89 protein-coding genes, 1 other RNA gene and 1 pseudogene (1 of these 91 running past the window's edge) are annotated in these 115343 nt (G+C 69.0%); 50 read left to right on the top strand and 41 right to left on the bottom strand.

All coding sequences use genetic code 11. From position 1 onward, the window contains the following. The 3 genes in view from Q664_RS07820 to Q664_RS07810 are tightly spaced (at most 10 nt apart) and all read left to right on the top strand, a layout consistent with a single transcriptional unit that may run on beyond the window. Window positions 1-399: the 3' portion of a type I polyketide synthase gene (locus Q664_RS07820; protein WP_052517813.1), read on the top strand. It extends 7311 nt beyond the left edge of the window; 399 of the gene's 7710 nt are visible here — the last part of the coding sequence; its start codon lies beyond the left edge, outside the window; its stop codon occupies window positions 397-399. Next, a complete protein-coding gene (locus Q664_RS07815; RefSeq protein ID WP_052517812.1) occupies window positions 396-9920 on the top strand; it encodes a type I polyketide synthase in 9525 nt (3174 codons plus the stop codon). Before Q664_RS07820 ends, Q664_RS07815 begins: the two co-directional genes overlap by 4 nt. 10 nt (window positions 9921-9930) lie before the next feature. Continuing rightward, window positions 9931-12174, top strand: a complete 2244-nt coding sequence (locus Q664_RS07810) for a type I polyketide synthase (RefSeq protein ID WP_052517811.1) — start codon at window positions 9931-9933, stop codon at window positions 12172-12174. Here the strand turns inward: Q664_RS07810 and Q664_RS07805 are convergent. From Q664_RS07805 to Q664_RS07780, 6 genes are all read right to left on the bottom strand, one after another. Then, window positions 12141-12662 (bottom strand): response regulator, encoded by a 522-nt coding sequence (locus Q664_RS07805; RefSeq protein WP_043391634.1) that lies wholly within the window; start codon window positions 12660-12662, stop codon window positions 12141-12143. The genes Q664_RS07810 and Q664_RS07805 overlap by 34 nt on opposite strands. A gap of 146 nt (window positions 12663-12808) precedes the next feature. Continuing rightward, window positions 12809-13321: a response regulator gene (locus Q664_RS07800; RefSeq protein ID WP_043391630.1), complete on the bottom strand. Its 513-nt coding sequence runs from the start codon at window positions 13319-13321 to the stop codon at window positions 12809-12811. A gap of 186 nt (window positions 13322-13507) precedes the next feature. Next, window positions 13508-15670, bottom strand: a complete 2163-nt coding sequence (locus tag Q664_RS07795) for an ATP-binding protein (RefSeq protein ID WP_235216600.1) — start codon at window positions 15668-15670, stop codon at window positions 13508-13510. Window positions 15671-15811: 141 nt separating this feature from the next. Beyond that, window positions 15812-16642 carry a hypothetical protein gene (locus Q664_RS07790; protein ID WP_043391626.1) on the bottom strand — a complete coding sequence of 277 codons (831 nt, stop codon included), beginning with the start codon at window positions 16640-16642 and terminating at the stop codon, window positions 15812-15814. Between the two features lie 14 nt (window positions 16643-16656). Beyond that, window positions 16657-19692 carry a CehA/McbA family metallohydrolase gene (locus Q664_RS07785; protein WP_043391624.1) on the bottom strand — a complete coding sequence of 1012 codons (3036 nt, stop codon included), beginning with the start codon at window positions 19690-19692 and terminating at the stop codon, window positions 16657-16659. 14 nt (window positions 19693-19706) lie between these two features. Further along, window positions 19707-20789: a hypothetical protein gene (locus Q664_RS07780; protein ID WP_043391621.1), complete on the bottom strand. Its 1083-nt coding sequence runs from the start codon at window positions 20787-20789 to the stop codon at window positions 19707-19709. 75 nt (window positions 20790-20864) lie between these two features. Here Q664_RS07780 and Q664_RS07775 point away from each other — a divergent pair, with 75 nt between their 5' ends. From Q664_RS07775 to Q664_RS07735, 10 genes are all read left to right on the top strand, one after another. Next, the gene (locus Q664_RS07775) at window positions 20865-22004 is read left to right on the top strand and encodes an acyl-CoA dehydrogenase family protein (RefSeq protein WP_043391619.1); all 1140 of its coding nucleotides are present in this window, start codon (window positions 20865-20867) and stop codon (window positions 22002-22004) included. A gap of 106 nt (window positions 22005-22110) precedes the next feature. Continuing rightward, window positions 22111-22800, top strand: coding sequence for a hypothetical protein (locus tag Q664_RS07770; RefSeq protein ID WP_043391616.1), 690 nt, complete (start codon window positions 22111-22113; stop codon window positions 22798-22800). Between the two features lie 32 nt (window positions 22801-22832). Then, a complete protein-coding gene (locus Q664_RS07765) occupies window positions 22833-23333 on the top strand; it encodes an RNA polymerase sigma factor (protein ID WP_043391615.1) in 501 nt (166 codons plus the stop codon). Then, on the top strand, window positions 23330-24058 hold the full coding sequence (locus Q664_RS07760; RefSeq protein WP_043391612.1) for a hypothetical protein: 729 nt from the start codon (window positions 23330-23332) through the stop codon (window positions 24056-24058). Before Q664_RS07765 ends, Q664_RS07760 begins: the two co-directional genes overlap by 4 nt. Further along, window positions 24055-25623 carry a caspase family protein gene (locus tag Q664_RS51725; protein WP_052517810.1) on the top strand — a complete coding sequence of 523 codons (1569 nt, stop codon included), beginning with the start codon at window positions 24055-24057 and terminating at the stop codon, window positions 25621-25623. The genes Q664_RS07760 and Q664_RS51725 overlap by 4 nt, the downstream gene beginning before the upstream one ends. Before the next feature lie 71 nt (window positions 25624-25694). After that, a complete protein-coding gene (locus Q664_RS62620) occupies window positions 25695-26009 on the top strand; it encodes a helix-turn-helix domain-containing protein (protein WP_326938678.1) in 315 nt (104 codons plus the stop codon). A 22-nt stretch (window positions 26010-26031) separates the two neighbouring features. Continuing rightward, a complete protein-coding gene (locus Q664_RS07750) occupies window positions 26032-26814 on the top strand; it encodes an IS630 family transposase (RefSeq protein WP_043391609.1) in 783 nt (260 codons plus the stop codon). 387 nt (window positions 26815-27201) lie between these two features. Further along, on the top strand, window positions 27202-27456 hold the full coding sequence (locus Q664_RS57470; protein WP_152621972.1) for a hypothetical protein: 255 nt from the start codon (window positions 27202-27204) through the stop codon (window positions 27454-27456). A 173-nt stretch (window positions 27457-27629) separates the two neighbouring features. Beyond that, entirely contained in the window at window positions 27630-28379 is a 750-nt protein-coding gene (locus Q664_RS07740) for a hypothetical protein (protein WP_043391605.1), read from the top strand. A 269-nt stretch (window positions 28380-28648) separates the two neighbouring features. Then, on the top strand, window positions 28649-29176 hold the full coding sequence (locus Q664_RS07735; protein ID WP_043391603.1) for a hypothetical protein: 528 nt from the start codon (window positions 28649-28651) through the stop codon (window positions 29174-29176). 575 nt (window positions 29177-29751) lie between these two features. On the opposite strand, the gene Q664_RS07730 is transcribed toward Q664_RS07735, so the two are convergent. The 3 genes from Q664_RS07730 to Q664_RS07720 form a co-directional block, all read right to left on the bottom strand. Further along, window positions 29752-35475 (bottom strand): ATP-binding sensor histidine kinase, encoded by a 5724-nt coding sequence (locus Q664_RS07730; protein WP_052517809.1) that lies wholly within the window; start codon window positions 35473-35475, stop codon window positions 29752-29754. A gap of 182 nt (window positions 35476-35657) precedes the next feature. Next, a complete protein-coding gene (locus Q664_RS07725) occupies window positions 35658-35945 on the bottom strand; it encodes a hypothetical protein (RefSeq protein WP_043391601.1) in 288 nt (95 codons plus the stop codon). 63 nt (window positions 35946-36008) lie between these two features. Further along, window positions 36009-36413, bottom strand: a complete 405-nt coding sequence (locus Q664_RS07720; RefSeq protein ID WP_052517808.1) for a hypothetical protein — start codon at window positions 36411-36413, stop codon at window positions 36009-36011. 73 nt (window positions 36414-36486) lie between these two features. Here Q664_RS07720 and Q664_RS07715 point away from each other — a divergent pair, with 73 nt between their 5' ends. Beyond that, window positions 36487-37134: an SAM-dependent methyltransferase gene (locus Q664_RS07715; protein WP_043391598.1), complete on the top strand. Its 648-nt coding sequence runs from the start codon at window positions 36487-36489 to the stop codon at window positions 37132-37134. 50 nt (window positions 37135-37184) lie between these two features. Then, window positions 37185-37391 carry a hypothetical protein gene (locus Q664_RS07710; RefSeq protein ID WP_043391596.1) on the top strand — a complete coding sequence of 69 codons (207 nt, stop codon included), beginning with the start codon at window positions 37185-37187 and terminating at the stop codon, window positions 37389-37391. Between the two features lie 6 nt (window positions 37392-37397). Here the strand turns inward: Q664_RS07710 and Q664_RS07705 are convergent, their stop codons facing one another. Genes Q664_RS07705 through Q664_RS07695 form a run of 3 tightly spaced genes read right to left on the bottom strand, consistent with a single transcriptional unit; the run spans window position 37398 to window position 39754 of the window. Continuing rightward, window positions 37398-38090, bottom strand: coding sequence for an SOS response-associated peptidase (locus Q664_RS07705; protein ID WP_043391593.1), 693 nt, complete (start codon window positions 38088-38090; stop codon window positions 37398-37400). Window positions 38091-38129: 39 nt separating this feature from the next. Continuing rightward, window positions 38130-39026, bottom strand: a complete 897-nt coding sequence (locus tag Q664_RS07700) for a type VI immunity family protein (protein WP_235216599.1) — start codon at window positions 39024-39026, stop codon at window positions 38130-38132. Next, complete coding sequence (locus tag Q664_RS07695; RefSeq protein WP_152621971.1) at window positions 39023-39754, bottom strand: hypothetical protein; 732 nt, start codon at window positions 39752-39754, stop codon at window positions 39023-39025. The genes Q664_RS07700 and Q664_RS07695 overlap by 4 nt, the downstream gene beginning before the upstream one ends. A 162-nt stretch (window positions 39755-39916) precedes the next feature. Between Q664_RS07695 and Q664_RS62085 the strand changes: the two genes are divergently transcribed. Continuing rightward, window positions 39917-45979 carry an alpha-2-macroglobulin family protein gene (locus Q664_RS62085; RefSeq protein WP_268811378.1) on the top strand — a complete coding sequence of 2021 codons (6063 nt, stop codon included), beginning with the start codon at window positions 39917-39919 and terminating at the stop codon, window positions 45977-45979. Window positions 45980-46086: 107 nt separating this feature from the next. Here the strand turns inward: Q664_RS62085 and Q664_RS07685 are convergent, their stop codons facing one another. The 5 genes from Q664_RS07685 to ssrS form a co-directional block, all read right to left on the bottom strand. Continuing rightward, on the bottom strand, window positions 46087-47112 hold the full coding sequence (locus tag Q664_RS07685; RefSeq protein ID WP_052517805.1) for an EndoU domain-containing protein: 1026 nt from the start codon (window positions 47110-47112) through the stop codon (window positions 46087-46089). Between the two features lie 51 nt (window positions 47113-47163). Then, window positions 47164-48426, bottom strand: coding sequence for a tyrosine--tRNA ligase (gene tyrS, locus Q664_RS07680; RefSeq protein WP_043391588.1), 1263 nt, complete (start codon window positions 48424-48426; stop codon window positions 47164-47166). A 67-nt stretch (window positions 48427-48493) separates the two neighbouring features. After that, window positions 48494-49285 (bottom strand): TIGR00282 family metallophosphoesterase, encoded by a 792-nt coding sequence (locus tag Q664_RS07675; RefSeq protein ID WP_043391587.1) that lies wholly within the window; start codon window positions 49283-49285, stop codon window positions 48494-48496. Beyond that, on the bottom strand, window positions 49282-49908 hold the full coding sequence (locus Q664_RS07670) for a 5-formyltetrahydrofolate cyclo-ligase (RefSeq protein WP_043391585.1): 627 nt from the start codon (window positions 49906-49908) through the stop codon (window positions 49282-49284). Before Q664_RS07670 ends, Q664_RS07675 begins: the two co-directional genes overlap by 4 nt. A gap of 30 nt (window positions 49909-49938) precedes the next feature. Continuing rightward, window positions 49939-50130: non-coding RNA, 6S RNA (gene ssrS / locus Q664_RS54070), on the bottom strand. Window positions 50131-50295: 165 nt separating this feature from the next. On the opposite strand from ssrS, the gene Q664_RS07665 reads away from it, so the two are divergent. The 3 genes from Q664_RS07665 to Q664_RS59945 all read left to right on the top strand — a co-directional run bounded on the left by Q664_RS07665 (window position 50296) and on the right by Q664_RS59945 (window position 52552). Then, window positions 50296-51222, top strand: coding sequence for a tetratricopeptide repeat protein (locus Q664_RS07665; RefSeq protein ID WP_152621970.1), 927 nt, complete (start codon window positions 50296-50298; stop codon window positions 51220-51222). Window positions 51223-51226: 4 nt separating this feature from the next. Further along, entirely contained in the window at window positions 51227-52168 is a 942-nt protein-coding gene (locus Q664_RS07660) for a serine/threonine-protein kinase (RefSeq protein ID WP_052517803.1), read from the top strand. A gap of 216 nt (window positions 52169-52384) precedes the next feature. Next, window positions 52385-52552 (top strand): hypothetical protein, encoded by a 168-nt coding sequence (locus Q664_RS59945; RefSeq protein WP_200883675.1) that lies wholly within the window; start codon window positions 52385-52387, stop codon window positions 52550-52552. A gap of 134 nt (window positions 52553-52686) precedes the next feature. Here the strand turns inward: Q664_RS59945 and Q664_RS07650 are convergent, their stop codons facing one another. The 9 genes from Q664_RS07650 to Q664_RS07610 all read right to left on the bottom strand — a co-directional run bounded on the left by Q664_RS07650 (window position 52687) and on the right by Q664_RS07610 (window position 64756). Further along, the gene (locus Q664_RS07650) at window positions 52687-53835 is read right to left on the bottom strand and encodes a cysteine desulfurase family protein (RefSeq protein WP_043391580.1); all 1149 of its coding nucleotides are present in this window, start codon (window positions 53833-53835) and stop codon (window positions 52687-52689) included. Continuing rightward, window positions 53832-54959 carry a DHH family phosphoesterase gene (locus Q664_RS07645; RefSeq protein WP_043391578.1) on the bottom strand — a complete coding sequence of 376 codons (1128 nt, stop codon included), beginning with the start codon at window positions 54957-54959 and terminating at the stop codon, window positions 53832-53834. The genes Q664_RS07650 and Q664_RS07645 overlap by 4 nt, the downstream gene beginning before the upstream one ends. A gap of 11 nt (window positions 54960-54970) precedes the next feature. Further along, window positions 54971-55804 (bottom strand): deoxyribonuclease IV, encoded by an 834-nt coding sequence (locus Q664_RS07640; RefSeq protein ID WP_043391575.1) that lies wholly within the window; start codon window positions 55802-55804, stop codon window positions 54971-54973. Between the two features lie 3 nt (window positions 55805-55807). Further along, window positions 55808-56644, bottom strand: coding sequence for a Fic family protein (locus Q664_RS07635; RefSeq protein WP_043391574.1), 837 nt, complete (start codon window positions 56642-56644; stop codon window positions 55808-55810). A gap of 132 nt (window positions 56645-56776) precedes the next feature. Next, the gene (locus Q664_RS07630) at window positions 56777-58111 is read right to left on the bottom strand and encodes an AAA family ATPase (RefSeq protein WP_043391571.1); all 1335 of its coding nucleotides are present in this window, start codon (window positions 58109-58111) and stop codon (window positions 56777-56779) included. Between the two features lie 70 nt (window positions 58112-58181). Beyond that, window positions 58182-59129 (bottom strand): branched-chain amino acid transaminase, encoded by a 948-nt coding sequence (locus tag Q664_RS07625; protein WP_043391570.1) that lies wholly within the window; start codon window positions 59127-59129, stop codon window positions 58182-58184. A gap of 70 nt (window positions 59130-59199) precedes the next feature. Continuing rightward, a complete protein-coding gene (locus Q664_RS07620; protein WP_052517801.1) occupies window positions 59200-60621 on the bottom strand; it encodes a patatin-like phospholipase family protein in 1422 nt (473 codons plus the stop codon). A gap of 12 nt (window positions 60622-60633) precedes the next feature. Continuing rightward, a complete protein-coding gene (glnE, locus tag Q664_RS07615) occupies window positions 60634-63678 on the bottom strand; it encodes a bifunctional [glutamate--ammonia ligase]-adenylyl-L-tyrosine phosphorylase/[glutamate--ammonia-ligase] adenylyltransferase (RefSeq protein ID WP_152621969.1) in 3045 nt (1014 codons plus the stop codon). 136 nt (window positions 63679-63814) lie between these two features. Then, window positions 63815-64756 (bottom strand): AAA family ATPase, encoded by a 942-nt coding sequence (locus tag Q664_RS07610; protein WP_043391564.1) that lies wholly within the window; start codon window positions 64754-64756, stop codon window positions 63815-63817. Window positions 64757-64942: 186 nt separating this feature from the next. Here Q664_RS07610 and Q664_RS07605 point away from each other — a divergent pair, with 186 nt between their 5' ends. Further along, window positions 64943-65161, top strand: coding sequence for a hypothetical protein (locus Q664_RS07605; RefSeq protein WP_043391562.1), 219 nt, complete (start codon window positions 64943-64945; stop codon window positions 65159-65161). A 160-nt stretch (window positions 65162-65321) separates the two neighbouring features. On the opposite strand, the gene Q664_RS07600 is transcribed toward Q664_RS07605, so the two are convergent. Continuing rightward, the gene (locus Q664_RS07600; RefSeq protein ID WP_043391559.1) at window positions 65322-69026 is read right to left on the bottom strand and encodes a response regulator; all 3705 of its coding nucleotides are present in this window, start codon (window positions 69024-69026) and stop codon (window positions 65322-65324) included. Between the two features lie 126 nt (window positions 69027-69152). Beyond that, window positions 69153-71351: a glycosyltransferase family 4 protein gene (locus Q664_RS07595; protein ID WP_043391678.1), complete on the bottom strand. Its 2199-nt coding sequence runs from the start codon at window positions 71349-71351 to the stop codon at window positions 69153-69155. Between the two features lie 225 nt (window positions 71352-71576). On the opposite strand from Q664_RS07595, the gene Q664_RS07590 reads away from it, so the two are divergent. The 3 genes from Q664_RS07590 to Q664_RS07580 all read left to right on the top strand — a co-directional run bounded on the left by Q664_RS07590 (window position 71577) and on the right by Q664_RS07580 (window position 76265). Beyond that, complete coding sequence (locus Q664_RS07590) at window positions 71577-73058, top strand: DUF4912 domain-containing protein (RefSeq protein ID WP_052517797.1); 1482 nt, start codon at window positions 71577-71579, stop codon at window positions 73056-73058. A gap of 9 nt (window positions 73059-73067) precedes the next feature. Beyond that, complete coding sequence (locus Q664_RS07585) at window positions 73068-74657, top strand: glycoside hydrolase family 57 protein (RefSeq protein WP_043391557.1); 1590 nt, start codon at window positions 73068-73070, stop codon at window positions 74655-74657. Window positions 74658-74813: 156 nt separating this feature from the next. Continuing rightward, a complete protein-coding gene (locus Q664_RS07580; protein ID WP_052517796.1) occupies window positions 74814-76265 on the top strand; it encodes a trypsin-like peptidase domain-containing protein in 1452 nt (483 codons plus the stop codon). Between the two features lie 136 nt (window positions 76266-76401). On the opposite strand, the gene Q664_RS07575 is transcribed toward Q664_RS07580, so the two are convergent. Further along, window positions 76402-78312, bottom strand: a complete 1911-nt coding sequence (locus Q664_RS07575; protein WP_043391554.1) for a GGDEF domain-containing protein — start codon at window positions 78310-78312, stop codon at window positions 76402-76404. A gap of 115 nt (window positions 78313-78427) precedes the next feature. Between Q664_RS07575 and pgeF the strand changes: the two genes are divergently transcribed. The 8 genes from pgeF (at window position 78428) to Q664_RS07535 (ending at window position 87289) form a co-directional block, all read left to right on the top strand. Beyond that, a complete protein-coding gene (pgeF, locus tag Q664_RS07570) occupies window positions 78428-79201 on the top strand; it encodes a peptidoglycan editing factor PgeF (protein WP_043391551.1) in 774 nt (257 codons plus the stop codon). Window positions 79202-79224: 23 nt separating this feature from the next. Continuing rightward, window positions 79225-80115 (top strand): tetratricopeptide repeat protein, encoded by an 891-nt coding sequence (locus Q664_RS07565; RefSeq protein WP_235216598.1) that lies wholly within the window; start codon window positions 79225-79227, stop codon window positions 80113-80115. A gap of 22 nt (window positions 80116-80137) precedes the next feature. After that, a complete protein-coding gene (locus Q664_RS07560; RefSeq protein ID WP_043391545.1) occupies window positions 80138-81382 on the top strand; it encodes a LysM peptidoglycan-binding domain-containing protein in 1245 nt (414 codons plus the stop codon). Window positions 81383-81564: 182 nt separating this feature from the next. Next, window positions 81565-82689: a DNA-processing protein DprA gene (locus tag Q664_RS07555; protein WP_043391543.1), complete on the top strand. Its 1125-nt coding sequence runs from the start codon at window positions 81565-81567 to the stop codon at window positions 82687-82689. An 8-nt stretch (window positions 82690-82697) separates the two neighbouring features. Next, window positions 82698-85316, top strand: coding sequence for a type I DNA topoisomerase (gene topA, locus Q664_RS07550; RefSeq protein WP_043391541.1), 2619 nt, complete (start codon window positions 82698-82700; stop codon window positions 85314-85316). 100 nt (window positions 85317-85416) lie between these two features. Further along, window positions 85417-86172: a MotA/TolQ/ExbB proton channel family protein gene (locus Q664_RS07545; protein WP_043391539.1), complete on the top strand. Its 756-nt coding sequence runs from the start codon at window positions 85417-85419 to the stop codon at window positions 86170-86172. 7 nt (window positions 86173-86179) lie between these two features. Next, window positions 86180-86704, top strand: coding sequence for an ExbD/TolR family protein (locus Q664_RS07540; protein WP_043391535.1), 525 nt, complete (start codon window positions 86180-86182; stop codon window positions 86702-86704). Next, a complete protein-coding gene (locus Q664_RS07535) occupies window positions 86705-87289 on the top strand; it encodes an ExbD/TolR family protein (protein ID WP_043391534.1) in 585 nt (194 codons plus the stop codon). 63 nt (window positions 87290-87352) lie between these two features. Here the strand turns inward: Q664_RS07535 and Q664_RS07530 are convergent, their stop codons facing one another. After that, the gene (locus Q664_RS07530) at window positions 87353-87739 is read right to left on the bottom strand and encodes a TraR/DksA family transcriptional regulator (protein WP_043391531.1); all 387 of its coding nucleotides are present in this window, start codon (window positions 87737-87739) and stop codon (window positions 87353-87355) included. A gap of 265 nt (window positions 87740-88004) precedes the next feature. On the opposite strand from Q664_RS07530, the gene trmFO reads away from it, so the two are divergent. From trmFO to Q664_RS57465, 7 genes are all read left to right on the top strand, one after another. Continuing rightward, the gene (trmFO, locus tag Q664_RS07525; protein WP_043391529.1) at window positions 88005-89351 is read left to right on the top strand and encodes a methylenetetrahydrofolate--tRNA-(uracil(54)-C(5))-methyltransferase (FADH(2)-oxidizing) TrmFO; all 1347 of its coding nucleotides are present in this window, start codon (window positions 88005-88007) and stop codon (window positions 89349-89351) included. Next, window positions 89348-90946, top strand: coding sequence for a TolB-like translocation protein (locus tag Q664_RS07520; RefSeq protein WP_043391527.1), 1599 nt, complete (start codon window positions 89348-89350; stop codon window positions 90944-90946). The genes trmFO and Q664_RS07520 overlap by 4 nt, the downstream gene beginning before the upstream one ends. 43 nt (window positions 90947-90989) lie before the next feature. Continuing rightward, complete coding sequence (locus Q664_RS07515) at window positions 90990-91898, top strand: tyrosine recombinase XerC (protein WP_043391526.1); 909 nt, start codon at window positions 90990-90992, stop codon at window positions 91896-91898. A 183-nt stretch (window positions 91899-92081) separates the two neighbouring features. After that, window positions 92082-92609, top strand: a complete 528-nt coding sequence (gene hslV, locus Q664_RS07510; RefSeq protein WP_043391523.1) for an ATP-dependent protease subunit HslV — start codon at window positions 92082-92084, stop codon at window positions 92607-92609. A 12-nt stretch (window positions 92610-92621) separates the two neighbouring features. Next, on the top strand, window positions 92622-94019 hold the full coding sequence (gene hslU / locus Q664_RS07505; protein ID WP_043391520.1) for an ATP-dependent protease ATPase subunit HslU: 1398 nt from the start codon (window positions 92622-92624) through the stop codon (window positions 94017-94019). Between the two features lie 102 nt (window positions 94020-94121). Then, complete coding sequence (locus Q664_RS07500; protein WP_152621977.1) at window positions 94122-95294, top strand: aspartate aminotransferase family protein; 1173 nt, start codon at window positions 94122-94124, stop codon at window positions 95292-95294. Between the two features lie 218 nt (window positions 95295-95512). Further along, the gene (locus tag Q664_RS57465; protein ID WP_052517794.1) at window positions 95513-96466 is read left to right on the top strand and encodes a hypothetical protein; all 954 of its coding nucleotides are present in this window, start codon (window positions 95513-95515) and stop codon (window positions 96464-96466) included. Here the strand turns inward: Q664_RS57465 and Q664_RS07490 are convergent, their stop codons facing one another. Genes Q664_RS07490 through Q664_RS07475 form a run of 4 tightly spaced genes read right to left on the bottom strand, consistent with a single transcriptional unit; the run spans window position 96467 to window position 99701 of the window. Then, window positions 96467-97417: a hypothetical protein gene (locus Q664_RS07490; RefSeq protein ID WP_043391515.1), complete on the bottom strand. Its 951-nt coding sequence runs from the start codon at window positions 97415-97417 to the stop codon at window positions 96467-96469. Window positions 97418-97419: 2 nt separating this feature from the next. Continuing rightward, the gene (locus tag Q664_RS07485) at window positions 97420-98604 is read right to left on the bottom strand and encodes an SDR family oxidoreductase (RefSeq protein WP_198956241.1); all 1185 of its coding nucleotides are present in this window, start codon (window positions 98602-98604) and stop codon (window positions 97420-97422) included. Between the two features lie 23 nt (window positions 98605-98627). Next, complete coding sequence (gene coaE / locus Q664_RS07480) at window positions 98628-99224, bottom strand: dephospho-CoA kinase (protein ID WP_043391512.1); 597 nt, start codon at window positions 99222-99224, stop codon at window positions 98628-98630. Window positions 99225-99233: 9 nt separating this feature from the next. Next, entirely contained in the window at window positions 99234-99701 is a 468-nt protein-coding gene (locus Q664_RS07475; protein WP_043391509.1) for a hypothetical protein, read from the bottom strand. Window positions 99702-99829: 128 nt separating this feature from the next. Here Q664_RS07475 and Q664_RS62615 point away from each other — a divergent pair, with 128 nt between their 5' ends. The 6 genes from Q664_RS62615 to Q664_RS07450 all read left to right on the top strand — a co-directional run bounded on the left by Q664_RS62615 (window position 99830) and on the right by Q664_RS07450 (window position 105268). Further along, a complete protein-coding gene (locus Q664_RS62615; RefSeq protein WP_326938677.1) occupies window positions 99830-100126 on the top strand; it encodes a multiheme c-type cytochrome in 297 nt (98 codons plus the stop codon). Beyond that, window positions 100087-100332: a hypothetical protein gene (locus tag Q664_RS62610; protein ID WP_326938679.1), complete on the top strand. Its 246-nt coding sequence runs from the start codon at window positions 100087-100089 to the stop codon at window positions 100330-100332. The genes Q664_RS62615 and Q664_RS62610 overlap by 40 nt, the downstream gene beginning before the upstream one ends. Window position 100333: 1 nt before the next feature. Beyond that, window positions 100334-100942, top strand: coding sequence for a ribosome biogenesis GTP-binding protein YihA/YsxC (yihA, locus tag Q664_RS07465; RefSeq protein WP_043391506.1), 609 nt, complete (start codon window positions 100334-100336; stop codon window positions 100940-100942). Between the two features lie 37 nt (window positions 100943-100979). Beyond that, window positions 100980-102647 carry a DUF6178 family protein gene (locus Q664_RS07460; RefSeq protein WP_043391503.1) on the top strand — a complete coding sequence of 556 codons (1668 nt, stop codon included), beginning with the start codon at window positions 100980-100982 and terminating at the stop codon, window positions 102645-102647. Between the two features lie 196 nt (window positions 102648-102843). Then, window positions 102844-104130 carry an O-antigen ligase family protein gene (locus Q664_RS07455; RefSeq protein WP_043391501.1) on the top strand — a complete coding sequence of 429 codons (1287 nt, stop codon included), beginning with the start codon at window positions 102844-102846 and terminating at the stop codon, window positions 104128-104130. Continuing rightward, entirely contained in the window at window positions 104120-105268 is a 1149-nt protein-coding gene (locus tag Q664_RS07450; protein WP_043391498.1) for a glycosyltransferase, read from the top strand. Before Q664_RS07455 ends, Q664_RS07450 begins: the two co-directional genes overlap by 11 nt. 24 nt (window positions 105269-105292) lie before the next feature. Here Q664_RS07450 and Q664_RS07445 read toward each other — a convergent pair whose 3' ends face one another. The 3 genes from Q664_RS07445 to Q664_RS56190 form a co-directional block, all read right to left on the bottom strand. Then, complete coding sequence (locus tag Q664_RS07445) at window positions 105293-106630, bottom strand: hypothetical protein (protein ID WP_043391496.1); 1338 nt, start codon at window positions 106628-106630, stop codon at window positions 105293-105295. Further along, window positions 106627-106998 carry a hypothetical protein gene (locus Q664_RS60640; RefSeq protein ID WP_235216597.1) on the bottom strand — a complete coding sequence of 124 codons (372 nt, stop codon included), beginning with the start codon at window positions 106996-106998 and terminating at the stop codon, window positions 106627-106629. Before Q664_RS60640 ends, Q664_RS07445 begins: the two co-directional genes overlap by 4 nt. Before the next feature lie 134 nt (window positions 106999-107132). After that, on the bottom strand, window positions 107133-108227 hold the full coding sequence (locus tag Q664_RS56190; RefSeq protein ID WP_235216596.1) for a hypothetical protein: 1095 nt from the start codon (window positions 108225-108227) through the stop codon (window positions 107133-107135). An 81-nt stretch (window positions 108228-108308) separates the two neighbouring features. Here Q664_RS56190 and Q664_RS07435 point away from each other — a divergent pair, with 81 nt between their 5' ends. The 3 genes from Q664_RS07435 (at window position 108309) to Q664_RS07420 (ending at window position 111737) form a co-directional block, all read left to right on the top strand. Then, complete coding sequence (locus Q664_RS07435) at window positions 108309-108995, top strand: DUF4097 family beta strand repeat-containing protein (protein ID WP_235216595.1); 687 nt, start codon at window positions 108309-108311, stop codon at window positions 108993-108995. 109 nt (window positions 108996-109104) lie between these two features. Continuing rightward, window positions 109105-109548 (top strand): acetyltransferase, encoded by a 444-nt coding sequence (locus Q664_RS07430; protein WP_043391493.1) that lies wholly within the window; start codon window positions 109105-109107, stop codon window positions 109546-109548. 644 nt (window positions 109549-110192) lie between these two features. Beyond that, a complete protein-coding gene (locus tag Q664_RS07420) occupies window positions 110193-111737 on the top strand; it encodes a golvesin C-terminal-like domain-containing protein (RefSeq protein WP_160174359.1) in 1545 nt (514 codons plus the stop codon). On the opposite strand, the pseudogene Q664_RS62605 reads toward Q664_RS07420, so the two are convergent. Then, window positions 111704-112009 (bottom strand): annotated as a pseudogene (locus Q664_RS62605) (hypothetical protein); the annotation flags it as partial. The gene Q664_RS07420 and the pseudogene Q664_RS62605 sit on opposite strands and share 34 nt — an antisense overlap. 324 nt (window positions 112010-112333) lie before the next feature. Between Q664_RS62605 and Q664_RS07410 the strand changes: the two are divergent. From Q664_RS07410 to Q664_RS57455, 3 genes are read left to right on the top strand one after another with little or no spacing between them, the layout of a single operon-like run. Continuing rightward, window positions 112334-112933, top strand: a complete 600-nt coding sequence (locus Q664_RS07410; protein ID WP_043391485.1) for a LemA family protein — start codon at window positions 112334-112336, stop codon at window positions 112931-112933. Between the two features lie 3 nt (window positions 112934-112936). After that, window positions 112937-113677, top strand: coding sequence for a TPM domain-containing protein (locus tag Q664_RS57460; RefSeq protein WP_043391482.1), 741 nt, complete (start codon window positions 112937-112939; stop codon window positions 113675-113677). 26 nt (window positions 113678-113703) lie between these two features. Further along, window positions 113704-114150 carry a TPM domain-containing protein gene (locus Q664_RS57455; protein ID WP_043391480.1) on the top strand — a complete coding sequence of 149 codons (447 nt, stop codon included), beginning with the start codon at window positions 113704-113706 and terminating at the stop codon, window positions 114148-114150. Between the two features lie 35 nt (window positions 114151-114185). Here the strand turns inward: Q664_RS57455 and Q664_RS57450 are convergent, their stop codons facing one another. From Q664_RS57450 to Q664_RS07390, 3 genes are all read right to left on the bottom strand, one after another. Next, window positions 114186-114401: a hypothetical protein gene (locus Q664_RS57450; protein WP_160174358.1), complete on the bottom strand. Its 216-nt coding sequence runs from the start codon at window positions 114399-114401 to the stop codon at window positions 114186-114188. A 70-nt stretch (window positions 114402-114471) separates the two neighbouring features. Next, a complete protein-coding gene (locus Q664_RS57445) occupies window positions 114472-114855 on the bottom strand; it encodes a hypothetical protein (protein ID WP_152621966.1) in 384 nt (127 codons plus the stop codon). Further along, the coding region (locus Q664_RS07390) for an AAA family ATPase (RefSeq protein ID WP_235216594.1) at window positions 114852-115343 on the bottom strand (492 nt) is incomplete at its 5' end. The genes Q664_RS57445 and Q664_RS07390, both read right to left, overlap by 4 nt.

Below are 115343 nucleotides of genomic sequence, written 5' to 3'. Positions count from 1 at the left end.
ATGGAGGCCTACCTGCGCGAGCGGCTCGCCCAGGTGCTGCGCATCGATCCGTCGCGCGTGGGACGGCACGAGCCGTTCCGTGGCCTGGGGCTCGACTCGCTGATGAGCCTGGAGCTGCGCAACCGCATCGAGGCCACGCTGGAGCTGAAGCTGTCGGTGACGCTGCTGTGGGCGCACTCCACCCTGGCGACGCTGGCGGTGTACCTGCTGGATCAACTGGGGCTCACCGCCAAACAGGCCGATGCACCGGCTCCCGCCACCCCGGCGGAGCAGCCGCTCCTCATGAACCGGCCCTCCGCCCAGGCGGAGCCAGAGGCCCACCAGCTCGCGGAGCTGTCGGAAGGGAAGTTGCTCGAGATGGTGGATGACGTGCTGGCGGGCTGGGAGGACACGCAGTGAGTGAGGACGTGAAGGACGAGCTCAAGCAGCGCCTGGCTCGTGCGGTGATGGCCATGCAGAAGATGCAGGCCCGTATCGACTCGCTCGAGCGGGCCCGCACCGAACCCATCGCCATCATCGGAATGGGGTGCCGCTTCCCCGGCGGAGCGGACACGCCGGAGGCGTACTGGGAGCTGCTGTCGGCCGGGAGGGATGCCGTCCGCCGCGAGCCCGCTTCTCGCCGCGTGGGCTCGGACGCGAGCGCGCCGCGCTGGGCCGGGTACCTCGAGGACGTGAGCGGCTTCGACGCGGACTTCTTCGGCATCTCCCCGCGCGAGGCCTCCAGCATGGACCCTCGCCAGCGCCTGCTGCTGGAGGTGGCCTGGGAGGCGCTGGAGCACGCGGGGCAGGACCCCGAGCGGCTGGCGCAGTCCGCCACGGGCGTCTTCGTGGGACTCACCGGGGACGACTACTACCGGCTGCTGCCCACCGAGCCCGAGCGCATCGACGCCTACTACGGCACCGGCAACGGCCACTGCTTCCCGCCCGGGCGCGTCTCGTACACGCTCGGGTTGCAGGGGCCGAGCCTCGCGGTGGACACGGCGTGCTCGTCCTCGCTGGTGGCCATCCACCTGGCCTGCCAGAGCCTGCGCGCGGGCGAGTGCTCCGTGGCGCTCGCGGGCGGTGTGAACCTCGTGTTGGACCCGTCCGTCACGGAGACGCTCCTGCGCATGCAGGCGCTCTCTCCCAACGGCCGGTGCAGTGCCTTCGACGCCCGCGCCAATGGCTTCGTGCGCGGTGAGGGCTGCGGCCTCGTCGTGCTCAAGCGCCTGTCGGATGCGCAGGCCCAGGGCGACACCCTCCTCGCCGTCATCCGTGGTTCGGCCGTCAACCAGGATGGGCGCTCGCAGGGACTCACCGCGCCCAACATGCTCGCCCAGCAGGCCCTGCTGCGGCAGGCGCTCGCCAGCGCGAAGGTGGACCCCTCCGCCCTCGGTTACATCGAGGCGCATGGCACTGGCACTCCGCTCGGAGACCCGATCGAGGTCGAGGCGCTCGTGGACGTGCTGGGCAGGCCGAGGCCGGATGGCTCGCGGTGCGCGCTCGGCTCGGTGAAGACGAACATGGGCCACCTGGAGGCCGCCGCGGGCATCGCCGGCCTCATGAAGACGGTGCTGGCGCTCCAGCACGAGGCCATCCCCAAGCACCTCAACTACAGCCGGCTCAACCCGCGCATCCGGCTGGAGGGCACTCCCTTCTACGTCCCCACCGAGCTCCAGCCGTGGAAGCGCTCGGCGGTGCCCCGGCTGGCCGGCGTGAGCGCGTTCGGCATGAGCGGCACCAACGCGCACATCATCCTGGAAGAGGCGCCTCCTTCGGCCCCTCCCGCGCGGGCGCCCGCTCCACGTCCCACGCACCTGCTGACGCTCTCGGCTCGTGGGGAGGAGGCGCTGGCGGCCCTGGCGCGCCGTCAGGCCGAGCACCTCACCGCCCACCCGGAACTGGACGCGGCGGACGTGTGCTTCACCCTCAACACCACCCGCGCGTGCATGCCGCACCGGCTGGCCGTGGTGGGCGGCTCCACGCAGGCGCTGGCCGCGAGCCTGTCCGCCTTCGCCTCGGGCACGAAGCCGGAGCAGGTGGCCCAGGGCAAGGCGGGGAACCAACCGCCCAGGGTGGCCTTCCTCTTCACCGGCCAGGGCGCCCAGTTCGCCGGCATGGGCAGGAAGCTCTACGACACCTCGGACGTCTTCCGCGACGCGCTGGACCGGTGCGCCGCGCGGCTCGAGCCGAGGATGGACCTGCTGTCCGTGCTGTACCCGAGGGACGGTGCCCCGTCGCCCATCGACCAGACGGGCTACAGCCAGCCGGCGATGTTCGCCCTGCAGTACGCGCTGTCGGAACTGTGGCGCTCGTGGGGCGTGGTGCCGGACGCGGTGATGGGACACAGCGTGGGGGAGTTCGCCGCCGCGTGCGTGGCCGGCATCCTCTCCCTGGAGGACGCGCTGGACCTCATCGCCGAGCGTGGCCGGCTCATGCAGGCACTGCCTCCGGGCGGCGTCATGAGCATGGTGTTCGCCACCGAGGCCCAGGTGGCGCCGCTGCTCGCGCCGTACCAGGACCGCGTGTCCATCGCCGCGTACAACGGGCCGGGCCAGCTCTCCCTGTCCGGTGCGGCCGAGGCCGTGGAGCGCGTCACCTCCGCACTGGAGGCCCAGGGCATCGCGACGCGCAAGCTCAACGTCTCGCATGCCTTCCACTCGCCGCTGGTGGAGCCGATGCTCGAGGCGCTGGAGGCGAGGGCGTCGCGGATGGCCCGGTCTCCCGGGAAGTTGCCCCTCATCTCCAACGTCACCGGCCGGCCGGTGGGCCCCATCGAACTGGGGGCTCCCGGCTACTGGCGCCGTCATGCCCGCGAGGCCGTGCGCTTCCACGAGGGCATGGAGTCGCTGCGCGGCCTGGGCATCGACACCTATGTGGAGATCGGCCCGCACACCACGTTGCTGGGGCTCGGCAAGGCGTGCCTGGGGGACGGGCCCGAGTGGCTCCCCTCGTTGCGCAAGGGCAAGGACGACGTGGAGCAGGTGCTGGGCGTCCTGGGCCGCTTGTTCGTCCGGGGCCAGCAGGTGGACTGGAGCAAGGTGGACCCCGAGCCCGCGCGCCGCAAGCTGGTGCTGCCGCGCTACCCCTGGCAGCGCCAGCGGTACTGGGCCATTCCGGAGTCGTCCTCCGCCGGGAAGTCCGCACAGGCCGCGCCGGGCCAGGACTCCGCCACGGAAGCACCGGACGGCACGCGGGGTGACCTGTACGCGCTGGAGTGGCAGCCCGCGCAGCGTCCGGCGTCCGCTCCCGCACCGGTGAGTGGCACCTGGCTGCTGTTGTGTGATCGCGGCGGAGTGGGCGAACAGCTCGCTGCGAGCATCGAGGCCCAGGGTGGTGCCTGCGTGAAGGTGGACGCGGGTGATGTCACGGCGCTGGAGCGGGTGTGGCGCGAACGTTTCTCCGCGAGCTCGCCCTGTGCGGGTGTGGTGTACCTGGGTGCCCTGGACGTGACGAACGTGGAGGGCTCGGGCATCCGCGAGTCCTGCGCCAGCGTGGCCTCCGTGCTGCGCGTCGTGGAGGGCGCACCGGAGCCCGGTGGCCGGCTGTGGGTGGTGACCCGGAGCGCCCAGGCGGTGGGCTCGGGCGTGGAGAAGGTGGAGCCCGCGCAGTCGACGTTGTGGGGACTCGGGCGGAGCGTGGCGCTGGAGAGCCCGGGCCGCTGGGGCGGGTTGATCGACCTGGGCCCCGAGGACGGCGCACGGCCACTCTGGGAAGAGCTGCGCTCGGCCGGGGACGAGGACCAGGTGGTGTTGCGGGGCGGCCAGCGGTACGTGGCGCGGCTGGTGGAGCGCGAGGCTCCGGAGTCGAAGCCCGTTCCCGTCCAGGCGGAGGCCACGTACCTCATCGCGGGAGGGCAGGGGGCGCTGGGACTCGAGGTGGCGCGCTGGCTGGTGCGCCGGGGGGCCCGGCATCTCGTGCTCACCGCGCGCAGGGCGATGCCCGAGCGCTCACAGTGGGACGCGGCCCTGGCCCAGGGGGGCGAGCTGGCCGAGCGCATCACGGGCGTGCGTGAGCTGGAGGCCGCGGGCGCGAAGGTGCTGCTGGCCCAGGCGGACGTGGCGCTCCGTGACGACATGGCGGCCCTGCTGGAGCGGGTGCGAGCGTCCATGCCCCCGCTGCGCGGTGTCGTCCACGCGGCGGTGGTGTCCTCGACGTCGCGGGTGCGGGACCTGGACGCGGACACGCTCGAGCGCGTGCTGGCCCCGAAGGTGGCCGGTGCCTGGAACCTGCACACGCTGACGCGGGACGAGCCGCTGGACTTCTTCATCCTCTTCTCGTCCATCTCGTCGGTGTGGGGCTCGTCGGGCGTGGGGCACTACTCCGCGGCCAACAGCTTCCTGGACGGGCTCGCGGCGCACCGGCACGCGCTGGGGCTCGCGGCCACCAGCATCAACTGGGGCCTCTGGAGCGGCCGTGGCGCCGCCTCCGAGGAACAGGGCCGCTGGCTGATGAACATGGGCGTGGAGGTGCTGGATCGGCAGGCGGCGCTGGGCTGGATGGAGCGGCTCGTGGGCTCGCGCGTGCCGCAGGCGATGGTGGCCACCATCCGCTGGGAGCGCTTCCTGCCCATCTTCGAGGCCCGGGGTCCCCGGCCCATGCTGTCCCGGCTCCGCACCGGGATGGCCGCCTGGCCCAGGGAACTCCCGGCGGCGAAGAGCACCGTCCCGGCCCCCTGGCGAGAGGCCCCCACCGCCACCGCCCGGCGCGAGGCGTTGCGCAAGTTGGTTCAGGAGTCCGTGTCGCGCATCCTCGGCCTGGCACCCGGCCAGTCCGTGGATGACGAGCGCGGCTTCAACGAGCTGGGGCTGGACTCCATCATGGCGGTGGAGGTGAAGGAGCGGCTGCAGAAGGCGCTGGCCCTCCCGCTGCCGGCGACCCTGGCGTTCAACTTCCCGACCGTGAAGGCGCTCACGGAGCATCTCTCCTCGCAGCTCGAGTCGGAGGCGCCCCGTGCCGCCGCATCCGAGGTCCATACCCCCACGGCTTCGGACGAGCCCATCGCCATCGTCGGCATGGCGTGCCGGCTGCCGGGCGGAGCGGACACGCCGGAGGCCTTCTGGCGGCTGCTGCGCGAGGGCACGGACGCCATCTCGGAGATTCCGGCGGACCGCTGGGACGTGGACGCCTGGTACGACGCGGATCCGGAGGCGCCGGGGAAGATGTACGTGCGCTCCGGCGGCTTCCTGCGCGAGGTGGACCGCTTCGAGCCACAGTTCTTCGGCATCTCCCCGCGCGAGGCGGAGAGCATGGATCCGCAGCAGCGGCTGGTGCTGGAGGTGGCCTGGGAGGCGCTGGAGCGGGCCGGCCAGGACGCGAGCGCGCTGCGCAACACGCGCACGGGCGTCTTCGTGGGCATCACCACGGCGGACTACTCGCGCGTCGTCCTCCAGGGAGCGCCGGAGGACGTGGATGCGTGGTTCGCCTCGGGCAACTCGCTGAACGTGGTAGCCGGGCGCCTGTCGTACACGCTCGGCCTCCAAGGCCCGTGCATGGCGGTGGATACGGCGTGCTCGTCCTCGCTGACGGCGCTGCACCTGGCCTGCCAGAGCCTGCGTAACGGCGAGTCCACGATGGCGCTGGCGGCGGGGGTGAACCTCATCCTCTCGCCCGAGCCGATGATGGCGGTGTGCAAGGCGCGGATGCTCGCGGCGGATGGCCGGTGCAAGACGTTCGACGCCTCGGCGAACGGTTTCGCGCGGGCCGAGGGCGCGGGCGTGCTGGTGCTCAAGCGGCTGTCGGAGGCACAGGCGCGAGGGGACGACATCCTCGCGGTCATCCGCGGCACGGCGGTGAACCAGGACGGCGCGAGCAGCGGCCTCACGGTGCCGAACGGGCTGGCGCAGCAGGCCGTCATCCGCCAGGCACTCGGGAGCGCGGGGGTGAAGCCCTCGGAGGTGAGCTACCTGGAGGCGCACGGCACGGGCACGTCGCTGGGAGATCCCATCGAGGCGGAGGCGGCGTGGTCGGTGCTGAAGGAAGGCCGCCAGGGTGGCGAGTCTCTTTGGATGGGCTCGGTGAAGACGAACCTGGGCCACCTGGAGTCCGCGGCGGGCGTGGCGGGCCTCATGAAGGTGGTGCTGGCGATGCGGCACCGGCAGCTCCCGGCACACCTGCACCTGAAGAAGCCGAACCCGCACATCGACTGGAAGTCCATGGGCGTGAAGGTGCCGGTGGAGCTGACGGCGTGGGAGCCGACGCAGGGCCGGCGCATCGCGGGGGTGAGCTCCTTCGGTTTCAGCGGGACGAACGCCCACGTGGTGCTGGAGGAGGCGCCGCCGAGGCCCGTGCGGACGCGCGAGGTGGAACGGCCGGAGCACGTGCTGGTGCTGTCGGCGCGGAGCGCGGAGGCCCTGCGCGCCCAGGCGGGCCGCTACGCCCAGGCACTGGCCGAGGGCGGCACGGAGCTGGGAGACGTGTGCTTCACGGCGGCGGTGGGCCGCGCGCACTTCGAGCACCGGCTGGCGGTGGTGGGAGGCAGCGGCCAGCGGATGAGCGAGTTGCTGTCGGCGGTGGAGCAGGGCCGCGAGGTGGAGGGTGTGGTGCCGGGGCGTGCGGTGAGCCCCGCGCCCAAGGTGGCCTTCGTCTTCGGCGGTGAAGCCGAGCCATCCACGGCCATGGGACGGGAGCTGTTCGAGACGCAGCCCGTCTTCCGCGAGGCGCTGGAGCACTGCGCGGAGGCGCTGAAGGGTGTACTGGAGAAGCCGCTGGTGGAGGTGCTGTACGGCGCGGACTCCGCGCTGCTGAAGGAGGAACCGTACGGCCGGGCCGCGGTGTTCGCGGTGGAGTGGGCCCTGGCGCGCATGTGGAGGGCGTGGGGCGTGGTGCCACAGGCAATGGTGGCGCGGGGCGTGGGCGAGTACGTGGCGGCGGTGGAGTCCGGTGTCCTCGGCCTGGAGGAAGGGCTGCGGATGGCGGTGGGCAAGGTGCCGTGGTTGCACGCGGAGACGGGCTTGACCGAGGGCCTGGAGTCCCTCCCCCTGCATCCGGGAGAAGCGGAGTGGCCACGGCTGTTGAAGACGCTCGGCGCGCTGTACGTGAAGGGTGTGGCGGTGGACTGGGCGGCCTTCGACGCGCCCTACGAGCGGCGCCGCGTGACGTTGCCCACCTATCCCTTCCAGCGCCAGCGCTACTGGTGGCGGAGCACGGCGCCTCGCGCGGTCCTCGCGCCCCGGCACGAGACGGAGAACCTCCCGCACTTCGGCCGCCGGCTGCGCTCTCCGGCGCTCGACGCGATCGTGTACGAGACGACCTATGGGCCCTCGCGTCCGGGGCATCTCGATGACCATCGCCTCGGCGGGACGATCGTGGCGGCGGGGTCCTCGCACGTGTCGCTGCTCCTGTCGGTCATCGAGGACACCTGGGGCACGCCCGCGTGCACCCTGGAGAACGTGGCCTTCCCGCAGGCGCTGGTGCTCGCGGAGAACGAGGAGCGCACGCTCCAGGTCATCCTCTCTCCCCAGGAGCGGGGCCACGCCTTCGAGGTGAAGTCGCTGGGCGACGACACCGGCGCGGAGACGTGGGTACTGCACGCCAGCGGCGGGGTGCGCGTGGGCCGGGAGGAGCAGCCGGCGCCGTGGACCTCGCGTGAGGAACTGCTGTCACGCATCCAGGCGCGCGTGCAGGGAGAAGACCTCTACCGGGGCATGCGGGAGAAGGGCTACACGCTGGGCTCGGGCTACCAGTGGATCCGCGCGGTGGCCCGGGTGGGGAATGAGCTCCTCGGAGAGATGCGGCTGCCTCCGCTGCCGGACAGGCTGGAGGACTACCCGCTCTACCCGGGCTTCGTGGACTCGTGTTTCCAGGTGCTCACGAGCTGGACGCTGGATTCCCAGGCATGGCACCCGGACGCGATGCTCATTCCCTTCAGCGTCTCGCGCTTCACCGTCTACCGCAGGCCGCGGGGCACGGTGTGGTGCCATGCGCGTATCGAGGGCGGTGGGCAGCCCACAGTGGGAGAGCTCCTCGGGGGCGATCTGCGCATCCTCGACGAGCAGGGGCTGGTGGCGGAGGTCGTCGGCTTCCGGGCCCGGATGGCGAATCGCGAGGCGGTGCGGCTCGGCACGCACGCGCGGCGGGAGGAGGCGCGCTACGAGGTCTCCTGGAAGCCCGCGTCCGAGGTCCAGCCCGTCCCGGCGACCCTGGCGGACAAGCGGCCCTGGGTGCTGCTGATGGATGCGCAGGGCGTGGGCGAGCGGCTCGGGCGCATGCTGGAGGAGCAGGGCGCGCCCGTGCTCCGCGTGCGTCCCGAGGGCTTCGCGCGTGTGTCCATCGAGACGCTCGTGCCAGCCCGCTGCGCGGGCGTGGTGTACCTGTGGGGCATGGACCAGCGGACCGAAGACGACGCCTCGGCGGAGTCGGTGCAGCGGGCCGCGTTGGAAGTGAGCGGTGGGGCCCTGCACCTCATGAAGGGGCTGGCGGGCCGCGACGATGCGCCTCCCGTGTGGATCGTCACCCGGGGCGCCCAGGCGGTGAAGGACACCCGGGCGGGCGTCGCGCTCGCGCAGGCGCCGCTGTGGGGCTTTGGCCGGGTGATCGACCTGGAGGTCCCGGAGCTGCGCTGCACCCGCGTGGACCTGGACCCCGAGGATCTCGAGGGCAGCGTCCGGCTCCTGTACGCCGAGCTGGGCGGTGGCGGTCATGCATCCGAGCGGGAGGTGGCCTTCCGTGGCGGTGTGCGCCTGCACCCGGTGTTGCGCAAGGACACGGGCTCGCGTGCTGGCTCCATCCCGTTCCGGGCGGATGCCACCTACCTCGTCACGGGAGGCCTCGGTGGGTTGGGCCTGGAGGTGGCCCGGTGGATGGTGGAGCAAGGGGCACGTCACCTGGCGCTCGTGGGACGCCGTGCGCCCTCGGCCGCGGCCTCCGAGGCGGTGCGTGCGCTCGAGCAGGCGGGAGCCCACGTCACCGTGGCCTCCGTGGACGTCTCCAACGAGGCGGAGGTGGCGCGGCTGCTCCAGCGCCTCGACGCGGACTCGCCGCCCCTGCGCGGTATCATCCACTCGGCGGGCGTGCTGGATGACGGGGCGCTCGCGCAGCAGGACCTCGAGCGCTTCGAGCGCGTGATGGCGCCCAAGGTGGCGGGAGCGTGGAACCTGCACCGGCTCACCGAGGGCCGGCCGCTGGACTTCTTCGTCCTCTTCTCGTCGGCCTCCGCGATGCTCGGTTCGCGGGGCCAGGCCAACTACGCGGCGGCGAACACCTTCCTGGACGCGCTCGCCCATGAGCGGCGTGCTCGCGGGCTGGTGGCGCAGTCGCTCGACTGGGGCCCGTGGGCGGAGACGGGCATGGTGGGCGCGCCGGATGGAACGTTGGCGCGCGCGCTCGAACGCCGGGGCATCCGTGCGCTCGCGACGAAGCAGGCCCTGGCGCTGTTCGGCGAGGCGCTCGCGAGTGGCCGGCCCCAGTTGGCCCTCATGTCCGTGCAGTGGCCGGTGTACCTGGAGGTGCTCGGGGCCAGGGGGCGCTCGTCCTTCTACGAGGCCATGGCTCCCGCTCGCCCCACCGCCGGGCCGAACGCGGCCGTGGCCGCCTCGCAGCCGCGCCATCCGCTCGCGGAGCGGCTCACGGCGGCACTGCCCCACGAGCGTTCCCAGGTGCTGGAGAGCAGCCTCCAGGAGGAGGTCGCTCGCATCCTCCGCCTGGAGCCCGGGCAGCTCGACTGGCGCCAGGGCTTCGCCGAGATGGGCATGGACTCGCTGATGGCCATCGAGCTGCGCAACGTGTTGCAGAAGGGGCTCGGCGTGTCCGTGCCCGCGACGGTGGCGTTGGATCATCCCACCATCGACTTCCTGGTGCGGCACCTGCTGGAGAACGTACTGAAGCTCGAGGTCCAGGAGCCGCGGCCCGAGCCCAAGGGGCAACTCGAGGAGTCACTCGACGCGCTGTCCGACGCCGAGCTGGCGCGGCTGGTGGCCGAGGATCTCGCCAAGGATTCGTGAGGGGGCGGACATGTCCGAGGAGATCAACTACCGCCAGCTGTTGCAGCAGCAGTTGGTGAAGATCCGCAAGCTGGAGGCCCGGCTGGAGCAGGCCGAGGCCGCGCGCCGTGAGCCCATCGCCATCGTCGGCATGGCGTGCCGGCTGCCAGGAGGCGTGGAGGCCCCGGAGGAACTCTGGGAGCTGATGGTGAAGGGGGTGGACGCCACCAGCGAGCTCCCATCGGGCCGCTGGGACGCCGAGGCCCTGTACGATCCGGATCCCCAGGCGAAGGGGAAGATCCGCACGAAGCGCGGGGGCTTCCTGAGGGACGTGGACCGGTTCGACGCGCGGTTCTTCGGCATCTCCCAGCGGGAAGCGGAGCGCATGGATCCGCAGCAGCGGCTGGTGCTGGAGGTGGCCTGGGAGGCGCTGGAGAGGGCCGGGCACGCGGTGGAGCGCACCCGGAGGGATCGGGTGGGCGTGTTCGTGGGGGTGATGAACAACGACTACGGGCAGCTCGCGCTGGACCAGGGAGGACTGGCGGCGATCGATCCGTACTTCATCGGCGCGAAGGCCAACTGCGCCATCTCCGGGAGGCTGTCGTACCTGTTCGGCTTCCAGGGGCCGAGCCTGGTGGTGGACACGGCGTGCGCGTCGTCGCTGGTGGGGGTGCACCTGGCCTGCCAGAGCCTGCGCAATGGCGAGTGCACGATGGCGCTGGCGGCGGGGGTGAACCTCATCCTGTCACCGGAGGCGAGCGTCTACCTGTCGAGCAGTGGGGCGCTGGCGCCGGACGGGCGGTGCAAGACGTTCGATGCCTCCGCGGACGGGTACAGCCGGGCCGAGGCCTGTGGGGTGCTGGTGCTGGAGCGGTTGTCGGACGCGAAGGCGAGGGGCGCCAACATCCTCGCGGTCATCCGGGGCTCGGCGGTGGGGCATGACGGCCCGAGCAGCTCGTTCACGGTGCCCAATGGCGTGGCGCAGCAGTCCGTCATCCGTCAGGCGCTCGGGAGCGCGGGAGTCCAGCCCGCCGAGGTGAGCTACCTGGAGGCGCACGGCACGGGGACGGCGATGGGAGATTCCATCGAAGCGGAGGCGGCGTGGTCGGTGCTGAAGGAGGGGCGCCAGGGCGGGGAGCCGCTGTGGATGGGCTCGGTGAAGACGAACCTGGGCTATCCGGAGGCGGCCTCGGGGGTGGTGGGGATGATGAAGGTGGTGCTGGCGATGCGGCACCGGCAGCTCCCGGCACACCTGCACTTGAAGAACCCCAACCCGCACATCGACTGGAAGTCCATGGGCGTGAAGGTGCCGGTGGAACTGACGGAGTGGGAGCCGGCGCGGGGCCAGCGCATCGCGGGGGTGACGTCCTACGGGAGGACGGGGACGCTGGCGCACGTGGTGTTGGAGGAGGCACCGGCGAGGCCGGAGGTGAAGCGGGAGGTGGAGCGGCCGGAGCACGTGCTGGTGCTGTCGGCGCGGAGCGAGGAGTCGCTGCGAGCGCAGGCGGGCCGTTACGCCCGGGCACTCGCGGAGGGCCGTGAGCCGCTGGGAGACGTGTGCTTCACGGCGGCGGCGGGCCGCGCGCACTTCGAGCACCGGTTGGCGGTGGTGGGCCGTGACGCCGCTCAGGTGCGGGAGCGGCTCCTGGTGGCGGAGGCACGGGGCCCGGTCACGGTGGCGCCGAAGGTGGCGTTCGTCTTTGGCGCGGAGGGCACGTGGCCTGGCGGCATGGGCCGGGAGCTGTACGAGACACAGCCCGTCTTCCGCGAGGCGCTGGAGCAGTGCGCGGCGGCCCTGAAGGGCGTGCTGGAGAAGCCGCTGGTGCGGGTGCTGTTCGGCCCGGAGTCCGCGCTCCTGAAGGAGGCATCCTACGGCGGGGCCGCGGTGTTCGCGCTGGAGTGGGCCCTGGCGCGGCTGTGGCGCGCGTGGGGCGTGGTGCCGCGGAGGTCCGTGGGGCAGGGCGTGGGCGAGGACGTGGCGGCGGTGGACGCGGGAGTGCTCGGCCTGGAGGAGGGGCTGCGGCGGGCGGTGGGCCAGGTGCCGCGGGAGCGGACGGACGCGGGCTCGCTGGAGGGCACGGAAGCCCTCCTCCTGCACCCGGCGGAAGCGGAGTGGCCGCGGCTGTTGAAGACGCTCGGCGAGCTGTACGTGAAGGGCGTGGAGGTGGACTGGGCCGCCTTCGATGCGCCGTACGCGCGGCGCCGGGTGGCGCTACCCACCTATCCCTTCCAGCGCCAGCGCTACTGGCTGGGGGGCGCGCAGGAGCCGTCCTGAGGCGTGGTGAGGGTGAGCACGAGCTGGCGCACCTCCTGTCCGTTGAAGGGCTTCCTCAGCTCCTTCAGCAGTTGGAGATCGCTGAACTCCTGGAGCAGCTCCCCCCACGAGTAGTCGGAGTAGGCCGAGCAGAGCACCACGCGCAGCGCGGGCGCCACGGCGCGCAGCCGCCGGAGCGTCTCGGCCCCATTCCAGCCGGGTGGCATGCGGTAGTCGAGGAACACCAGCTCGTAGGGCCGGCCCGACATCAGGGCCTCGCGGATCTTCGCCACGCCTTCCTGTCCCTGGAAGGCCGAGTCCACCTCGAACTCCGGATCCACGAGGGCCGGGGCGGGCACGGACGCCGGGCCGAACAGGGCCGCTTCCAGTAGATCCAGATCATCCTGGTCGCGGCGTTGCTCGGGGTTGAGGATCCTCCGGAAGTCGGTGTGGATGGCCTCGGAGTCGTCGATGACGAGGACCCGCTTCTTGTTCGCGCACGCGCTCATGGGACCAGAAAAGGACTGCGGAGTGGCCTGCCGGATATCAGGGGCTGTGTGACGGAATGGACACCGGAGCCGTCACGGGAATTCCTCATGACGCGGAGCCTGGGGCTCGTCAGGAGGGCCCCTGGGGTTCGCGGGGGCCACCGGGTTCACCCGGATTTCGAGGCGCTCTCCTTCGGCGCGGTGAGGGTGAGCGCGAGCTGGCGCACCTCCTGGCCGTTGAAGGGCTTGCGCAGCTCCCTCAGCGTGTGCTGCTCGCCGAACTCCTGGAAGATCTCCGTCCACGAGTAGTCCGAGTAGGCCGAGCAGAGCACCACGTTCAGCGTGGGCGCCACCGCGCGCAGCCGCCGGAGCGTCTCCGCGCCGTTCCATCCCGGGGGCATGCGGTAGTCGAGGAACACCAGCGTGTAGGGGCGGCCCGCCTCCAGGGCCTCGCGCACCTTGCTCAGCCCTTCTTGCCCCTGGAAGGCCGAGTCCACCTCGAACTCCGGCTCCACGTCATGGGTTCGGGACGGCGTCGGGCCGAAGAGGGCCTCTTCCAGCAGATCCAGATCGTCCCGGCCGCGGCGCTGCTCGGGGTTGAGGATGCGGCGGAAGTCGGTGTGGATGGCCTCGGAGTCATCGATGACGAGGATCCGCCGCTTGTCCGTGGGATTGCTCATGCTCGCTCCTGTGGGCCAATAGAGGGACATGGGCAGAAGCCTTTCGGCCACCACCCGTCGAGAGCCGGGTTCAAGGGACGGTTTGCCGGAAGTCGATGGAATGTTCTGTCCCCCACAGATAGTGGCACTGTAAGATTTTTCTCGAAGTCTTGCACCACGAAAGCGGAGGGGGAGGAGCGAGTCCCCTCAGGCGCTCTGTTGAGCCGAGGCGTAGGGCAGCTCCAGCGTGAAGGTGGCCCCCTGTCCGGGTCCCTCGCTGTGCACGGTGAGCGAGCCGCCCAGCTCCTGGGCCGCCAGGGCGCTGGAGTGCAGGCCGAAGCCATGCCCCTCCTCGCGGGTGGTGAAGCCGTACTGGAAGATGCGGGTGAGCATCTCCGGCGCGATGCCCATTCCGTTGTCGTGGACCTGGATGCGCACCAGCCCGGTGGGGGTGCGCTCCATCTTCACGGTGAGGATCCGCTCGACGGGGGGCACGCCGTCCATGGCGTACTTGGCGTTGCTGACGAGGTTGACGAGGATCATCATCGCCTTGTGCTTGTCGGTGAGCACCGGGGGCAGGGCCTCGAGCTGCCGCACCACCTTCACCTGGTGGCGGGTGAGCCCGGCGGCGTTGATGCGCAGGGCGTCCTCCACCAGCGCTTCCAGGTGGACGGGCTCCTGCACCCGGGGCGTGCGGGCGTAGTTCTGCTGCACCTTCACGATGTCGCCGATGTGCTCGGTGTAGCGGCCCACGTCATCCAGCAGCGTGGCGATCTCCTTGCGCTCCTCGAGCAGGTTCTGGCCCAGCTTGCCCAGGAAGGGCAGGACGTTCCTGCCGCGCTCGTCCTGGGCGAGGAAGGCGCCGATGTCGTCCTGGTGCTCCTGGAGCATGCCAGCCACGCGGCTCACGTGCTCCAGGCGCAGGCTCGTCATGCGCTCCCTGGCGAGCTGGGCGGCGGTGTAGACGCTGTTGAGCACGTTGCCCACGTTGTGCAGCACGTTGGTGGCGATCTCCGCCATGCCGGCGCGCCGGGCCGACTGCACCAGCTGCCGGTGTACGTCCTTGAGCTCGCGGGTGCGCTCCTCGACGCGCTGCTCCAGGCTCTCGTTGGCCTCGCGCAGGGCCTTCTCGCGGCGCCGCACCTCGTCCACCATGCACTGGAAGGAGTGGGCGAGCTGCCCCAGCTCGTCATTGCGCGAGGTGTCCAGCTCCACCTGGAATTCACCGGAGGCGATGCGGTCGGTGGCCTGGGTGAAGGTGAGCAGGGGCCTGGTGATCTGCCACCGGAGGACCCAGGCCATGATGGCCAGCTCCAGGACGAGCGACAGGATGCCGAGCAGCAACACGTAGCGGGCGGCCAGGAGGGCGGGCTGGGACACCACGTGCTCGGGGAGCACGGTGACGAGGTTCCAGCCGGGTCCCAGGAGCCGGGCCACCGCGAGGTACTCGTCGTGCTCCGGCAGCTTCAACACGGACACCCCGGGCGGACGGGTCCTCACGCTCTCGATGATGCGCCGCAGGTGCTCGCCCTCCATCTGCGTGGGGGGTTGGACGATGGGCGTGCCGTCATCGCGGAAGAGCAGGTTGTACGCACCGGGCAGGTGATCGTTGATGGTGTGGTCCATCAACTCCTCCAGCATCACGTCCTGGCTGATGGACGCGGCATGCCGGCCGTCGAGGTCCAGCGGGGTGGTGGACGTGGACATGGACCTGCCGCTGACCTCGTCCGTGTAGACCTCGGACCAGAGCGTCCGCCGCTCCGGGTTGTTCTCCGGCAGGCTGGTGGAGAAGTACACCTGTTGGGTGACCATGAAGTCGGGCGTGGTGTCATGGATCCAGGTGGGATGCTCGGGCCAGTAGATGACGATGGGCCCCTCGGGCAGCGTGACGAAGGTATCCGAGAAGCGGACGTGGAAGGCGGGGCCGTAGGAGGTGAGCACGTCGTACGAGGCCAGCAGCCGGCGGCGCATGTCCTCGTCGACCTTCACGCCCCGGGGCACGAAGACGCCCACCGTCCTCGTGCCATCGAATCCCTCGGGACGGCTGCGAACCGAGCCATCGGCCATTCGCACGAACAGCCGATCGAAGCGGGGGCCGAGGTCCTCGGGGCCGAGGGCCCGGATGCGCTCCTCCAGGGCCCGCTTGATGAAGGCGAGGTTGTCCTCGGCCAGCAGGAAGATGCCCTGCTCGCTCTGGGCGCGCTCGGTGACGTGCTGCTCCAGGTGCGCGAGGGCCTCGGTGCGCAGCGTGTGCAGGATGTGGAGGTAGCTGAAGAAGGTCGTCAGGGTGATGACGACCGCGATGCGCACCCCCATCTTGAGGAGCGTCGAGCGGGCCAGCGGAGCGCGAAGTCGGGAAGTCGGCTGCATGAGGAATCTGGCCGCACTGACACGAGATGCGAGCCGGGAATTCCGCTGGGGTGCGGGCGGGGGGCCGCCCGCCTGGAGGGTGTGTCCGCCCGGGGCATCATCGTCCTGGATGCATGCGGGGCATGTCCAGGACGGGATACACTACATCCGGTATGTGACCTTCAGCCCGCCAATGGCGAGTGCGCGCTCGGCCCCCACCAGGGGCAGGCTGGCGCCCAGCTCCGCGCCAAAGTGCTCGCCCGCGCGGAAGCGCAGCCCGAGCGCCGGTGCCACGTAGTCCAACACGGCCCGGTGGCCGAAGTGCAGGTTGGCATCGAGCACGGCGGCGAAGCCGCTGCAGAGCGCGTACTCGGTACCCACGTTCATCAGGAAGCCGGCGCGGGGCAGCGCGGGGCCCGCCCCCAGGCCCATGTCTCCATCCAGGCCCACGTAGCCGTGCACCTCGAAGCGGTTCGTGGGCCGGTACAGCAGGGCGGCGCCCACCTCGGCGCCCAGCGTGCGGGTCCTCGGGCTCGCGAAGGACGTGGGCAGTTGCAGCCGCGCGCTCGGGGCGAGGACGAAGGCGCCTCGAGTCAGCGCCACCCAGGTGCCGCCCACGGTGAGCTGGCCCAGGTGCAGGGTGGTGCCGGTGAGGGTGGCGTTCTGGACGAACTGGAAGCGCGTGGCCTCCAGCGTGGCGAAGACCTCCAGGTCCGGGCGCACGGCGTAGCTGCCGCTGAGGAGGGCGGCCCCGGTGACGGAGCCGTAGAAGTTCTCCGTCTCGATGATGGCGCCCCCCTGGACGCCGAAGCCCACCTCGGTGCGGGGGCAGGCGCGGCGGCCGGTGGCGACATCGGCGGACAGGAAGCCGAAGGTGATGGGGCCCTCGGCCAGCGCGGGGGAGAGCCACTGCTCACACCCGCCCTCGGCGCGAGCGGTGGCGGGCAGCAGCAGCAGGACGGCGAGCGCGGAGAGCAGTCGGGACGGGTTCACGGTGTGCCCTCGATTCACTGGGCGGCCACGCCGGGGGCATCGAAGCGTCCGTTGCCGTTCCGGTCGAGGAGGAAGGGGTTGGTGAAGGACATGGGGTAGCCGCCGGTGACCACCTGCGAGAAGTGGAACTGCGAACTGGCCTCGCTGGTGGGCGGAGCCGGGGTGCGCAGCGGGCCGTAGCTGGAGCCCTCGGCGATGTCGGCGCGATCCACCTTGCCGTCGCCGTTGTTGTCGCCGGTGTCGGGGATGCCGTCCGGCTTGCCATCGGGGCCACCGAAGTCGGCGGCGAGCGGCAGGCGGGCGCCGGCCTCCACCACCACCCACGCATCCCCGCTCACGCCGGAGAGCAGCTCGGAGAGCGCGAGGTTGCCGTTGTAGCGCATGAGCTTGCTCTCCACGCTCAAGAGGTCGAGCGGATCCTCTGGATGGAAGAGGTCCGTGCCGCTGAGCGTCTTCACGACGTTGCCGTTGACCACGATGCGCACCTCCTCCACGGGCACCCAGGGGGCGGCGGAGACCCTGAGACGGAGCTGCGCGTCGGCCGCGGGGGCGAACGGGGTGAAGCCGAATCGGCGGGGACCGCTCGCGGTGTCCACGGTGGCCTCGATGACGGGACCGTTGGTGCCGAAGGACTCACCGGCCTTGAGGGCCTTGTTGAACTCGGCGGTGTTGAACGAGGTGCCGGGTCTGGTGCTGGTGTAGACGATGTTGCGCGGCACGCCCACGGTGTTGTCGGTGAGGCTGTGCGAGTCGCTGTTGGCGGTGCCCGCGGCGAACTGGCCCTGGTTGAGCGTGTAGAACCAGAAGGCGCGGTAGGGCAGCAGCATGTCGTTCTGCGTGCCGTTCATCACCTCCTGGGCGTGCTGGCCGTTGTTGGCGAAGCCGCCCTTGGGCGTGCGCACGTACATGCCGGCGCTGGTGCCGTCATCGCTCGCGGGCAGGTTCTTCGTCGTGTCGAGCGCGAGCGCGCGCGGGTAGCCCAGGTCGCGGCCGAACTCGGCGTCGGACCAGGGGTGGTTGAGCTGCACCAGGAGCTGGTCGCGCAGGGCGGGCGGGGCGCTCTCTTTCACGCGGTCGAACAGCTCACCGGGCTCGACGAGCTCGTCCGGCGGGGCGCCGTTGCGCGGCTTCGTCGGGTCGTACTCGAGCGGCCAGAAGTTGTAGTGGCCCACCACGAGGGGCACGGAGGCGCCGGGGCGCTTCATCCAGAGGATGTGGCCGGTGGTCTCCAGGCCCACCACGGCGCTCATCTTGTTCTGCAGGCCCAACTCGCGCACCGTCTGGGCGTAGTCGTAGATGACGTCGTGGTCGGTGGAGACGATGACGTCCAGGTCCGTGGCGGAGAAGGAGAGCACGCGGTCGTACTCGGGGATGGAGCTGTCGAAGCTGGCCGCGCCGTGCACGTGCAGGTCCGCGCCCACGGTGTTGAGGGGCTGGAGCGCCAGCTTGTACAGGGCGAGCTCCACGGTGGTGGTGGGCTCGATACCGAAGCTCACGGTCTTCCGGTCGATGGTCCAGAAGGGCCCCTTGAAGGCGTAGAGGTAGAAGCGGCCCGCGGGGACGTCCACGGTGGCGGTGCCGTTGCGGACGAGGAAGCGGTTGCAAGCGGGCGAGGGGCCCGGAGGAGGACCGAGCCACGGCGCGCAGGTGCCGAAACGGCCATGCAGGGAGCCCTCGGTGCCCTTCAGGGTGGTGTCGTCCACGGGAACGAGGAAGACCTCGGCGTCGAGGCCCGCGTTGGAGACCCAATCCACCACGTTCACGGTGAGGCGCGAATGGGAGGACACGGCGAGCGTCCCCAGGTCCGTGTCCGCGTTCACGTTGTCGAGCTGGCGGTCGGCCACCTTGCGGCCGAAGGCGTGCAGCTCCACCACGTAGTCACGGCCGGCGGGCACGCGGGCCTGGAAGCGGCCCTCCTTGTCGGGCGTCACCTGGGTCCACGGGACGCGGTTGGCCTGGGTGGTGGTGAGCTCGCCCTCGCTGACGAGGACGCTGACCTCGCGGCCCGAAGTGGAGACAGGCGCCCCGTTCCGGGTCACCACGCCACTGAGCGTCACGTACTCCTCGCCGCGCAGCTTCTGCCGGGCCTCGAGCGCCAGGTCCGCGGCGGCGGCCACGTCTCCGCGCTCGGACACGGCGAGGAAGCGCTCGAAGACGAGGTAGTCACGCGGCTGCACCACGGTGCGCGCCAGGCCCGAGGAGGAGATCTGATCGCTCTGGAAGCCCTCGAGCAGGTCCGCCTCGCCGCAGGCCACGTGGGCATAGCTGGAGGCCGGATCCGAGGCCATGGCGGCCGTCAGGTAGGGGAACTTCTTGAAGGCGTTCCCGATGGAGAGGAGGCTGAAGGACGGGTGCTGGTAGCCCGAGCCCTCCGCGGGCGTGAAGGGCAGGGCCTCGCGGCCGCTCCAGTAGAAACCGTCCGCCAGGGCCCACAGCTGCGGATCCACGGCGGTGTTGAGGACCTCGGTGCGCACGCGGATGCCAGGCTCGCACGGGCGCATCTCGTAGATCGTGTGGATGGGGAACTCGGGCTTGCCGTCGAGCGTGCCGTTGAACTGCACCGCCACGCGGGTGGGGCGCTCGTCGATGATCTTCATCGACGTGTAGTGCGCGGCGTCCCCGGGGAGGATGCCCACCACCTGGAGCACCTGGTTGAGGCCGTCGTTGTCCTTGCCGCGAGCGCTCAGGTCCAGCAGCGAGCCGCCGTTGGGATCCAGCAGGTTCGTGTTGCCGAGACCGGCGATGACGGCCACCGCCCGGTCATTGCCCAGCAGGATGTCGCCGCGGGCGCCGAGGGCGTTGAGGCCGCCGGGCACGGTCTCGGGGCCCGGGACGGGATCATGGCTGCCCACGCGCTTGTCCGTGGGCGTGAGGGTGCGCACCTCGAGCATGGAGCCGGAGGCGGCCTCACAGGAGTAGCTCAGTTTCTCGCAGGGGCTGACGACCCGGCAGTTTTCATCGTTGCCGAGGCAGCTCTCCTTCTTGCAGCCGGCGAGCGTGAGCCCGAGCAGGGCGAGACTCGCGGCCAGGAGGCGGAGGGGGGAGGACATGATGGATGCTTGTATCAACCTCCCCGGTGGTTCCTCCAGTAGCTCAGCCCGTGGGCGGCGTGGCACGCGTCGCCGATGAGGTCCAGGTAGAGCTGGTACTGCGCCGCCTTCACGGACTCCATGTCGCGGAAGGCCCCCGAGGCCTCGAGTCGACGCACCGCGCCATCGAGCAGCGCGAGGGCCTGCTCCACCGCCCGGGCTTGCTCGGGCGTGGGTTTCCATCCCGTCTCCTCGCGGTAGCGGCCGAGCGTCTCCAGGAAGTGCCCGTGGAACTTCACCATCTGTACGAGCACGGGGAGGCGGTACGCGGGAGGAGCGGAGGTGAGGGCGGCGTCGTACTGGCGGGACTCGGAGCCGAGCCGGTAGACGAGCACGTCCACCTGGGTGTCGAGGCGGGAGCCCCAGGCCTTGCGCACCGCGGGGTGGCGCGCGTGGCTGGCGACGGCCTGGAAGAGGTGCAGTCCCCCACAGGGGTGCGCGTAGATGCCCTGCTTGCGCTTGGGCACCTGGGGCAGCCCGGCCTTCATTCCGGCCAGCAGCTCCGCCTGCTCACGTTCGAGCAGGGCGAGCGCCTCGTCCATCACCGCGTCGAGGCGGACCGTTTCGCCCGCGCCGGTGGTGAAGGTGGCGCCCGGAGGCAGGGCGTGGGAGAGGGCATCGAGCGTCCAGGCGCCGTGGGGCGAGAGGGCGGCATCGCGGCGGAAGTCGCGCTTCAGGTCCTCCACGAGCGCACCGAGCGTGACGGGACCTCCGCTGGCGCGGAAGGACTGGGAGGCCGGGAAGCCCGCGAGCAGCAGCGTCTTCACGAGGAGGTTGGGGTGGGGCTCCACGGGCGTGCCGTCGGTGGCGAAGGCGTCGAAGCGGAGGTCCGTGCCCTCTCGGCGGAGGAAGTCCGAGACGATGACGTCCGCGGCGCGGCGGCCATCGCGGGCCTTGAAGGCGCGGCCCTCGGCGGTGATGCCATGGGCGAGCGCCCAGGGGTTCTTCGGGTCCGCGGCCCAGGTGCGGCACTGCGTGCGGAGCACCTCCTCGGCCGAGGGGCGTGCGGCCGGAGCGGCCGACAGGAGCGCGAGCAGCGCCAGGGTGACAGAAGTCATGGGTGTCCTTGTCCGCGAGGACGACCCTTGTACTATTGACTCTCCAATCAATCATCCCGAGGAGCCACAGCGACCATGCTGAACCCGTTCACCGAGGAGCATGAGGCCTTCCGCAAGACGGTGCGTACGTTCGTGGAGAAGGAGCTGACGCCGCACGCGCTGGAGTGGGACCGGGCGGGCATCTTCCCCCGGGAGCTCTTCCAGAAGTGTGGCGAGCTGGGCTTCTTCGGCATCAACCACGATCCCCAGTACGGCGGCAGCGGGCTGGACTACTGGTACGTGACGGCCTTCACCGAGGAGCTGACGCGCAGCCGCAACGCGGGCGTGAACATGGCGCTGCTGGTGCAGAGCCAGATGGCCACGCCGATCATCAACGAGATCGGCACGGACGAGCAGAAGCGGGAGTTCCTCGCGCCGGCGTTGGCGGGCGAGAAGATCGCCGCGCTGGGCGTGAGCGAGCCGGGAGCGGGCTCGGACGTGGCGAACATGCAGACGACGGCGCGCGTGGACGGGGATGACTACGTCATCAACGGCTCGAAGATGTGGATTACCAACGGCACGCGGGCGGACTTCATCACGCTGGGCGTGCGCACGGGCGGGCCGGGGTACGGGGGAATCTCCCTGGTGACGTTCCCCACGGACGTGAAGGGCTTCACGGTGTCCAAGAAGCTCGACAAGGTGGGCAACCTGTCGTCGGACACGGCGATCCTCTACTTCGAGGACTGCCGGATTCCGCGCCGCTACGTGCTGGGCGAGGAGAACCAGGGCTTCTACCACATCATGACGAACTTCCAGGGCGAGCGCCTGGTGGGCGCCATCTCGGCGGTGGGCGGGATGGAGCGGATGATTGAAGACGCGCTCGAGTACGGGAAGGAGCGGCAGGCGTTCGGCAGGCCGTTGCTGGGCTTCCAGGTGTGGCGGCACAAGCTGGTGGAGCACATGGCGGCCATCGAGGCGGCCAAGCGGCTCACGTACCACGCGGTGGCGCTGTTCGACGCGAAGGAGAACCCGGTGCGGGAGGTCTCCATGGCGAAGCTGTTCGCGGGAGACCTGGCGCAGAAGGTGGCCTACGACGTCCAGCAGTTCTTCGGAGGCATGGGCTACATCGAGGAGACGCACATCGCGCGGGCCTGGCGGGACATCCGCCTCATCACCATCGGCGGCGGTACCTCCGAGGTGATGAAGGAGATCCTCTCGAAGATGTCCGGCTTCTGAGCTCATTTTTCCGTGCCGGAGAATAATGGCTCGCGTTCCCAAGGGATGGAACGGGCGGCGGACCCCTATCGGGTCCGCTCGGGTCCGTTCTGCTTTGGGAGACACCATGAAGCGCATGCTGCGTTCGCTGTTCGTCACCGGCCTCGCGGGCCTCGTCCTCTCCGCGTGTGGTACGCCCCTGGCCACGCCGGAGTACCCCGGGGAGCCGCTGCTCACCCTGAGCGGCACCGTGACCAGTGAGCGGACGGAGCCACTGCCGTCCCCGACGGTCGAGCTCGTCTGGCTCGTCCCCCGGGTGGGTGAGGATTTGATCGTCACGGATTCCGTGCCCGTGCAGGGCCAGTTCCCGAGCCACTTCACGCTCTCGCTCCATCGCCCTCCCGATGACAGCGCGATCGTTCAGACCGCGTATGGACGGATGGCCATCGCCTACATCGGGGTGTTCGACGAGGACGCGCGGCGCTTCCTCGGGGCCGCCGAGAACTACGTGCTGAGCTACCTCCCAGAGCCCGTCGAGGCGGGCAGTGAGATCTCGAAGTGGCTCGACAAGGGAGGGGGCGCGCGTGCCCTCTCCGCCGGCTACCACCTCATCCACGCCGAGCCCCCGTCGGAGGCGAAGTACCGCGCGTACCAGGAATGCCTGGCGAACGCGCCCACGCCCGCGGATCGGATGGCCTGCTGGGACCAGCACGACATGTTCGACACCTTGACCGTGGCCGGCGATGACCTGAACACGAGCATCAAGGTCCGCATCCCCAACGACCCGAGCAAGCTGCGCCTGCCGCAGTTCACCTGAGCGCTCGCGAGGCACGGAGGACCGGCCGGCACATGAGGAGCAACGGGGACATCGAGCAGCTCTACCGCGAGCACGGCCACCTGGTGCTGCGCCGGGCACGTCAGGTGCTTGGCGAGGAGCAGGAGGCGCGGGACGTGTTGCAGGAGCTGTTCACCTCGTTGCTGCACCGGCCCGGTCAGTTCCAGGGCCGCAGCCAGGCCATCACCTTTCTCTACTCGGCGACGACCCACCTGTGCCTCAACCGGCTGCGCAATAGGCGGACGCGGTTGAAGCTGGTGGAGGAGGCGATGGCGCCGCGCCAGTCCGAGGTCGAGCTGCCCCGGGCGGAGCGGCTCGCCGAGGCGCGGAGTCTCCTGTCCCGTCTGCCCGAGGAGCTGCGCGAGGTGGCCGTCTACTACTACTTCGATGAGATGACGCACGAGGAGATCGCCGGCGTGATGGGTTGCTCCCGGCGGCACGTAGGCAACCAGTTGGAGCGCGTCCGCGAGCAGGTGCTGCGCCTCGGTGGTGCGTCTGGGAAGGAGAGGTCATGAGCCGCCGCGAAGGGTGCCTGTCGGATCTCCAGTTGGACCTGTTGCTGGGACGTGCGCTCGCCGGCGGAGAAGAGGGCAGGGCGCGCGGGCACCTCGCCACCTGTGCCGACTGCTCCGCCCGGCATGACGAGCTCCACGCGGACCGGGAGGCCTTCCAGGCCGCGATGCCTCCGCTGGACCTGCGAGCCCCCGAGTCTCCGCGCCGTCTGGCGCCCCGGCGGGCCGCGTGGGTGGGCAGTGCGATGGCCCTGGCCGCCTCCGTGGTGTTGGTGGTCCTGGTGGGGAGGCCGTCGCGCGAGGGAATCGAGGTGGGCCAGACGAAGGGCTCGGGCTGGTCCGGGTTCTACGTGCGCCACCAGGACGTGGTGCGCGAGGGCGGGCCGGGTGAGGTCGTCCGGCCCGGGGATGCGCTCCAGTTCACGACGTCGCTGACCGCTCCCGGCTACGTGGCGGTGCTGAGCGTCGATGGTGCACGGCGCGCCAGCCTCTACTACCCGGCCGGGCCCATCGCCGCCTTGCAGCCCGCGGGCGAGGACGTGCCCCTGCCGCTGTCCACCCTGCTCGATGACACGCTGGGGTTGGAGACCATCTACGTGCTCGTCTGCCCGGCGCCGATTCCGCTGGAGCCCCTGGTCTCGGCACTGGAACGGGAGCCATCCCGGCCGCCCCCGGCCGAGGGCTGCGACGTGGACGTGGTAGCGATGGACAAGCAGGAGGGTCCATGAGGGCGGTCCCGTTGTTCCTGGCGCTCGCCGGGGTGTTGAGCGTGGCCAGTCCGGCCGGGGCGGAGGTGGTCCGCTTCGGGCTCGTGATGGGCAACAACCTCGGCGAGGCCGGCGAGGAGCCGCTGCGGTTCGCAGAGGACGATGCGCGCAAGGTGCGCGACGTGCTGGGAGAACTCGGTGGCTTCGCGCCCGAGAACCTCGTGATGCTGTCAGGCGAGGACGCGGCGACGGCGCGCCGGACGCTCATCTCGCTCAATGATCGCATCCGCTCGGTGGCGGGCAGGCCGGGGATGCAGGCCATGCTGCTCGTCTACTACTCGGGCCACGCGGACGCGCAGGCGCTCCACCTGGGGACGACACCGCTGGAGATCTCCGAGCTGGAGCAGCTCGTGCGAGGCTCGGCGGCGGCCTTCCGGGTGCTGGTGCTCGATGCGTGCCGCTCGGGTGCGCTCACCCGGGTGAAGGGAGGCACCAGCGCGCCGCCGTTCTTCCTCCGGTTGGATCAACAGCTGGCGGGGGAGGGCGTGGTCTTCCTCACCTCGAGCTCGGCGAGCGAGTCCGCCCAGGAGTCGGAGGCGTTGCGGGGCTCCTTCTTCACGCACTATCTCGTGTCCGGGCTGCTGGGGGCCGCGGACCAGAACGAGGATGGGCACGTGGCGCTGGAGGAGGCGTACCGGTTCTCCTACGAGAACACGCTTCGGGCCTCGAGCCGGACGTTGTCGGGCACGCAGCACCCGACGTTCCGCTACGAGTTGAAGGGGCAGGGGGACGTCATCCTGACGGACCTGGGCCGGCGGGCCGAGCGGCGGGGGAGCCTCGCGTTTCCCGAGGGGCGCACGTACCTGCTGTTCACCGACACCTCGGCGGGCTCGGTGGTGGCCGAGGTGGGGGCGCACGATCGGGTCCGCCGCATCAACGTGCGTGCGGGCCGTTATTTCGTGCGGGGCCGGGGCGCGGACTTCCTGCTCGAGGGCACGGTGGCCGTGACGCCCTCGGCGGTGACGGTGGTGGAGGACGGGAAGTTGGAGCGCTTCGACTACGCGCGGCTGGTGCGCAAGGGACAGGCGGAGGCGCGGGCCGTGCACGCGGTCCAGGTGGGTTACCAGGTGCACACGGCGCTATGGCAGGGAGCGTCCAACTGCCAGGGTCCCTGGGCCGCGTGGGCCATCGAGCTGGAGCATCTGAGCCTGGTGCCGCGGGTGGGCGTGTGCCGGGGCGGCTTCCGCAACGAGAACTTGAGCGCGCGCATGGACGAGCTCGGCGCCGAGCTGGGGGTGGTGCACGCGTGGGATCTGCCCCGGGTGACGGTGAGCGTGGGGGCCTCGGCGGGGGCGGCGGTGCTCCACCAATCCTTCGTGACGATGGGGAAGGCTCCGGACCGGACGGCCATGGCGGGGACGCTCGCGGTGAGCGCCGGGGCCACGTACGACCTTCCCTTCGGCTTCGCCTTCCTGCTGGAGCTGGCCGGGCAGACGTTTCTCTTCCCGGAGCTGACGTCCGAGGGTAGCCGTTCCGCCGCGGCGCTCACCGTGCGAGGCAGCCTGGGACTCGCCCGGCACTGGTAGCGGCCCAAGTCCTAGTGGAGTGTCCGCGAAGTTTTTGGACATAGTCGCGGAGGGATGGATAACTCCGGTGGATGAGGAGACGTCCTCCGCGACTCATCCATCTCTCGCCCGAAGAAGTGACGTACCTTGAGGGGCTGGTGCGAGACGGACGTACCGAACAACGCATCGCCCGGCGGGCACGCATTCTACTGGGTATGGCTGACCCGGCGACAATCGTCTCGGAGTTGGCCGACCGACTCGGCCAGGATCGCAGGACCATCTGGGCGCTATGTCGTCGCTTCGAAGCTCTCGGCGTGGATGTAGTGAAGGACTCCTACCGCCCAGGGCGACCGCGGGCGCTTTCCCCCCCTCCAGCGGGTCGAAGTGGAGCGACTGGCCTGCAGTGAGCCGGCTGGAGTCGGGCTGCACATGACCCACTGGTCCACGCGCAGCCTGGCGCGTGCTGCTCGCCTGCGGGGCATCGCCCCCGCCATTTCACACTCCACCGTGGCCGTCATCCTTCGCGATGCAGACCTGCAACCGCATCGCTCCCGGTACTGGAAGACACCGACTCCTGACGACGCCTTTCGCCATCAGGCGACGCAGATTCTCTGGTGTTACGAGCAGGCCCAGAGACTGGCCGCACGAGGTGAGGTGGTGTTGTGCCTGGACGAGAAGCCCAACATCCAGGTGCTGGAGCGTAACCAGCCCACGCGCCTGATGAGGCCTGGGCGCATCGAGAACCAGGAGTTCGAGTACACGCGGCACGGCACGGTGAACTTCCTGGCGAAGTTGGTGGTGCATACCGGCCGGATGCGGGGCTGGTGCCTGGAGCGCAACGACGGCGCCTGCCTGCGAGCAGTGCTCCCCCAACTGCTTGGGGACCACCGTGACGCGCACCGCATCCACCTCATCTGGGATGGAGGCTCCAGCCACGTCGCCCAGGAGACGCTCGACTTCCTGCGTAGACGCTACCCTCATGTCCGGGTGCTCTTCACGCCGGCGCACGCCTCCTGGCTCAACCAGGCCGAATTGCTGCTGCGCGCCTTCGCAGCGCACTACCTACAGCGGGGAAGCTGGGCCAGCCGTGATGAACTCATCGAGCACCTCAACGCCAGCTGGCCCGAATACAACCGTCTCTATGCCCACCCCTTCACCTGGTCGTGGACCCGCTCCAAGATGCACGAGTGGGTGGAGCGCCGCCGCTTGTGACTATGTCCAAAAACTTCGCGGACACTCCACTAGTCCCTGAAAGATGCCCTTGGCAGTAGCCCAGTGCTGCTCCCCGGCCTTCTCGCCTGCTCCGCTGGGTAGTGTATCCCCTACCTGTCCTTGAAAGTGGTGGTCCTCAAGCCCCCTCAGCACGTCGTCCGCCGGACGGGTACTCTGATGGGGCATGGCGCCTCCTTGAATGGGGAGCATCCGACCTCGGACGACGCGCCCCGGGAAGGAGTTGACTGCCGGGTGCGCGACACTTCCCTCATTCCACAGCGTCTTCCGCACCATCCCCCGCTGTCTCTCCGGTTTCAGCGCCGAGGGAATGTCTGTGCTGCACTGCCATGGCCCTCCTCCTGAGTAGAGGCCACGAGGGGAGCTGCAATGCGCAAGATCAAGAGGACGATGGGCAAGGTCAAGCTACAGAGGTCGACTCGGAAGAACGCGTCGGCCAGGAAGAACGCGTCGGCCAGGAAGAACAACAAGCCCCGGCACTGGGGCGGGCGGAGCACGGCGGCTGAGCATGTGCTCGCGCTCTTGTTGTCCTTCCTGGCCATGACGTCGTTTACGGTGAACGGCGGTGGCGGATGCGCCATTCACCACGAGGCGTCAGCGGCTCCGAACGGGAGCGGCCGTTAATCCACCCGAAATTCACATTCCAACACTCGGTACCCTGGAGCTCCAAGGTGCCGTACTTCCTCACGAATTTTCGGGCGGAAGGAGTGGATGTCCGAGTCGAGCGCGTTGGTTGCTCCATCTACTGTGAAGGGAGGCTCAATATGCCTAAGCACAAGGAACGGAGGAGGGATCCAATGGAGCTGAACATCTACATGCTCCCTGCGAGTGACGCGAAGAATGCCCGATTGCGCGAGTTCGTGCGTTCGACGCTCGGCAAGCGCGCCACACCCGGAACCCTGGAGCAGCTCCAGGCGCAGGCTGGATGGGAGAACGATCACATCACGCTCAAGCTGGTGGCGATCACCTATCAGCACCTCAAGAAATACAAGGAGAGCGAGAGGCTCCTGCGCAGGCTCTTCCTCATTGCACGGCATGGAACGGACCGCTGCGCTGCCCTCGCCAACCTGGCTGTTGGCTACTTCAGGCAAAACCAGTATGAACTCTCCTTCCTCCTGGCCGTCCGTGCCATGCGGTTCGACCCCACGGTCGTCAGTCCCTGGCTGATTGCGGCAGCTGCCGTGGGACGTCTCGGGGATTACGAGCAGCTCGCGCGGTTCTGCATCATCTTCGAACAGGCCTTCAACGATCTCGCGAAACATCCAGCGGTGGTGTGGGCTCTCCTTGGAGATCCAGACTTGGAAGAATTCGTGTGCTCCGAGGCTTTTGTCAGCAGGCTCGAGGACAAGCTGCTCGAAGCGCAGGAAGCGCTCGAAGCTTCAGGCGTGGCGCACGGGCCTGAGATGGCTCTTTCGGAGCAGCTCCTGCCACTGGATTTCGATTTTGAACTGTGCACCCAAGAGCAGCTTCAAAAAGCCTCGAGATCAGTGGACCTGCCCCTGGTCGGCGAGCACCTCAAGAACATCAAGAAGGCGTCCTTAAACTGAACCAGTTGCTGCACGACACCAAGCGGAGGTGGTCATGAATCACATTCCGAATACCTAGTCCGAGTCTGCGCTCATCCTGAGCAGTTCGGCGTGAACCTGATCCTTTTCCCGGGACTTCTCGATGGCTGCTGGGTTGAGTTTGCCATAGGAGTCATCAGGAGTTTCCCGGGGATGCTCGGCGTGAGTTCCTCCTCCTGGTCTTCAATCGCTTCATCTCTAGGGCATGCGTCATGAATGGTGCTCCAGATACGAGCCGGTGGCACGAATTCTTGGAAATCTTCAACGCCAGTGGTGCGGAGCGCAGCATCAAAGGCATCATGCGCTTGTGGCGCATGGACGAGGACTTCCTCGCAGATGTTCGCCTCGTGCTCTATGAGCAATGGATGGTCGACCCTCTGCGTGTGAGGTGCTTTCGCACCTGGGCGAAGACCGTCGCCAAACATTTCGCGGGAGGGCGTGCGGGTAACCGCATGCGTCATGCAAGCTGGGTGGAGCGGATCACCCCGCTTCTCCTCGAAGAAGCCAGAGTCGAAGAGCTCGCCAACACCGAGCGCCAGCTTCGCAAGATTCTCGACGAGCAGTTGTTGTGTCTCATGAAGAGGTACACCGACTGTCTCACTCCTCAGGAGAACGCCGCCCTGCGTGAATTTCAGCGCCGGTTGGAAGCCGCGGAGCGTGGAGAAGTGCTCCCGAGGTGGCACCCGAATATGCACAGGGCATTCTGCCGTGCACGGAAACGTCTCCTCGAACTGCTGACTGCGGTTGATGATACCGACGACGAAAAGGAGCCAGTCTGACCCGGAGCGAGCGATCTGAATTCATGGTCGCTCGCCGCGACACGACGAAAGACGCCAACCCTCCGCTCTTCGCTGGGTGTCAGCCAAGCTTGGTCCCCGCGCCCGGAAACTGTGTAGTGCTGCCAGGAGTCAAGAAGAGCCTGTTCTACACCCGCTTCCTCAGGGAGTCCTCGCGGATTCCACCGCAGCCCGGGGAATGCAACGCTGGTTCGCCACACCATTTCAGTTGAGGGTAGGCGCCGGGATGCCGTCAGCGCATCCGAGATGGGGGCTGGGCATGATGCATCAGCGCATCGTCCGTGTTGCGAGAGGCCGGCGGCGATCATGGCCATGTCTTTGAGCATGTGGCACTTTTCCCCAGGTAGATCGAGTGCCGGGCCGGCGGATGTGATGCGATTGAGCACGCCCTATTCCTTTCGCCGGAACTCAATCCCGAGGAAGGCTGCAACAGCTAGGTGACGGCCGACATGCGCAATGCACTCCCTGATTCAGTCGAAGAGCTTCACCGTCAGGTTCGCTCGGCCTTCATCCGGCTTGCGCAGCAGTAATTATCGGCTCAAAGTATAACTGTAATGCTAATGACTCGGGGCGGAAGCCATGTCCTGGGATTCCCGGTGCTCCGTTCCGGTGGTGGGCGGCCCGGCGCAGGGCAGCTCCACCGTCAGGGTGGTGCCTTTTCCCGGATGGCTGTCCGCCCTCACCGTGCCTCCGAGCGCGGAGACGATCTCCCGCACGATGTGGAGCCCCAGCCCGAGTCCCCCGTAGTTCTCCACCGAGACCGCCCGCTCGAACCGCTCGAACACATGCGGCAGGCGGTCGGGTTCGATGCCGATGCCCTGGTCGCTGACCTGGAGCCGCGCCACGTCTCCCTCCTGGGAGAGCGTGATGTCGATGGGCTTGCCGGCACCGAACTTGAGGGCATTGGACAGCAGGTTGGTGGCCACCTGTTCCAGCCGGATGCGATCCCACCGGCCCACCACGCCCCCGTGAAAATGCAGGGACAGGGGGCAGTTCGCCCGGGAGATCGTCTCCCCCATGCGCTCGATGACGTCCTGCACCACGTCCGCCAGCGCCACCTGCTCCAGACGCAGGTGGATGCGTCCGGACTGGATGCGCGTGACGTCGAGCAGCTCCTCGATCAACTTCGCCAGCTTGCGCGTCTGGGCCTCGGCGCTCCGGATGCCCCGGGTCAGGGGTTCCGGCAGCTCGGAGCCGCAGCGCCGCAGGAGCCCCTGCACGGAGAGGCGCAGCGCGGTGATGGGGGTGTAGAGCTCATGCGCGGCGACGGACAGGAAGTTGTCGCGCAGTTGGATGGAGTCCTGGGACTCGCCGTACAGCCGGGCGTTGTCGATGCAGACGGCGGCCCGGCGTGCCAGCTCTTCAGCCAGGTGCAGCTCCGCCTCCGTGTACCTGCGTCCCGGCGCCGCCGAGGCGAACATGATGGCGCCGAGCGTCTTTCCGCGGGCGATGAGCGGAACGATGATGCCCGTCCGGACCGCGACGGCGTGGAGCAGCTCGAAGAAGTGCTCCTCGCGAGCGGGGTTGTTCCTTCGCAGCCGCGCGTCGTCGAGCTCCGAGAAGAGCACGGACTGCCCCGTCCTCAGCACGCGGACGAGCGGCTCGGGCGTCATCCAGTTGTGGGGATATTCCCGGTTGAGCTCGCGCAGGATGACTTCCTTCGCGGGGTCCACGTGCGCCATCGTCACCGGACGGATCCTCCCGTCCTTCTCGATGACATCCACCACGCACCAGTCGGCCAGGTAGGGCACCACCGAGCGGGCCACCTTGGTCAGCGTCGTCTCGAAGTCCAGGGACTCCGACAACGTCAGGCTCCACTCGGCGATGAAGCGGACGGCCTGCTCCGCCCGTCTGCGCTCCTCGACCTCGATGCGCAGCCGTTCGAACAACTGGCTGTTCTCCAGCGAGATGGCGATCTGCGAGGACAGGAGCCGCAGCACGCGGACCCGCTCCGGGGTGAAGGCCCGGGTGGCGAGGTTGTTCTCCAGGTAGAGCACGCCAATCGTCTTCGGGGGCCGTTGGATGGGCACGGCCAGGGCCGACTTGAGGGCGTGCCGGGCCACATAGGGATCGGAGACGAACGCGCCCTGCCGGGCGGCATGGGCCAGGACGAGGGATTCGCCCGTGTGGCAGGCGTACTCGATGAGCGTGATGGGGACCTGATCCGACTCCTTCAAGGGGGTGCGTCCCAGCGCGACGGGTTCGGAGACCGCGCCCAGGGCTCGCACCATCAAGGTGTCCTTCTCCCCGAGGACGAGCGCTCCGCGTTGAGCTCCCGCCGCCTCCAGGCACACCGCCATGAGCTTGTCGAGCAGGCGGTCCAACACCACCTCGCTCACCAGGCTGTCCGCGGCCTTCAGGATGCTGAGCATGTCGAGGCTCGCGCCCCCCACGGTGCCACCCGCCGCGGGGCGCTCCGGGGTCTTCCAGGCCACCGGCTCGGTGGACTCCAGGTCCGGGAACTCCTCCTGCAGGGCGGACACCTTGGCCTGCGCGCCCCAGCGGGCATAGCCCTCGATGGCTGCCCTCAAATAGACGTGGGCGAGCCGTTTTCCGCCGGCCGTCCGGAAGTAGCGGCCCGCCAACTCCTGGGCCAGGGCCTCGTCCTGGACGAACCCCTCCCGATGGGCTCCCTCGATGGCGCTGTCGTAGAGCCGCAGGGCCTCCACGTGCCGTCCCTCGATACGCGCGACCTCGGCGTTGATCAGCTCGTACTTGTGGCGGAAGTTCTCCGGGCAGTTCTCCGCCCAGAGGCCGAGCTGGTGCTGGTGGGCGGCGATCCCCGCGAGCAGGTGGGCCCGCTCCTCGGACGTGGCCGTGGTGCAGGACGCCGCCAGGACCAGCGAGGTGTAGACATTGTGCTCGGCGACGAAGAACCAGCCCGGCATGGTGTCGAGGCTCGTCGCCGCCTCCCGGGACATCTCCCGGGCGTCCTCGAGGTCGCCCAGCAGATAGGACACCTGGAGGCGCAGGATCCTGTACAGGGTGATCGTCGCGCCGATGCGCTGGTTCGAGGCGAGGAAGTCCGCCTCGTCGAACGCGTCATCCTCGAAGCGGGCCCGCTCTCGTGTCTGGTCCTGCAGGCACCGGAGGGCCTGGCGAAGACAGCGCAGTGAGTCGACCAGCCGATGGACACTGCTCTTGTCGAGGAAGGTGAGGCCGCTCTCGAGCTCGGAGAGCACGAGGGAGAACGCCGTCCCCATCGAGAACAACGTGTGCACCTGCACCGGGATGGTGAAGCCGGCGAACTGGAGATCGCCGCTCGCCAGCCCGGCGGTGATGGCCTCACGGTAGAGGGGCAGGGCCGTCCGGAGGGGGGCCCTCCAATGATTCACGCTCACCGCGAACGTGAGGATCGTCCTGCTCCGCTGCCGTGGATCGTCATACCGCAGGCAGAGATCCACTCCCAGGCGGCCGAAGGCATGGCCGGACTCGTAGTCGCCCAGGAGCGCTCCCAGGCGCATGCCATGGATGACATACGAGGTGGAGGAGTAGACCGTGTTGCCATGTTTCAAGGTGAGGTTGACGACGCGGAGGTTGATGAAGGCGAACAGGAGGGGATCGAAGAAGAAGGTGACCGTGCTGATTTCCGAGAGGATCCGCACACAGGCCAGCTGCTCCGGCTCCTTCATCTGGGGGGCTTCCAGGAGCTCCTCGAACGAGCGGCCGCGCAGATTCTCCTTCACCGCCGCCAGCTCGGCCGCGAAGGCCCGGGGGAGGTCCGGCTTCTCCGGCAGCTCCACGCCGAACAACCGCAGCCCTTCCTTTCCAGACTGGAGTGCCTCCTGGTGGTCCCGCTTCACCAGGCAGGTGAGCAGCCGGAGGATGTAGAGCTCCGCCTTCTCGAAGCGGGACCTGGCCTGGCCCAGTGCGGAGGTGAGGAGCTTCCCGGCGAGCTCCGGATCGCCCGTGAGGTAGGCGCACTCCGCGGCCTCGCGATGAAGACGAAAGGTCAGCTCATGGTTCGACCGCCAGGTGCCCGGTGGAAGGAAGCCGAGACCACGGGTCAGGTAGCCCAGCGCGGACCGGAACGCCGAGGCGGCCTTGGCCTTGCGGCCGGCCTGGAGGTTGAGCCGGGCCAGCTCCAGCCGCTCCGTCTCTTCCGTCACCAGCTCCGCGCCCAGCTCGAGCTGGTCGGCCACCTCGAAGATCCGCGCGTCGAGCTCGTGTTCGCGGGTGCTCCGCAGCAGGCGTCCCGCCTCGAGGTGGATCCGCTTCTTCTGGCCCTCCTCGAGCAGGGAGTACGCGGCCTGTTGGATGCGGTCGTGCGCGAAACGGTAGAGGCCGGGGCGTTCCAGGACGAGCAGCCCCTCCTGGAGGGTGCTCCAGAGGGCCGTGGCCGTCTCGTCCACGGACATGCCCATCAACGTGGCGAGCAACTGGAGATCCACCCGGTTGCCCAGGCAGGCCGCGACCTTCAGGAGGCGCTGGGTGCGCTCGGGGAGCCGGCGGATGGTCGTGATCATCAACTCGACCACGTTCTCGGTCATCTCCACCTGCTCCATCCGGGCGAGGTCCCATTGCCACGTGCCGCGCTCGACGTCGAAGCGCAGCAGGCCGGACTGGTGGAGGTAGCGCAGGAAGCGGGTGACGAAGAGGGGATTGCCCGCGGTCTTCCGCTGCACGAGCCCGGCCAGCGGCTGGACCTGCCCGGGCCCGCGGCGCAGGGTGTCGCAGCAGAGGGCCGTGAGCGCGTCGAGGTCCAGCGGAGACAGCTCGAGAATCGTGAGGGCCGCGCCTCTTTCGCGGATGGCCGCGAGCGTGCGGGCGACGGGCTGTTGTGGCCCGGTGGCCTCGGGCCGGCAGGCGCCCACGAGCAGCACGTGCTGGGACTCCGGGTCCCGGGCCAGGCACTGGAAGAGCGAGAGCGAGGCGGGATCGGCCCACTGCAGGTCATCCAGGAAGAGCACGAGGGGCGCCTGGGGTGAGGCCATGGCCCGGATGAACGCCTGGAAGGTCAGATGGAAGCGGTTCTCGGCCTCGGCCGGCTCGAGCTCCGCCACGGGCGGCTGGGGGCCGAGGAGCTGCTCCAACTGCGGGAGGACCTCGAGGATGACGCCGCCCTGGCTCCCCAGGGCTTCCAGCAGCCGGTGCCGCCACGAGTTGCGCAGCTGGGCCGGCTCGTTCATCAGCTCGCGCACCAGCCCCTGGAAGGCGTTCACCAGGGGCGCGTAGGGCACGTTGCGCCGGAGCTGGTCGCACTTGCCGGAGAGGAACCAGCCCGCGCGCCCGAGGCGCTGGCTCAGCGTGTGGACGAGCGACGATTTACCGATGCCCGGCCCCCCCACGACCACCACGCACTCACTGGGACCGCGTTGGACCCGCTCCAGGGTGGCTCCGAGCTCCGCCAGCTCCCGCTCCCGTCCGTAGAGCCGTTCCGGGAGGGGGAGCTGGCGGGACAGATCCATCCGGCCGAGCTCCAGGGGTTTGAGTCTTCTCGAGGCCCGCTTCCGTCTGCTCAGCTCCTGGAGATCGGCCAGGAGGGACTCCGCGCTCTGGTAGCGCTCCTCGGGCATCTTCGCGAGCAGCTTCAGCACCAGCTCCGAGAGCGCCTCCGGAATCCTGGAGTTGGCGTGGACCGGAGGAAGGGGAGGCCTCGCCAGATGGGCGTGCACGAGCTCCATGGGATCCGGCGAGGTGAACGGCGGCTGACCCGTGAGCATCTCGTAGAACGTGGCGCCCAGGGAGTAGAGGTCCGAGCGGTGATCCACGAGGCGGTCCATCCGCCCCGTCTGCTCCGGCGAGATATAGGGCAGCGTCAGCTCGAGCTCTCCGAGGAGGCGCGCCGCATCGGCGAGCCCGGCGGCCTTCGTGGCGATGTCGAAGTCGATCAGCGTCACGCGGAGCTCCTGCCCGGCGAGGATGATGTTGGAGGGGTTGAGATCCCGGTGGATGACGTGGCGCTGATGGAGCTCCGCGAGGATCTTCACCAGCTGGAGGGCCAGCTCGAGGAAGGTGTCGGGCTCGGCCGGGTGGCGCTTCAGCCATTCCCGTAGATCCCGGGGCCCGGCGTCCTCGAGCACGAGCGTGACGCTCTCGGCCACCTCCTTCAGGGCCAGTGGCCTCACCACACCTGTCACGCTCCCATCCGCCAACTCCCGCAGCAGCGCGAACTCGTGGTGGAGCATCGCCGCGCTGGTGGGGGCGAGGGAGCCCCGCCGGGCCTGCTTGAGGATCAGGGAGACGCCCTCTCCCGTCCATACCCGGGACACGACGTACCGGCGCCCGCGGTGGATCTCCTGCGAGCCCTGGCCTCCCTCGTTGGTCGGATGCAGCGCCATTCGGTCCCCCGCGAGCGGGAGTGGCCTGGCGCTCGCGCTGTCCCGTTCAGCGGCGCGAGGATTCAGCCAGTTGGCCGCGTCTGGGCTCCCGCTCTTTGCTGAACATTTGGTTGGAGGACCGGGACGGGAAGTGTTCCCGCCCGCTCGCCGCACACGGGACGGAGCGCTCGGGTGCGCGTCCGTCACTTCTTCTTGAAGAGGGCCTCGGCGGCGGACAGCAGCGCGTCCTTGTTCTCCCGGGCGTGCAGGCCGCCCTCGCCAACCTGGAAGAACTCACAGAAGTTGGCTTCGTCCTTGTCCGAGGGCACCTCGGCGAAGGGCTCCTTGCACTGCTTGGCCACCGTCTCGTCGAAGTGGCGGCAGTTGCGGCACGAGTGCACCTCCTCGCCGCAATGGGGGCAGGTGTCCCTCCGCCCCACCTGGTTGCCCACGATGTCGAGTTTGCCTCCGCAGTGCGCGCAGCCCGGCATGCCCTTCCTCCCGGTCAGGGGTGGAGGAGTCCATACCAGCGTGCTCCTCGCGCCGCGAGTCCTCTAGGAGCGCGAGGCCCGGACGGTGGCTCCCAGGGGGGCCGGCTCGGCGGCTCGCGCCTGCTCCAGCTCCTGGCTCGCCTCCTCCAGCTCGCCATCCAGGCGGCGCATCAGGCTCAGCAGCCAGGCGCAGGTCCCCGCCGCCACGGTGAGCATGATGCCCAGCGCCTGGCCGCGCTGCCACAGGTGCGCCCGCTCCAGCACCGCCCGGCGCCTGGCGAACGTCTCCAGCTGCTGGGTGGCCAGGGCGTCGTTGAAACTCTGGGCGAACTCGCTCGCCTGGGCCTTGCTCCGCTCCATCAGCCAGTCCGCCTCCGAGCGCAGCTGCTCCGCGCGGTACCAGCACCCCGCCGCGCAGGCCGCTGTCAGCAGGGAGACGCACACCGCCGTCGTCACGCTGAGTCGCATCGCCCCTCCGGTCCGCCATTTCACGGGTTCCACGACCCCCGCCGCTGCTCCGGCTTCCCGAAGACAGTAGCCGATGGTAGGGACCCCATCCGCCATGGGCAAGCCCTACCGTCCGAAAGACCACTATTTCAAGAAAGCCAAGCAAGAAGGGCTGAGGGCCCGTTCCGCCTTCAAGGTGGATGAGATCCTCAAGCGCTACCCCTTCTTGAAGAAGGGCGCCACGGTGCTCGACCTGGGGGCCGCGCCGGGCGGCTTCCTGCAGATATTGGCGGACGCGGTGGGGCCCAACGGCCGGGTGATTGGGGTGGACATCGTCGCCATCCGGCCCTTCTCGCAGCCGTACGTGAAGACGGCGGTGCTGGACGTGCTGGCCGACGACTTCGACGCGAAGCTGAGCGCGCTGTACGAGGGGCCCTACGACGCGGTCATCTCGGACATGGCGCCCAAGACGAGCGGCATCCGCACCACGGACGAGGCGCGCAGTCTGCGGCTGGCGCGCAAGGCGCTGGAGCTGTCCCTCACCCGGGGCCGTCCGGGCTCGGCCTTCGTGGCCAAGCTCTTCATGGGGGGCGAGTTCGAGGAGTTCCGCGACGAGGTGCGCGCCGGCTTCGAGGAGGTGAAGCTGGTGCGCCCCGAGGCCACCCGGGGTGCCAGCATGGAGGTGTATGTGGTGGGCCTGCGCCGGAAGGCTCCGTCCGCCCCGGCCCCCGTGGCGCCGTGACGGGGCTCGTCCTACACTGACGCCTGGTACGCACTCCGGGAGCCAGGCCCATGTCCGACCCAAAGCCCACACGTGGCAATGCCTCGCGCAAGGCGCTCAACGCGCTCGGGGGTGACGACGAGTTCAGCGTCTTCTCGGTGGAGCCGGAGGCGCAGCGGCCCCCCGTGGCGCTGGAGCAGGACACGCAGGGGCGGCCCGAGGACACGGCCGTGTCGTTCTCGGTGGTGCGCTTCTTCCGGAAGATCTTCGGCGACTAGAGGGCGTCAGACGAGGAGCGTGGATTGGCTGGCCACTCGCTCCACGCAGGCGGCCACGTCGTTCGTGGGTGAGTTCACCACGCGCGCCACCTCCCAGGCCTCGAGGGGCTCGTCCTCGTTGGGGACGAGCAGGGGCTGGAGGACCGAGGCCTCCTGGGGCTCCGGACGCAGCCACAACTCCTGGGCCGCATGCGGGAGGATGACGGGCATGCGGTCATGGATGGGGGCCATGAGGTGGTTGGGGCCGGTGGTGATGACGGAGCAGGTGCGGAGGATTTCGCCGGTGTCGGGGGCGGTCCATTCCTCCCAGAGGCCGGCGAAGGCCATGGGGCGGCCGTCCTTGCGGCGGAAGAAGTAGGGCGTCTTGGGCTTCGTGTTCTGCTTCCACTCGAACCAGCCGTCCACGAGCACGAGGCAACGGCGGCGCTTGAGGGCGGAGCGGAAGCTGGGCTTCTCGGCCACGGTCTCGCCGCGGGCGTTGATGAGCTTGCTGCCGATGGAGGCTTCCTTGGCCCAGGAGGGGATGAGGCCCCAGCGGTAGGCGTCCAGCATGCGCTCGCCGTCGTTGATGACGACGGGCATGAGCTGGGTGGGGGCGAGGTTGTAACGGGGGCGCTCGATGGCGGTACGGACGCCGGTGAGGGCGAACTCACGGGCGATCGCCAGGGCGGGGGTCTGGATGGTGACGCGGCCACACATGGGCCGCAGTATGCCCCGGGAGGGAAGGGCCGGCGAGCCTCAGTCCAGGAAGCGGCGCTCCCACCGTCGTAGGGCTTCCTGGGAGAAGCTGTCCAGTTGGAGCCAGGGCTCCAGGACGTGTGCCAGCTCACGATAGGCGGGCAGGGTGTTTCCCTGCTCGGTGTCTCCCGCCTCCGGCCATTCTCCCAGCGTCACCACGGCCCGTTCTTCGTCGAGTGCTTGCACGGTGGTTCCAGGAGAACGCAGGCGGGTGCGCAGGCTCTCGGTGCCTCCCAACTCTCGCAGTACGGGCGGGCCCAGGAAGTTGAGCCAATGCACTCCGTTCACCCGCGTGCCGATCTCCAGGGACGTGAAGAGCACCCCCGGAATGTCCAGACCGGGGTGGCGGAAGGAGAGGTCGCGGATGGCATCGAGGACGCCGAGGAAGCTCTCCGGGAAATTGAAGCAGAGCCCGGCGTGGCCGGAGTTGAAGGGCAGCTCCGCCGCCAACTCCAGCGCCAACGCCCTGACACGGTCCGGTCCGTGTTCCTCCAGGTACTCCGTGGGGAGCATGAAGGACACCGTGCTCGCCGCATCTGCATTGCTCACCTCGAGCAAATGGCTTTGGTAGAGGAATTCATACCCCGTGGTGGCATTGGGGAGTTCTCGCAGCCAGATGGAGGTGGCGGGTTCTTCGAGCATCTCCCGCTGGATGTATGCCCATCCCTTGTCATCGAGCTCATCCCAATCACCGCTATACGGGTCGGCGTACCACCCGAGAGATTGCGGCCCAACCGCGCGGCGGTAGACCTGCAGGGCGCGCATGACCTCCCGCAGGATCTCTTGATGGGAGCGCTTCATGTGGAAGGTGATGCTCACGCTCTCCCGGATGAGCAGGAAGTGTCTTGTTCCAACGATCTTGTCGATACGTATGCGCGGGTAGTGAGCACCCATCATTTGATTCCTGATGGAGTGGAGAAGGACACATCCTTTTTCTTCAGGCGAAGTGCTTCCTGGTACATATCTCCCTGATTTTTCGGATGATGGGGTTGGCCGCTGGTGTATTTCCCCCAAGAAGGATCGTTTTCACGAGGGCACGGGAACTTGAGATCGTAGACGCGTTGGGCCTGATTCGGATTTCCTGGTGCATGAATGACGATATCGGGAACCAGTGCTCCCCAGAGCATGCTCTTGAGTCCGATCTGCAGCCATTCCTTCACCTGCTTGGGATCGACCCACCTCCACAGTCCCGTGTTGGGAGCCTTCTGGTAGGTCGGCGTCACACTGACATGTTTCGCGAAGTCTTCCGCGACGGCTGCCCGTATACAGTCGAGTGCCAGTTCGTGCTTCCTGGTGCCGAGTTCCATGGCTCGCGTCACCTCCCGATTCCCTTCCCGGCGGACTACCTTCTTGCACTGCTCACGAGTGGGGTCCTGCCCCCGAAGCTCCGGGTCTTCCTTGTTGACCTTCTCATCTGCTTCCAGGGCGCACCGGGTCAGAATGCTCTCGATGATTGTGACATCCGCGTCCTCCAGCATCGCCGAGACGGTCGAGGCGGTACGGGCCGCGCGCTCGGTGTGTGACAGCCAGGGAATGATGGCTTCCTCTCCTGGCGGGGGCTTGTAGCAGGCGGGATTGCGCAGGCAGCCATTCGTCGCTGAATCCGTCTGGCCCAGGGCTTCCATCGGGAAGCCTCCCGCCAGCAGCACGAGCGCGAACGTCCCCGGCAAGCCAGTCACGGGTGACGGTTGCCTCTGCCTTCGGTGGGATGGGCTGGTAGGTCGGGTGGACATGGTGGAGGCAGCTTCCCCAAGAAGCTCGACAACGTCCAGCGCAGGATCTACGCCATGGCCATGTCTCTCCTCCCGAGCCCCCGGACGCTTGCAGCCCTCCTGACGCTCCTCGCCCTGGTTCTCTCCGTCCCGGCCGCCCAGGGGCAGCAACCCGTGCCGTCATGGAAGGACATCGACGCGCTGGTGGAGGACCAGAAGCTCGAGGCCGCCATCCAGGGCACCGAGGCGCGGCTGGCCCAGGCCCGCGCACAGGCCAACGAGGACGAGTGGACGCGGGCGCTCGTCCGCATCGAGCAACTCCGCACGGCGCTACACGGCGAGGAGACGGCGGTACGTTTTCTCCGGGAGCAGCCGTGGCCGGAGGGCCTGCTGCCGCGCACGGCGCTCCATCTGTATTACGCCGCATCGCTCATCCACTACGCGGGGCGTTACGGCTGGGAGATACGCCAGCGCGAGCAGGTGGTTTCCGGTGGGCCGGTGGACCTGAAGCGGTGGACGGCCGAGCAGATCTACACCGAGGCCCGGCGTGCGCTCGCGGAGGTGTGGGGGACGCGGGAGCGGTTGGGCTCGCGAAAGGTCGGGGAGCTCGCGGGCTATCTGGCGCCGAACACCTATCCCCCCGGCATCCGCGACACGCTGCGTGATGCGGTGACGTACCTCTGGGTGGAGATGCTGTCGGATGAGGCCCAGTGGCGGCCGGAGCAGTCCCGCGAGGTGCACCGCCTGGACCTGGGAGAACTGCTGGAGGGCACGCCGCGGGTCGACCTGGTGGACCCGGCGGTGCATCCGCTGCGCAAGCTGGCCGCCGTGTTGGGTGACCTGGAGGCCTGGCACCGGGCCTCGGGCAGGCGCGAGGCGGCACTGGAGGCGCATCTGCGGCGCGGCGAGCGTCTCCTCGAGGCCTTCCAGGAAGAGTCGGACAAGGCCCTCATCCGCCGGCACGTGGCCGGGGTGCTCGAGGGCTACCGGGACGCGCCGTGGTGGGCGATGGGACAGGGCTGGTTGGCGGAGCAGGAGGAGTGGGCGGAGCGGCCGGTGAGGGCGCGTGCGATCGCGAAGGCCTGCGCGGCGGCCTTCCCGGAGAGTCTCGGGGGGCGGCGGTGCGCGCGGCTGGTGGCGCGACTGGAGGCCCCGGACTTCTCGGTATCCAGCATGCGTTACGACGGTGCCGGCAAGCGGTCCATCGAGGTGACGCACCGGAACCTGCCGCGGCTGTACTTCCGTGCCTACGCGTACGACCTGGAGCCGCGGCTCGAGCGGGGCGACCTGCACGACGAGCTGTTGATGGAGGACGCGGACAGCGAAGAGGCGCTGCTCCGCCTCACGGCGAGGGAGCGGCCCGTGGCGGCCTGGAGTGCGTCGCTACCGGGGACACCGGACCTGCGCTCGCACCGGACGTTCGTGGTGCCGCCGCTGACGGAGCCGGGCAGCTATCTCCTCGTCGCCTCGGCGCGCGAGGACTTCCGGAAGGAGGGCAACGCCCTGGTGGCGACCTTGATGACGGTGACTCCCTGGGTCTTCGTCAGCCGGTATGACCCGGCGGGACGCATCGAGGTGCGGGTGGTGGAGGGCGAGTCGGGCCGGCCCTCGCCCGGTGTGGAGGTGCGCCTCTTCCAGGCGGGAGATGGGCGGAACCAGCTGCTGCGGAGCCTGAAGACGGACGCGCGGGGCGAGGGGGTGTTCCCGGAGCTGCCGGAGCGGACGGTGCATCGCCTCTCCGTCGCGGTGGGCCGGGGCCGGCAGGTGTTGTTGGATCAGACGCCACGCTATGTCTTCGGACGCGAGCCGGAGAAGGATCGGACGCGGGCTCTCGTCTTCACGGATCGCGGCGTGTACCGGCCGCTCCAGCAGGTGCTGTGGAAGGTGGTGGCCTTCCGGGGGAGTGCGGCGCAGGCGCGCTACCGGACCCTGCCGGAGCAGCGGCTGACCGTGTCGCTGGAGGACGTGAATGGCCAGCTCGTCGAGAAGCGGGAGGTGGGGACCAACGGCTTCGGCTCGGTGGCCGGAGGGTTCACCGTGCCGGCGGGGCGGTTGCTCGGCGGATGGCGGGTGAGGGCGGTGGTGGGCGAAGAGACCGTGGGCTCCGCAGACGTTCGAGTGGAGGAGTACAAGCGGCCCACCTTCGAGGTGACGATGAAGGACCCGGACGTGGCGCTGCGCCTCAATCGTCCAGCCATCTTCCGGGGGGAGGCACGCTATTTCTTCGGGCTGCCGGTGACGAACGGCTCCGTGCGCTGGCGCGTCCACCGCGAGCCGCTCCTGCCGTGGTGGTGGAGCCGCTGGGGAGGGCTCTCGCTGCATTCGCGGGTGGTGGCCAGCGGTACCTCCGCCCTGGAGGGGGACGGGAACTTCCAGCTCTCCTTCACCCCGGAGGCGGACGAGCGGGCCCTCGCGTCGCGGGAGGTCTCCTGGCGCTACCGGGTGGAGGCGGACGTGACGGACGAGGGCGGGGAGACGCGCTCGGCCAGCAGGGCCTTCCGGCTCGGCCTGGTGGCGGTGGAGGGGCGTGTGGAGACGGACGAGGGCTTCTTCCGTGAGGGAGTGCCCGCGGAGGTCCGCCTGGTTCGCGCCAACCTCGATGGGGTGCCGTTGCCCGGAGCGGGCCGGTGGAGGCTGGTGACGCTGAAGCAGCCCTCGCGGCCGCTGATGCCGGACGAACTGCCCCCGCCGCGCTTCCCGGAGCAGCGGGTGGACGCGGACGCCTGGGTCACCACCCCGGGGGACCTCTCGCGGCCCCGATGGCTGAAGAGCGAGTGGGAGGAGGAGAAGGAGGGGCCGCTTCGTGGCTGGGCGGATGGCGAGGAGCTGTCACGAGGCGAGGTGACGCATGACGCGCGGGGGCTCGCACGGGTGGAGCTGCCCAGGCTGAGGCCCGGTGCCTATCGCGTGCATTACGAGACGGAGGATGCCTTCGGGGAGCGCTTCACCATCTCGAGAGAGGTGCTGGTCGCGGGCGAGCGGGCACCCATTCCATTGCCGGCGCTGCTGCGGCTCGAGCGCACCACGGTGAAGGTGGGCGAGACAGCGCGCGTGCTGGCCTTCTCCGGGTTCGAGGACCAGCCGCTGTTCCTGGACCTCTACCAGGGAGAGCGGTTCATCCAGCGGCACCTGTTGATGGGGCGGAAGGACCCGGCGGTGTTGGAGCTGCCCGTCACCGAGTCGCTGCGGGGCGGTTTCACCGTGTCGCTGGTGGCGGTGAGGGACTACCAGGTGCTGCGGTTCGAGCAGCCGGTGTTCGTGCCCTTCGATGACAAGGAGCTGCGGGTGGAGTTCGAGACCTTCCGTGACCGCGTGCGACCGGGCGCGAAGGAGACATGGCGGGTGACGGTGAAGGGCCCGGCCGGAGCGAAGGTGGAGGCGGGGGCGGCCGAGCTGCTCGCGTACATGTACGATCGGTCGCTGGACCTCTTCGCGCCGCACGCGCCCCAGACCGCGGCGGAGTACTACCCGCAGCGCACGGAGGCGGTGGAGCTTCGGGCCAGTCCGAGTCAGGGCTCGAGCTGGTGGCTCACCAGCGGGGATTGGGTGCACGAGCCGAGGTGGGTGCCTCCCCGGGAGGATGAACTCGTGTTCGTGGAGGGGAACGGTGTGGGAGGACCGAGCCGGCGCGGCCTTTCGTTGATCCCCATGGTGAAGGGGTTCGCGCTCATGAGAGGCAAGAGCTCCGCCATGTCCGAGGCCTCGCGGAAGGAGGCGCGCTACGTCGTCGATGGGCTCTCCGCGAACGATGAGGCCTTTGGCATCAACCGCGCGCCGTCCCTGGACGAGACGACGTCGCGCGCCCCTGGCCCCGTGGCTCCTTCGGACGCGGTGCGTGCCCGGTTCGAGGAGACAGCCTTCTGGGTGCCGCAGCTGCTCACGGGGGAAGACGGCTCGGCGGTGCTGGAGTTCACCGTGCCGGACTCGGTGACGGCGTGGAACGTCTGGGTGCACGCGCTGACGAGGGACTTGAAGGGGGGCTCGCTGCAACGCCAGACCCGGAGCGTGAAGGAGCTGATGGTGCGTCCGTACGTGCCGCGCTTCCTGCGCGAGGGGGACCGCGCGGTGTTGGAGGTGGCGGTGAACAACGCGGGCGAGGCGGCGCTGGAGGGCTCGCTCGTGCTGGACATCGTGGACCCGGAGACGGATGCGAGCCTGCTGTCGCGCTTCGGCGTGGAGGTGGCGAGCCAGCCCTTCCGGGTGGAGGCGGGGAAGGGGACGACGGTGCGCTTTCCGCTGAAGGCGCCGGCGGAGCTGGGAGCGGTGGCCTTCCGGGTCACGGCGCGGGCCGGTGACTTCAGTGATGGGGAGCTGCGGCCGCTGCCGGTGCTGCCCGGCCGCATGCACCTGACGCAGTCTCGCTTCGTGACGTTGCGAGGCCGGGATCGCGAGGTGATGGAGTTCGCGGATCTGCGGCGTGGGGATGATCCGAGCCTGCTCAACGAGCAGCTCGCCGTCACGGTGGACGCGCAGCCCTTCCACGCGGTGCTGGGGGCGCTGCCGTACCTGGTGGACTACCCGTACGAGTGCACGGAGCAGACGCTCAACCGCTTCGTGTCCACGGGCATCGTCTCCAGCCTGTATGGCCGCTACCCCGAGGTGGCGAAGCTGGCGAAGTCGATGAGCACACGCACCACGCGCTTCGACACGTGGGACGCGGTGGACCCCAACCGGAAGATGGCGCTGGAGGAGTCTCCCTGGTTGGAGGAGGCCCGGGGCGGGAGCAGTGGGGAGCTCGGGTTGGCGAAGGTGTTGGATCCGGAGGTGGCGAAGGCCGAACGGGAAGCGGCGCTGACGAAGCTGCGTCAGGCGCAGTTGTCGAGCGGAGCCTTCCCCTGGTGGCCGGGAGGGCCGCCGTCGCCGTACATGACGCTCTACATCCTGCACGGGCTCGCACGCGCGGCCGAGCACGGCGTGAAGCTGGACCCGAGCATGACGAGGCCGGCGTGGGCGTATCTCGCGAAACACTTCCGCTCGGACTACGCGGAGAAGCTGCGGAAGGCGGGCTGCTGCTGGGAGTTCCTCACGCTGCTCGAGTACGTGGCGTCGAGCTTCCCGGACGCGAGCTACATGGGAGACGCGCTCAGCGCGGAGGAGCGGGCGCGCATCCGCGACTTCGGCTTCCAGCATTGGAAGGAGCACTCGCCGTACCTGAAGGGCTACCTGGCGTTGGCGCTGAAGCGGGCGGGGAGGGAGCGGGACGCGCGGCGGGTCTTCGAGAGCGTGATGGACTCGGCGAAGACGAGCGAGGAGCTGGGGACGTACTGGGCGCCGGAGGAGCGGAGCTGGCTCTGGTACAACGACACGACGGAGACGCAAGCCTTCGCGTTGCGCACGCTGCTGGAGCTGAACCCGAGGGACGAGCGGCGGCACGGGCTGGCGCAGTGGTTGCTGTTGGACCGGAAGCTGGGCCACTGGAAGTCCACGAGGGCCACGGCGGAGGCGGTGTACGCGCTGGTGAATTACCTGGAGGGAGAGGGGACGCTGGGTGCGCGCGAGGATGCGAAGGTGACGGTGGGAGGCCGGACGGTGGCACTCGCGTTCGCGCCGGAGGTGTACACGGGGAAGGGGAGCCGGGTGGTGGTGCCGGGGCCGGAAGTGAAGCCGGAGACGAGCGGCACGGTGGTGGTGGAGAAGGAGGGGAAGGGAATGGCGTTCGCCTCGGCGACCTGGCACTTCTCGACGGAGCGGTTGCCGGAGGAGGAGCGGGGGGACTTCTTCCACGTGTCGCGCCGTTACTTCCTCCGGGAGCAGACGGGGACGGAAGCGGTGTTGCGGCCCCTGGAGGAGGGGACGAGGCTGGTGTCCGGGGACGAGGTGGAGGTGCACCTGTCGCTGAGGACGAAGCACGCGGCGGAGTACGTGCACCTGAGGGACCCGCGGGCGGCGGGGATGGAGCCGGCGAGCACGCAGTCACGGCACCGGTACGACCTGGGAATCGTCTGGTACGAGGAGCCGAGGGACTCGGGGACGAACTTCTTCTTCGAGTGGCTGCCGGCGGGCGAGTACACGTTCCGTTACCGGCTGAGGGCGAACATGGCTGGCACGTTCCGTGTGGGTCCCGCGACGGTCCAATCCATGTACGCGCCCGAGTTCACGGCGTACTCGAAGGGAGCGGTGCTCGAGGTGGGCAGATAACCAGCCCCCCAAGGTTCCACTCACGCATCCACCCCTCTCCCTCTGGGAGAGGGACGGGGTGAGGGTATCGAGCTCCCGGGTTGAGCCCCGGTCATCGCGGTTCCGCGTCACTCGCCGCAGGTGGAGCGTTCGTGGGTGGGATACAGCGTGGCGATGCCGTAGGAGCCATTGCGCGTCCCGCACCAGATGCGCCACGACTTGCCTCCGAGGTCCGGCGCCGAGTACACGCCGCCCTCCCGCTTCGCCCCATCGCGAGCGCAGCACCGGGCGAAGGCGCGGGTGCCGATGGCCACCATGGCCACCGGATCCTCCGCCTGCGCGAAGCCGCCGAGCTTCTTCTCGGCGCAGGACCAGGGGGCCACGCCGCGGAAGCGGATGAGGTACTGCGAGCCCTGGAGCGCCTTGCCCCCGCGCGCCGGGCCGTCGAAGCACAGCTTCCCCTCGGACTCGAGCTGGGCGTAGCGAGGCAGGTAGTGCAGCCCGCCGATGTTCTTCTCCAGCCACTCGTCGCCGCAGAAGACGTGGGTGAAGGCGTTGCGTGGTCCGGTGCTGACCCACAGGCCGGTGAGCCACTCGAGGTTCCCCTGGCGCGAGCCCGGGCGGCCCGCGGCGGACAGGGCGCGCTGGATGCGCGGATCGTCGTAGTGCGCGGACATGAAGCGCTGCACGTCGCCGCGGCTCACCGAGGCGTCGGGCCGCGCCGGGCACATTCCGAGCACCTCGCGGTCCACGGGCTTGAGCGCGGGGAGCTGGCGGAACAGGGGCGGTTTGTCGCAGCGGGTCGCGCAGCCCGTGGCCTGGGGGATGTTGGCTGGCATGGGAGTGGCCTCGGGGGCCCGGTCCTTCGAGGCCAGGAACTCACCGCTCATCCGCGGCTGCTCCGGCAGCTCCGCCGTGCCGTCGCACTTCACCCAGCCCTCGCCGGTGGCCCCCTTCAGCTTGCACCACGCGCGTCCGGGGCCTCCCTTCTTGAGGACGGGATAGGCCTTGTCCGGCTCGACGGTGAAGACGACCCGGGTGGACTCGGGTTCCGCTACGGCCTCCAGCCGGGTGCCGGAGACGAAGGCGCCCGAGGCGTGGGCTCGGAAGGGGAGGGTACAGAGGGCGATCAGCAACAGGGTGAGGGTCCGCATGGGTTCGCGGAGGATACCCTCACCCCGACCCTCTCCCAGAGGGAGAGGGAGTCAAGCCAGCTTGATGCGCGCGGACTTGTGCTTGCCCACCTGCACCAGGTACTCGCCCGCATCCAGCTCGTGCTTCGGGTCCGTGGCCTTCTCCCCGTTCACCTTCACGCCACCCTGGCCCATCAGCTTGCGAGCCTCCGTGACGGACGCCACCAGCTTCGCCTCGGCCAGTGCCTTCGCCAGCAGCAGCTTCGGCGCTCCGCTCATCCCCACCTCGACCAGCGGCTGGTCCTCGGCGACGATCTTCTTCTGCGAGTAGCGCTCCTCCCACCCCTGCATCGCCTTCTGCGCCGACTCCGCGTCGTGGAAGCGCGCCGCCATCTCCTGCGCGAAGCCCGACTTGGCCGCCTTCGGGTGCACTTCCCCGCTCGCCACCTTCTGCTTCAGCTCGGAGAGATCCTTGAGCGTCCGCGACGACAGCAGCTCGTAGTACCGCCACATCAGGTCGTCCGTGATGCTCATCAGCTTGCCGTAGATCTGCTCCGGCGGATCGCTGATGCCCACGTAGTTGTCCAGGCTCTTGGACATCTTGTCGCCGACGATCTTCCCGTCGACCATCTTCGCGTCCAGGCCCTCGAGGATGGGCCCGGTCATGATGACCTGCGGCTCCATGCCCTCTTCCTTCATGAGCTGCCGGCCCACCAGCAGGTTGAAGAGCTGATCCGTCGCGCCCAGCTCCACGTCCGCCTTCAGCGCCACCGAGTCGTAGCCCTGCAGCAGCGGGTAGAGGAACTCGTGGATGGAGATGGAGCGGTTCTCCCGGAAGCGCGTCTTGAAGTCGTCGCGCTCCAGCATGCGCTGCACCGAGTAGCGCGCCGCCAGGCGGATCATTCCCTCCGTCCCCAGCTTGTCCAACCACTCGGAGTTGAAGCGCACCTGCGTCTTCGCGGCGTCCAGCACCTTGAAGACCTGATCCTGGTACGTCTTCGCGTTGACCTTCACCTCCTCGCGGGTGAGGGCGGGGCGCGTGACGTTCTTCCCGGAGGGATCGCCAATCAGCGCGGTGAAGTCACCGATGAGGAACACCACCTGGTGGCCGAACTCCTGGAAGCGCCGCATGCGCGTGAGCAGCAGCGAGTGGCCCAGGTGCAGGTCCGGCCGGCTCGGATCGAAGCCCGCCTTGATGATGAGCGGCTTGCCCGTCTCATACGAGCGCTCGAGCTTCTTCTTGAGCTCCTCGGGCACCTGGATGTCCACGGTGCCGCGGGTCACTTCCTCGAACTGCTCCTGGGGGGTCGCCTTGCGCAGCGGATTTTCGGACATGACGCGGCGCAACCTACCCGAAAACGAGGGCAGGTGGACAAAGGACGTCGCCCGGCGTGCACGCCGCTCAGGTTCCCGGCAGGTGCTCGCGCACGCGCTCGATGCCGCGCGCCTTCCCCGTCTTGTCGTCCATGTCGATGAGCACGCCCTGCAGGTAGACCAGGTTCTTGGCCAACTCGTAGGGGACGTGGCGCAGGGTGATGAAGCGCTCGATGGAGGACTCCTTCTTCATCCCGATGACGGAGTCCAGCGGGCCGCACATGCCCACGTCGGTGATGTAGGCCGTGCCGCCGGGGAGAATCCGCTCGTCGGCCGTCTGCACGTGGGTGTGGGTACCCACCACCGCGGACACCTTGCCGTCCAGGTGGGCGCCCATGGCGTTCTTCTCGCTGGTGGCCTCGCAGTGCATGTCCACCAGGATGCAGGGCGTCTGCTTGCGCAGCTCCGCCACCAGCTCCGGCGCCACCGTGAACGGGTTGTCCAGGGGCTTCATGTTGACGCGCCCCTCGAGGTTGAGCACCCCGAGCTTGCGCCCGTCCGGCGTCTGGATGACGGTGTGCCCCCGTCCCGGCGCCCCCTTGGGGTAGTTGGCCGGCCGCAGGAGCAGGTGTGGATTGTCCTCCACCCAGGGGAGGATCTGCTTCTTGGTCCAGAAATGGTTGCCGCTCGTCAGGAGGTTGACCTCACTGGCGAGCAGCGCCTCGGCCGACTCGGGGGAGATCCCCGCACCGCCTTCGCTGTTTTCAGCGTTGGCGATGACGAGGTCCACCGAGTGGCGCGCGATGAGCTTGGGGAGAAGGGTGCGCACAGCCGTCACGCCCGGCTTGCCCACCACATCGCCCATGAAGAGTACTTTCACGTGTCCAGGAAATCCCAGTCGCGGTAGAGCCCGCGCAGTGTCTCCGACTCGGTGACGACGAGGTCCATGTCCACGTCCTCACTGGTGGTCGGCATGGTGTCGACGACCTGGTCGCCGAAGGCCAGCCCCACCCGCCGGCTGCGCGCGGAGGCCGCCTTCAGGGTGGCGTCGTAGTAGCCGCCGCCCCGGCCCAGCCGCTTGCCGTCGCGTGTGAAGCCCAACCCGGGCACCACGAACAGATCGATCTGGTCCACCGGGATGAGCTCGGCGGAGTTGGTGGGCTCGCGTACTCCGAGCCTGCCCGGCTCCAGCTCCGCCTCGGACTTGATGGCCCGGAAGGACAGGATACGTCCATGGACGTGGGACAGCGGGTAGCAGACGATCTTCTCGTCCTGCAGTGCCGCGATGAGGATGTCCCGCGTGGGCACTTCACCCCGAATGGGGGCGTAGAGCGCCACCGTCCTCGCCTTTTGGTAATAGGGTGCTGCCAGGAATCGGGCCTGCACCTTCAGCCCACGCTCGTCGATGATGTCCGGCGTCATCGCCTTGCGTCGCGCCGTGAGCTCCTCGCGCAGAGACACCTTCCGAGCCGCTCCCTCTTGTGCCACCGTCTCGCTCGCCACCTGCCCCGCTCCCGCCAAGAGTGAAGAAAAAAGTCCCCCGCCGAATGGCCGTGTGCCTAGCGTCCATTGAACCCTAAAAAGCCAGGTGGGGTTCGAAGTCGTGGCTCCGTAGGCTTCCCTCATCCCGCGAGGGGAGGGCTTGCTCATGGAGCTCGAAACGGACCCCGTGATGGACGTATCGGTTCGAATTTCTGCTGGGCATCACGCGCCCCGCAGGGGACAGCCCTTCTACCAAACCTCTCCTGACTGCAAACGCTTGAAACTCCTGGGGAAACCCAGGAATGCCTGAAGGAATGATAAGAACGCGGAGCGGATGGGTCAAGCCATTGCCGCGCGTTTACAAGGCAGGCGGCCACCTCCTATGATGGAGGGGCTCCCACTACACCCATGGCGTCCGTTTCCAGAACAATCGGCCTCGCGGCCTTCATCGCCGCAGTCCCCGGAGCCGCCGCCAGGGCACAAAACGTGCCCCAGGGAAGCTACCAGGCGAACGTGCTGGGGCGGGTGGAGTGGAGCGTCGCGAACGAGCGCGTGGTCGCCCACTCCGTCGATGGGGGCCCCTGCCGCTTCAAGCCCCAGAGCCCGGTGCTGGAGGGGCAACTGCTGGGGAACGTGCTGGTGGGGCAGCTCACCCTGTGCCTGGAGGGCCCGTCCTGCCCGAGCCTGGGCACCGTGCCCGTCCTCGCCGTGTACAGCACGGAGGACCGGTCGCTGACGGCCTATGTGCGGCCGCAGGCGGGGTGCCAGGTGCCGGGGCTGGGCAAGGGGGGGCTGCTGGTGCTGCAGCCGGCGGAGGCGGTGTCCGCGCAGGCTCCGGTGCGGGGGGGCGTGGCGCGCCTGCGCACGGAGAAGCGCAACACCGAGGCCGCCAAGGAGGCGCTGGAGCGGGGCAACCAGCTCCTGGGCAAGAAGGATTGGAGCGGCTCGGCGGCCGAGTTCGAGCGGAGCATCACCCTCGATGACCGCAACTGGGTGGCCTTCTTCGGGCTGGGCACGGCCTGGTTGATGCGCGGCCAGGCCCAGGACTCCATCGACGCCCTGAACCGGGCGCGGTTGCTCAATCCGCGCGAGTCCAGCATCCATTACAACCTGGCCTGCGCCTACAGCCGGCTGGGTGACAAGAAGCAGGCGCTGGCCAGCCTGGGGCAGGCGGTGAAACTCGGTTTCGCCATCACCGAGGGCTCGCAGGACGCGGAGTTGGATCGGCTCTTGAGCTCGGACGGGGCCTTCCTCAACAAGTACCTGGGGCTGCTCCAGCAGGCAGTCGCGAACAACAAGGCCTCTGCCGGAAGGCGGCAACAGACGGGACCCTGAGCGCGTGAGCACCTCTCCGACGCCGAGGATCCCCCGGATCCTCGGCAACTACGAAATCCAGTCGCAGCTCGGCAAGGGGGGCATGGCCGAGGTCTTCCGCGCCCGCGTCCGTTCCGGACCCCGCCAGGGCTGGACGGTGGCCGTCAAGCGGCTGTTGCCCGCCCTCACCAAGGATCCGGCCTCCGTCGCCCTCTTCGCCTCCGAGGCCCGCCTCACCAAGCAGTTGGATCACCCCAACATCGTCCAGGTGCTCGACGTCGGCGTGGTCGAGGGCCAGTACTTCATCGTCATGGACCTGGTGGACGGCCGGGACTTGGGGCAGATCCTCCGCCGCTGCAAGCACCGCGGCATCCACCTGCCCCTGGACTTCGCCGTCTACCTGGCGCGCACGCTGCTCGAGGCCCTGGCCTACGCCCACTCCGCCACCGGACCCCAGGGCGAGCCCCTGGGCATCGTCCACTGCGACATCTCGCCCTCCAACCTGTTCATCTCGCGGTTGGGGGACATCAAGCTGGGTGACTTCGGCGTGGCGCGGCTGCGCGTGGACGGCGTGCTCCAGGGCGGCGAGGTGCTCGGCAAGCCCTACTACCTGTCGCCCGAGGCACTGCAGGGCGCCATCGCGCCGTCGGTGGACCTGTGGGCCGCGACGGTCGTGCTGTACGAGCTGCTGACGCTCCAGCGCCCCTTCACCGGCACCACCCCGGAAGAGGTCTTCACGAAGATCGTCTACCGGGACTACCTGCCGCCGAGCCTCATCCGCCCGGAGATCCCCGAGGCGCTGGATGAGATCATCCACCGCGGCTTCGCGGTGAATCCCGAGGACCGGTTCCTCACGGCCGAGGCCTTCGCCGAGGCGCTGGCGCCGCACTACGACGAGCGGGTGGGCACGCCGTTGGCCATCGCCGCCGTGGTGCGTGGACTGTTCGGCATCACCGACGCGAAGTAACGTGCATCATCCCCTCCCTCGCCCTCCGGGAGAGGGTCGGGGTGAGGGTGCCACGCATCCCGGGTTGGCTCCGTGGGTGCTCCCTCTCCCTCTGGGAGAGGGCTGGGGTGAGGGTCTCCGCTTCCCTGTTTGCCTGGTCCCCGGATGCCAGTCCTCTGTCCGATGCCGATCTTCTCCCGCACGAGCCAGGCGCCAGCGCGCCAGGGAGGATTCGAGATGGCAACCCAGAAGGAGCAGAAGCCGCGGGAGACCCGCGAGGCGGACACCGAGCGCAAGGTCGAGCGCACGCCGGACAAACCCCAAGAGTCCCATGAGGGCTCGCCGGGGTATGGCCAGCCTCCCGATGAGGTCCGTGAGAAGCAGCTCCCCGACCAGAAGTGGTAGCCGAGGGGCACGGGTGGGGACGGATGACCCTCACCCCAGCCCTCTCCCAGAGGGAGAGGGGGCAGACACGGGTTCAACCTGAGAGCCGTGGCACCCTCTCCCCGTCCCTCTCCCGGAGGGCGAGGGGAGATTGATTACTCCAGGTTCAGCTCCCGGGCCCTCGGGACATGCGTGCTCAGGGCCTCCACGATCCGGACCACTTCCTCTTCCGTCGCCGTCGGTCCCAGCGAGAAGCGCAGGGCTCCGTGCGCCTGCGCCGGCGTGAGCCCCATCGCCAGCAGCACGTGCGAGGGCGTCAGCGTCCCCGAGGCACACGCCGCTCCCGACGAGACGCAGATGCCCTCCAGGTCCAACGCGATCAGGAGGGCTTCGCCGTCCGCTCCGTGGAAGCACAGGTTGCTCGTGTTCGGCACCCGCGGCGCTCCCTCTCCGTTCACCGTCACGTCCGGAATGCGCGAGCGCACCTCCCGCTCGAACGTGTCCCGCAGCCGCTGCACCCGCGTCGCGTAGGCCGGCTGCTCCTCGTGTGCCAGCTCCAGCGCCAGGGCGAGCGCCTCCGCGTAGGGCACGTTCTGCGTCCCTCCGCGCAATCCCGCCTCCTGGTGTCCCGGCGTCAGCGCCTGCAGCTCCACGCCCTTGCGCACCACCAGCACCCCGGCTCCCGCCGGCCCTCCGAACTTGTGCGCCGAGAGCGCCAGCAGATCCGCGTCCACCTCGCGCAGGTGCGTCGGCAGCTTTCCCGCCGCCTGCACCGCGTCCGTGTGGAACAGGATGCCCCGCTGACGGCATACCCGCGAGAGCTCCGCCGCCGGCTGCACCACGCCCGTCTCGTTGTTCGCCCACATCAACGAGCACAGCACCGTCTCCGGCGTCAGCGCCTCCACCATCGCCTCCAGCGGCACCCGGCCGTCCCGCTCCGGACGCACCCGCACCACCTCCGCGCCCAGCGCCTCCAACTGCTTCAACGCCGCCAGCACCGCCGGGTGCTCGATCGCCGAGCTCACCACGCGCCGCCGCCGCGTCTCCTTCCTCGCGAGCCAGGCTCCCTTCACCGCCAGCGCGTCCGCCTCCGAGCCCGAGCCGGTGAAGCACACCTCCTTCGGCTCACAGCCCAGCACGCGCGCCACCCGGGCCCGCGCCGCGTCCAGCCGGCTCCGCGCCTCGCGCCCGCTCCGGTGCACGCTCGAGGCGTTGCCCCATCCTCCCCCGGCGAAGGTCTTCGTCAGCAGCGCCGCCACCTCCGGCCTCACCGGCGCCGCCGCGTTGTGATCCCAGTAGATCACGGCGAGGGCGCGGACAGCAGTCCCACCGGACGCTCATCCGCGACTCCAAAGGCCTCAAGGAACTTGCGCACCAGCTCGCGCTTCACCGCCTTGCGCTGCGTCGCCCTCCCCGACAGCGGAATCCTCGCGCCCGCCATGCTGCCGTGGCCTCCCGACGAGCCGCCGTAGTCCTCGCAGATCTCCCGGATCAGCCGCCCCGCGTTCATCCGCCGATCCTTCACCCGCAGCGACATGAAGAGCTGGTTGCGGTACGTCGCGTACGCCAGCGACCACTTCATCCCCTCGAGGAACATCAACCGCTCGGCCACCTCGGCCACCATGTCCGGCGAGTAGACCTCCTCCAGGTCCGTCACGATCGCCGTGTCCCCGTACACCTTCGCCCGCTCGAAGGCCGTGTGGTACAGCTGGAAGTAACGCGCCGGCAGCTCCGGGTGCTCGATCTGCGCCAGCAGGTGCTTCTGCATCCGCGGGAACAGCCACAGGTACGTGTCGATGTCCGTCTGGGTCGTCTCGCGCCCCAGATCCCGCGTGTCCGCCTTCAGGCCGTAGAACAGCGCGGTGGCCACTTCCGTGGAGGGCTCCAGCCCCGCGGCGCGCAGGTACTCCACCAGCATCGTCGACGTCGAGCCGAAGTCTCCTCCCACGTCCGCGAAGGGCGACTCCAGGCTCTCGTTGCGCAGCGGGTGGTGGTCGATGACGATGTCCACCTCACCGCGCAGGCGCGGCGGAATCGCGTGGTTGCCCGTGGGCGGCTGCGTGTCCACGAGCGCCAGCAGATCGTACTCGTCCAGATCCAACTGGGCGATGGGCACCACGGGCAGGCGCAGCACCTTCACGAAGGCGATGTTCTCCGCCCGGCCGATGATGCCGCCGTAGCCCACCCGGGCCTCCTCCACGTCCGCCCGCTCCTTCAGCAACTGGGCGAGTGCCACCGCCGCGGCGATGGAGTCCGGATCCGGATTGTCATGGGTGAGCACGAGGGCCTTCTTGTGACCCTGGGCCACCCGGAGCAGCCGCTCCAGCTTGGCGCGTGCCGGCAGGTTCGCGAGCCGGGGGGGCGCGGGCTCGGGGCCCTCGCCGCCTCCGGGCGTTCTGCGGCTGTTGGCTGTCGGTGTAGCAGGCATGGGTGCTGTGTTTACTTCCTCCGGCCGAGCGATTCGAGTCGCCTGATGGTTTCTGCGTAACGCTCGGGGTACGGGGTCTCCAGGATTCCAATGGTGTTGACGAAGCGCGAATCCTTCATCAGGCAGCGGAAGGGCGTGAGCCCGATTGCTCCCTTGCCCACTTCCTCGTGGCGATCCACCCGGCACCCCAACGGCTTCTTGCTGTCGTTGAGGTGGACGCAGTGCACCCGCTCCAGCCCCACCACCCGATCACACTCCTCCATCACTTCATGGTAACCGGCCTCCGTCGAGAGATCGTATCCGGCGGCGAACAGATGGCAGGTGTCCAGACAGATGCCCAGGCGCCCCGCGTCCGCCGTCCGGGACAGCACCTCCGCCAGGTGCTCGAAGCGCCAGCCCAGGCAGTTGCCCTGGCCCGCCGTCACCTCCAGGCAGAGGCGTGACTGGAAGCGCGGCGTGCGCGCGTGCACCTCGTCCAGCGCCCGGGAGATGAGCTCCAGCCCGCGCCGCTCGTCCGGGTGTCCACCCGGGTGGAGGATGAGGAAGGGGATGCCGAGCCGCTCACACCGGGTGAGCTCCTCGACGACGCAGTCCAGCGACTTCTCGCGCTGCGCCGGCTCCTCGGCACCGAGGTTCACCAGGTAGCTGCCATGGGCCACCACCGGCAGCCCCGTGCGCCGCACCTCCTCGCGGAAGGCGAGGCACTCCTCCTCGGTGAGGGGCGGGGCCTTCCAGCCCCGGGCGTTCTTCGTGAAGACCTGCAGGCTGCGCGCGCCATGCTCCTCGGCTCGCGCCAGTGCACGGCTCACGCCTCCCGCGATGGACTCGTGGGCCCCGACGCGCACGGCCTAGTTGATGGCCTTGTACCGGCGGCTCATGTCCTTGAAGTACTTCACGCCGTTGTCCAGCGAGTTCTCGATGGCGTCCATCAGCAGCGCGCGGAACACGCCCTCGGCGCCTCGCAGCGACTCGTAGTACCGCTGACGATCGATCGAGTGGATGATCGCCGGCATGTACCCGTTGCGCAGCAGCACCAGGTTGGTGAGCATCCGCCCCACCTTCCCGCTGTTCTCCGTGAACGGGAAGATCTGCATGAACTTGTGCTGCACCACCGCCGCCTGCTTGATGGGGTGGAACTCGCGGTACTCGGCGCTGCCCGTGTAGTCCACCAGCTTCTCCAGCGCCGGCTGGATCTTCGCCGGCTGGGAGATCTCGTGGAAATACGTGCGGTGCAGGGGCATGTCCTTGCGGTAGCCGCTGCGCTCCCGCTCCTTGGCCAGCTCCTTCTCCGTGCGCTCGCGCCGCTCGATGTTGGCGCGCGCCTGCTGCGCCTCCGGCGTGTTGCCGCACAGCAAGTCGTGGATCCGCTTGATGGTGGTCAGCGTGATCTGCGTCTGCTTCTTGCCCGTGCTGGCCGCGTCTTCACGCAGGAAGTCGCACGCCGCCTTGTGGTTGCGCACCTCCAGCACCACGGGGATCATCGCCGGATCCATGCTCGCCCGCTCGGGGAAGAGCGCCGACACCAGCTCCTGCTGGGTGTACACCGTCCCCTCGAGTGCGGCGTCGTGGTAGATCCACGACATCTCGAACTTCTCCAGGAAGTCGCGGCTCCTGTCCTTGAAGATGCCAAGGTAGTCGCGCAGCGTTTCGTTCTTCTCGTCGATCTCTTGGTAGCGTTCCTTCACGGACGTGACGCTCCTTCACACCGGCTGCCAGCGGGACCGGCGGGTCGGTACGGGTAAACCCGGCCAGTGGGAACAACGGTTCACGGATTGTAGAAATTCCAGCAGCTTAGGACAATTAAAACGGCACTTGTCTCAGAGGCTGACCAGGAAGACCTCGCACGCCTGGTCGAGCAGGTCCTTGGAAAGGGCCGGGGGAATCTGCCGGTAGCGTGCCGCGTCCTTGATGAGCTGCACCAGATCTCTCGGGTGGCAGGCGCGCAGCTGCATGTTGTTGGGCTTGTAGTAGTGCTCGAAGAGGTAGGTGACGGCCTGGTCCACGTAGGGGATGCCGGAGGCCTCGCACACCCGGGCGAAGATCTCCCGGTAGACGTCCTCGTCGGGGTTGGTGACCTCGATCTTGTACTTGATGCGGCGCAGGAAGGCCTCGTCCACCAGCTCCTTGGGGTCCAGGTTGGTGGAGAAGACGAGCAGCTGATCGAAGGGGATCTCGAACTTCTTGCCCGTGTGCAGGGTGAGGAAGTCCACCCGCTTCTCCAGGGGGACGATCCACCGGTTGAGCAGATCCGTGGGGTGGACCTTCTGGCGGCCGAAGTCGTCGATGAGGAGCATCCCGCCGTTGGCCTTCACCTGGAAGGGCGCCTCGTAGAAGCGCGCGGTGGGGGAATAGATGAGGTCCAACGTTTCGAGCGTCAGCTCGCCACCCACGACGACGGCGGGGCGCCGGCACAGCTGCCAGCGGTTGTCCATCTCGAAGGTGGCGCGCCGGCCCTGGGCATCGCGCTCGGACTCGAGCGTGATGGGGATGTGGTTGAGGGCGTCGAAGACCTTGATGATCTGGTTGTCGATCTCCAGACAGTGGGGGATGAAGACCTCGCCGCCGAACATGCGGCTGATGGCCTCGGCGAGGCTCGTCTTGCCGTTGCCCGGGGGCCCGTAGAGGAAGAGCGAGCGGCCCGAGTTGACCGCCGGCCCCAGCTTGTCCATCAGGTCCGCGTTGACGGTGAGGTGGGCCAGGCCCTGGACCAGGTCCTCGCGGCTGATGACGGGGCTCTCCTCCGTCTGGGCGGTGATGAGGGCGTTGTACTGCTCGATGGGGATGGGGGCGGGGCCCACGTAGGTGCTGCGCTCGATGGCGCCGCGGGTGTACTCGCGGCCCTTCTCGGTGAGGATGAAGTCCACCGAGGCGCGGCCGAAGCCCTTGCCGCCCCGGAGGTCCACGAGCTTCTCGGCGGTGAGGAAGTCCACCACGCGCTCGATGACACCGGGCCAGGGCAGGCGCAGCTCCTGGGCGATGTCCATGCCCGTGGCGGTCCCCTGGTAGTACAGGTAGCGCAGGGCGATGTCCGAGAGCAGGCCGATCTTCAGGCCCGTCTCCTCCAGCGACTTGGGCTCCGGCGGAGCGATGTCGAGGATGGACGGGTTCTCGAGATTGAAGGGATTGGGAGGGGCGTTGTACTCAGGGCGCATCGACCCGTACTTCTAGCCGATCCGCCCCCCTTCCGGCACCTCCAGAGTCCCCTGGCCGCTCAGGAGGCCGTCAGACGTAGGTGAGCCACTCGATGTAACGCGGCTCCTGGCCCCGGACGGTGCGGAAGTAGGTCTCCTGCACATACTGGGTGATGGGGCCGGGCTTGCCGGCGCCCACGGTGCGGTTGTCCACCTCGCGCACGGGGGTGATCTCCGCGGCGGTACCGGTGAAGAAGACCTCGTTGGCGATGTAGAGGGCGTCGCGGGTGACGGTGACCTCCTCCACGGTGCGGCCCGAGTCGCGGAGAATCTTGAGCACCGTGTCGCGGGTGATGCCGTCGAGGATGGGGCAGGAGAGGGGCGGGGTCTTGATGACGCCCTTCTTGTTGACGAGGAAGATGTTCTCCCCGGAGGCCTCGGCGACGAAGCCGCTGATGTCCAGGAGGATGGCCTCGTCATAGCCGGCGAGCACGGCCTCGCGCTTGGCGAGGATGGAGTTGACGTACTGGCCGGAGATCTTCCCGCGCACCATGTTCACGTTGACGTGCATGCGGGTGTAGGAGCTCACCTTGGCGCGGATGCCGTCGCGGATGCCCTTGTCGCCGAGGTAGGCGCCCCAGTCCCAGGCGGTGACGGCCACGCGGGTGGGGTTGATGGCGCCCAGGCCCATGGCGCCGTCACCCATGAAGGCGATGGGGCGCAGGTAGGCCCCGTTGGCGAACTGGTCCTTCTGCTTGCGCAGCAGCTCCAGGCACGCCTCCATGAGCTGCTCCACCGTGTAGGGCAGCTTCATCATGCAGATGTGGGCCGAGTCGAAAAGCCGCTCGATGTGCTCTCGCAGGCGGAACACCGCAAGTCGGCCATCGTGGGTGCGGTAGGCGCGGATGCCCTCGAAAACGCCCAGCCCGTAGTGCAGGGCGTGGGTCATGACGGGCACATGGCCGTCATCCCATTTGACCAGCTTCCCATCGAGCCAGATCTGTTCGGAGCGCACGACGTTGCCGGAGGTCGAGCTCATGAAGGGGTCCTCTTGGTGAAGGGGAAAAGGCCCATTCTTCCAGGAAGTCGTTTGAATTCAAAGCAGCCCATCACCCCAGGTGGGGGAGGGGCGAGAGCATGCGGGAGAGGAAGGGCATGTCCGCGCCGAGCTGCTTGCGGCCGTAGTGCATGGCCTTGGTGGCCAACTGGACGGAGGGGACCAGCTCCAGGGGGGAGAGGGTGGTGCCGAAGCGTTTGACGAGGTGGGCGTAGGGGAGGTTGGGCGCCACCGTCATGGCCGCGAGCCGTTGCAGGGGCAACCAGAAGGGGGTGGTGAGCTTGGGGGCGAAGCCGTCGAGCGCGAGGAAGAAGGCGTTGCGCGTGCCGATGTTGCCGTGGTGCACCGCCTTCCAGGCCGCCTTCACCGGGAGGTTGTCCACCAGTCCTCCGTCCAGCAGCCGGAAGATGCCCTTGTCCTCCATCATCCCGTCCAGCAGGCCGCGCATGTGCGCGTCGTCGCGCAGCATGTCGTAGTGGATGACGCCGGGCAGCGAGGAGGAGAAGCCCGCCGCGTCGATGGCGTCGAACCCGGCCGTCGCCTCGTCCGCGCCGAGGTGGAGCTTCACCATGATCTCCGGCCGGGTGAAGAACTCGGCCAGCGTGCCCATCACCGCCTGGATGCGGCGCGCCACGCCCGTGGGGGTGAGCAGGCTCACCGGGCTCGTGCCCAGCAGACGCTCGTAGTACTCGATGGGCCGGGGCAGCATGCCGCGCCGGATGCCACCCACCGCGACGATCATGGGCACCGGCAGATCCTTCAGCCGCAGGCCCGCCTCGGGCATGCCCGGCCCCGTGTTGAAGTAGCGGCCCAGGCCCGAGCGGAGGAACAGCCGCAGCGCCGCCGGCAGCCCGTAGCGGTTCTCCGTGGAGATGAACCGGAAGAGCTTCCGCCAGGAGAGGCTGCGGATGATGCTCACCAGCTCGCCCTGGTCGAAGCGCGCCATGCGCGAGCGCATCAGCATCAGGATGGCGCCCATGGAGGTGCCCGCCAGCAGCGACGGTTTGAGGCCGTGCTCGTCCAGCAGGCTCATGACGCCCAGGTACACGTAGGCCACGCCGCCACCGCCACCGGCCACCACCACCAGCGACTTGTGCCGCAGCTCGCGGTGGAGGACCTCCTCGGGCACGCGCCCCTGGAGGTGGTGGACGAGCTCGTCGCGCAGCTCGAGCACCGGGGCGCGCAGGTCGCGCACGTGGGGCACCAGTTGATCCCGCGTGATGCGGCGCCCGCCGAGCAGCACCGGGCCGAGCCTCCGCGTCACGTCCTCGCGCAGGGGCGCCGTCCAGGTCTCCACGGAGTGCTCATGGCCCTCGTGGCGCAGCTTGTAGAGGCGCGCCAGGGACAGGGCGGTGCGCAACACGGCCTCCTCGCGCGAGTCCAACAGCGAGGGCGAGTCCACCGCCGCGCGCACCAGGGCCACTTCCATGTCTTCGAGGGGCCGGAGGATTTGAAAGCGTTGCTTCAGCAGCACGGGCAGGAGGACTCAGACGGGGCGCGGGGCGCGAAGGACGCGAGCATACACGTCCCGCACGCGGGCGGCGCTGGCTCTGTATTGGGCGAGGAACGTTTCTCCCGGCCCGGTGCCGAGGACACCCAGCCGGCGCGCGAGCTGCGCCAGGGGCCGGCCACCGGTGGGCATGTGGGCCAGGGAGCTGGCGTGCACGAGCCGCAGCCGGTTCTCCACCCGGCGCAGGAAGAGGTAGCCCTGGCGCAGCGCCTCGGCGTCCTCGGGGGGCAGGAGGCCCTCGGCCTGGAGTCCCTCCAGCGCCGCCAGCGTGTTGGTGCTTCGCACCCGCGGGTGCTCCCGGCCGTGTACCAGTTGCAGGTACTGGACGGTGAACTCCACGTCCACCAGCCCGCCCTGGCCCAGCTTCGGGTTGAGCTGCCAGGCGTTCTCGTGCGCCAGCTCGCGCTCCATGCGCGTGCGCAGCCGGTCGATCTCCGCCGCCGCGTCCGGGGGCAGGGGACGCTCGTAGACGAGCGGGGTGAGCACCTCGTCCCTCAAGGGGTGGAAGCGCACCGCGTCTCCCGCGGCCGGCCGGGCCTTGATGAGCGCCTGGCGCTCCCAGAGTTGGGCCCGCTTCTGGTGGTGCTCACGCAGGGTGTCCTGGCTCACCACCAGCGCCCCCTGGTTCCCCGAGGGCCTCAGCCGCGCGTCGATCTTGTAGAGGTGCCCCTCACGCAACTGCACCTGGAGCAGCGTCAGGAGCCGCTGCACCGCCTTGGCGAAGTACTCGTGGTGGGTGATGGCGCCACGGTTGCCTCCGCTCGTGTCCGCCTGGCCGTTGCCGCTGTAGACGAAGAGGAGGTCCAGGTCCGAGTGGTAGCCCAGCTCGTACCCGCCCAGCTTGCCCATGGCGATGACCACCAGCCCCTCGCGCTTCCCGCCCGCGTCGAGCGGCAGGCCGTAACGCTCGCGTTGCTCCTCCAGCGCCAGGAAGAGGCACTCGTCGAGGATGGCGTCCGCCACCGCCGTGAGCTGCCGCGCCACCTCCGGCACCGAGAGGTCTCCCCCGATGTCGTTGAGCCCGATGCGCAGCACCTCCTCGTTCTTGAAGCGCGGCATCGCCCCGTGCTTCGTCTCCGCATCCGGGTGCCGCGCCAGCCGTGCTCCCAGCTCCTGGCGGATGCGCTCGGTGGACTTGTGCGCCTCGTCCAGCTGCGCCTGCACCAGGGCGTCCAGCAGCTCCGGGTGCCGCAGGAAGATGCGCGAGAGGTAGTCGCTCTGCCCGAAGAGGTTGAAGAGGCGCCGGCTCGCCCGCGGCATACCCGTGAGCAGCCGGAGGTAGCCCTCGGGCTGGTGCAGCCGCGCGAGGAAGTCCGAGAAGTGCAGCAGCGCCTGGTCCGGATCCGGCGTCTGTGCCAGCTCCGACAACAGCCGCACCGCCTTCACCCCCGAGCCACCATCCGCGAAGGGCGAGTGGGGCACCCGGGCCAATCGCTCCAGCTCGGCCAGTGCCCGATCGGGGTCCTCGAAGCCCCGCCGCGCCAGCGCCGCCCGGCGTTGTTCCAGTGCGAGGTCCGGGTCCAGCGCGAGCGCCAGCAGCGGCTCGTCGGGTACCTCGTCCCGCGCCGTCTTCCCCAACAGTGTGTTGAAGGACTCCAGCACGAAGCGCCGGTGCCGCTCCAGCTCGGCCCGGAAGGTGTCCCAGTCCCCGTGGCCCAGCGACGTGGCCAGCCGGCGACGCTCCCGCTCTCCCGTGGGCAGTGCCTGCGTCTGCCGCTCCTCCAACATCTGCAGCCGGTTCTCCACCCTCCGCAGGAAGACGTACGCCTCCTCCAGTGCGTCCGCGTCCGGCCCCGAGACGAAGCCCGCTCGCTCCAACTTGCGCAGCGCCCTCATCGTCCTCGGCTCGCGCAGGCCCGGGTCCTTGCCTCCCTGCAACAGTTGCAGCGCGTTGACGAAGAACTCCACCTCGCGGATTCCCCCCGGGCCCAGCTTCACGTCATCCGCGCTCGCCTTGCCGCGCATGTCGATCTGCGCCTTCAGGTCTCGCAGCCCGTCCACCGCCGACAGGTCCAGGCTCCTCCGCCAGATGAATGGGCCCAGTTCGCTCGACAGCTCTTCCGCGAGGGTTGCGTCTCCCGCCACCGCCCGCGCCTTCGTGAGCGCCGCTCGCTCCCACATGCGCCCGAAGGTCTCGTAGTACGCCAGCGCGGCCTGCAGCGAGAGCACCATCGCCCCCGCTCGCCCCTGCGGGCGCAGGTTCAGGTCCACCCGGTAGCAGAAGCCCTCCGCCGTCACCTTCGTCAGGGCTTGTGTCACCGCCTCGCCCAGCCGCGTGTAGTACTGCACCGTGGGCAGGGCACCCGACGTTCCTCCCGTCGTGTGTCCGTCCGACCGGTACAGGTAGATGAGGTCCACGTCCGAGCTGAAGTTGAGATCCTCTCCGCCCAGCTTCCCCATCCCCAGGATGCAGAAGCCCGGGGTGTCCGGTGTGCCGTATCTGGCCTGGAGGCTCCGCTCCGCCCAGGACAGCGCCGCTCGGATGAGTGCTTCGGACAGGGCCGTCTGCTCCCGGCCGAGCTCCGACATGGGCGCTCGCAAGGTCGCGTCGCGCACCATGAGGCGCAGCAGCTCGCGGTACTTGTAGCGGCGCAGGCGGCGGTACAGGCCTTCCGCATCTGTTGCCGCGATGCGCCTCGTGGCTCCCAGTGCCTCCCGCCGGTAGTGCTCCCGCGGTTTTTCCCGGGTCAGTGTTCGTGAGCCCGCGAGCCAGCGCAGGAGCCCGGGCCTCGTGGTCAGGAGTCGCGGCGCGAAGGTGCTCGCGTGGAAGACCGGGGGGAGCCAGTCCAACAGGCGGGTGAGGGGGGCTTCCGGGTGGCCTCTCAGGCCTTCGCGGATCCGGTCGAAGGCCGCGATGAGCTCGTCGGGCTCCGAGGTCCTCTTCGCTGCCTCGTGGATTCGTTTCGCGGCCTGGTCTCCAAGTTCCGCCGATAGCGCCGAGAGCTCCTTGGCCGCTCGCTTCGGGTTCTCGAAGCCCTCTGCTCTCAGCGCTTCCTCGGTCCAGGTCATCTCGACCCTCACCCCAGCCCTCTCCCAGAGGGAGAGGGGGCATACACGGGTTCAACCTGGGATCCTGGCACCCTCACCCCGTCCCTCTCCCGGGGGGAGAGGGTGTTTGTTGTGCGTTGGGTGTTGGGTGGGCGTTTGGGGGGCGGGCTCAGGCCTGCGCGATCTGCGCCAGGTTGCTCTTCGCCTTCTCGATGTCTCCCTCGTGCTTCAGCACCAGGTTCAACGTCGCCGCCACCATGTCCGCCGTCAGCGACTCCGCGTTCAGCAGCGCCAGGCTCTGCACCCAGTCCAGCGTCTCGCTGATCGACGGCGCCTTCTTCAAGTCCAGCTTCCGGATCGCCGCCACCGCCTCCACTACCTGCTCCGACAGCGTCCTCGACACCTCCGGCAGCCGCTTGCGGATGATCCTCAGCTCCCGCTCCCGGTCCGGGAAGTCGATGTGCAGGTGCAGGCATCGTCTCTTCAGCGCGTCCGATAGCTCCCGCGCGTTGTTCGACGTCAGCACCACCCGCGGCACGTGCTTCGCCTTGAACGTCCCCAGCTCCGGAATCGTCACCGCGTTGTCCGACAGCACCTCCAGCAGGAAGGCCTCGAACTCCGGATCCGCCTTGTCGATCTCATCCACCAGCAGCAGCGCCGGCGTGTCCGACAGAAGGGACTTCAGCACCGGCCTCGGCAGCAGGAAGCGCTCCGAGAAGAACACCGCGTCGCTCGACGCCAGCCGGTCCGCCGCCTCTCCCAGCGTCCCCGTGCCCTGCACCATCTCTCCGATCTTGTCCTTCAGGAGCTGGGTGTAGAGCAGCTGCTTGGCGTACTCCCACTCGTAGAGCGCCTTCGCCTCGTCCAGGCCCTCGTAGCACTGCAGGCGGATGAACTCGCGCCCCAGGGCCTGCCCCAACGCCCGGGCCAGCTCCGTCTTGCCCACCCCCGCTGGTCCCTCCACCAGGATGGGCTTCTGCAGCCGATCCGCCAGGAAGCTCGCGGTCGCGATTTCCGGAGAGGCCAGATATCCCACCTGCTCGAGGCGCGTCTCCGCGTCCTCCACGCTGCTCAGGGTGTGTGCTTGGGTCGAAGGGGAGGGGGTGTTCACACCCCTCAACTTAACCGAAGGGTTTTCAGGCCACTGCGGCAAAAATGCCAGACCTCCAGCCCCTTCCACGCCCTCTCGCCGGTTGCTCGCTGTGCAAGTGGCCGGAACAACTTGGGAAATTATTTCCCCACGATGGGCACGCGACGTGCAAAAGAGCCGCGCATTCGTAGCTGGGAGGCGGCGGTCATGTCCTGGATGTTGCGCATGGTGCTCGTGGTGGCGGTGGCCCTGATTCCAGGAGCCTTCATGCTGCTGCTCGCCTACGTCGCCACCCGGACCATGCGGGCTCGCTGGCACCAGGCCCGCCTGGAGGCCCAGTCCCACGGCACCCACGTGTCCTTCCGCGAAGTGGTCGCCACCGTCGAGTTCAAGGATCTCGTGCGCCAGGCTCGCGCCGCGCTCTGAGCCACCCGTCGTAGGCCGTTCCGAGACACCTCCCGGCCGCGCTCGTCACGAACTTGTCCAACTGTTGGACAAGTTTCGCGAGACCGGCCCCGGAGGGTGCTCCCACCATCAAACGTCGGCCGCGCGCGGCAGGGGCGCCACGCGCGGCCGGTGAACCACACTACTTGTCCAGCTCGTCCACGAGCGAGGTCCAGTCGGCCTCGTCCGAGGCGGCGGCCGGGGCGGGGATCTGCATGACCACGGTGCGGTCGGAGACGCCCTCCTCCTCGACGGGGGGAGGCGCTGCGGCGGCCTTCTTGGCCACGGTGTTCTTGGCGGCGGGACGGGCGGCGGCCTTGGCCGGAGCGGCGGGCGCGATGGTGTTGAGCTGCGTGGTGAGCACGCTGTCGTCCTCGTCCGCCAGGGGCCTGGCCGCGGCGGTGGACTTCGCGGCCGCCGTGCCCGGGGACTTCGTCTTGAAGCGGGCCAGCTCCAGCTCGGCGACCTTGAGGGCCTTGCTCTTCTCCTGCACCGACTGCTGCAGGCGGGCGATCTCCTGGGCCTTCAGGGAGTCGCGGCGCTCCAGCTCCGCCTTCTGACGGTTGGCCAGCTCCTCGAGCTCCTTGGCCTGCCGGGCCTCCAGCTCCTTGCGCTCCTTGGCGGCGGCGGCGAGCCTGGTGGCGGTGTCGGCGGCCTTGGCATCGGCGGCGGCCAGCTTGGCGTTGAGATCCTTCTCCACGCGGCTCTTGGCGCCGGCCGCGTTCTCCACGGCGAGCTCCAGCTCCTGGATCTTCTTGGCCCGGGCGGTGAGCTGCGTCTGGGCCTCCTTGACCTTGGCGTCGGCCTCGGCGGCGCGCGTCTGCGCCTCCTGGGTGAGCTGGGCGGTACGGGCCTCGGCGCGGGACAGCTTCGCGGCCAGGTCGTCCGCGGCGCGCTTCGCCTCGTTGCGCTCCTGGGCCTGGGCCTGCTGGAGCGCCTGGAGCTGTGCCTGGGCCTCGGCGAGCTGGTTGGCCAGCCCGTCGCGATCCGATAGCAGCTTCGTCTGGGTGTTGCCCGCGGCCTTGAGCTGCTCGTCACGCGCGGTGATCTGCTTGCGTGCGTTCTCCAGCTCGGTGTTGAGGGCGCCGGCCTGCCGGGTGAGCTCGTCGGCGGTGCGCCTGGCCTGCTCCGCCTCCTGCTGGCGGCGGGCCTCGAGCTGCTTGAGCTGCTCGGCCCTGGCGGCCACCTCGGCGCGCTGACGCTCCTTCTCCTGCGTCATGCCGGTGAGCTTCTGCATCGTGTCCGAGAGCTCCTGGCCCTTGGCGGCGACGTCCTTCTCCAGGAAGTCGATGCGGCGCTGCGACTCGGCGGTGAGCGTGTTGAGGCGGTCCTCCACACGGTGGTGCTCGTCCTGGGACTCGGCGAGCTGCGCGCCGAGCTGGGTGACCTCGGCGACGCGGCTGCCCAGCTCCTGCTTGGTGAGGAAGAGCTGCTCCTCCAGCTCCTGGTTCTGGTCACGCGTCTGGGCGAGCGTGGACTCCAGCTCCGCCTGGGTGGCGGAGGCCTGCTGCTGGGTCTGCACGTGGGCGGCCTGCTCGCCCGCGAGCGCCTCGCGGGTGGCGGCGAGGGCACCCTGTGTCTCGGCCAGCTCGTTGCGCACCTGGCCGAGCTGCTCGGACAGCTCCTCCTCCATGGCCTGCTTGAGGGCCTCGGTCTCCTGGAGGACGCCGCTGACGCGGGTGATCTCCGCGTTGGCGGCCTGCAGCTCCGTCTCGCGGTCCGTGCGCTCCTGCACGGTGCGGGCGAGCTCGTCGCGGGTCTGCTCCAGCTGGCCCTGCGTGTCGGTCAGCGTGGCCTGGGTGTCGGCCAGCGACTGGGCGGTGGCCTCCAGCTCGCCGCGCGTGCTGGCCAGCGTCTCCTCGGTGGCGGAGAGACGGCCTTGCGTGTCGGCGAGGGTGGCCTGCGTGTCGGCCAGCGTGCCCTGCGTCTCGGTGAGCGTCTGGGAGGTGGCCTCCAGCTCGCCGCGCGTGGTGGCCAGCGTCTCCTCGGTCTGCGAGAGCGTGGCCTGCGTCTGCGCGAGCGTCTGCGAGGTGGCGTCCAGCTCGCCGGTCAGGTTGGAGATCTGCGTGTCGCGGTCGGCGACGGTCTCCTGGAGCGCCTGGAGCTGCCCGTTGAGCTCGGCCTCCAGGGCGTTCTTGGAGGCCTCCAGCTCGTTGCGAGCCTGGGTGAGGGCCTCCAGCTCGGCGGTCAGCTCGGCCTCGCGGTCGGCCAGGTGGGCCTTGACGGACTCGACCTCGCCCTCCAGCTCGCCGATGCGCTCCATCTGCTGCTGGATGTTGGCGTTGAGCTCCGCCTCGTGGTGCTCGTTGCGGGCGATGGTCTCCTGCAGCTCGCGCTCGAGCGTGGCGACCTTCGCGTCGCGCTCCTCCAGCCGCCGCGTGAGATCGCTCTCCAGCGCGTCCTTGTCCTGCTGGAGCTGGTCGCGCTCGCCCGTCATGCGCGACAGGTCCGACTCCAGGGCGGCGATCTGCTCGCTGAGCCGTGCCTCGAGTGCGTTGCGCTCCTCGGTGAGCCGCTGGAGCTCCGCGTCCGCCCGGGCGCCGTGGTCCTCGGCCGCGAGGGCGCGCGACTCCAGGGCGCGCACGGTGGTGTCGCGCTCCTGCTCCGTCTGGGCCAGCCGCTCCTGCAGCGCCTGGATCTCCCCGCTCAGCTCGGCGTAGCGCTGGTCGCGCTCGCTGACGGTGCGGGCCAGCTCGCCCTCCACGGAGTCGATGCGCTGCTGGCGGCGGGCCAGCTCGGCCTCGTGGGCCTGCACCGTCTCGGTGAGCTTCTGCTCCTTGACCTCGAACTCGAGGGTGACGATGCCCAGGTGCTTCTCGAGCTTGTCGTACTCCTCGCGGGCGGTATCCAGCTCGCCGGCGCGGCGCGACAGCTCGTCATCGCGGCTGGACACCTCGCGGCGAAGGACGTTGATGTCCTTCTCCTTGGAGGCCACCACCTCGATGAGATCCTTCTCGGCGGAGAACTTCTGCAGGAGCAGGTCGTCGACGGTGGCGCCGTGCTCGCGCTCCTTCTGGAGCATGCCCTGCTGGGCCTCGTTGAAGCGCCGCAGCAGGTCATCCACCTGCATCTTCAGGCCCTGCAGCTCCACGTCCTTCTCGTGGAGGCGGTCCTCCACGGAGAGCAGCTCGCGCTCGCGGACGTTCCAGATCTCCGAGATGCGGGCGATCTGCGCCTCGCGCACCTTGAGTTCGTCGCGCAGCAGCTGGACCTTGCCCTCGGGCGTGCCCATCAGGTCGCGCCGCGGGGGCGGGCGCTTGAGCTGACGGGACTCGGCGAGCAGCTCGGCCTTGCGGTCCGCGATGGACTGGAAGGAGCGCTCGAGGAAGCCGCGATCCTCCTCGGTGATGGCGCTGCGGCGCTCGCGCTTGGGCAGCCGGGGCGGGCCACCCGCGGGAGAGGGCGCGCCCTTGAGCGGCGGCGGCATGGCCGGCGGACCGTCACCCGAGTGGCCGGCGGGGGCCGGCTCCTCGTCGGGAGGCAGGATGCCCACGCTCATGGAGGCGAGCTCTCCCATCTCGAAGGGGATGATGAGGTAGCCGTCCGCGGCACCCGGCGTCTGGCGGTGCTGGTTCAGCCCCTCCACGCCCGTGTCCGAGGACAGCAGCAGCACACGGAGGTTCTGCCCCCACTTGCCCTTCTTGATCTGCCCGCACAGGGTGAAGCCGGACTGATCCGGCAGCTCGGCTCGGACGACGACGAGGTCCGGCCGACGCTTCTCCATCTCACGCTGTGCGTCGGCGGCGGTTGCCGCCATGGCCGTTTGATAGCCCGCGCTCTTGAGCACGGTGGCCATGCTGAGGGCGAAGTCGTTCTGGCTTTCGACGATGAGGACGCGGCGCTCCATGCAGCCCTTTTACCCACGAAAAGTGCAATGAAAACCGGCACATCCTAGCCATGCGCGAAAGGGCTTGGAAAGTTTCCGTGTCAGGCTCGCCCGCTTGCCCCGCGAGGAAGATGCATCTCTCTCGGATTATGAGGGTTTACCACGTGACATTCCCTGCGCCTTCGGGGCGGGGGGCGGGGCGGGGTCCTCGTCCCGGCCGGGCATGGTGGTGGGCGGGGTGTGCCGGGCGAACTGCGTGCCCTCGGGCGGGCAGTAGCCGTGCGCCAGCTGGGCGAACCACGGGTTCAACCGCGACTCGGGAGGCTCCCGGGGCGGCGTCTCCGGCGTCTCCGCCTCGTGGATCTCCGCGCTGCTGATCTCCTCCGGCTCCTCCAGGGGCTGGGCGTCGGTAGGTGTCGGAGCGCTGTCTACCTCTTGAATCTCCTCGGCCTCGGCCTCGGAGATTTCCTCGGGCTCCTCGGTCCTGGCCGGGGTGCGCGCCTGAGCGGCGGGGGCAGGGGGCACCTCCGTCGGGGTGAGCACCGGTGGAGCGGCGGGGCGGGCGTCACCCGGAGGCCGGGCCCTGGGCGGCAGCGGCGGAATGGAGATCGACGGGCGCGACTTCTCCGGCAGGCTGGGGGCCTGCTGGAGCAGAACGGGGGGCTCCGCCGGGCGGGGGGAGGGACGCTCCTCGCGGCGGGGCGGCAGCGCGGGAGGCCGGGCCTGGGCCGGCTCGGGAGCCGCGGCGGGTGCCGGGGCCGGGGCTGGCCGGGGCTCGGCGGAGACCGCCCGGGTGAGCAGACTCGCGCGGGGCGGAATGGGAGGGGGAGACGCGGGCGGGGCGGGAGCGGGGGGGTCGCGCAGGGGCAGCCCCATGATGACCGGAGGCCCGCTCGTCCGGACGTCCTGCTCCGTCAGCGCGTTGTCCCGGTCCTTGAAGGAGGGCTCGCGCAGGGGCAGCCCCATGATGACGGGAGGACCATCGGGCCGGGCGGCCTCCGGCTCCGTCTTGATGAGGCGCGTGTCGAGGCCCTCTTCATAGAGGATGTGGCCCGTGACGAGCGGCAGCTCCTCGCGCGCGGAGCCACCCTGGCCCGGGTCGGTGTCCGGGATGGGCTCGCCCGCGGAGGCGCCCTCGAGGGGTGCTGGGGCCACGGAGCCGGGGGTGATCGCACTCACCGTCCCCGCGAGCGCGAGGATGCGGTTGGTGGGCGTGCCCGTCATCGTCGGGCTGAGCTTGGACTCATCGGCGGGCGCCGTCGGCACCGGAGTCTTGCCGAGCAGGCCGTCGTAGATGTCCAGCAGCCGACCCCGGATGAGGCCCGCGTCGAGCCACTGCTCGGCATGGGCCCGGGCCTGCTTCCCGAGGGAGACGCGCCGGGGCACGTCCCGCGCCAGCGCGATGAGGTGGTCCGCGAGCGCCTGGGCGTCACCGGGTGGATAGAAGACACCGGCCGAGGAGGGGATGAGCTCCCGGGCCACGGGGAGATCGGCGGCGAGCACCGGACGGCCCGCGGCGAGGTACTCGGAGACCTTGGCGAGGGCGCCGCCCTGGACGCGGTTGCGGTCCACGTCGTCCAGCGGCAGCACGCCCACGTCCGCGAGCGCGAGCACCTTGGCCACGTCGTCATGGGCCACGGGCGGCTGGAACTCGACGTGCTCCTTGAGACCGAGCTCGGAGACCAGGTCCTCCAGGTGGGGCTGCCAGTCCGGGTGGCGTGCGCCCACGAGCGTGAGCCGCACGTCCACCTCCCGCACGGCGAGTGCGAGCCCCCGCAGCAGTCCGGCCAGTCCCTGCCAGGCGACCTGGCTGCCCAGGTACATCAGCCGCATGGGGGTGCCATCCGGCGAGCCGAGCGCCTCGGGCGAATAGGGCCCCAGGTCCACCGGGGCGCGCACCACCTGTACGGACTCCTGGCCCACACCCAGGGATTGGATGAAGGAGCGCGTGGTGGGCGAGCCGGTGATGACCCGGTCCGCGTTCATCAGACAGAAGAGCTCCTGGCGGCGGACCTTGGAGAGGAACTTCCGGTCACCCTCCAACTGCGGGTGCGTGTAGCGCAGCTCCTGGGAGGGGAAACCCTGGGCCTCGTAGATGAGCCGGTAGCCGTAGTCGCCCTTGAGCTCGCACAGGGCGTAGCCGCCGAAGGGGTCGGTGAAGTGGACGAGCGCGTACTCCTCGCTCTCCAACTGGCGGCGCACGGCGCGCTCGAAGGACTGGATGCGCGAGGCCAGATCTCCAGCGCCCACGGGCACGCGGAGCAGGCGGGCGCCCTGATACTTCTCGATGTGCGAGTGGTCCGGTGTCTTGACCGAGAGCACCACCACGGAGAAGCGATCGGGCAACGCCTTCAAATACTCCGTCACCCGCCGCGACGAGCCAGAAGGGCCGGGGAGGACATCGAAGCTGCACAGCAGGAGTCTGGGCAGGTCGCTCAAGGCGGACGGGAGAATACAAAGTCGACTCCCGGCTTGTCACCGCCCCCCGACGAGTCCCGAGGTAAGACCACGAACAGTAGTGAAATCGCTCGTTGACCCCCGAGCCCTGGCGACCTAAGCCGATAGGTGCCTATGGCCGACTTCAAGAGCGTCACGGTGGAGTACCTGCGGGAGCTCGCGCGCAAGCATCTCGGACGCGGGCATAGCAAGCTCAAGACCAAGAAGGACCTGCTGGCGGCGCTCGCGAAGCGGGTGCCCAGGCTGGCGAAGCTGGCGGGCCTCGAGGAGCAGGGGAAGGGGGCCGTCAAGCAGAAGACGCGTCCGGCGGATGGGACGGTGGGGACGACGGGCTCACGCAAGGCCCCGGTGGCCGTCTCGGCGGCCTCGCGCACCGAGAAGCCCGAGGACGAGCGTCCCAAGCAGCCCGCCGCCCCGGAGCACCCCCTGCCCGGCGATGACGACGAGAAGACCCCGGTCCGCCCCCTGCCCCGCCCCGCGGAGGTGGTGACCTTCCCGCCCAAGCCCAGGTCGCCGGGCCGGCTCTCGGTCGACGAGGAGGTCACCCTGGTGACGCCGGTGGACCCGGCCGCGCCTCCGGAGGCCGTCCCCGTGGCGCAGCATGCCGCCGAGCCGCTGGTGGAGGGCTTCTTCGTGGCCCGCATGGCGGGAGAGCAGGAGGCCTGGCACCACCACCTCACCGAGGCGCAGAACCGCCGGCCCCGTGAGGCGCTCGGCTCGCCCGACTACGCCGAGCGGCTCGGCGAGCTGCCGATGGACTACGAGGACGACACGGCGCTGCTGCTGGCGAGAGATCCGCATACGCTCTTCGTGCTCTGGGACTTCAGCGCCGAGGCCCGGCGGCGTGCCCTGGACGGGATGCAGTCGCCGCGCGCCGTGCTGCGCGTCTATGACGACGCCGACGTGCTGGTGCGGGTGATCGACGTCGCGCTCGAGTCGCGCAGCTACTACATCCACGGGCTGCCGCCCGGCCGTCCCTACCGTGTGGAGATCCATTTCGTGGGCAGTAGCGGCCGCTCGCGCCGCATCGGCCACTCCTCCAACCGCATCTTCCTGCCGCCGGGAGGGCCGTCCGAGGACATCTCGGTGCGCTACCTGCGCATGCCGCCCGTCGCCGTCCGGGGCGGAGAGATGGAGGCGGTGGCGGCCACCGCGCCCACCCGGACCCCGCCCTACGAGGAGCGCGAGTACATCCTCTGGCGCCGCGTGGCCCTGCCGGGCAGCGGGGGCTTCGAGGACATCCCCGAGCGCCAGCGCGAGCGCACCGGCCCCGGTGCCCCGGACGAGGTGCCCCCCGGCCAGGATTATCTCCAGGCCCGCCGCGCCGAGGGCTCCTCGGAGCAGCCGTGGATGGGCTCCTGGGGTCCCGCTGGCTCCTCGGAGCAGCAGTGGATGCGGTCGCAGGGTCCGGGCGGCTCCTCCGAGCAGGCCACGGCCTCGCGGACGCAGGCGGGTCCCGCCGAGTCGTGGTGGATGAAGTCCCAGGGGCCGAGCGGCTCCTCCGACGAGTGGGCGCGTTCGCAAGGGCCGGGCGGGTCCTCCGAGCAATGGGTCTGGGCGTGGATGCGTCCTTCCTCCTCGGATCTGGGCCGGTAGGGAGAAGACATGAGCATCGGCTCGCTCGCGCTCGTCCTGCATGCCCACCTGCCGTTCGTCCGTCACCCCGAATACGAGGACTTCCTCGAGGAGGACTGGCTCTACGAGGCCATCTCGGAGACGTACCTCCCGCTGTTGCTCGTCTTCGATCGGCTGGCGGAAGAGGGCGTGCCCTACCGGGTGACGATGACGCTCACGCCCACGCTCGTCACCATGCTGCGCGACGAGCTGCTCATGGGCCGCTATGCGCGCAAGCTGGACCAGCTGTGTGAGCTGGGCGCGCGCGAGGTGCACCGCACCCAGAACGATCCCGTCTTCAGCCGGCTGGCCCACTTCTACCGGGACCACTTCGAGACGCTGCGCGGCGCCTTCCGCGAGCGCTACAAGAGGGATCTGGTGAGCGCGTTCCGTCGGCTGCAGGACGCGGGGCACGTGGAGATCATCACCTGCAACGCCACGCACGGTTTCCTGCCGCTGATGCAGCAGACGCCCGAGGCGGTGCGCGCGCAGATCACCGTGGCGGCCAACCACTACCGGCAGACCTTTGGCCGGGACGCGCCGGGCATCTGGCTGGCCGAGTGCGGCTACTTCCCCGGGGTGGAGAAGTACCTGGCGGCCGAGCGCATCCGTTACTTCTTCGTGGACACGCACGCCCTGACGGATGCCACGCCGCGGCCGCTGCATGGCCCCTTCGCGCCCATCTACACGGAAGCGGGCGTGGCCGCGTACGCGCGGGATCCCGAGAGCAGCCAGCAGGTGTGGAGCTCCCAGCACGGCTACCCGGGGGACCCCGTCTACCGCGAGTTCTACCGGGACATCGGCTGGGACCTGGACCTGGACTACATCCGGCCCTTCATCCAGCCCACCGGGGATCGCAAGAACACGGGCTTCAAGTACTACCGGATCACCGGCAAGACGCAGGACAAGCAGCCCTACGAGCCGGACGTCGCGCGCGAGCGGGCCGCCCTCCACGCGGGCAACTTCCTCTTCAACCGCGAGAAGCAGTTCGAGTGGCTCGCGGGGAAGATGGGAGGCCGCAAGCCGGTGGTGGTGGCGCCCTACGACGCCGAGCTCTACGGCCATTGGTGGTTCGAGGGACCCTGGTTCCTCGAGGCGCTCATCCGCAAGGTGGCCCGGGAGCAGAAGACGTTCCAGCTGGTGGCGCCCTCGGACGATCTGGCCGAGCACCCGGAGAACCAGGTGGCCACGCCGCCCCTGTCCTCGTGGGGCGCGGGTGGCTACGCCAACATGTGGCTGGACGGCTCCAACGATTGGATCTACCGGCACCTCCACCACTGTTCGCGGCAGATGGTGGCCCTGGCGAAGGACCACCCCGATGCCCCGACGCTCATGCGCCGGGCACTCAACCAGGCGGCGCGCGAGCTCCTGTTGGCCCAGGCCTCGGATTGGGCCTTCATCATGAAGACCGGGACCATGGTGGACTACGCCATACGCCGCACGCAGGAGCACATCCTCCGCTTCCAGCGCCTGCACGAGCAGATCCGGAACGGGACCATCGACGAGGGCTGGCTGGCCCACCTCGAGGGCAAGAACAACCTCTTCCCGGAGATCGACTACCGGGTGTACCGCCCGGGGTAGGGGGCCGGGGCGCTCGCCGGGCTGTTGAGGGTGTGGCGCCTACATCCCTGGCTCCCATTCTCGGGAAGAGAAGGAGGGCCTCACTGTTTCCCAGTCGCGCGGGCAGGGCGGATCCGCCTTGCCTTGCCGTCTTTCCGTCTTATTTCGGGGGAGACCATGATCAAGCGACTGAATGCATCGCGGCGCGCTCTTACGGGCGCCCTCATCGTAGCGCTGCCGGTGCTGGCGCAGGCCCAGACGGCGGCTCCTTCCGCTCCTCCAACCCAGCCGGCCACCCGGGAAGCGCAGGCCCTGCCTTCGCTCGCCCCCCTGGTCGAGTCCGTGAAGGGGGCGGTCGTCAACGTGGACGTGCAGTCCAAGGCCTCCGGTTTCGGACAGGGAGAGAATCCCTTCATGGATCGCTTCTTCGGAGGCGGAGAGGGCCGGGGCCGAGGGCGTGAGCAGATCCGGCAGGGCTCGGGCTCGGGCTTCATCATCGACGCCAAGGGCCTGGTGTTGACCAACAACCACGTCGTCGAGGGCGCGGTGGCCATCCGCGTGCGCCTGGACGATGGGCGCAGCTTCGACGCGGAGATCGTCGGGACGGATCCGCTGACGGACGTGGCCCTCATCCGGCTCAAGGGCAAGGTGGAGAACCTGCAGACGGTGAAGCTGGGGGACTCGGACGCGCTGCGCGTGGGTGACTGGGTGGTGGCCATCGGCAACCCGTTCGGTCTGGCCTCGAGCGTGAGCAGCGGCATCCTCTCGGCGCGAGCCCGCGACATCCACTCCGGCCCGTACGACGACTTCCTGCAGACGGACGCGGCCATCAACCCGGGCAACTCGGGTGGTCCGCTCTTCAATCTGAGGGGCGAGGTGGTGGGCATCAACACGGCCATCGTGGGCGGGGGCACGGGCATCGGCTTCGCGGTGCCGAGCAACCTGGTGAAGGCGCTCATGCCGCAGCTGGAGAAGGACGGCGCGGTGACGCGTGCGTGGCTGGGCATCGGCATCCAGGATCTGACGCAGGACCTGGCCAAGGCGTTGCGGTTGCCGGTCAACGAGGGCGCGATCGTGTCGCAGGTGAACGAGGGCTCCCCGGCGGGCAAGGCGGGCATGAAGTCGGACGACGTCATCGTGGCCATCGACGGGCAGAAGGTGGGCTCGGGAGGCCAGCTGACGCGCACGGTGGCGCTGAAGAAGCCGGGCACCACGTCGACGGTGGACGTCTTCCGGGATGGCAAGAGGCAGGCGCTGAAGGTGCAGCTGGGGACGCGTCCGGACCGCGAGGGGGTGAGCTCGCGTCAGCGGCGTGGCGGCGAGGAGACGGAGCAGTCCTCCAAGGCGCGCGTGGGCGTGTCGTTGAGCAACGTGGATCCGCGGATCGTGGAGCGGACGGGGCTGCGCTCGGAGCAGGGGGCGCTGGTGACGGACGTGTTGCCGGGCTCGCCGGCGGAGCGAGCGGATCTCCAGCCGGGGATGGTGGTGGTGGAAGTGGATCGCAAGCCGGTGCGCAACGCGGAGGAGTTTGCGAAGATCATCCGCAAGGCGCCCGCGGGCAGCACGCTGCTGTTGCGCGTGGAGGTGCCGGGCAACGGCCGTTTCCTGCGAGCCCTGCACATTCCGTAGCGACCCATCACCCCTCGCCCCCCACTCGACAATCCACTCCCTCTCCCCTCGGGAGAGGGTCGGGGTGAGGGTATCGAGGTCCTCGAGTCCAGGCCCGTGTCACCCCCGAGGTGGCGCGGGCCTTTCCATTCCAGACTCACGCCTTGGCGATGCTGGTGGGGGAGGAGGGATCGTTGGGGCGGGAGAGGCCGCGTTCGCGGCCGGGGTGCAGCTCCATGCCGGACGTATAGGCGGTGACGCTGTTCCGTCCGGCGCGCTTGCTGGCGTAGAGGGCGGCGTCGGCGCAATCCACCAGGGTGTCCTGCGAGGTGGAGTCGGTGGGCATGGTGGCCACGCCGATGGAGACGGTGATGTGGCCGCCGGGCTGGGTGGGGGCGGCGAGCTGGGGAGCCTCCATGATGGAGCGCCGGAGCTTCTCGGCGACGTCGAAGGCGTCGTCCTTGGAGACGTTGGAGAGCACCAGCATGAACTCCTCGCCGCCGTAGCGCGCGAGGGTGTCCACCTTGCGCAGGCGGGCGCGGAGCACATCGCACACCTTGCGCAGCGTCTCGTCACCGGCGCGGTGGCCCGCGGCGTCGTTGAGCTTCTTGAAGTGGTCGATGTCCACCATGAGGATGGACATGGGCGTGCCGAAGCGCTGGGCGCGAGCCACCTCCAGCTCCAGGCGCGCGAAGAGGTGGCGGCGGTTGGGCACCCCGGTGAGGGGGTCCGTCATGGTGAGCTTCACCGCCTCGGCGTGGAGCATGGCGTTCTTCACCGCCGTGGCGGCCTGATCGGCCACCGCGGTGAGCAGCTCCAGCTCCTCGGGGGCGAAGCTGGCGATCTCGGGGCGCCGGAAGTTGAGCACGCCGAGCACCGAGTCCATGTGCACCATGGGGATGCACAGCACCGCCCCGGTGTCGTGCCCGGGCATCAGCACACTCCGGGCGAAGGCGCTCGAGGGATCCTTGATGTCCGGCACGTACACCACGCGCTGCAACTCCGCGGCGCGTCCGCTGGCCCCTTCGCCGGGCTGTACCGTCATGCCCTCCAGCTCCGGGTGCTCCGGGAAGGTGCTCTTGACCTCCAGCAGCCCCTCCGCGTTGACGAGCATGATGGAGAAGTCGGGGATGTGGAGCCGCTCGGGCACCAGCCGGGTGACGCGCGAGAGCAGCTCGGACAGCTCGATGGTGGAGTTGACCGAGCGCGCCACGTCGAAGAGCAGGGCCAGCTCGGCGATGCGCTCCTCCAACTCCTCCTTGAGGGAGAGCTTCCACTTCGTCACCTGGAGATCGCGGTGGGTGTCGATCTCCTCGGCCTTCATGGAGGTGAGGCGCGCCAGCATGGCGTTGAAGGCCGAGCCGAGCCGGGAGAGCTCATCCGAGCCGCGCACCTCGGCGCGCACCAGGAAGTCACCCTCCTCGGCGCGCCGCATGGCGGCCGTGAGCCGGCGCAGGGGGCGGGTGAGGAAGAAGTGCAGGGAGGTGCCGGTGGCGACGATGAGCATGGCGCCCAGCACCAGCACGGCCACGAACGCGGCGCCGAGGGCATGGGTGAGCTCGCGGTGCACCACGGGCTCGGACACGCGCAGGTGCACCATGCCCACGCGCGTACCCTGGGCGTCGGGATGGCAGCCCTCGCACGTCTTCTCACCGAGCGAGCGGAGCACCTCCGTCTCATGGGCATCCGAGCGGGCCCACTGGGGGCCGGGGGCCGTGAGACGCTCGGCGTCGGGGTGCCGCGTGCCCACCTCCCGCGGGCTCACGGACCAGCGGATGTGGCCGTCCGGGGACAGGATGTTCAGCTCCGCCGTGGAGCGCAGCAGCCGGGTGTCCGACCGCATCAGCTCGGTGACGGGGAAGTGGGGGGGAAGGCCCTCGGGCGTGGGCAACCGGAAGGTGGTGGCGACGAACTCCGCCAGCACCATCGCCTCGTCGTGCGTGGCGTCCCGGGCCGCGTTCCGCGCCTCACGCCAGAAGTAGCCCAGCCCCAGCAAGCCCGCGAGCAGACCGGGCAGGGCGACGCTCCAGAGGAGCTTCCTGCCAACGGTTTCGAGAGCCAAAGCCATAGTGCCCCTGTAAGTTTCTCGGATTGTCAGATCGGGTGACGCACACTGTCAAACGGTCACCGTCAGAAATCATTCGATGCTGTGATTGCATCGGAAGCCCTCTACGAAGCCACCCATGTCCGTACACCCTTCGTCATTGGTGACGTCCTCACTGCTCCCCGTGCCCCATGGCTTCGCCACCCGAGCGGGAGGCGTGTCCGAGGGCCCCCATGCCTCGCTCAACCTGGGCTTCTCGGTGGGTGACCTCCGAGAGCGGGTGGAGGAGAACCATCGGCGGCTGGCGGTGGCGGCGGGCGCGGCGCTCGAGGCGTTGCACAGGGTGAGTCAGGTGCATGGAGACCGGGTGGTGGAGGCCGGAGCGGGGGAGGGGACGACGGGGGCGCTGCGGCCATCGGAGGGGGAGGCGGACGCGCTGTGGACGGAGCGGCCGGAGCACTGGGTGGCGGTGGGGACGGCGGACTGTGTGCCGGTGCTGCTGGTGGATCCAGAGGGCCGGCGGGTGGCGGCGGTGCACTCGGGGTGGCGGGGGACGGAGGCGCGCATCGTGGCGCGGGCGGTGGAGGCGCTGGTGGCCCGGGGCTCGCGGCCCGAGCGGTTGCTCGCGGCGGTGGGCCCGTCCATCCAGCGCTGCTGCTACGTCGTCTCCGAGGACCTGGGCCAGCGCTTCACCGCGGGCTTCGGGCCGGAGGTGGTGGTGCGCGCGGGCGCGGACGTGCGGTTGGATCTCACACGGTCGGTGCGGGACACGTTGCTGGGAGCGGGGCTGAAGGCGGCGCACGTGGATGTGCTCCCCCACTGCACCTCGTGTGATGCGGAGCGATTCTTCTCGCACCGGCGTGACGCGGGGCGCACCGGCCGTCACCTCAATTTCGTGGTACACCGGTTCTGAGGGGGGTCCTCCAGGCCGATTTCTTGACGGTCTCCGACACCGCTTCCTATCCTCCCGGACGGACCCCCCGAAGCCTCGTGCTGGAGCACCGCATCATTCGCCGACTCTTCGCCATCGCGCCCCTGTGTGCGCTGACCGCCTGTGCCACCACCGGTTCCGCCCAGTCGGAGCTGGCGGAGCTCAAGGCCGAGGTACGCGCCATGCGCGAGACCCAGGCGCGCCTGGAGAAGCGGCTGGAGCGTGTGGAGCTGCACGCCAGCGTGAGCCAGTCGCGCACCGCCGCTCCCGCTCCCGCGCCGGCCCGGGAGGCCTCCTCCGCGCCGGCCGCTCCCACCTCGTCCGGCTACAGCACGCCGGACCTCGCGGTGGTGAAGCTCAAGCCTCGCAACGAGCCCGCTCCCGCTCTGCCCACCCGGGTGGCGGTCGTCGAGCCCACGTCCGACGACATGGAGATGTTCATCAGCCCCGCGCCCGACGGGGACGAGGCCCCCGCCACGGCCGAGGTCTCCGAGCCCAAGGTGGATGAGGCGGCCCTGGCCGTGCTGGACGCCGAGTTCGAGCAGGCGGTGGCGGCGCTGCGCACCGGCAACGTGGAGGGCGGGGTGACGCGCCTGCAGTCCTTCGCGGAGCAGAATCCCCGCCACCCGCGCGCGGACAACGCGCTCTACTTCAGCGGGCTCGGGCAGATGGGGCTCAAGGACCATGCCTCCGCGGCGAAGTCCTTCGAGCGGCTCATCTCCAGCTATCCAGCCGGTGACGCCGTGCTGGACGGCATGCTGCGGCTGGCCGAGTGCCGGATGCGGCTCAACCAGAAAGACGACGCGCGGGCGCTCTACACCCGCATCCTGACCCAGTTCCCGGGAACGGCCGCCGCCACGCAGGCGGAGCAGCGGCTCGCCTCCCTCTCGCACTAGCTGTCCGAAAGGAAGTCCTCCGATGCGCTCGCGGATCTTCTCCTCGCTCCTTCTCGCCGCCGTTCTCGCGCCGCCCGCCGTGTGGGCGCAGGAGGCGGAGGACCAGGAGCCCGAGGCCGGTGAAGAGACCGAAGGGGCCGATGTGGCCGATGATCAGCCCGCCCGGCCCCGTCCCGGTCAGATCGCCATTCCCCCGGGCCAGGGTGGCCGTGAGTCGGCTCCCGGCGAGGTCCACACGGTGGAGCGGGGCGACACGCTCTGGGACCTGTCCCAGAAGTACCTGGGCAGCCCCTGGTACTGGCCCAAGGTCTGGTCCTACAACCCGGAGATCGCCAACCCGCATTGGATCTACCCGGGCAACAACGTGCGCTTCTTCCCCGCGGGAGAGGAGGTCCCCTCGCGGGTGGAGGCGGGCGTGGGTCCGGCGCCCATGGAGATGGTGGCCGATCCCGGGGAGATCTCCGCGGCCACCGAGATGGGCCCCGCCAGTGGCGAGGAGCTGGTGTCGGTGAGCGGGAAGCTCACCTACGAGCCCAAGGCGGCGCGCACGGTGATGACGCAGGGCTTCGTCACGGCGCGCGAGCTGGACGAGGCGGGCCGCATCGAGGGCGCCGCCACCGGAGCGGAGATGCTGTCCTTCCCGGACGTGGCCTACGTGCGCTTCAAGCGCAAGGCGGACGCGAAGCTCGGGGACCGGTACGTCATCTTCCACACCGCCGAGTCCGTGAAGCACCCGGTGACGGGCAAGCCCATCGGCTTCCTCACCGAGTTCGTCGGCACCCTGAAGGTGGTGGCGCTGGGCGACAACTTCGTCAAGGCGCAGGTGATGGACACGTGGGACGCCGTGATGCGCGGTGACCTGGTGGGCCCCTTCGGGGAGCGGCTGGTGGAGTCGGTGGTCCAGCGCCGCAACGAGAAGGAGGTGCAGGGCTACGTCGTCACCGCGCTCGTGCCGTACCTGACGCTCACCGCCGAGCACCACTTCCTGGTGGTCGACAAGGGCAGCGCGGATGGCGTGCAGGTGGGCAACACCTTCACCATCCTCCGCAAGGGGGACACCACCCAGCAGCGCGTGCTGGAGCTGGAGCTGCCCAACCAGAAGAAGAAGGGGCCGCAGCTGCCCATGGAGAACGTCGCCCTGTGCCTCGTCACCGAGGTGAAGGAGCGCACCTCCAACTGCGTGCTCACGTACTCCATCCAGGAAGTGGCGCCCGGGGATCGCGCGGTGATGCGCATCAACAACGGGCAGCCCACCGCCCAGCGCTGAGGCACCCCGGGGTGGAACCGCGTGCCCCCCTGGACGGGGCACGGAACCCCTTGGATCGGCTCGGCCGGCCCCTACCGCGGGGGACGTCCCGCTTGACCATCGCCAGTCCGGTGTTTAAGTGTCCCGCCCCCTTCCAGTCGGACCCATCTTCTATATAGGTGGGCTCCAGGAGGGGGTCGGGTATGGTGGACGTCACGACGGACAGGGACATGGTGGAGCGGCGTGCGCTCCTGGCACTCTGGGCAGTCCCCGGGCTTGGCCCGAGGGCACTGGAGCGTCTGCGCGCCTATGCCCGGGGTGAGCTCGCTCGCCTGGTTGCCTGCCCGGTGAGGGAGTGGGTGGGTGGCGCACCCCTGCCCGTCCCCGTGCGCCGCCGGCTGCTGGAGGTGCCCGAGCTGGGCCCCCTGGCGGACCGCGTGCTGGAGCGCTGCGCGGCCGTGGGCATGGGCGTGGCCTTCCAGGGGGATGCGGCCTACCCGGCGCGGCTGGCCGAGACGGAGGACGCGCCCCCGCTGCTCTTCTACCGGGGCGAGGTGGGCCCTCCGCGCCGCCGGGTGGCCATGGTGGGCAGCCGGCACCCGGATCAGGGATTCCTTCCCTTCGCGCGCACCTTCGCCCGGCAGGTGGCGGAGGGTGGGGTGGGCATCGTCTCCGGGGCCGCCGCCGGGGTGGATCGGGCCTGCCACTGGGGCGCCATGGACGCGGGCGGCGAGACGTGGGCCTTCCTCGGCTCGGCGCTGGACGAGCTGGATCCCGCCCAGGCGAAGCTGTTGCCGCATTTCCTGGCCCGGGGCGGGGTGTTCTTCAGCGAGCTGCCCCCCGGTGTCCGGGCGAGCACGACGACTTTTCCCCGGCGCAACCGGCTCATCTCCGGTGCATCGGACGCGGTATTGGTCCTCCGGGCGGGGGCCACGTCGGGCAGCCTCTACACGGCGGAGGCGGGCCGTACGCAGGGGCGGCCGGTGCTGGCCCTGCCTGGTGATGTGACGAACGAGGGGGCGGCTGGTTGCAACGCGCTCATCCGGGATGGTCATGCCCGGGCCTGCCTCTCCGTTCAGGAAGTCTGGCGGGCCGTGGGGTTCCATCCCCTGCGGGTGGTCCCGCCAACGGAGGGCTCGTCGTGGCGGGACGAGCTCTCGGCGGAAGCGAGGGGGGCCTACCAGGTGTTGGACAGGGTTCCCAGGTCATTCGATGAGGTGCTGGCCGGTAGCCGGCTCTCCCCCGGAGCGCTCACCAGCGCCCTGGTGGAGCTCGAGCTGTCCGGGCTCGTCATTCAGCATCCTGGAAGGTTGTACGAGAAGGTTTGAGGAGAATCATGGCGACGCGCACGAAGAAGACGGCAACGGCGGGCGAGCTGGAGGTCGAGGAGACGGCGGCCCCCAAGAAGGCAGCCAAGAAGCCGGCGGCGCGCAAGAAGACGGCCGCCAAGAAGAAGACGGCGGCCAAGAAGAAGACGGCCGCCAAGAAGGCCTCCGCACGCCGCAAGGGCGCTGACGGGGAGCTGCCCACCGTGGAGGTCGACGCCGAGGACGGCGAGGCCACGGAGTCCCCCAAGCGGGGCAAGGGACCGCACTACCTCGTGGTGGTCGAGTCCCCCGCCAAGGCCAAGACGATCAAGAAGTACCTGGGCTCCGGCTACACGGTGAAGGCCTCGGTGGGCCACATCCTCGACTTGCCCAAGAGCAAGATGGGCGTGGACATCGAGCACGACTTCGAGCCCCAGTACGAGGTCATCAAGGGCAAGGAGAAGGTCCTCAACGAGCTGAAGAAGGCCGCCCAGGGCGTGGACAAGGTCTTCCTCGCCACGGACCCCGACCGCGAGGGCGAGGCCATCGCCTGGCACATCCACCAGCAGCTCGGCCACGACAACGCCTACCGGGTGATGTTCAACGAGATCACCAAGCCGGCCATCCAGGAGGCCATCGCGCATCCGCGCCAGCTCAGCCAGGAGAACTACGACTCCCAGCAGACGCGCCGGATTCTCGACCGGCTGGTGGGCTATCAGATCTCCCCGCTGCTCTGGAAGAAGGTGCGCCGGGGCCTGTCCGCCGGCCGCGTGCAGTCCGTGGCCGTGCGCCTCGTCTGCGAGCGCGAGGAAGCCATCAAGGCCTTCGTCCCGCAGGAGTACTGGACGCTGGACGCGCTCGTCCAGGGGCCCTCGGGTCCGCCGACCTTCAAGGCCAAGCTGTCCCGCGTGGACGGCAAGAAGGTGGAGCTGAAGGACAAGGCCACCACCGACGCGCTGGTGGCGGAGGTCCAGAACTCCTCCTTCGTGGTGTCCAAGGTGGACAAGCGCGAGCGGCGCCGCAACGCGCCCGCTCCGTTCATCACCTCCAAGCTGCAGCAGGAGGCGGCCAACCGGCTGCACTTCACCGCCAAGAAGACGATGGCGCTCGCCCAGCGGCTCTACGAGGGCGTGCTGCTCGGTGAGGAGGGCCAGACGGCGCTCATCACGTACATGCGTACGGACTCCACCCGTCTGTCGGATCAGGCGGTGGCGGGCGTGCGTGACTTCATCGGTGCCACCTGGGGCAAGGACTACCTGCCCGAGGCCCCGGTGGTGTACCGCACCAAGAAGGGCGCCCAGGACGCCCACGAGGCCATCCGTCCCACGTCGCTCGAGTATCCGCCCTCGAAGGTGAAGGCGCAGTTCGACGCGATGAACGACGACATGGCCGCGGACATGTTCCGCCTCTACGAGCTCATCTGGAACCGCTTCGTGGCGTGCCAGATGATGCCGGCCGTGTACGATCAGACGAGCGCGGACATCACCGCGGGCCGGGCCACCTTCCGGGCCTCGGGCTCCACGCTGAAGTTCCCGGGCTACCTGGCCGTCTACGGCGCCAGCCTCACCCCCGAGGAGGAGGCCGCCCAGGAGAAGGCGCGCGCCGCCGGCGAGGACGCCGACGACGACGGCGTGGGCGAGCTGCCCGTGCTCGACGAGGGCCTCACCCTCCACCTGCAGAAGCTGCTCAACGAGCAGCACTTCACCCAGCCGCCCCCGCGCTTCTCCGAGGCCACCCTCGTCAAGGAACTCGAGGAGCAGGGCATCGGCCGTCCGTCCACGTACGCCGCCATCCTCTCCACCATCCAGGACAAGAAGTACGTGGAGAAGCTCGAGGGGCGCTTCCGTCCCACGGACCTGGGCGTCATCTGCAACGAGCTGCTCGTCAAGCACTTCCCCCACGAGCTGGACGTCGCCTTCACCGCCAGCATGGAGGAGAAGCTCGACCAGATCTCCGAGGGCGGGGCCAACTGGAAGGCCGTGCTGCAGGACTTCTACGCGCCCTTCAAGGAGACGCTCGAGAAGGCCGAAGCGGAGATGCGCGACGTCAAGCGCGAGGAGATCAAGACCGACGTGGCGTGCGAGAAGTGCGGCAACGTCATGGTGATCAAGTGGGGGAAGATGGGCCACTTCCTCGCGTGCTCGAACTACCCCGAGTGCAAGAACACCAAGGACTTCAAGCGCGACGCCGAGGGGAAGATCGTCATCATCGAAGAGGAGACGACGGACGAGAAGTGCGAGAACTGCGGCAAGAACATGGTGGTGAAGCGCGGGCGCTTCGGGAAGTTCCTCGCGTGCTCGGGCTACCCCGAGTGCAAGACGTCCAAGCCCATCTCCATCGGGGTGAACTGCCCGGACTGCAAGCAGGGCTACCTCACCGAGCGCCGCAGCCGCTTCGGGAAGATCTTCTTCGGCTGCAACCGCTACCCGGACTGCAAGTTCGCCGCGTGGGACAGGCCGCTGCCGGAGGCCTGCCCGAGCTGCCAGGCCCCCTACCTGGTGCAGAAGTACTCCAAGCGGGACGGCCCCTTCATCGCCTGCCCCAACAAGGAGTGCGACTACCGCCGGCAGATCGTCGAGCCGGAGGCCGCCGCGGCCGCCGCGGCCACGCCCCCACCGGCCGGTCCGGATGCCTCCTCGGCCGCTTGAGAGGCTGAAAGTTCAAGGATTACAGGGGCATGGCCTGCCCCTGGCTTGACACCCCGGAGGGGGGTCCTCTAGAAGTTTGGTGGAAAGGACCCCCTTCCCGATGATTCCCATGTTGAGCGAGCTGCTGGACGTGGTCCTCACCCAGGCCCCGGCCGCGGCGGAGGCCGTGAAGGCGGCGCCGGCCAAGCTCGGCGTCGTGGACTCCACCATCAAGTTCTTCAAGGACGGTGGTCCGTTCATGTTCGTCAATCTGTTCTGGCTGGCCGCGGCGCTCGCGGTGGCCCTGGAGCGGATTGTCACGCTGATGTTCCGCTACAACCTCAACGCGCCGCCCTTCATGGAGCAGGTGACGAAGCTGGTGATGACCGGCAACGTGGACCGCGCCGTGAAGTTGTGCGCCGCCGCTCCCCACTCGCCCCTGGCGAAGATCATCCGCGCCGGCCTCACCCGCGCCAACCGCGGCGAAATCGAGGTGGCCAAGGCCGTGGAGGAGGCGCTGGTGGAGAACAGCCCCCACGTGGGCGCCCGCATCCCCTGGCTGTGGTCCCTGGCCAACATCGCCACGCTGGTGGGCCTCGTCGGCACCATCTTCGGTCTGATCGGCACCTTCCAGGCGCTCGGCAACGTGCCCGCCGAGCAGAAGCAGGCGCTGCTGTCCGACGGTATCTCCAAGGCGATGAACAACACCGCCTTCGCGCTCTCCATCGCGGTGCTGTGCATCATCTTCCACCTCTTCCTCACCTCGTACGCCAAGAGCATGGTGGAGGCGATGGAGCTCAACGCGCTCAAGCTGGAGAACCTGCTGGCGCGCAAGGCCGCCGGCGAGACGCAGGTCGACGAGGCCCGGGCCGCCTGAGGCGCCAATGGCGTTCTACTACTCCAGGCGGAAGCTCAAGCCGCGTGAGGAAGAGGAGTCGGGGGAGCTGAACATCATCCCCTACCTCGACATCCTCATGAACCTCATCCTCTTCATGCTGCTGTCCATCAACGGGCTGGCGGCCTTCGGCATCGTCAACGTGAGCGCGCCGAGCTACGGCGGCCCCAGCACCTCGGTGGCCCCGCAGGAGAACCCGGAGCAGCCGCGCCTGACGCTCAGCGTGCTCATCAGCAAGCAGGGGCACTTCATCAACAGCGAGAACGCCATCCTCGGCCAGCAGGAGGGCGTCCCCACCGTGCCGCTCGGGGCGGATGGCGTCTACGACTACGCGGCGCTCAACGCGCAGATGGTGAAGATCAAGAGCGCCTTCCCCTCCGAGACCAAGGTGATCGTCGCCGCGGATCCGGAGATTCCGTACGACGCGCTCATCCAGACCATGGACGCCATCCGCGAGACGCGGGAGCGGCCGCACCGCGAGCTCTTCCCCGACGTCACCCTGGGAGCCCTCTAGATGGCCACGGGCGACATGGTTCCGCGGGTGCCGGAGGACGAGCGGATTCAGCGGCTGCGTTTCCGCAAGGCCCTGGCGCGCAAGAAGCGCAAGGAGCGCGAGGCGGCCGGGGAGATCAAGGAGCTGAACATCACCGCGATGATGGACATGATGACCATCCTCCTGGTGTTCCTCCTGAAGTCCTTCGCCTCGTCCTCGGCGGCGATGACGGCCAGCGAGGACGTGCGCCCGCCCGTGTCCTCCACGCGCGCCACGCCCAAGGACACCGTCGTCGTCACCGTCACCCCCAAGAACATCCTCGTGGGGGAGAAGGAAGTGCTGCGGCTGGTGAAGGGGCAGATTCCTCCCGAGGCGCTCGAGGGCCGGGTGGTGATGGCGCTGGATGCGCAGCTCAAGAAGGAAGTGGAGAAGCTCAAGTACATCGCCGAGCGCAACCCGGCGGCTCCCTTCAGCCGGGAGCTGTCCGTCATCGCGGACAAGGCGATCCCCTACGACATGCTGCTCACGGTGCTCTACACCGCCGGACAGAACGAGCTGGAGAACTACCGCTTCGTCGTCCTCCAGGACGAGGGCAAGCCGCAGTAGGGCCACCCGGTTCCCCGGAGGCCCCCACGGTCCGTGCGCCTCGGGGCGCCCACCCTCGAGGTGTCAGAAGGTCGGCGTGGCCTGGTGGCCCCCGCGGACCTCCAGCTCGTGGCGCGTGGCGTCCTCCTCGCAGCGGATGGCGAACGGCAGGGCCTCCAAGCGCTCGATGGGGATGTCGTAGCCGCAGTCCACGCAGGTGCCGAACACTCCGGTGTCCATGCGACGCAGCGCGGCATCGATGAGCATCACCTCGCGCCGTTGCGCCTCCATCAGGCTGGAGAGGGTGTAGTCCGCCAGTTCCGCCTGGGCGTTCTCCTCGTACTCGGGATCCCGCTCCTGGTCCTTCAGCGACGAGAGCTCGCGTTGGGCCCCCTGGTTGGCCATCAGGATGTCCCGGCGGCGCCGTTGGAGTAGCTCGCGGATCTTCAGAAGGTCGTTGGTTCGCTTCATGGCCTGTCGCTCCGTCAATGGTGCACTGCGTCGCCCGGCCCGATTTCCCGCGCGATGAACGGGGAAAACCTAGGAGCCACAGGTAGGTAGGGAAACTGTTTCTGAAGACCTTACTTGTCGGATGGCCGAGGAGGGGGCGAGCGGGCAGGGGCGCGGCATCCGGGGGGTGGACACACAGGAGAGGAAGGGTGGGACAGGGGAGGGGGCTCCTGCTAACAGTTGGCGGACGGGCAGAAACCGGCCCGTGGAGAGAGGGTTTCGAGACGTGAAGCTTCAGCGGGTGACGGTGATTGGCGGCGGACTGGCGGGCAGCGAGTGCGCCTGGCAGCTGGCGCGGCGCGGGGTGCCGGTGACGCTGCGGGAGATGAAGCCGCAGCGGCGTTCGCCGGCGCACAAGTCGGACCAGTTCGCGGAGCTGGTGTGCTCCAACTCGTTGCGCTCGGACAACCCGGAGAGCGCCATTGGCCTGCTGCACGCGGAGCTGCGGACGCTGTCGTCGGTGATTCTGGGGTGCGCGGACACGCACCGGGTGCCTGCGGGGGACGCGCTGGCGGTGGAGCGCGAGGCCTTCTCGGCGGAGGTGACGCGCTCGGTGCGTGGCGCCCCGGGCGTGGAGGTGGTGCCGGGCGAGGTGGACACGTTGCCCGAGGGCATCGTCGTGGTGGCCACCGGGCCGCTCACCTCGGATGCGCTGACGAAGGAGCTCGAGCGGTACGTGGGAGAGAAGCTCTACTTCTACGATTCCATCGCCCCCATCGTGGCGGGGGATTCCATCGACATGAACATCGCCTTCCGCGCCAGCCGCTACGGCAAGGGCGGGGGGGATGACTACATCAACCTGCCGATGAACAAGGAGGAGTACTACCGGTTCATCGCCGAGGTGAAGGCGGGCCAGAAGCTCCAGCCGCACAGTTTCGAGGAACCCAAATACTTCGAAGGCTGTCTGCCCATCGAGGTGATGGCCGATCGAGGCGATGACACGCTGGCCTACGGGCCGATGAAGCCGGTGGGGCTGAAGGATCCGCGCACGGGCGAGGAGCCGTACGCGGTGGTGCAGCTGCGCATGGAGGACAAGGCGGGCACGTCGTGGAACATGGTGGGCTTCCAGACGCGCCTGACGTGGGGCGAGCAGAAGCGCATCTTCACCACGTGCGTGCCGGGCCTGGCCAACGCCGAGTTCCTGCGCATGGGGCAGATCCACCGCAACACCTTCATCGACTCGCCGAGGCTGCTGGGCAGGGACTTGTCGCTGAAGACGGAGTCGCGGCTGTTCTTCGCGGGGCAGATCACCGGGGTGGAGGGGTACGTGGAGTCGGCGGCGTGCGGGTACCTGACGGCGCTGGCGGTGTACGCGCGGCTGACGGGGGGCGAGTTCGTCCCGCCGCCGGCCACGACGGCGATGGGCTCGCTCTACCGTCACGTGACGGGCGAGGCGCACCCGCCGGATTATGACTACCAGCCCTCGAACGTCATCTTCGGGCTGTTCCCGCCGCTGCCGGGGCGGGTGAAGAAGGCGGACAAGCGGGCGCGGTACGCGGAGCGGGCACGGGCGGACCTGGCCACGTGGCTGCCGAGCGTGCCGCCGGCACAGGAGCACCAGGGGACCGCATGAACCGACGAAGCGTGATGGCGGGGGCGCTGGTGGCGCTCGCGCTGGTGGGGTGCAAGCGGAGCGAGGACAAGGGCGGCGGAGGAGGGCAGGGGAAGGCCCGCTCTGGAGCGGCCGTGGGCGGCATGGGCGTGATGCTGGCCGGGGGCCCGGCGGAAGATCTGCGCGTCACGGAGGATGGGCAGTTCGCCACGTACCTGACGAAGACGCGCAAGCCGACGGTGGAGGGGATTCCACCGCAGATGCGGCTGGGCACGCTGAACGTGGTGCCGGTGACGGGCGGCTCGCCGCGTCCGGTGGGGGATGGGGTGACCAACGTGCCCGGGGGGATGCTCTTCACCCCGGACTCGAAGCACGTGCTGTACCTCACCGGGTACAACCTGGCGAACCAGTCCGGCTCGCTGCACGTGCTGGCCCTGAGCGACCCGAGCGCCGAGCCCCAGAAGCTGGGCGATTCGGTGGGGTATTTCCTGCCGAGCCCGGACGGGACGAAGCTGGCCTTCGTGGACGGCGGGGTGCTGAAGCTGGGGCCACTGCCCACGGGGCCCTTCCGGCAGGTGGGCGGAGAGGTGTCCACGGCGGAGTTCTCTCCGGACGGCAAGACGCTGTTCTTCAAGCGGAAGCTGGTGGCGGCGGGCGGGCTGCTGGCGGTGCCGGTGGAGGAGCCCGCGGGCAAGCCGGCCGAGCCGCGCAAGCTGGCGGACCAGGTGGGCGACTACGTGTTGTCTCCGGACAGCAAGCGCGTGGCGTACCAGGTGCGCAATCCCGCGCTCGCGGGGATGTATGACCTGTACCTGGCGGACGTGCCGGAGCTGACGGGCCGGAAGGTGGCCACGGGCACGACGGCGTTCGCCTTCTCCCCGGACTCGAAGTGGCTGGCGCGCAACGACGGGGGCAAGCCGGAGGTGCCGGGGGACCTGTACGTGGGCCCGGCCTCGGGCGAGCCGGGGCGGAAGGTGGGCGAGCGCGTGAAGGAGCTGGCCTTCTCGCCGGACTCGCAGGCGCTGGGCTTCCTGGCGAAGTACGACCTGCCGGCGGGGGCGGGGCTGATGGGCGTGGTGGCGCTGCCGGACGGTGAGCCGAAGCTGGTGGGCAGCCGCGTGCCCAACTTCACGTGGGGCAAGGACGGCAAGTACGTGGCCTTCCTCTCGCGCTTCCTCAAGCCCATCTACTCGGTGGACCTGATGCTGTACCAGGTGGGCGCCGAGAAGGCGGAGAAGGCGCACCCGGGAGTGTTCGGCTACGGCTTCGCCCCGGGGGCGCTGGTGTTCCGCGCTGGCTGCATCCGCGAGGGCCGTGCCTGCGACTTCAAGGCGCTGCCGCTGCCCAGGGACGCGCAGGCCCAGCCTCGGACGTGGCTGCAGGGCATCTACAGCTACAAGCTGTCCGATGATGGCAACCGGATCCTCGCGACGTCGGCGCGGATGGACTCGGACACGTTCGACGTGGCCGTGTACGACGTGAAGACGCAGGCGAGGAAGACGCTCGACCAGGGGGCGCAGCTGCCGGCGTACTTCGCGGGGCAGAACGACTCGCTGGCGGTGTACGTGCTGAAGGGCGCGAACGCCGGGGTGTACGTGGCGCCGGCCCAGCCGTGAGAAGCTTGCGGGCGGCCCGGTTGGGTCTACGCTGGGGCCGCCCATGAGCACCGCCGAGCTGTCGCCACTGCTGGAGAAGTTCCGCGCCCACCTCGAGCACGAGAAGGGCTCGAGCCCGCACACCGTGCGCAACTACCTGATCGACCTGGTGGACTACGAGCGCTACATGGTCGAGCGGATGAAGCTGTCGCTGCTGTCGGCGTCACACGCGGCCATCCGTGGGTACATGGGCACGTTGACGGTGGACCATGAGGCGACGAGCCGCGCGAGGCGGCTGGCGAGCATCAAGAGCTTCTACAAGTACCTGGTGCGGCAGAAGCTGTTGCCGGGCAGCCCGGCGAAGCTGGTGAAGAGCCCGAAGCTGCCCAAGAGCCTGCCCAAGGTGCTGCCGGTGGACGAGCTGTTCGCGATCCTCGACATGCCGTCGCAGAAGACGGTGCTGGGGCTGAGGGACCGGGCGATTCTCGAGATTCTCTATGGCGGAGGCCTGCGCATCAGCGAGCTGTGCGGGCTGAACCTGGTGGACGTGGACCGGAGCGGGCGGATCATCCGGGTGATGGGCAAGGGCAGCAAGGAGCGGCTGTGCCCGGTGAACGCGCAGGCCATCCGGGCGCTGGAGGCGTACCTGGCGCGACGGGGAGAGCTGCTCGCGGTGCCACGAGAGGGGCAGGACGCGGAGGCGGTGTTCCTCAACTACCGGGGAGGCCGGTTGACGCCGAGGAGCATCGGGAGGCACCTGGACACGTACGTGGTGCAGTGCGCGTTGCAGCGCAAGGTGAGCCCGCACGCGCTGCGCCACTCGTTCGCGACGCACCTGCTGGGGGGAGGGGCGGACATCCGGAGCATCCAGGAGCTGCTGGGCCACGCGAGCCTGTCCACGACACAGCGGTATACGCACGTGAGCTGGGAGCAGCTCCAGCAGGTCTACGACGCCGCGCACCCGAGAGCCTGATTTCCTCCGCGCCAGATTTCCCCTCTCCCCTCGGGAGAGGGACGGGGTGAGGGTGCCACGTCTCCAGGGTTCAGTTCGCCTGGTCGTCCAGCACGTCGACGCGACTGTCGGTCAGGGTGAAGAGGCGAACAGCCGCTCGGGGAATCGTGGAAACGTCCGCGTCCACTTGTTAAACCCCCAGACATGTTCCACGGCACCACCATCCTCTGTGTGCGCCGAGATGCGAAGGTCGTCATCGCGGGTGACGGTCAGGTCAGTCTCGACAAGACCATCATGAAGAACACGGCGAAGAAGGTCCGCCGCATCGGCGATGGCTCCGTGCTCGCCGGCTTCGCGGGCAGCACCGCCGATGCCTTCACCCTCTTCGAGCGCTTCGAGGCCCGCCTCAAGGAGCACCAGAAGAACCTCGCCCGCGCCTGTGTCGAGCTCGGGAAGGACTGGCGCACCGATCGCTTCCTCCGCCGCCTGGAGGCCCTGCTCGTCGTGGCCGACCGCGAGAAGACCTTCATCCTCTCCGGCGCGGGCGACGTCATCGAGCCAGACCATGGCATCGCCGCCGTGGGCAGCGGGGGCTCCTACGCGCTCGCCGCCGCCCGCGCCCTCATGACGCACACGCAACTGCCCGCGCGCGAGGTGGCCACCCACGCCATGCAGATCGCCGCCGACATCTGCGTCTACACCAACTCCAACATCACCATCGAAGAGCTCTGAGGGGGCATCACCGTGAGCAACGGACGCAAGATCCCCGCCTTCACCCCCCGCGAGGTGGTGGGCGAGCTGGACCGCTACATCGTCGGACAGACCGCCGCCAAGCGCGCGGTGGCCATCGCGCTGCGCAACCGCTGGCGCCGCCAGCAGGTCCCCGAGGAGCTGCGCGATGAGATCCACCCCAAGAACATCATCATGATCGGCCCCACCGGCGTGGGGAAGACGGAGATCGCCCGCCGGCTGGCGAAGCTCGCCCAGGCTCCCTTCGTCAAGGTGGAGGCCTCCAAGTTCACCGAGGTCGGTTACGTGGGCCGCGACGTCGAGTCCATGGTGCGCGACCTCGTCGAGGCCTCCATCGCGCTCGTGCGCGACGAGGAGACGGAGAAGGTGCGCGCGCGCGCCATCGAGATCGCCGAGGACCGGCTGGCCCAACTGCTCTCCGGCAACGCGCCCTCGCGTCCCTCCGGTGGAATCGGCTTCATGGCGCCTCCTCCCACGCCCGCCGCGCCCCGGCTCGGGGACATGGAGCGCGAGAAGCTCCGCGCCCAGCTGCGCGCCGGCACGCTCGATGACCAGGAGGTGGAGGTGGAGCTCTCCGACAGCGGCTCCCCCACCTTCATGCGCAACTTCTCCGGCCAGGGCATGGAGGAGATCGGCGTCAACCTGCAGGATCTCTTCAAGAACATGCCCGGCATGAGCCGCTCGCGCCGGCGCAAGGTGCGCGCCCCCGAGGCCCTCCGGCTCATGGAGCAGGAGGAATCCGCCCGGCTGGTGGACACCGATCGCGTCAACCGCGAGGCGCTCGTGCGGGCCGAGACCGGCGGCATCATCTTCATCGACGAGATCGACAAGATCGCCAGCCGCGAGGGGGCGGGGAAGGGCTCCGGCCCGGACGTGTCCCGCGAGGGCGTCCAGCGCGACATCCTCCCCATCGTCGAGGGCTCCACCGTCAACACCAAGTACGGCCAGGTGAAGACGGACCACATGCTCTTCATCGCCGCGGGCGCCTTCCACGTCTCCAAGCCGAGCGATCTCATCCCCGAGCTCCAGGGCCGCTTCCCCATCCGCGTGGAGCTGGATCCGCTCAGCGGCGAGGACCTTGTCCGCATTCTCCGCGAGCCGCGCAATTCCCTCATCCGCCAGTACACCGCGCTGCTGGCCACCGAGGGCGTTCGTCTGGATTTTTCCGACGATGCCATTCTGGAGCTCGCCCGCATTGCGCAGTCCGTCAACGAGCGCACCGAGAACATCGGAGCGCGGCGGCTGCACACGGTTCTGGAGAGGCTGCTCGACGATGTATCCTTCAACGCAAGCGAGCAGGGACCGAAGGATCTACAGATAGACGCCGCCTACGTGCGCGAGCGCCTCGCCTCCGTGGTCCAGGACGAGGACTTGTCGCGCTACATCCTCTAGTCACACCCAGGAGCCCACGTGCCGCTCACCACGCCGACGAGAACCGCCAAGACCGACTCCGCCGCCCCTCAGTCCTCCACCACGGGCAAGAACCAGGAGTGGATGGACAAGGCGAAGGCCCACCTCCTGCAGAACTACAAGCAGCAGCCCGTCGTGCTGGAGCGCGGGCTGGGCTCGCGTGTCTGGGACGCGGAGGGGCGTGAGTACCTGGACCTGATCAGCGGCATCGCCACGTGCGGGCTCGGCCACTGCCACCCGGAGGTGGTGGTCGCCGTGAAGGCCCAGCTCGAGAAGCTCTGGCACGTCTCCAACGTGTTCTTCTCGGAGCCGCAGATCGAACTGGCCAGCCGGCTCACCGCCGCCTCGGGCCTGGATCGCGCCTTCTTCTGCAACTCGGGCGGGGAGGCCAACGAGGCCCTCCTCAAGCTGGCCCGCAAGGTCCAGAAGGACCGGGGCAACCCGGACCGCTACGAGGTCATCACCTTCGACAACTCCTTCCACGGGCGCACGCTGGCCACCGTCACCGCCACGGGCCAGCCGAAGTACCACAAGGGCTTCGAGCCGCTGCCCGCCGGCTTCACCCACGTGCCCTACGGGGACCTGGAGGCCGTGCGCAAGGCCGTGGGTCCGCACACCGCCGCCATCCTCGTGGAGCCCATCCAGGGCGAGGGCGGCGTGCGCCAGGCGCCCCCGGGCTTCCTCAAGGCCCTGCGCGCCCTGTGCGACGAGAAGGGCCTGCTGCTGCTCGTGGATGAGATCCAGACCGGCATGGGCCGCACCGGCAAGGTCTTCGCCTTCCAGCACGAGGACATCCTCCCGGACGGCATCAGCCTGGCCAAGGCGCTCGGCAACGGCCTGCCCATTGGCGCCATGCTGTGCACCGAGGAGGCGGGCAAGAGCCTGGTGCCGGGCACCCACGGCTCCACCTTCGGCGGCAACCTGGTCGCCGCCGCGGCCGCCAACGTCGTCGTGCGCAAGGTGACCGAGCCGCAGATGCTCCGCGACGTGGCCCAGAAGGGCGAGTACTTCCTCTCGCGCCTGCGCGAGCTCCAGGGCCGCCTGCCCACCGTCATCAAGGAGGCCCGCGGCCTGGGCCTGCTGGTGGGCGTGGAGCTCTTCCAGGACGCCGCGCCCTTCATCGCGAAGTGCCGCGAGCTGGGCATGCTCGTCAACGCCGCCGGGGAGAAGACGATCCGCTTCGCCCCGGCCTACACCGTCGCCAACGACGACCTGGACCACGGCGTGCGCATCCTCGAGCGCGCCCTCAAGTCCTGAGCACCCACCGCCGCCGTTCTTCCTCGGGGAGTGCACCCTGGTTCTCCAGGAGTGCGCTCCCCGAAGTTCGTCAGGGTGTTTGTCGTACGAGTGGCTACATTGTGTCTGAAAAAATCCGCTAATAGTGTTTGACGCGATGCGGGTGGATGCCTAGGATTTCCGGAGGTTTTGCCGGTTTCCTGAGTTCCCCCGAAGGGGCTCTGTTCTAGAGGTTCCCGATGATCGCGCCTCAAGTCTCTCCTGGTATCGATCCGGGCCACGATGTCCTCCGGGCCAACCAGCTCATCGAAGCGGGGTTCTGGCTGCAGCTGGGTGGTGACACGGCGGGCGCGCGGAGCCTGTTCGCGCGCGCCTTGGAGCATGATCCGGACAACCGCCGGGCGCGGGAGTCGCTCACGAAGGGGGAGGGTGTGCGTGCCGCTGGACCGGTCACGGCGGTGCCGCCACCGGCCGTGAGGCCCATGTCCCTCGCGTCCGTCCCCCCGCTGGCTTCGCGGTTCGCGGCACCCCAGCCCGTGCTGGAGGTGAGCGTGGTCCTGCTGGACGAGCAGGAGGTGGCGCCCGAGGGCCGCCACATCACCGCCGACGTGCTGGCCTTCCTCTCCGAGCCCGAGCCTCCCAAGCCGGCCGCGCCCGCGCCGGTGGCCGCCCGGCCCGTCGCGCCCGCGCCCGTTGCCGCCCGGCCCGTTGCTCCCGTTGCCGCCCGGCCCGTCACGCCCGCTCCCGTGGCTGCCCGGCCCGTCGCCGCGCCCGCGCGGACGCCCGCGCCCGTGCCCCAGGTGGCTCCACGTCAGGAGCTGCCCACGCTGCTGCAGGGAGTGGAGGATCTGCTCGCGCTCGGAGACGTGACGAGCGCGATGGAGCTGCTGCGCAAGGCCGAGCAGTTGGCGCCGGGTGACGCGCGGCTGGCGTCGGCGCGCGAGCGCTGCGTGCGCCAGTACCAGGCCTCGCTGGAGGCGAAGCTGGGGGACCTGAAGCGGGTGCCCACGCTCAAGCTGCGCATGGCGGAGCTGATGAAGCTCAGCCTGGATCCCCGCGCGGGCTTCCTGCTGTCGCGCATCGACGGGAGCCTCAGCTTCGAGGCCCTCTTCTCCGTCTCCGGCATGTCCCGGCTGGACACGCTGCGCGTCCTGGCCCGGCTGCTGGACCAGGACATCATCGCCATCCGCTAGCTAGAAGCGGAACACGCGGAAGCCGTAGTTCCCCGTCACGCCCTCGTCCGAGTACATGACGATGTAGAGCGTGGTGGTGCTTTCCGCGCGGATCTCCACGAACGAGTTCTTCCACGTATAGAAGGGCGTCTTCACGTCCTCCTTGGTGAAGCCGGCCATGGCGGGCACCACGCGGCTGGTGTCGAACTCGATCCGGTACAGGACGTCCTTGGTGACGGCGATGGCGAACCAGTCCTCGTCCTGCTCGTACTCGAGCCGCCCGTCGCGGTTGGTCGGCGAGGAGGTGCCGGCCACGTCCGGGACGATGGTGGTGGCCTCCGTCGGGCCGTCGCCGTGCACGTCCTCGCCCACGGGGGTGAGGGTGAGGGCGTACTGGCCGGTACCGGCGGACGGATCGAACGGCGAGTGGCTCACGCGCACGTAGTAGGGCGCGGTGGCGCGGGCCTTGAACCCCACCTGGGCCTTGGGCCGGCCGTCCTTGGCGGTGAGCCACTGGCCGCCCTGATCGAAGACGTCCAGGCGAGGCATGAGCGTGCCGGCGCCGGGCTCCACGGTGACGCTGTAGACGGTGCGCAGCTTGCCGTCGACGCGGAAGAAGTCGTAGTCGCCCACCGGCTCGATGGTCTGCTGGCGCTGCACGGTGGCGTCGGTGGCGAGCGTGACGGCGCGGGTCAGGCAGTCATCCGGCTCGGAGCTGTCGCCGGCGTGCTCGGGGCAGTTGAGGGTGGTGATGGGCTCGCACGTGCCGTTGGGCCGCTGGATGGTGCCCTGCTTGCACAGACAGCGCGCGTTGCCCGCCTCGTTGACGCACAGGGTCTTGTCGCCCTGGGTGCAGGGGTTGGGATCGCACGGATCGTCCGGCGTCTCGTCGGGGCCGGAGGTCACCAGGCAGCCGGTGCCGAGCACGGCGGCCAGGGGCACGAAGAGGAAGCGGGAGAGGGGGAAGTGCATGGCTAGCGGCTCCGACGGGCCTGGGCGCCCGATTCTTCATCCGGGGGAGGAGTGGGGGTGCGATCGAGCGGATCCTCCACCTCGGAGGCCTGCTCGCGGCGCTGGCGGTACTGTTCGCGCACGTAGGCCACGAGCTGATCCAGGTACGAGGAGAGGGGAGGGCAGCGGATGCCGGTGCCGTCCAGCAGCTCCAGGGTGTTGTGGCAGTTGTAGATGGCCAGGTGGTTGACGTAGCTGAGGGCGGCGCGCTGGGGCCGGGCCAGCTTCTCGAGCACGGGCAGGCGCATCATCACGTCCGCGGCGCGGGCCGAGAGGTTGAAGCGGGGCAGCTTCTTGTTGGCCTTCTCGGCGATGAGCTCGTAGACGCGGCGGGCGCTCATCGGGTTGGGGTCCACCAGGTGGAAGGTGCGGCCCACGGCGCGCTCGTCGTGCGACAGCGCCCAGACGGCATTCACCACGTAGTCCACCGGCACCACGTTGAGCGGGGCCACGCCGTTGCCGGGCAGGGGCAGCGGCACCACCAGCGGGCTCGTCACCAGGAGGATGCCCAGGTAGTAGGGGCCCTCGAAGCGGTCGATCTCCCCCGTGCGCGAGTCTCCCACCACGCTGCATGGGCGGAAGATGGTGGTGGGCACGGTGGCGGCGGCGCGCTGGACGAGCTTCTCCGCCTGGAACTTGGTCTCCTCGTAGACGTTGCGGAAGTCCTGGCCGCAGTCCAGCTCGTCCTCGGCGATGACGCCCACGCGGTCACCGGAGACGTGGCAGGAGGAGAAGTGGTTGAAGCGCCGCAGGTGCTCGCAGTCGCGCGCCAGCTCCAGCACGTTGCGCGTGCCGTCCACGTTGATGCGCCAGGCCGTTTCCTTGGGCACGCCCATGTAGAAGACGGCGGCCAGGTGGTAGATGTGCGTCACCCGCTCGCACAGCCGCTGGTACTCCTCGCCGGACAGGCCCAGGTGCATGTCCACGATGTCGCCCGTCAGCAGCTCCAGCGTGGCCCCGGTGCCCTGCAGCCGGGAGGCGAGCTTCTGCGCCTCCTTGAGGTGCTTGGGCTGCACCAGGGCATAGACGTGGGCCTTGGGCTCCTCGCGGACGATGTGCTCGATCAGCCGTTTGCCGATGAAGCCGGGGTAGCCGGTGATGAAGTACGTCCCGGCCTTGCCTCGGGGCTCCTTGCGCTTCTCGCTCATGGGCGGCGGAGCATACCCGGCCCTCAGCCGCGCGCGAGCATGGCGCGCCACACCTCTTCCACCCGGGCCCGGGTTGTCCCCAGATCTCCCGAGTTGTCCACCAGCCAGGTCGCATGCTGGCGTTTCTCATCGAGTGGGAGCTGGGCGGCCAGCCGGGCTTCCGCCGCCGCCTCGTCCAGGCCGTCACGCTCCATCAGCCGGGCCTTCTGCACCTCGCGGGGCACCCACACCAGCACCACCCCGTTCATGGCCTCGTGCAGCCGGTTCTCGATGAGGAGGGGGGCGTCGTAGATGACCCGCTCCACGCCCGACTCCGCCAGGGCCTGGGTGCGCAGGAGGAACTGCTGGCCGATGAGCGGGTGGAGGAGGGCGTTGAGGGCGGCGCGCTCCGTCGCGTCCCCGAAGACGCGCATGCCCAGCTTCGCCCGGTCCAGGCGGCCGTCCGCGTCCAGGACGCCGGGGAAGCGCTCGGCCACGGCCTGGAGCCCGGGGGTGCCCGGCTCCACCACCTCGCGGGCGATGACGTCCGCGTCCAGCACCTGGGCACCGAGCTCGCGCAGCATCCGGCTCACGGTGCTCTTGCCGGAGGCGATGCCCCCGGTCAGTCCATAGATGTCCACGCGCGAGGCCTACTTCCCGGCCGGCTGGGGCGTGAAGATGAACGAGTGCACCGTCTTGCCGTCCTCGTTGAGGAACACGGCCAGCCCGAGCTTCGCGTAGAGCATGTAGGTGCGGAAGTCGTCGGTGAGCTTCTTCTGGTAGCAGGGGCCGGCTGGTGCCTTGCCCGCCGGGCAGGCGTTGCCGTACGTGCTCTCCACCGACTCCTTGTCGATGACGGGGCCGGGGAAGACGTCGATGCGCTCGACGAGCTGCGTGCCCGGATCCACCTTGAATTGTACCTGCTTGGTGCCCTTGATGGCCTTCTGGTCGAAGTAGGCGATGATCTCCTTGCCTTCGGTGGTGACGACGCGCGAGGGCTCTCCGAACTTCTGGATGAGCAATTCCCGCTTGGTCTGCCCGGGTTCGACTCCCTGCCAGGGTTTTGCCACCACGGGCGCGGCGGCGAGGAGCACGGCGACGATGGCGATCGTTCTCATCCTCCCGGTGTAACGGATTCCCCCGCGCCGCCTCAAGCTCCCCCCGCTTCGTCCGGGAGGTCACAAGAGCGCCAGGTTTCGCACCTCCGCCTTGCCCCCTGGGGGGTCGTCTGCTAGTGACCCGGCCGATGCGCGCTCGCGGCTCCTGGCTCCTGTCCCTCGCCCTCGCTGCCCTGTCCCTCTCCGGCGCCGCCCTGGCCGCCGATTTCCTCGGCCCGGAGAGCTGCAAGGGCTGCCACCCGGCGGCCTATGACGCCTGGATGCAGTCCAAGCACGCCCGGGCGGGGGACTCGCTCTCCGAGGCCCAGCGCAAGGACGCGCGGTGCCTGTCCTGCCACGCGCCGGACCAGGCCTCGCAGGGCGTCAGCCACGTCACCTGCGAGACGTGCCACGGCGGGGTCAGTACTACTCGCCTGGTTATGTGATGAAGGACGCCGAGCTGGCCCGGTTGGTGGGTCTGGTGGACCCCTCGGAGAAGGCCTGCCGCAACTGCCACGACGCGTCCTCCCCGTCGCTCAAGCCGTTCAATTTCGTCGAGTCGCTCAAGGCCATCGACCACTGGTCGGCCGCGCGCACCGGCAAGTCGGCCCGGGCCGAGAGCCCCTCGCCCGAGCCCGCGAAGAAGAAATAGCGTGATCAAGATTCTCGACGCCCGTTTCGTCACCACCGCGGTGGAGCCCAAGGGCTACCCCACCAGCCCCGCCCCCGAGGTGGCCTTCGTGGGCCGCTCCAACGTGGGCAAGTCTTCCATGATCAACGCGCTGGCCGGCCGCAAGAAGCTGGTGCGCGTCTCCAACACCCCCGGCCGCACCCGCGCGCTCAACTTCTTCGACGTGGACGTGGAGCGCGGCACGAAGCGCCACACCGTCCGTTTCGCGGACCTGCCCGGTTACGGCTTCGCCAAGGTGAGCAAGACCGAGCGCGCCGAGTGGCAGAAGATGATCACCGCCTACCTGGAGAAGCGGCGGGACTTGAAGATCGTGGTGAGCATCATCGACGCCGAGGTGGGGCCCACCCCGGACGACTTCCAGACGCTCGACTACCTGCAGGAGTCCAACCGGCAGATCCTCGTCGTCGCCACGAAGATCGACCGGATGCCCAAGGCCCGCCGCAAGCCGCGCCTGCAGGCGCTCGCCGAGGAGCTGTCCCTGCCCCGGGAGGCCGTGATGCCGTTCTCGGCCACGGAGAAGCTGGGCTTCGACGAGGTGTGGGACGCGTTGCTGAACACCCTGACGGCCTGAGCCCCCGGCCGTGCCGCCGTTGTGGTAGGCACGCGCCGTGTCCAACGGAAATGGAAGCAAGGGCAACGGCAGTGACATCCAGCAGGCGCTGAGCACGCTGCGGCGGCAGCTCGCGTCGCTCCCCGCCAAGCGGCGGCTGGATGCCCTCATCGAGTCGCGGGACGCGCGGGCGCTGGTGCGCTCGCTGCCCGCGGAGGACCTGTACTTCACCATCATGGAGGTGGGGCTGGCGGACTCGACCGAGCTCGTCCAACTGGCCTCGCCCGAGCAGTTCCTCACCTTCGTGGACCTGGGCGGGTGGAAGAAGGACCAGGTGGAGTCGCACCAGGTGCTCACGTGGCTGCGCGCCGCGCGAGGGGACGAGGCCGGGGACTTCCTGCGCAAGCTGCGCAAGGTGGACGCCGAGGTCTTCGAGCTGCTGGTGCGCGAGTTCACCCTCATCCACGACCTGGAGGAGAACCCGGACGTGGTGGTGGAGGGCGTCACGCTGGAGACGCCCGAGGGCCGCTACCTGGTGGAGTTCAAGGGCGTGGAGGGCCCGGAGCTGGCGGCCATGCGCTCCATCCTCAACGACCTCATCGCGGACAACCCCTTCGAGGCGGTGCGTTTCCTCGAGGCCACGCGCTGGGAGGTGCCGGGCGAGCTGGAGGAGACGGCCTACCGCTTCCGCACGGGGCGGTTGCAGGACCTGGGCTTCCCCTCGTTGGAGGAGGCGGCGCGGCTCTTCAGCCGGGTGGACACGGGGACCGGGCCGGCGCCAGCGGCCGTGGCGGCGTTGGTGGCCACCAAGGCGCAGCCGGACTACCTGGACGCCGCCTTCCGGGCCCTGGAGGACGTGGAGCGGGAGAACCTGGAGGGCGAGCTGCGCTACCTGGCCAACGCCACGCTGGTGGCGGAGGTGGAGGACCCCGGGAACCTGGACGCCATCCGCCGCGTGGGCGAGATGGTGCGCGACTACCTGTTGCTGGGCCTGGAGCACCTGACGGGAGGAGACCCCGGGCGGGCCGCGCAGGTGGTGCGCGACACGGAGACGCGGCGCGTCTTCCAGGTGGGCTTCTCCCTGACGCTGGGGCTCAAGTTCCGCGCGGACCGGCTGATGAAGCAGCCGCTGGCGCAGGTGGACGGCATGCCGCTGCTCTTCACGGAGGAGGCCACCGCCGTCGAGGCCCTGCGCCGCAAGCGCCCGCGCCGCACGTTGAAGGTGCCCGGGGCGGAGCCGGTGCCCTTCCGCTCGAGGCGCGAGCTGGCGGCCAGCGAGGAGGTGTTGGCGCGCGCGGAGGCCCAGGTGGCGCTGCTGGGCGCGCTGCTGGGCGGCACGGAGAAGAAGGCGCACGAGGTGCTGGCGCTCTTCGGCGTGGATCCGCGCGTACTGGGCGTGGAGCGCTTCTTCGCCGCCGCCGTGGCCCTGGCCCTGCTGGAGGGCAAGGTGGGACCGAGGCCGGTGCCCTCGGCACGGCGGGACGAGCTGGGCGCGCTGCTCTTCGAGGGCACTCCGGAGGCCCCACGGTTGCGAAAGGACGTGGCCGAGCGCGCGGTGGCGGTGCTGGAGCCGGCGGTGCCCGAGTCCGCGCGGCCGGAGCTGCGCCGCCTGGTGGGGGCGACGCTTGCCCGGTTGTTGGAGGAGCTTGCTCCGTCGTTCCTCCAGGAGGGTAGGTTGAATCCCATCGCCTCCGTTCTCCTGCCCATCGAAGGCGGAGAGCCGTAATCCTTTCAGTCCCACCTCCCGTGGGTACCGCCCCCCCTGAGCGCTAAGGGCCTGGATCCACGAGCCTTTGCCAGCATGAGCCGCTGGCATGTTGGCTGCTAGCGGATAGAGGCGTTCATGGAGCCGTACCCATGAAGCCTGTGTTTCCGAGCTGACGAACGGAAGGTACTTCCGGGCTGGGCGGGAGGAGGACGGGATGGGGTTGGGCGACAAGGCGGAACGCCGGGACGTGGTGTCCTTCTATGCGCTGACCGCCTTCGCGGCGCTGCTGTACATGGTGCCGCAGGCATGGATACCCGCGCTGGCGCCGTTGCGGCTGGCGCTGCTGACATCGGGGTTGGCGGCGGGGTTCATGGCGCTGAGGCGGGTGGGGCGCGCGGAGCCGCTCTACTTCGATGGTCTGCGAGGGGTGGCGCTGCTGTGCTTCGCGGGGCTGGCACTGGCCTCGGTGATGTGGTCGGTGAACCCGGAGGTGAGCCGGTTCACGGCCGTCGAGCTGCTGAAGCTGACGGCCATCTACCTGACGCTGGTGAACGTGGTCACCACGCCCAGGAGGCTGGCGGTGGTGTGTGGGGCGCTGGTGGTGGCCTCGATGGTGACGTCACAGGGCGTCATCCATACCTACTTCACCGGCACGCCCGAGACGCTGGTGGAGGGCTACCGCGCGCACTGGGTGGAGGTGTACGCGGACCCGAACCGCTCGGCGATGAACCTGGCGCTGGTGGTGCCGCTGGCGGTGGCCTTCCTGGCGCGCAAGGAGAGCGGCTGGCTGTGGCGCACGGCGTGCGCGGTGGCCATCGCCATGGCGGTGGTGGCCATCGTCTTCACCTACTCGCGTGGTGGCTTCATCGGCCTGGCGGTGGCCATGGCGCTGTGGGCGATGCGGGAGCAGAGGAAGCTGCGCTCGGTACTGCTGGGCGTGGCGCTCGCGCTGGGCCTGGTGGTGTTCGCGCCGAAGAGCTACTGGGAGCGCAACCAGACGGTGGCCACCTTCCATGAGGATGCCTCGGCCATGGGCCGCGTGTACGCGTGGCAGGTGACGTCGCGCATCAGCCTGGACAAGCCGCTGCTGGGCGTGGGCGTGGGGGCCTTCCGCTACGCCTGGCACCTGTACGCGCCGCCCCAGGCCACGCGTGCCTACGTGGCGCACAACGTCTTCCTGGATGTGATTGGAGAGCTGGGCTGGTTGGGCCTGGGTCTCTTCCTGCTGTTCGCCGGAGGCGCGACGGGAGGTGCCTTCGAGGCCTCGCGCAACCCGCGGGTGGGGTGGCTGGCCCGAGGGCTGGCGGCCTCCATGGCGGGCTACCTCATCTGCCAGTTGTTCGCCGGTTACATCCTCTCCGCGCACCTGTACGTGCTGTTCGGCCTGGCGGCCTGCGCGCAGCGCATCGCCCGGGCGCAGGAGGCGGAGGAGTCGTCGAAGGTTCCAGAGGTCAAGGGTCGGCTGGTCGCGAGCTGGGAGGGCTCCAACCATGCGGCGTGAAGAAGTACGGATGGCGGAGGAACCCCTGCGCCTGGTGCAGTTCACCAAGTCGTTCCACATCGGAGGCACGGAAGTCCAGGTCGTGGAGTTGTTGAGGGGCCTGCCGCCCAGCTACCGCGTGCAGCTGGCGGTGCTGCAGGACCAGGGGCCGTTGATGGAGTCGGTGCTGAAGCTCGGCTTCGCGCCGGAGGTGTTCCCCCTGAATGGCTCGCTGGCGCGGCCCAACTCGGCGCTGCAGGTGTTGCGGCTGGCGCGGTGGTTCCGCACCCAGCGGGTGGAGTTGGTGCACGCGCACGACTTCTACTCGACCATGCTGGTGGTGCCCGCGGCGAAGATGGCGGGGACGAAGGTGATCGTCGGGCGGTTGGATCTGGCGCACTGGCACGGGACGGCGCGGCGGGCGCTGCTGCGCAGCCTCACGCTCATGGCGGACCACGTGGTGGGCAACGCCGAGGCCATCCGCCGCATGCTGGTGGAGGAGGAGGGGCTGCCGCCGGAGCGGGTGTCCGTCATCCCCAACGGCCTGGATCTGACGCGCTTCCACGCGCGGATGCGCGAGGGGCTGAAGGCCCCGCTGCCGGACACGCGGGGCGCGCCGGTGGTGGTGCACGTGGCGAACATGAACCACCCGGTGAAGCGGCAGGAGGATCTGCTGCGGGCGCTGGCGATGGTGCGCCTCAAGGGACAAACGCTGCACGCCTTCCTGGTGGGGGATGGTCCGCGGCGGGCGGAGCTGGAGCAGCTGGCGGGCTCGCTGGGGCTGACGGACACGGTGCACTTCCTGGGACACCGGGCGGACGTACCGGCCGTGTATGCGCGGGCGGACTTCGGGGTGCTGTGCTCCACGGCCGAGGGCATGTCCAACGCGGTGATGGAGGGCATGGCGGCGGGGCTGCCCATGGTGGTGACGCGGGTGGGCGGCAACCCGGAGCTGGTGGCGGACGGGGTTCGAGGCCTGGTGGTGCCGCCGCTGCGGCCCCAGGCGATGACGGAGGCCTTCTGCACGCTGCTGGCGGACCGGGAGCTGGGCCGCCGCATGGGCGCCGAGGCCCGTGCCTTCGTGGAGCGTGAGCTGTCCCTGGAGCGGCTGGTGCGCCGGCACGACGTGCTGTACCGGCGGGTCGCGCGGGGCGGGTGACCGCGAGGCGGCTGGTGGTACCGATCAACGGTGCCGCTCGGCCACGCGGTAGAGCCAGGTGAGCGAATGGTCCAACAGGGCCTGGCGCGAGCGCATGTAGTTGCGGGCCCGGACAAAGGGCAACCAGACACGGTGGCCCACGAGCACCTGGGCCTCCTCGAGCTTCTGGCGCGGTATCCACCGGCCCCCGAGGTGGCGCACCAGCACCTCGCCCAGGTACGCGCCGATGGCGGGCACCGCGCGCTCTTCAATGGCTTCTCGCAGGCGGCTGGTGGGGAACTCCTCGTGCCAGAAGAAGAAGTCGACGTCCGTGAGCGACTCGGGCGTGGCTTCGAAGACGGAAGGGACCTTCGTGTGCAACAGGGCCACGAGGTGCTCGGCGAGGGTGTTGTAGTGCTCGAGGGCGCGCTCGAGGTTGTCCACGTCCGGCGGGAGGGCGGAGCTGGCGGGACGCCATTCGTCGGGCTCGGGTGGCCGCCAGGCGTTGAGCTCGACGATCTTCCGCTGACGCTCGTGGCTGGCGACGTCATCCACCACACGGGATAGGAGCGGTGCCAGGTCCGGAGGGAAGCGGGGCTCCACGGGAGCGAGCATGGCGCTGCGCTCGCGCAAGGTGCGTAGCACCGTGTCGAAGTCCAGGTCCGGCCGGAGGTGCACGTGGGCTCGGGCCTGGGCGAGGCGTGCCTCCTTGCTGGCGAAGTCCGTCACGGTGGGCCGCATCACCATGAGGACGCAGCCGTTGGGCAACTCCTCCACCCGCCAGGCTGGAGTGGACAGCACGCGCTCGCGGCCGATGCTCTCCACCAGCTTGGGGCCGAAGACGTTGAGCCAGAATACTTCGTAGACCTTGTCGAAACCGTCCCTGTGCCAGATCTCCTTGTCACAGCCGAAGTGGGGAGAACCGGTGAAGTGTGTGTCATCCGTGCTGTGGGCCTTGGCGTGGGAGACCGGGTAGCGGCAGGCCCAGGCGCGTACCATCTCCACGAAGTGGAGACAGCGCTCCGCCTCCGAGAAGAAGGAGAGCGGCTTCACCTTGATTGAGATGTGGAGCTCGGGAGGCCGGGGGGGATGTCTGAGCCAGAGGGTCATGTCCAACGCGGGCCAGGTCGTACGGTAGAGCCCGAGATCCGTGCTGTTTCCGTTGCGTCCCTCCGCGAGAGCCTTCCAGAGGGCGGCACGAGAGTATTTGCGCCGCCGCGTGCCCTCTGCGATGTCCGGCATCCACCCGTCGGCGTGCTCTTCGAGCGCTTGGAGGAAGGGCTCCAGCTCACGCTCCGGTGCCGACTGCTGGTCGAAGGTACAGTCGAAAGTGAACCAAAGGCAGTCCTCAGCTCTCGAGTCGTACATACCCAACGGCTTCATTGGACCAACACCTCCACCTCTGGAATCTCACTTTCGAGCTGATTCACCACTCTGTTCAATACGTTCGTGTCCTTGGGCCTGAGTTCGCCGCCCTCGTAGATGAGGCGGACCCGCTGGACGGGCACCGGACTGCCCTCGCGGAGAAGAGGCTGGAGGGAGTCCCGGCGGATGTCCAGCGTCCCGCCGTACTTCAGGAGGGCCTCCTTTGCATCCTCGAGCATCTGTGCCTTCAACGTCTTTGGGTTCAATTCCGAGAGGTCCCGGCTCTTGAAGCTGAATGTCTCGAGGCGAGGTGTCCTTCCGGTGAGCTCGCCCTCCTCGATGATGAGCACGTCCGCGTAGCGCAGGCCGCTCTCCGGCTTCTTCACGCCCACGCTCCTCAGAACACGAGGCTTGTTGAAGCTCCCGAGGAAGCGGCGCTGGGCACGGGGCAGGGCGGAGTCTGCTTCCAGCAACGCCACCATGAAGCGCTCGAAGGCCAGCCCCCGGGCGAACCACCCCCTCATCTGCTCGTAGGGTGCCCAGTGCAGTGGCCCCTGGGCAGCCTTGCCCTGTTGGAGCTCACTGACACGCTTCTCGTAGCGGGTGCCAGCTCACGCGAGGCCTGCTCATAGCGGCCCTCGAGGAGCGAAGCGGCTCCCTGGCTCGTGCCCGCCACCAGGTAATAGAAGCCCAGGGGGACCCCGAACGTCATGGAGTCGAAGGAGCCAAGCGCTACGTTGCCCTCGGAGAAATGCCGCAGCGCCAGCGCCCGCTCCACCTCGCGAGCGGCCTGCTGGTAGGGCGGTGGCAGTTGCGCCCATCGCCCGGTCATCTCCATGTAGCGTGCGCCATCCACGAACTGGCTGGTGGCGAGCGCGTCGCGAGCGGCGCGGCCCATGCCCCGCAGCACATCGCCGGACCGCTCGGCCCGCTCCGGGTAGTGGGAGAGCGGAAGGCCCCGTGCCTCCAACTCCTCGCGCACGGCGGGCATGAGGGCCAGCGTCTGCCCCAGCAGCTTGTCCCGGGCCAGCAATCGCAGCACCGCGTCCACTTCGTCGTCGTGGGCCGAGTGCAGCACGAAGAGGGCGAACACCTCGGCGTGGAACGGTCCGTAGCGCTCGGTGGCGCTTACCAGGAAGGCGGCGCGCTTGCGCTGCAGCAGGGGGGCGGCTTCTTCGCGTATGGGCCCCAGGGCGCCCAGCCGTACCGCGTTCCAGTCGTCCAGTGCTTCCACCAGCCGGGTCATGTCCACGCGCCGCTGCAACGCGACGTACTCGGCGGGGGATGCGCAGGTGAGGAAGGGAGCCAGGAGCGCGTCCTCTCCGGAGGAGAAGTCGGGCCAACCCGGCGGTGTCGTCTGGCCTCCACAGGTCGAGGGCTCCTGGAGAGTCGTTCCCCCGAGGGGCACCTTGTTCCTGGTCGCCTCGCCCCAGCCCTCTCCTGTCTCCAGGGCGGCGAGTGAGAGGGAGGTGGCGTGTGCGCTCGAAAGGGCGCGTGGGCTTCGGAGGCCACCTGCTCCCGTGGGTGCTGTCAGTGAGACACAACCGGTGGCGAGCAGGGCGGCTCCCAGCATCGCTACCCACCTGCGTGTCCCATCCGTTTGCTCGAGCCGCATCCTGGTGCTCCCATGGGTTGAAATCGTTTTCCCGCGGGCCCGTAGGGGAGGGGGACAACCTTCTCCCACGAGGCCTCCGCCGTGAATCTCGCCCTGCTGCTACTCCTTGCCGCCACGCCCGCCCCGCAGTCCTGGCAGTTCGAGACGGATGGCACGCCGAAGGTGAGCGTCTCCAACGTCAACGGCTCCATACAGGTGGACGCAGTGAACGGGAAGACCGTATCCGTCGAGGTGACGCACAAGGGCAGCGAGGCCGAGCGCGCCCAGTACCCCCTCCAGGTTGAGCAGGACGGGGACGAGGTGACGGTGCGCATGTGCTGCGGCTCGTGCTCGAAGAAGCTGTCCAATTGCAACAACCCGCCGGAGGCGCGCTTCGTGGTGAAGGTGCCGCGCGACTCGTCTCTGGAGGCGAGCTCGGTGAACGCGCCTGTGAAGGTGTCCGGCGTGGTGGGCGAGCAGGAGGTGTCGGTGGTGGCCGGTGACGTGTCGGTGAAGGGCTCGCGGGGCAAGCTCGAGGTGGCCTCGGTGAGTGGCAACGTGGAGCTGGTTCCCGAGTCGCTCGCGGACACCGAGGTGAGCACCGTGTCCGGCAACGTGAAGCTGAAGCTGCCACGAGGCGCGGGCGCCAACGTGGCGTTCTCCTCGGTGGGCGGCCGTTTCAACGGGCGTGACGTCAGCCTGGGCTCCACCAAGAAGAAGTACGGCAATGGCGAGCACGACGTCGAGGTGAGCACCGTGGGGGGGACGCTCGACGTGCAATCCGAGTGAATGTTGGTGTAGAAACTAATTCACGCGCCGTGCGGTCACGGTGCGTTGAGAGGCGCTCGCCGGATGCACTCCAAGGATCCGGCGAGCGCCTTGTTTTTTCGTGGAGCCCATGACGAGCCCGACCCTCCGCCTTTCGACGCCCGTGGACGCGCACCGGCTGTTGGAGATCTGGGAGGCGGCCGTGCGCGCCACCCACCACTTCCTGACCGAAGCCGACATCGACGCCCTGCGGCCGCAGGTCCGGGCCTACGTGTCCACCGCGTCGTTCGAGCTGGCCACGGATGAGCGGGGAGCCGTGTGCGGCTTTCTCGGCATGACGGGGAGCAACATCGACAGCCTGTTCGTGCATCCGGACGCTCACGGACGCGGACTCGGGCGGGCGCTGGTGGACCACGCCGCGGCCCTGCATCCGGTGCTGACGGTGGACGTCAACGAGCAGAACCCCGGCGCACGGGCCTTCTACGCCCGCCTCGGCTTCGAGGTCGTCGGACGCTCGGAGACGGACGATGCGGGTCGTCCGTTCCCCCTCCTGCACCTGCGCCGCGTCGTCTGAAGGGCAGCAGGCCCGTCAGGGCTCCGCACCCATTCACATTCCCCGGGGGTTCTGCGCGGGGCCCTTCCTGACCAACAAACCGACGCACTTGTGGGCGGCCGGGTTGTATGAAAAATGAATGACGTTGGTGTCTCCAGGCTCCTCATCGCGAGCGGCACCATCTGCGGCAGGGACGCCATCACAGCTCAAGCCAGGGGGACTCACCGAAGGAGTTTCCGCGAACCTTCGTGCTCCATGGGTCCTCCGAAAACACCCGTTTTCTCCCTCTGCAGCTACGTTTTCCCTCTGCGTAGCGAGGAGGAGTCCTCCGAAGCCTTTATCCTTCTGGGCATGATGCGACTCATGCTCCGCCGCCTCTCCTGAGTGCTCCTGTTCAACCCCCTCTTAACCAGAACAACTGACAGGAATAAATTTACAAACAATAAACGACAGGCTGTTTTTGCTTGTTTTCCAGGTTCGCCTTCGTTAGAACCCATTCATCACGCGTGGGCGTTGGAGGGGGAAGGCTCCCCCGTGCCGGCCGTTCGTCATCAAGGACAACTCAAATGAACAAGTTCATGAAGGCAGCCGGGCGCTGCGGCGTGGCCGCGGCCCTCGTGTTTGCGGGCGTGTCATCGGACGCTGAGGCCGGAGATGGCGCGGGCATGGTCGTAGGTCGCCGCGGGGCGGACTTCTACGTCAGTGGACTGCCGTTCAAGCACGTGGGTGCCAACATCCCGCAGTTGGTGTGGATGCCCGCGTGGCAGGTCCAGCAAGAGCTGGACTACGCCGCGGCCTCGGGCGTCAAGCAGGTTCGCGTGTTCCTCCCGAACGACGCGCAGACCTGCTACACCTTCGATGGCGTCTATCACGATCCGTGCACGACGAACGACGTCATCGCACGCCTGCGTTATGTCGTCGACGAGGCCTACAAGCGCTATCTCCGGGTCACGGTCGCGCTGGCCCACAACTACTATCAGGATGTCTGGGGTTGGGAGAAGGGCAACCGCTACGACACCAAGGAAAACCCTGTCCGCCACGCGTGGGGAGCGGACGGCCGGCCGAACCCGTGGTTTGAAGACGTCGCCACCGGGTTCTACGCCCGGCGCGACGACGGGCTGGTGATGCTCAACGACAGCTGGATCGACTGGGGCTACGGCGCCTACTACAAGCCGACCGTCCTGCGGATCGTGGGCGCCTTCCAGGACCATCCGGGCATCTTCGCGTGGGACATCGCCAACGAGGTGAACAGCACCGATCCCACTCAGTGGTGGATCCCCAACTTCTACAAGAACATGGCGGCTGCCATCCGCCAGGCGGATCCCACGCACCTCATCACCACGGGCCTCATCAGCTCGAGCTGGGCGGTGGCCAACGACACCCTGCGTGACGCCATCTACAACGATGCCAACATCGATTACATGACCGTCCACATGTATGACGGTTGTGGGACGACGCTGAACGGCAACGCGCAGATGGATGACCTGTGGCGCGCGCGCAACCGTTATGGCAAGCCCATCGTCATCGAGGAGAACGGCTTCGAGAACGGCACCACGGACGGCATCAGCAAGGCTCGGTCGTTCTACAACGATCGCTTCGCGGGCGACGTGAACTGGCGGGCCAACGCCATCCTCCAGTGGGGCTGGACGGCGAACGAGACGGCCGGGAACTGGGGAACGGGTGACACGAACTGCGCCCCGCGCGTCCAGGGCAAGCAGCGCGAGTACCGGGCCCTCATGGGGCGTTGGGGCGGACAGCTCGACACCCGTCTGCCGCTCATCGTGGACAGCGATGCGAACTACAACGACGGCAGCCGTGCCCAGGTCTCCGTGCCCGCGGGGTGGGCAGTCTCCAGCTACTCGGGTCAGCGCTGGGGCTCCAACTACTACACGAACACCACCAACAACGGCGCCACGGGTGAGTCGGACGCCTTCTCCTTCAAATTCTACCTGCCCGCCAACGCGTGCAAGTACGTGGATGCCTGGTGGAACGGGAACACCAGCCGTACTGCGGCCGCGCCTTTCGTGATGTACAACGCGAGCAACCAGCACGCGGGCACGGCGGTCATGAACATGCAGGACCCCAATCTGAACGATCGCTGGGTGCAACTGGGCCAGTACTGCTTCACCGCGGGCTGGAATCGGGTGGTGCTGTCGCGCTGGTCCGGTGCGCCCGGTTACCTGATCGCCGACGCCATCCGCATCCGCTGAGGGTCGCTCAAATCCACGGGGCAGTCCTCGCCAGTCCCGCCTGTCGCCTGAAGTAGGTCCGCCCTGGACTGGCCCTCTCCTCTGCTCGACAGCCTGCCACCGTCCTCGGGTGTGAGATCCGGGGCGATCTTCAGGAAGAGGGGCTTGCCCGGGGCCACCTGCTCCAGGCGCGCCTTCACCGCCCGCAGGAGCGCGGTGAGCTGCTCGGGCTCCTGCAACTTCCGGAGGCCCGGGGTGTTGGGCGAGCTGGCGTTCACCACCATAGTGTCGGCCGACATTTTTCCTCGGACTGAATCGAAAGTCACCCGTCCACACTGGAGGGTTGACGTTCTCTCTCGGAAGGTGAAAAGGCGAGCCCAGCGCCTGAGGCAACACCGAAGGCGGAGCCGAGCAAGGAGCGGACGCCACGAGTGGATGGGGCCAGGCAGCTGCGCCGCACGGAAAGCCGTGGACGTCCTGGCCTGTGCCTGGTGTGGAGGCAGGCGCCGGGTGTTGGCGTACGTGACCGCACCCGGCGGGGCTGCTCGCTCGTCACGGCGGTGACTACCTTGTCCTGAAGGATCATCGCTGCCTGGCTGCCAGGCAGGGGGTGAGACGTGGGCAAGTGGCTGGGGCTGGGTCTCGTGGCGCTGCTGGTGCTTCTCGGGCTGGGGGCGGTGGGCTCGTACAACTCCCTGGTGCGGCTCGAGCAGGCGGTGGACGCGCAGTGGGGCCAGGTGGAGAACGTGTACCAGCGCCGGTTGGATCTGGTGCCCAACCTCGTCGCCACGGTGAAGGGCGCCGCCAGCTTCGAACAGCAGACCTTGACCCAGGTGATCGAAGCGCGGGCGAAGGCCAGCCAGGTGAGCCTCACGGCGAGCAGGGAGCTGCTCGAGGAGCCCGCGGCCTTCCAGCAGTTCCAACAGGCGCAGCAGAACCTCTCGGGCGCGCTGTCGCGGCTGCTGGTGACGGTGGAGCGCTACCCCGAGCTGCGCGCGACGGAGAACTTCCGCGAGCTGCAAGCGCAGCTGGAGGGAACGGAGAACCGCATCGCGGTGGAGCGGATGCGCTTCAACGAGGCGGCGCGGGCCTTCAACACCCGGCGCAACAGCTTCCCCACGGTCCTCTTCGCCGGATTCTTCGGCCGCCGATTCGCCGAACGGCCGTACTTCCAGGCGGAGCCAGGGGCGAAGACAGCCCCCGAGGTACGGTTCTAGGCCGTGCACACGAAGGCGCGAGGGGCGGGACTGGCCGCCATCCTTCTGGGCCTCGCGGCGCTCGCGGCCTCGTTCCAGCCGCCTCCGGCACCGGAACGGTGGGTCACCGACACCGTGGGCTTCCTCTCGGAGCCGACGCGGCGCGCCCTGGATGCACGGCTCGAGCGGTACGAGCGGGACACGGGCCGCCAGGTGATTGTCTGGATTGGCGAGAGCACCGGGGACGTCCCGCTCGAGGAGTGGGCCGCACGGACCTTCGAGGCGTGGGGGATTGGCGGCAAGGGGCGAGACGATGGCGCCGCGCTCTTCGTGTTCGCGAAGGATCGCCGGCTCCGGATCGAGGTGGGCTACGGCCTCGAGCCGGTGGTGCCGGATGCCATCGCCTCGCGGCTCATCCAGCAGGAGGCGATCCCCCGGCTCCGGGCAGGGGATCCGGATGGGGCGGTAAGCGCCACCGCCGGGGCCTTGCTGGGGGCTCTCGGCGGAGAGACCGCTCCCCCGCCCGCCGGGCCCACCGTCCGCCCCTCCCTCCCCGCTCTCGGAACGGGACAGCTCATCCTGCTCGGGGTGCTGGGCCTGTTCCTGCTCGTGTTCCTCGTCACCCACCCGCGCATGGCGCTCTTCCTGCTCTTCCAGATCATGAGCAGGGGTGGCTCGGGAGGTGGATGGCGCGGCGGAGGGGGCGGCGGATTCCGCGGAGGCGGTGGGCGCTCGGGCGGCGGAGGCGCGAGTGGTTCCTGGTGAGAGGAGGCGGAACACACATGGGGCCGATGACTCGAAGGCAAATCCTCCAGCGGATGGAGGTCCCGCGGGTGGAGGAGGCGCTGCGGGCCGCCGAGCGGCGAAGCTCGGGGGAGATCCGCGTCTCGCTCGTCCCCTTCTTCTGGGGAGACGTGAGGCGCGCGGGCGAGCGCGCCTTCCACCGGCTGGGGATGACGGCCACGCGCGAGCGCAATGGTGTGCTCATCTTCGTCGTCCCGGCGCGGCGCCGGTTCGCCATCATCGGGGATGAAGGCATCCACGCCAGGGTAGGACAGGACTTCTGGGAGCACGTGTCACGAATTCTCGCCAGACACTTCCAGGCCGGAGACTTCACCACCGGGCTGGTGGAGGGCATCCAGGAGATTGGCGAGCGGCTCGCCGCGCACTTCCCGTCCGCTGGCCCCCGCGACGAGAATGAGCTGCCCGACGAGGTGGACCTGGGCCAGCCTGTGTAACGCAGCTCGGTCGGCCCCAAATGGCGAAAATCGAGTCAGAGCGAGACCAGTTCCTCGACGATGGAGCGGAGGCTGGGGTTGCTCTCAATCACGATGGTGCGAAGTTGTATGTCATCGGCAATACGCTGGAGGAACTCCGGGCCATCAATGGCCTTGTCGTACTTGCGGCGCTTGCCGAGGCCACGGAACAGTTCTCCAACAGCCTCGGCGGCGCGACGCGCGGAGTAGACATCCATCACGGCTTTGCCCAAGCCTAGCCGGTCAGCGACCGGAAGGATGAGCGATTCTCGCTCCCATACCAACACGTGTGCATGGAAGCCCTCATGAATCCCCGCCCACTGCTGCTCCGTTCGGGAACCACGCGCGATTCCAGCCATCCTGCTGCGGATGATGTCGATGAAGGAGGGGAAATTCTGCTCGTAGGGGGGGAGGAGGTGCCTGCACCCCGAGCTGGGGCAGGTCCCACGCATTGCGCGCGTCGATGACGTAGAACACGTGGTCGCATCGTGGCGAGTAGTTGAAGCGAAACAACTCATACTTTTCGCACTGCTTGAGCAGCTCGGCATTGCCATTGACGGTGCTGGGCCTGGAGAACTGCAAGCGTGCTTTTCCACACAGCCGGCGCTGGTGCTCGGCCTCCGCGTGGAGGACAGCCGCCAATCCACCGCCAGTCCGGTCCTCGGTGACCAGATGGACGCGCGTCACGAGACAGGCCTCCACTCCTCCAATTCCCGGCGCATGTCTCGCAGGCTGAAGGTCTTGAGCCACTCCCGCAGCTCCTCCGGCCCGGGGCGTACCAGCCGGGCCTCATCGTCCTCCCGCTGGGCCACCACCACGCTCTCTGGCGTATCATCCAGCAGGCCGATGAGGGTGTCCGACTGGGTGGTGAGGAGAATGGGCTGCCGTTCGGACAATGAGCGAGCCGCCCCAACCAGACGCATCAACGCATCCGGGTGCAGGTGCGCCTCGGGCTCGTCGATGGCCACGAGCGCATTACCCGGCTGGAAAAGGGCGCAGAGAGTGGCCAGGAAACCCAGGGTGCCATCGGACAACTCCGAGGCATCGAATGAATTGCCCTTGTCATCGACCCAGAGGAGTTGGACCATTCCCCGGCTCACTGCTGGCAATCGTAGCTCTCGCATTCGGGGAAATGCCCGGCGGACGATGCGCGAGAAGTCCTTCCAGTCCTCAGA

Origin of the sequence: Archangium violaceum Cb vi76 (assembly GCF_000733295.1) — a bacterium.
In the GTDB taxonomy this organism is placed as follows: Bacteria; Myxococcota; Myxococcia; order Myxococcales; family Myxococcaceae; genus Archangium; species Archangium violaceum.
The sequence above is the reverse complement of the archived record's forward strand: the minus strand, read 5'-3'. Positions and strand labels throughout refer to the sequence as shown.

Excerpts from the sequence above, each read along its gene's own strand:
- Q664_RS07810 (WP_052517811.1), top strand. The coding sequence starts at position 9,931 with ATGTCCGAGGAGATCAACTACCGCCAGCTGTTGCAGCAGCAGTTGGTG.
- Q664_RS07805 (WP_043391634.1), bottom strand. The coding sequence starts at position 12,662 with ATGAGCGCGTGCGCGAACAAGAAGCGGGTCCTCGTCATCGACGACTCC.
- Q664_RS07800 (WP_043391630.1), bottom strand. The coding sequence starts at position 13,321 with ATGAGCAATCCCACGGACAAGCGGCGGATCCTCGTCATCGATGACTCC.
- Q664_RS07795 (WP_235216600.1), bottom strand. The coding sequence starts at position 15,670 with ATGCAGCCGACTTCCCGACTTCGCGCTCCGCTGGCCCGCTCGACGCTC.
- Q664_RS07785 (WP_043391624.1), bottom strand. The coding sequence starts at position 19,692 with ATGTCCTCCCCCCTCCGCCTCCTGGCCGCGAGTCTCGCCCTGCTCGGG.
- Q664_RS07780 (WP_043391621.1), bottom strand. The coding sequence starts at position 20,789 with ATGACTTCTGTCACCCTGGCGCTGCTCGCGCTCCTGTCGGCCGCTCCG.
- Q664_RS07775 (WP_043391619.1), top strand. The coding sequence starts at position 20,865 with ATGCTGAACCCGTTCACCGAGGAGCATGAGGCCTTCCGCAAGACGGTG.
- Q664_RS07770 (WP_043391616.1), top strand. The coding sequence starts at position 22,111 with ATGAAGCGCATGCTGCGTTCGCTGTTCGTCACCGGCCTCGCGGGCCTC.
- Q664_RS07765 (WP_043391615.1), top strand. The coding sequence starts at position 22,833 with ATGAGGAGCAACGGGGACATCGAGCAGCTCTACCGCGAGCACGGCCAC.
- Q664_RS07760 (WP_043391612.1), top strand. The coding sequence starts at position 23,330 with ATGAGCCGCCGCGAAGGGTGCCTGTCGGATCTCCAGTTGGACCTGTTG.
- Q664_RS51725 (WP_052517810.1), top strand. The coding sequence starts at position 24,055 with ATGAGGGCGGTCCCGTTGTTCCTGGCGCTCGCCGGGGTGTTGAGCGTG.
- Q664_RS62620 (WP_326938678.1), top strand. The coding sequence starts at position 25,695 with ATGAGGAGACGTCCTCCGCGACTCATCCATCTCTCGCCCGAAGAAGTG.
- Q664_RS07750 (WP_043391609.1), top strand. The coding sequence starts at position 26,032 with ATGACCCACTGGTCCACGCGCAGCCTGGCGCGTGCTGCTCGCCTGCGG.
- Q664_RS57470 (WP_152621972.1), top strand. The coding sequence starts at position 27,202 with ATGCGCAAGATCAAGAGGACGATGGGCAAGGTCAAGCTACAGAGGTCG.
- Q664_RS07740 (WP_043391605.1), top strand. The coding sequence starts at position 27,630 with ATGGAGCTGAACATCTACATGCTCCCTGCGAGTGACGCGAAGAATGCC.
- Q664_RS07730 (WP_052517809.1), bottom strand. The coding sequence starts at position 35,475 with ATGGCGCTGCATCCGACCAACGAGGGAGGCCAGGGCTCGCAGGAGATC.
- Q664_RS07725 (WP_043391601.1), bottom strand. The coding sequence starts at position 35,945 with ATGCCGGGCTGCGCGCACTGCGGAGGCAAACTCGACATCGTGGGCAAC.
- Q664_RS07720 (WP_052517808.1), bottom strand. The coding sequence starts at position 36,413 with ATGCGACTCAGCGTGACGACGGCGGTGTGCGTCTCCCTGCTGACAGCG.
- Q664_RS07715 (WP_043391598.1), top strand. The coding sequence starts at position 36,487 with ATGGTAGGGACCCCATCCGCCATGGGCAAGCCCTACCGTCCGAAAGAC.
- Q664_RS07710 (WP_043391596.1), top strand. The coding sequence starts at position 37,185 with ATGTCCGACCCAAAGCCCACACGTGGCAATGCCTCGCGCAAGGCGCTC.
- Q664_RS07705 (WP_043391593.1), bottom strand. The coding sequence starts at position 38,090 with ATGTGTGGCCGCGTCACCATCCAGACCCCCGCCCTGGCGATCGCCCGT.
- Q664_RS07700 (WP_235216599.1), bottom strand. The coding sequence starts at position 39,026 with ATGATGGGTGCTCACTACCCGCGCATACGTATCGACAAGATCGTTGGA.
- Q664_RS07695 (WP_152621971.1), bottom strand. The coding sequence starts at position 39,754 with ATGGAAGCCCTGGGCCAGACGGATTCAGCGACGAATGGCTGCCTGCGC.
- Q664_RS62085 (WP_268811378.1), top strand. The coding sequence starts at position 39,917 with ATGGCCATGTCTCTCCTCCCGAGCCCCCGGACGCTTGCAGCCCTCCTG.
- Q664_RS07685 (WP_052517805.1), bottom strand. The coding sequence starts at position 47,112 with ATGCGGACCCTCACCCTGTTGCTGATCGCCCTCTGTACCCTCCCCTTC.
- tyrS (WP_043391588.1), bottom strand. The coding sequence starts at position 48,426 with ATGTCCGAAAATCCGCTGCGCAAGGCGACCCCCCAGGAGCAGTTCGAG.
- Q664_RS07665 (WP_152621970.1), top strand. The coding sequence starts at position 50,296 with ATGGCGTCCGTTTCCAGAACAATCGGCCTCGCGGCCTTCATCGCCGCA.
- Q664_RS59945 (WP_200883675.1), top strand. The coding sequence starts at position 52,385 with ATGGCAACCCAGAAGGAGCAGAAGCCGCGGGAGACCCGCGAGGCGGAC.
- Q664_RS07645 (WP_043391578.1), bottom strand. The coding sequence starts at position 54,959 with ATGCCTGCTACACCGACAGCCAACAGCCGCAGAACGCCCGGAGGCGGC.
- Q664_RS07630 (WP_043391571.1), bottom strand. The coding sequence starts at position 58,111 with ATGCGCCCTGAGTACAACGCCCCTCCCAATCCCTTCAATCTCGAGAAC.
- Q664_RS07625 (WP_043391570.1), bottom strand. The coding sequence starts at position 59,129 with ATGAGCTCGACCTCCGGCAACGTCGTGCGCTCCGAACAGATCTGGCTC.
- Q664_RS07605 (WP_043391562.1), top strand. The coding sequence starts at position 64,943 with ATGTCCTGGATGTTGCGCATGGTGCTCGTGGTGGCGGTGGCCCTGATT.
- Q664_RS07600 (WP_043391559.1), bottom strand. The coding sequence starts at position 69,026 with ATGGAGCGCCGCGTCCTCATCGTCGAAAGCCAGAACGACTTCGCCCTC.
- Q664_RS07590 (WP_052517797.1), top strand. The coding sequence starts at position 71,577 with ATGGCCGACTTCAAGAGCGTCACGGTGGAGTACCTGCGGGAGCTCGCG.
- Q664_RS07585 (WP_043391557.1), top strand. The coding sequence starts at position 73,068 with ATGAGCATCGGCTCGCTCGCGCTCGTCCTGCATGCCCACCTGCCGTTC.
- Q664_RS07580 (WP_052517796.1), top strand. The coding sequence starts at position 74,814 with ATGATCAAGCGACTGAATGCATCGCGGCGCGCTCTTACGGGCGCCCTC.
- Q664_RS07575 (WP_043391554.1), bottom strand. The coding sequence starts at position 78,312 with ATGGCTTTGGCTCTCGAAACCGTTGGCAGGAAGCTCCTCTGGAGCGTC.
- pgeF (WP_043391551.1), top strand. The coding sequence starts at position 78,428 with ATGTCCGTACACCCTTCGTCATTGGTGACGTCCTCACTGCTCCCCGTG.
- Q664_RS07560 (WP_043391545.1), top strand. The coding sequence starts at position 80,138 with ATGCGCTCGCGGATCTTCTCCTCGCTCCTTCTCGCCGCCGTTCTCGCG.
- Q664_RS07555 (WP_043391543.1), top strand. The coding sequence starts at position 81,565 with ATGGTGGACGTCACGACGGACAGGGACATGGTGGAGCGGCGTGCGCTC.
- topA (WP_043391541.1), top strand. The coding sequence starts at position 82,698 with ATGGCGACGCGCACGAAGAAGACGGCAACGGCGGGCGAGCTGGAGGTC.
- Q664_RS07545 (WP_043391539.1), top strand. The coding sequence starts at position 85,417 with ATGATTCCCATGTTGAGCGAGCTGCTGGACGTGGTCCTCACCCAGGCC.
- Q664_RS07540 (WP_043391535.1), top strand. The coding sequence starts at position 86,180 with ATGGCGTTCTACTACTCCAGGCGGAAGCTCAAGCCGCGTGAGGAAGAG.
- Q664_RS07535 (WP_043391534.1), top strand. The coding sequence starts at position 86,705 with ATGGCCACGGGCGACATGGTTCCGCGGGTGCCGGAGGACGAGCGGATT.
- Q664_RS07530 (WP_043391531.1), bottom strand. The coding sequence starts at position 87,739 with ATGAAGCGAACCAACGACCTTCTGAAGATCCGCGAGCTACTCCAACGG.
- Q664_RS07520 (WP_043391527.1), top strand. The coding sequence starts at position 89,348 with ATGAACCGACGAAGCGTGATGGCGGGGGCGCTGGTGGCGCTCGCGCTG.
- Q664_RS07515 (WP_043391526.1), top strand. The coding sequence starts at position 90,990 with ATGAGCACCGCCGAGCTGTCGCCACTGCTGGAGAAGTTCCGCGCCCAC.
- hslV (WP_043391523.1), top strand. The coding sequence starts at position 92,082 with ATGTTCCACGGCACCACCATCCTCTGTGTGCGCCGAGATGCGAAGGTC.
- Q664_RS07500 (WP_152621977.1), top strand. The coding sequence starts at position 94,122 with ATGGACAAGGCGAAGGCCCACCTCCTGCAGAACTACAAGCAGCAGCCC.
- Q664_RS57465 (WP_052517794.1), top strand. The coding sequence starts at position 95,513 with ATGATCGCGCCTCAAGTCTCTCCTGGTATCGATCCGGGCCACGATGTC.
- Q664_RS07490 (WP_043391515.1), bottom strand. The coding sequence starts at position 97,417 with ATGCACTTCCCCCTCTCCCGCTTCCTCTTCGTGCCCCTGGCCGCCGTG.
- Q664_RS07485 (WP_198956241.1), bottom strand. The coding sequence starts at position 98,604 with ATGAGCGAGAAGCGCAAGGAGCCCCGAGGCAAGGCCGGGACGTACTTC.
- Q664_RS07475 (WP_043391509.1), bottom strand. The coding sequence starts at position 99,701 with ATGAGAACGATCGCCATCGTCGCCGTGCTCCTCGCCGCCGCGCCCGTG.
- Q664_RS62615 (WP_326938677.1), top strand. The coding sequence starts at position 99,830 with ATGCGCGCTCGCGGCTCCTGGCTCCTGTCCCTCGCCCTCGCTGCCCTG.
- Q664_RS07455 (WP_043391501.1), top strand. The coding sequence starts at position 102,844 with ATGGGGTTGGGCGACAAGGCGGAACGCCGGGACGTGGTGTCCTTCTAT.
- Q664_RS07450 (WP_043391498.1), top strand. The coding sequence starts at position 104,120 with ATGCGGCGTGAAGAAGTACGGATGGCGGAGGAACCCCTGCGCCTGGTG.
- Q664_RS07445 (WP_043391496.1), bottom strand. The coding sequence starts at position 106,630 with ATGAAGCCGTTGGGTATGTACGACTCGAGAGCTGAGGACTGCCTTTGG.
- Q664_RS56190 (WP_235216596.1), bottom strand. The coding sequence starts at position 108,227 with ATGCGGCTCGAGCAAACGGATGGGACACGCAGGTGGGTAGCGATGCTG.
- Q664_RS07430 (WP_043391493.1), top strand. The coding sequence starts at position 109,105 with ATGACGAGCCCGACCCTCCGCCTTTCGACGCCCGTGGACGCGCACCGG.
- Q664_RS07420 (WP_160174359.1), top strand. The coding sequence starts at position 110,193 with ATGGTCGTAGGTCGCCGCGGGGCGGACTTCTACGTCAGTGGACTGCCG.
- Q664_RS57455 (WP_043391480.1), top strand. The coding sequence starts at position 113,704 with ATGACTCGAAGGCAAATCCTCCAGCGGATGGAGGTCCCGCGGGTGGAG.